This window comes from Pseudomonas sp. FP2335 (assembly GCF_030687535.1).
GTDB lineage: Bacteria > Pseudomonadota > Gammaproteobacteria > Pseudomonadales > Pseudomonadaceae > Aquipseudomonas.
This window is the reverse complement of sequence record NZ_CP117437.1, coordinates 1681450-1796303: the sequence shown is the minus strand read 5'-3', so window position 1 is coordinate 1796303 and position 114854 is coordinate 1681450. Positions and strand designations below refer to the sequence as shown.

Here is a 114854-nt window from a genome sequence, read left to right as displayed (position 1 = left end):
AGCATCGTTGTAGAACTGTTCCAGCGGGATCAGAGCTTCAGACTTCAGACCAGCGTGAACGGTTACCCAGCGAGCTTGGTAATCGATATCAACGATAACACCGGTGATGATGGAGCCAGCCTGAAGGTTCAGGGTTTTTAGGCTTTCTTCAAAGAGTTCCGCAAAGCTTTCGCTCATTTTAATTCCTGTTGATAAGGGCGAAGAATACGCCCATCTCCACACCCCAGACGGTGTGGGTCAATTTCAGTTAAAAGAAGCCACCGCAGGACTATGACTGGTCCCCCGCGGCCTTCTTGATCACCCGGCAATATCGCGAATGGCGATTTCACTCAAGATGCGTTCCAGCACCTGCTCGATGGACAACTCCGTGGAATCCAGCTGTATGGCGTCAGCCGCCGGCTTGAGCGGGGCTACCGCACGCTGGGTGTCACGCTCATCGCGTGCACGGATCTCATCTAGCAGACTCGACAGACTAACACCATCGACTTTGCCCTTCAACTGCAAGTAGCGCCGGCGAGCCCGCTCCTCGGCGCTGGCGGTCAGGAAAATCTTCAGGGGCGCCTCGGGAAACACCACCGTCCCCATGTCACGACCATCGGCAACCAGGCCCGGCGGCTCTTGAAATGCCCGCTGGCGCTGCAGCAACGCATCACGCACGGCCGGCAGCGCGGCGATCTGGGAGGCCCACGAGCCGACTTGCTCGTTGCGCAAATCATCGGTCACATCATCCCCTTCCAGAATGATGCGCTGCGGATGACCTTCCGTCGCCCCGACGAACTGCACATCAAGATGCGCCGCCAGCAGTTTCAAGGATTCTTCGTTGGTCAGATCGACGCCATGGTTGCGCGCAGCAAATGCCAGCAGGCGGTAAAGCGCGCCGGAATCCAGCAGGCACCAGCCCAGGCGCTTGGCCAGGATGCCGGCGATTGTGCCTTTGCCCGAGCCGCTTGGCCCGTCGATGGTAATCACCGGTGCTTTGATATTCACAATTGAGCCTCTTGGGCAACACGGATGCCGACTTGGGCACACAGTGTAAGAAAGTTCGGAAAAGACGTAGCAACATTGGCACAGTCACGAATACGAATCGGCGCTGCCGCCCGTAGGGAGGCCACGCTGAACGCCATTGCAATCCGGTGATCGCCATGGGCATGGACTTCACCACCACCCAGCAACCCACCGTCAATAATAATCCCATCTGAGGTCGGTTCACACTTGACCCCCAGCACCCGCAGACCATCGGCCATCACCTGGATACGATCGGACTCTTTCACGCGCAGCTCTTCAGCCCCACACAACACCGTTCGCCCCTCAGCGCAGGCCGCCGCGACAAACAGTACTGGAAACTCATCGATCGCCAACGGCACCAGCGCCTGGGGAATGTCGATACCCTTCAGCACAGCTGCGCGCACACGCAGATCAGCGACAGGCTCGCCACCCACTTCACGGGGATTTTCCAGGGTGATGTCCGCCCCCATCAGCCGCAGGATGTCGATTACCCCAGTGCGCGTCGGATTGATACCGACATGTTCCAGCACCAGCTCGGAACCCTCGGCAATCGTGGCGGCCACCAGGAAAAACGCCGAAGAGGAAATATCCCCTGGCACTTCAATACGGGTAGCGACCAGCGCACGCCCGGATTCAACCGACGCCGTAGCACCCTCCACCACCACCGGGTAGCCAAAACCTCGCAACATGCGCTCAGTATGGTCGCGGGTCGGCGCAGGCTCGGTCACTGCGGTCTTGCCTTCGGCATACAGCCCAGCCAGCAACAGGCAGGACTTGACCTGGGCACTGGCCATCGGCAGCGCGTAACTCAAGCCCTTCAACACCTGCCCGCCACGAATGGTCAACGGCGGACGCCCCTCAGGCCCAGTCTCGATCACCGCGCCCATTTTTCGCAGCGGCTCTGCCACGCGGCTCATCGGGCGCCTGGACAGTGACGCATCCCCCGTCAACACGCTGTCGAAACGCTGCGCGGTCAACAAGCCGGACAGCAAGCGCATGGACGTACCGGAATTCCCCAGGTAGATCGGCCCCGGCGCAGGCTTCAAGCCATGCAAGCCCACGCCGTGAATTGTCACGCGCCCATGGTGCGGCCCCTCGATCACCACGCCCATATCGCGAAACGCCTGCAAGGTCGCCAGGGCGTCTTCACCTTCGAGGAAACCTTCAACCTCGGTCACGCCATCTGCCAACGAGCCCAGCATGATCGAGCGATGAGAGATCGACTTGTCACCCGGCATGCGAATACGCCCGCTCAAGCGCCCACCCGGGTTGGCGACGAAGGTCAGCTCATCGGTGCTCACAGCGGTTTCGACGTAAGCCCGGCGCTCCAGAATCTTGCCGAAGTGCTCACGTGCCACCCGCGCACGGGTGAATACGCCCAGCAACTGATGACCATCCCCTGCATCGACCGCGTCCCGCAGGGCGTCGAGATCACTGCGGAAGGTATCCAGCGTGCGCAACACCGCTTCGCGGTTGGCGAGGAAGATGTCGTGCCACATCACCGGGTCGCTGCCGGCAATCCGCGTAAAGTCGCGAAAGCCACCGGCGGCGTAACGGAAAATCTCGAGGTTTTCGTTGCGCTTGGCCAGGGAATCCACCAAGCCAAATGCCAACAGATGCGGCAAGTGGCTGGTCGCCGCGAGCACTTCGTCATGACGCTCGACCTGCATATGCTCGACATCCGCCCCCAACGCGCGCCACAGACCATCCACTACGGCCAGCGCAGCCGGATCGGTTTGCGCCAATGGCGTCAGGATCACTTTATGGCGGCGGAACAGCTGCGCATTGGACGCCTCCACCCCACTCTGCTCGGAACCGGCAATCGGATGCCCAGGCACGAACCGCGCAGGCATGCCGCCAAAGGCCAGTTGCGCCGCGCGCACCACATTGCCCTTGGCGCTGCCGACATCCGTCAGAATCGCCTGCCCCAGATCCATCCCCGCCAGCAGAGCCAGCAACTTCTCCATCGCCAGGATCGGCACGGCAAGCTGGATCACATCAGCGCCATGGCACGCGAGCGCCAGGTCCGCCTCACAGCGATCCACCACCCCCAACTCAACCGCCAACTTGCGCGACTGCGGGTCCAGGTCCACACCGACCACTTCGCCACACAGCCCACTTTCACGCAGGCCCTTGGCAAAGGAGCCGCCGATCAAACCCAGGCCGACCACCACCAGGCGACCGATCATAGGCACGACAGGTTGCAATGCAGTGACATCAACCACGAGCCAGAACCTTGGCCAGCGCCTCCAGGAAGCGGGCATTTTCAGCCGGCAAACCAATGGTGATACGCAAGTGGTTCGGCATGCCGTAATTGGCCACCGGGCGCACGATCACACCCTCGCGCAGCAGCCCCTGGAACACCGGGGCCGCCACCTGGCCGAGGTCGACACAGATGAAGTTGCCCTTGGACGGAATCCAGCCCAGGCCCAACTCACGGAAGCCTTCCTGCAATTGCAGCATGCCGCTTTGGTTGATACGACGACCTTCTTCCAGGTACTCGGTATCCTTCACCGCCGCACAAGCTGCCGCCAGGGCGAAGCTGTTGACGTTGAACGGCTGGCGAACACGGTTCAGCACATCGGCGACGACTGCGGTGGACAGGCCGTAACCGACTCGCAGCGACGCCAGGCCATAGGCCTTGGAGAACGTGCGCGATACCAGCAGGTTCGGGTAGGCCGCAAGGAAGTCCAGGCCGTCCGGCAGGTCACTGCCTTCGGCGTACTCGATGTAGGCTTCGTCCAGCACGACGAGCACATGCTCCGGTACGTCCTGCAGGAAATCGTCCAACGCCTGCGCATCGAACCAGGTCCCGGTCGGGTTGTTCGGGTTGGCGATAAACACCACGCGGGTCTGTGCATCGATGGCCGCCAGCATCGCTGGCAGATCGTGGCCCCAGTCCTTCGCAGGAATCACCCGCGCATCCGCACCAACCGCCTGGGTAACGATAGGGTAGACGGCGAACGCATGCTCGCTGAACACCGCATTGAGGCCCGGCGCCAGGTAAGCACGGCCGACCAGCTCAAGGATGTCGTTGGAACCGTTGCCCAGAGTCACCTGGTTCAGCTCGACCCGGCACTTCTCTGCCAACAGCGACTTGAGGGCAAAACCGTTGCCATCGGGATAACGGGTCAGCTCGGCCAACTCTTCACGAATCGCCGCCAACACCTTGGGGCTCGGGCCCAGCGGGTTCTCGTTGCTGGCCAGCTTGACGATCTTTGCCGGGTCCAGGTTCAACTCACGCGCCAACTCGTCCACAGGCTTGCCCGGAACGTAAGGCGACAGTTGCTGCACGCCCGGCTGCGCCAGGGCGAGAAAGTTGCCACTCATGTTAACGCCTCACAAAACCGCTTTCGGGTAAGAGCCCAGCACCTTGAGCGCCACGGCTTCCTGGCTGATCTTCTCCAGCACGCCCTTGACCAGCGGGTCGCGGTGATGGCCGATGAAGTCGATAAAGAACACGTAGGTCCATTTACCACTGCGCGAAGGACGGGTCTCGATGCGCGTCAGGTCAATCCCGTTGTCGTGGAACGGCACCAGCAGTTCATGCAGCGCGCCGGGCTTGTTGCTCATGGAAACGATGATCGAGGTCTTGTCGTCGCCAGTCGGCGGCACTTCCTGGCTGCCAATCATCAGGAAACGCGTGGAGTTATCCGGGCGATCCTCGATTTTCTCGGCCAGGCGCGTCAGGCCGTACAGGCCCGCAGCCATATCACCGGCAATCGCCGCCGAGTTCCACTCCCCCTTGACCCGCTTGGCCGCTTCGGCGTTGCTGGACACCGCCACGCGCTCGACATTCGGGTAGTGCGCATCCAGCCACTTGCGGCACTGGGCCAGGGACTGGGCGTGGGAATAGATACGGCTGATGCTGTCGGTCTTGGTGTTCTCACCCACCAGCAAGTGGTGGTGGATACGCAGTTCGACTTCACCGCAGATCACCATGTCGTGCTCAAGGAAGCTGTCCAGGGTGTGGTTGACCGCGCCCTCGGTGGAGTTTTCCACCGGGACCACGCCAAAGTTCACCGCCCCCGCCGCCACTTCGCGGAACACTTCATCGATCGCCGCCATCGGCTTGCTGATCACGGCGTGGCCAAAGTGCTTCATGGCTGCCGCCTGGGTGAAGGTGCCTTCAGGGCCGAGGTAAGCCACTTTCAGCGGCTGCTCCAGAGCCAGGCACGAAGACATGATTTCGCGGAACAACCGCGCCATCTCTTCGTTGCCCAGGGGGCCTTTATTGCGTTCCATCACGCGCTTGAGCACCTGGGCCTCACGCTCGGGACGATAGAACACCGGCACCTCGCCTTCAGCCAGGGACGCCATCTTCACCCGTGCCACTTCCTGGGCGCAGCGCGCACGCTCACTGATCAGCTCCAGGACTTTCTCGTCCAGGCTGTCAATGCGCACGCGCAGGGCCTTGAGTTCTTGCTCAGACATTAGCCGTGTTCCTTTTCGAACTCTGCCATGTAGGCAACCAGCGCGTTGATCGCATGGATGTCGACGGCGTTGTAGATGGAGGCGCGCATGCCGCCGACCGAACGGTGACCCTTGAGGTTCAGCAGGCCACGCGCGTCGGCACCGGCCAGGAACGGCTTGTCCAGGCGATCATCAGCCAGACGGAACGGCACGTTCATCCACGAGCGGTCAGTGCGGTTGATCGGGTTGCTGTACAGGCCGCTGGCGTCGATGAAGTCGTACAGGGTGCGCTGCTTCTCTTCGTTCAGCTTGCCCATGGCAGCCACACCGCCCTGCTCTTTGAGCCACTCGAACACCAGGCCGGACAGATACCAGGCGAAAGCCGGCGGAGTGTTGTACATCGAGCCGTTATCAGCCGCGACCTTGTAGTTGAGCATGGTCGGGCACAGCGAACGGGCGCGACCCAGCAGGTCTTCGCGGACGATATTGACCAGGATGCCGCTCGGGCCGATGTTCTTTTGCGCACCGGCGTAGATCATGCCGTATTTGGACACATCGATCGGGCGCGAAAGAATGTCAGAAGACATGTCACACACCAGCGGAACGTCGCCCACTTCCGGTACCCAGTCGAACTCCAGGCCACCGATGGTTTCGTTCGCGACGTAGTGCACGTAGGCCGCATCCTTCGACAGCTTCCATTCGTTCTGACCTGGAATCGCGAAGTAATCGTAGGGCTTGGCAGTGCCCGCCACATTCACGTGACCGTAACGGGAGGCCTCTTCAATGGCCTTCTGCCCCCAGATACCGGTGTCGATATAGTCGGCAGTGCCGTCTTCCGGCAGCAGGTTCAGCGGGATCTGGGCGAACTGCTGGCTGGCGCCACCTTGCAGGAACAGCACTTTGTAATTGGATGGGATGTCCAGCAAGTCGCGCAGGTCCTGCTCGGCCTTGTTGGCAATGGATACGAACTCATCGCTGCGATGGCTCATTTCCATCACAGAGAGGCCTTTTCCATGCCAGTCGAGGAGTTCACCCTGCGCACGCTGCAGGACTGCTTCAGGAAGCGCCGCGGGACCGGCACAGAAGTTATAGGCTCTCTTGCTCACATCCAATCTCACTCTGATCTGGTGGGGCTGCAATCATGTTCGGCAACAACCTTTCTCTGGAGCGAATTCCCGTGGGAGCCGGCTTGCCTGCGATAAGGGCACCTCGGTATCGCAGTGATACCGCGGCGCTGCCATCGCAGGCAAGCCAGCTCCCACATTGACCGCATCCAGCCAAAGGATGTGTTATTTCACAAGGGACAAACAACAAGGGGGCGAATCTTCATCCGCCCCCTGTGTGTCCGCTTATTCCTGCGGTTCTTCTTCGCCTGCGGCAGCGTCGAGGGTTGGCTCGTCAACGTTGTCATCGCCTGCTGCGATCACCTCGCCGTCAAACTCTTCACCTTCCAGCTCCTCGCCTTCGACTTCCGATGGCTCCTGGACACGCTCCAGGCCCACCAGGGTTTCGTCGCTGGCCAGCTTGATCAGCGTCACGCCCTGGGTGTTACGGCCCAGGCTCGACACTTCGGCCACACGAGTACGCACCAGGGTGCCCTGGTCGGAAATCAGCATGATTTCCTCGCCATCGAGCACCTGGACCGCACCGACCAGACGGCCGTTGCGGTCGTTGCTGACCATGGCGATCACGCCCTGGCCGCCACGTTTGTACTCCGGGAACTCGCTGATGGCGGTCCGCTTGCCATAACCACGCGCCGAAGCGGTGAGGATCTGGCTGCCTTCTTCAGGGATCAGCATCGAAATCAGCTTCTGCCCTTCCGGCAGGCGCATGCCGCGCACACCGCGGGCGGTACGGCCCATGGCACGCACGTCGGATTCCTTGAAGCGCGTTACCTTGCCGCCGTCGGAGAACAGCATGACCTCACGCTCGCCATCGGTGATGGCCGCAGAGATCAGTACGTCGCCTTCATCCAGCTCCAGGGCGATCAGGCCCACGCTGCGTTGACGGCTGAAGGACTCCAGCGGGGTCTTCTTCACGGTGCCTTTGGCGGTCGCCATGAAGATGAAGTGACCTTCGGTATATTCCTCCACCGGCAGCATGGTGGTGATGTATTCATCACTGTCCAGCGGCAGCAGGTTGACCAGCGGACGGCCACGGGCGGCACGGGAGGCTTCCGGGATTTCGTAGGTTTTCAGCCAGTACACCTTGCCCTTGCTGGAGAACAGCAGCAGCGTGGTGTGACTGTTGGCGACCAGCAGGTGAGCGATGTAGTCCTCATCCTTCACGCCGGTAGCCGATTTACCTTTACCACCACGACGCTGGGCCTGGTACGCAGCCAAAGGCTGGGTCTTGGCGTAGCCACCGTGGGAAATGGTCACGACGCGCTCTTCTTCCGGGATCATGTCACCCAGGGTCAGGTCGAGGCGTGCATCGAGAATCTCGGTGCGGCGCACGTCGCCGTATTCGGCGCGGATCACTTCCAGTTCTTCGCGGATCACTTCCATCAGGCGCACAGCGCTGCTGAGGATGCGGATCAACTCGCCGATCTGGTTGAGGATCTCCTGGTACTCGGCCAGCAGCTTCTCGTGCTCCAGGCCGGTCAGGCGGTGCAGGCGCAGTTCCAGGATGGCCTGGGCCTGTTCCGGCGACAGGAAGTACTTGCCTTCGCGCAGGCCGTATTGCGGGTCCAGGGTTTCCGGACGGCACGAGTCGGCACCGGCACGCTCAACCATCGCCACCACGGCGCTGGATTCCCAAGGCGTGCTGATCAGCGCTTCCTTGGCTTCCGACGGGGTTGGCGAGGCCTTGATCAGAGCGATCACCGGGTCGATGTTCGACAGCGCAACCGCCTGGCCTTCCAGGATGTGGCCGCGTTCGCGGGCCTTGCGCAGTTCGAATACGGTACGGCGGGTCACCACTTCACGACGGTGACGGACGAAGGCTTCCAGCAGATCCTTGAGGTTCAGGATGCGCGGGCGGCCATCGATCAGTGCAACCACGTTGATGCCGAACACGCTTTGCAGCTGGGTCTGGGCGTAGAGGTTGTTGAGGATCACCTCAGGCACTTCGCCACGACGCAGCTCGATCACCACGCGCATACCGTCTTTGTCGGACTCGTCGCGCAGCTCGGTAATGCCTTCGAGCTTCTTCTCTTTGACCAGCTCGGCGATCTTCTCGATCAGACGCGCCTTGTTCAGCTGGTACGGCAGTTCGGTGATGACGATCTGCTGGCGACCACCGACCTTGTCGATGTCTTCGATCATCGAGCGGGCGCGCATGTAAATGCGGCCGCGGCCGGTGCGGTAGGCTTCGATGATGCCGGCGCGACCATTGATGATCGCGGCAGTCGGGAAGTCCGGACCGGGGATGTATTGCATCAGCTCGTCGACAGTCAGCTCGGGGTTGTCGATGAGGGCCAGGCAACCGTCGATGACTTCACCGAGGTTGTGCGGCGGGATGTTGGTCGCCATGCCCACGGCGATACCACTGGAACCGTTGACCAGCAGGTTGGGAATCTTGGTTGGCATGACAGCCGGGATCATTTCGGTGCCGTCGTAGTTCGGCACCCAGTCCACGGTTTCTTTATGCAGGTCGGCCAGCAGCTCGTGCGCCAGCTTGGTCATGCGCACTTCGGTGTATCGCATGGCCGCGGCGTTGTCGCCGTCGACCGAACCGAAGTTGCCCTGACCGTCTACCAGCAGGTAACGCAGGGAAAACGGCTGGGCCATCCGAACGATGGTGTCGTACACCGCAGTGTCGCCGTGAGGGTGATACTTACCGATCACGTCACCGACAACACGGGCAGATTTCTTGTACGGCTTGTTCCAGTCGTTACCCAGCTCGCTCATCGCGAACAGCACACGCCGGTGCACGGGCTTCAAGCCATCGCGCGCATCAGGCAGTGCCCGACCGACAATTACGCTCATCGCGTAGTCGAGGTAGGACTGTTTCAGCTCGTCTTCGATATTGACCGGGAGGATTTCTTTGGCCAGTTCGCCCATGAGAAGCCTGATTCCTTTTTCGGGTGAAACCTCGTCACATCCATATGGGACGAACGAAGCTCGCCGCTGCCGGCACGGTGCCTGACAACGACTTACGACAAATCAACGAGTTATGACACGGATCTGCACGTTATAGGCCACCCCTCGGGGCGGCCTTGGAAACCGCCGGATGTTATCACAATCGCCGCCACGCACCTATCCCCCTGATGCGCATGGAGCATAGTAAGTTGACGGATGACAGGCTTGAGGGCGACGAGAGGGGCTCAGAGCTGGATCCAAGCCCGTTTCCGGGGGCAAATTGGCTTAATGCAGGCGCTTACGACACATCAACTTGGCCAGCTTGGCAGCGTCCGGCCGTTCGACCACGCCTTTTTCGGTCACGATCACGTCGATCAGGTCGGCCGGGGTCACGTCGAACACCGGATTGAAGGCTGCCACATCCGCCGCGAAGCGCTGGCCGGCGACTTCGAGCAACTCACCGGCATCGCGCTCTTCCAGGGCAATATCATCGCCAGTGGCCATCATCAGGTCCAGGGTAGAACTCGGCGCCACGACCATGAAACGCACGCCGTGGTGCATCGCGCATACAGCCAGCTGGTAAGTGCCGATCTTGCTGATCACATCACCGTTGGCGGCAATGCAGTCGGCGCCGACGATGACCCAGGTCACACCTTTGGTCTTGAGGATATGCGCACCGGCCGAGTCGGCGTTCACCGTCACCGGGATACCCTCGCCCGCCAGCTCCCAGGCGGTCAGCCGCGAACCTTGCAGCCAGGGCCGGGTTTCATTGGCATAAACCTGCTCGACCATGCCCTCCAAAAAGGCCGCACGAATAACCCCAAGCGCCGTGCCGACGCCGCCGGTGGCCAGTGCGCCAGCATTGCCATGGGTGAGGATCGCCTGGGCATTGCCCTGGTGCTTGCGAATCAACTCGACGCCGAGCTGGGCCATGGTCAGGTTGGCTTCACGATCACTTTCATGGATCGCAATCGCTTCGGCCTCCAGCATCGCCAGCGGATCGGCGTGCTTTTTGACGCGATCGAGGCGGTCACGCATGCGCTTCAACGCCCAGAACAGGTTCGACGCAGTGGGGCGGGCGTCGGCTAAAAGTGCGTAGTCTTCTTCCCAGGCGGCCTGCCAGTCACCACCCTCGGCAATCCGCTTACGGGCGGCGAGCACCAGGCCATAGGCGGCACTGATACCAATGGCTGGCGCGCCCCGCACCACCATCGTACGGATCGCGGCGGCCACGGCTTCAACCGTGGAGCACGCGACCCAGCTTTCCCGGGACGGCAAGGCACGCTGATCGAGCAGGTACAGCGCGCCATCACGCCAATCGATGGCCTTCACTTTCTCCGCAGCCAACAGTCGATCGCGCATCCCTTACTCCGCACTCATGAACAAAAGCCGCCGATTATAGCGATCCGCCAGCCAGGACGCTCGGGTATACTTCGGCCTTCTTTTATAGCTGCCTGGGAAGAAGCCCGCGATGACCTCCACTGCCGCCCCGCTCGACTTGGTGTTGCTGCCGACCTGGCTGGTGCCTGTCGAACCTGCCGGCGTGGTGCTCAAGGACCACGCCCTAGGCATCCGCGACGGGCGCATCGCGTTTATCGGCCCACGGGCGACGGCGCTGAAACTGGCGGCCACCGAGGTCCGTGAGTTGCCGGGCATGCTGCTCAGCCCTGGCCTGATCAACGCCCACGGGCACGCGGCAATGAGCCTGTTTCGCGGCCTGGCCGACGACCTGCCGCTGATGACCTGGCTGGAAAAACACATCTGGCCCGCCGAAGCCAAGTGGGTCGACGAAGCGTTCGTGCGCGACGGCACCGACCTGGCCATCGCCGAGCAGCTCAAGAGCGGCATTACCTGCTTCAGCGACATGTACTTCTACCCCAAGGTGGCCAGCGACTGCGTGCACAACAGCGGCATGCGCGCGCAGATTGCAATTCCGATCCTCGACTTCCCGATTCCCGGCGCCAGCAGCGCCGACGAGGCGATTCGCCAGGGCGTCGAGCTGTTCGGCGACCTCAAGCATCACCCCCGCGTCAACATCGTCTTCGGCCCCCACGCACCGTACACCGTGAGCGATGAAAACCTGGAAAAGATCCGGGTCATGGCCGAAGAGCTGGATGCTTCAATCCATATGCACGTTCACGAAACCGCCTTCGAAGTGCAGCAAGCTGTCGAGCAGACCGGCGAGCGCCCACTGGCACGCCTGGCCCGCCTCGGGCTGTTGGGCCCGCGCTTCCAGGCCGTTCATATGACCCAAATCAGCGAGGCCGACCTGGCTTTGCTGGTAGAAAGCAACACCAGCGTCATCCATTGCCCGGAGTCCAACCTGAAACTGGCCAGCGGCTTCTGCCCGGTGGAGCGTCTGTGGCAGGCTGGGGTGAATGTGGCGATCGGCACCGATGGCGCCGCCAGCAACAATGACCTCGACCTGCTGGGCGAAACCCGCACCGCCGCGATGCTGGCCAAGGCCGTCGCCGGTTCGGCCACCGCCCTGGATGCCCATCGCGCCTTGCGCATGGCCACACTCAATGGTGCGCGCGCCATGGGCCTGGAAAGCGAAATTGGCTCGCTGGAAGTTGGCAAGGCGGCGGATATGGTCGCCTTCGATCTGTCGGGGCTGGCGCAACAACCGATCTACGATCCGGTCTCACAACTTATATATGCCACCGGACGCGATTGCGTGAAACATCTCTGGGTCGCCGGCAAGCAGTTGCTCGACGACCGGCAATTGACCCGCATGGATGAACAACAGTTGACCGCCACGGCCATCGCCTGGGGCCAACGCATCGGCGGGCATAGCGAATAACGCCGGCCTTGAAGCGGTACGTTCAAGACCGACAAACCGATTTATCAGATTTAGAGGATGCACCATGAGCAACGTCGACCACGCCGAAATCGCCAAGTTTGAAGCCCTGGCCCACCGCTGGTGGGACCGCGAAAGCGAGTTCAAACCCCTGCACGACATCAACCCGCTGCGGGTCAACTGGATTGACGAACGTGTCAACCTGGCCGGCAAGAAGGTGCTGGACGTTGGTTGCGGCGGTGGCATCCTCAGCGAAGCCATGGCCCAGCGCGGCGCCACGGTGATGGGCATCGACATGGGCGAAGCGCCTCTGGCCGTGGCTCAGTTGCACCAGCTGGAATCCGGCGTGAACGTCGAATACCGCCAGATCACCGCCGAAGATCTCGCCGAGCAAATGCCCGAGCAGTTCGATGTGGTCACGTGCCTTGAGATGCTCGAACACGTGCCTGACCCGTCCTCGGTGATCCGCGCCTGCTTCCGCATGGTCAAGCCTGGCGGCCAGGTGTTCTTCTCCACCATCAACCGCAACCCCAAGGCCTACCTGTTCGCGATCATCGGCGCCGAATACATCATGAAGCTGCTGCCGCGCGGCACCCATGACTTCAAGAAATTCATCCGCCCGTCCGAGCTGGGCGCGTGGAGCCGTCAGGCCGGGCTGACCGTCAAGGACATCATCGGCCTGACCTACAACCCGCTGACCAAGCACTACAAGCTGGCCAGCGACGTTGACGTCAACTACATGATCCAGACCCTGCGCGAGGAATAAGCCTGTGAAGTTGCGAGCAGTTCTCTTCGACATGGACGGTACACTGCTGGACACCGCGCCGGACTTTATCGCCATCTGCCAGGCGATGCGCGCCGACCGCGGGCTGGCGCCGATCAACGACCAGCACATCCGCGATGAAATCTCCGGCGGTGCGCGGGCGATGGTGGCCGTGACCTTCTCGATGGACCCCGAATCCCCAGGTTTTGAAGAGTTGCGCCTGGAATTCCTGGAGCGTTACCTCAAGGGCTGTGCGATCCACAGCAAACTGTTCGACGGCATGGACGAACTGCTGGCAGACATCGAAAAGTCCAAGCTGGTCTGGGGCGTGGTCACCAACAAGCCGCTGCGCTTTGCCGAACCGATCATGCAGCAGTTGGGCCTGGCCGAGCGCTCGGCGCTGTTGATCTGCCCGGACCACGTGAAGAACAGCAAGCCCGACCCTGAGCCCCTGATCCTGGCGTGCAAAATGCTCGACCTGGACCCAGCCAGCGTGCTGTTCGTCGGCGATGACCTGCGCGACATCGAGTCCGGTCGCGACGCCGGCACCCGTACGGCGGCGGTCACATTCGGTTATATCCATCCGGACGACAACCCGCGTAACTGGGGCGCCGATGTCGTGGTGGATCACCCGCTGGAATTGCGCAAAGTGCTCGATAGCGCGCTGTGCAGTTGCTGATTGCTCAAGAATCTCAAAAACACCGATTCCATGTGGGAGCTGGCTTGCACATTGAGCGCTGTATCACTGTGAATTTTGTCGAGGCTATTTATGTTTGATTACTCTGCGCGTCCAGAACTGCTCAAAGGCCGGGTGATCCTGGTGACCGGCGCCGGTCGCGGGATTGGCGCGGCGGCGGCGAAAACCTACGCCGCCCATGGCGCCACCGTGCTGTTGCTGGGTAAGACCGAAGCCAACCTGGCCCAGGTGTATGACGAAATCGAAGCGGCCGGCCACCCCCAGCCGGTGGTGATCCCGTTAAACCTGGAGACCGCCCTGCCCCATCAATACGATGAGCTGGCTGCGATGATCGAAAAGGAATTCGGTCACCTCGACGGCCTGCTGCACAACGCCTCGATCATCGGCCCACGTACGCCGATCGAACAGTTGTCCGGCGAGAATTTCATGCGCGTGATGCACGTGAACGTCAACGCGATGTTCATGCTCACCAGCACCCTGCTGCCGCTGCTCAAGCTGTCCCAGGATGCGTCGGTGGTGTTCACCTCCAGCAGCGTCGGGCGTAAGGGTCGGGCGTACTGGGGGGCTTATGGTGTGTCGAAATTTGCCACTGAGGGCTTGATGCAGACCCTGGCGGACGAGCTTGAGGATGTGGCAGCGGTACGCTCTAACAGCATCAACCCAGGTGGCACACGCACCAGCATGCGCGCCCAGGCCTATCCAGGGGAAAATCCGATGGAACGACCTGCGCCAGAAGAGATCATGCCGGTGTACCTGTACTTGATGGGGCCGGACAGCGCTGGCATCAACGGCCAGGCGTTCGACGCGCAGTAACAACTGACACACCATAAAACTAAATGTGGGAGGGGTCTGTGTGGGAGCGGGCTTGCTCGCGAAAGCGGAGTGTCAGCCAGCAAGTCTGGTCCTGATACACCGCTTTCGCGAGCAAGCCCGCTCCCACACAAGCCCGCTCCCACATTTTTTATTGCGGTGTTAGCTAGTTTTTCACCACTTCTTCAAGGGTGAAGCGGCCCAACGGGTTCTGCAGGAAGTTACTGATATTGCTGCGCGAGATATTGATATACGGGCTGTAGTACAAGTCGATCCAGTTCACATCCTGCTTCGCCAACTTCTGCAATTGCACATACATCTGCTCACGCTTGGCCGGGTCCGCTTCGATCCGCGCGGCTGCCACCAGGTCCTTGACCTTGTCGTTCTTGTAGCGAGTCATGTAGTTCTGGTTGGTGTCGTGGCCCAGCACGAAGGTGGTCTTCTGGTCCGGGTCGAGGATGTCGTTGGTCCAGTACATCACCGAAATATCGTACTCACCGTCCACCAGCATCTGCCAGCTCTGGGTCGGGTCGACCTTTTGCAGGTTGGCGGTCACGCCGACCTTGGCCAGTTGGTCCTTGATGATCACCGCGATCTGCTCGTCGGCTTCGTTGCCGGCGTTGACCACATAGTTGAGCTTCAAGTCCTTGGCACCGGCAGCCGCCAGCAGTTTCTTGGCTTCGGCCGGGTCGTACGGGCGTTGCAGGTTGTTGGCGTAGTGGTACAGCGAGCCCTTGGGGATATAGGAATACGCCACAGTGCCCTGACCGTAGGTGGCGGTCTTCACCAGCGATTGTTTGTCGATGGCCAGGTCCAGTGCCTGACGCACTTCGGGCTTGGCCAGCAGGCCGTGCTCGTGGTTGATCAACAGATGATCTTCACGGGTCGACGGGTCGGCGTGGATCACCACGTTCTTGTCTTTCTTCAGTTCTTCAACCCGCGAGAACGGCACGAAGATCGCCGTATCCAGCTCGTTGTTCTGCACCATGCGCATGCGCGTGTTGTCGTCGGTCACCGAGACCCACTCCACGCCATCCAGGCTCACGTTCTTGGCCTGCCAGAAGTTCGGGTTCTTCTTCAGGATCACACGATCGCCCTTGCGCCACTCGTCTACGGTGAACGCGCCGGAGGTCACCGGGTTTTCCGAGTAGGCGTCTTCGCCCATCTTGGTCATGGCTTTTTCCGACAGGATCGATACCGTCGGCGACGCCAATTGCGAGAGGAAGGCTACGGCCGGAGTCTTGAGGGTGACCACCAGGGTTTTCGGATCCGTCGCCTTGGCCGTGTTGATCAGGTTGAACGGGTCAGCCCACAGCGAAGCTTTGTTGTCGCGGATGCGCAACAGGCTGAACGCCGCATCCTCGGCGGTGATCGGCGAACCGTCGGAGAACTTCGCATCCCGCAGCTTGAAGGTGTAGGTCAGGCCGTCCTTGGAAATATCCCAACTTTCTGCCAGCCCCGGCTCCATCTTGGTGCCCAGGTTATCCACGCGCACCAGGGTGTCGTAAACGTTGGCGAACACCCAGGTATCGCGGTTTTGCGCGCTTTTGATCGGGTCGAACGTGGTGCTGTCTTCACGACAGCCGATGGTCAGTACCCCAGCGGCTTGCGCCAACCCGGTAGTCAGGGACCATAGGGTCAATGTAGCGGCGGCGAGAGACTTCAAGTGGCGCGATTGCATATCACAACTCCTTGTTAATGAATGGCAGAGGGTTAAAGCAAGGGTTCTTCAAGCACGCAACTGTATCGATGCTCGTGCAGGAAATGGGTGGGCGGCAACACCGCGGCACACATCGTTTGCGCATGCCGGCAACGCGGGTGAAAGGCGCAACCAGTAGGCAGATTCAGTGGGCTCGGTGGCTCACCAGGCAAGGGTTCAGTAGGCAAAGGTTTGTGCGGATCGATCTCGGGAATCGCCTGGATCAGCGCAGCCGTGTACGGATGGCGCGGCGTGGTGAAGACCGCTTCCACCGGCCCTTCCTCGACGATCTTGCCCAGGTACATCACCGCCACCCGGTCGCACAGGCGGCGCACGATGGCCAGGTCATGGGCGATAAACAGGATCGCCAGGTTCATGCGCTGTTGCAGTTCCAGCAACAGGTTGATGATCTGGCCCTGGATCGACACATCCAGCGCCGCCACACACTCATCGGCAATGATCAAGCGCGGCTCCACCGCCAGCGCCCGAGCGATGCCGACGCGCTGGCACTGGCCGCCGCTGAGGGTGCCGGGCTTGCGGCTGGCCAGTTCGGGGCGCAGGCCCACCAGTTCGAGCAGTTCATCGACCCGGGCCGGGATCTGCCCTGGCGCGACCTTGCGCTGCACCCGCAGCACTTCGGCGATGGTTTCACCGACGGTGTGGCGCGGATTCAGCGCGGCGTAGGGGTCCTGGAAAATCATCGCGGTTTCATGGCGCAGGCGTGCGATGTCGATGGGGCTGCCATGGGCCATGTCGACGCCATCGAACAGCACCTGCCCGGCGCTGATCGGATTGAGGTGCAAGATCGCCCGGCCCAAGGTGCTCTTGCCGCTGCCGGACTCGCCGACCAAGCCCAGGGTTTGCCCCGCCGCCAGGTTCAGCGAAACCCCGTTCACCGCCCTCACCCACTGCTTATTCAAGCCGAACAAGCCGGTGCCGGACGCGGCGAATTTCACTTCCAGGTCCTTGATCTGCAACAGGCTCATGCCGACACCCCCAGTGGGTAATGACAGGCGACTCGCGCACCTTCCGGCAGCACTTGTGTGCACAAGGCGCCGACCTGCGGGCAGCGCGGGCTGAAGCGGCAGCCGGCGGGCAATGCATCGAGCAGCGGCGGTTGCCCGGCGATGGTGCGCAACAAGGCGTGACCGCTGCTATGGGCCGGTTGGCAATCAATCAGGCCCGCCGTGTACGGGTGTTGCGGATGGGCCAGCAGTTCGTACTTGCTGCCGTGTTCACACAGGCGCCCGGCGTACATCACCGCGATGGAATCGCAGGTCTGCGCCACCACGCCGAGGTCGTGGGTGATCATGATGAGCGACAGGCCGCGACGGTCGCGCAGGTCCAGCAGTAGCCGCAGGATCTGCGCCTGCACGGTCACATCGAGCGCAGTGGTCGGCTCGTCGGCGATCAGCACTTTCGGGTTGCAGCCCAGGGCCACGGCGATCATCGCACGTTGGCGCATGCCACCGGAAAACTCGTGGGGGTAGTTGTCGACCCGCGCCTGGGGATCGGGAATGCCGACTTGGCGCAGCACCTCGATGGCTTGCAGGCGTGCGTCTTTTTTCGAGGCGCCCTGATGCAGGCGAATGCCCTCGGCGATCTGTTCGCCGATGCGCATCAGCGGGTCGAGGTGGCTGCTCGGGTTCTGGAAGATCATGCCCAGTTGCCCACCGCGCACAGCCCGCATGCCGGCATCGTCCAACTGCAACAAGTCCTGTCCGGCAAGCCGGACGGCGCCGCCCTGCACGCGCAGGTTCGGCGACGGCAACAGGCGCATCAGGCCGCGACAGGCCATGGTCTTGCCCGAACCGCTCTCGCCCACCAGGCCGAGGATTTCGCCTTCGGCCAGCGCAAACGACACGCGATCCACCAGGGTCACATCGCGCCCGGCATTGTTGGCAATCACACTCAGGTCCTGCACCTGCAACAGGCTCATGAACGATCCCCCAACACTTGCGCGACACCATCGGCCAGCAGGCTGAAACCCATGGCCAAGGTGACGATGGCCAGGCCGGGGAACGTACAGATCCACCAGGCGGTGGTGATGAACGCCTGCCCTTCGGCGACCATCGTCCCCCACTCGGCAGTGGGCGGTTGCACACCCAGCCCCAGGTAGCTCACGGCCGCACCGTTGAGCAGCACCAGTACCGCGTCCGACATGGAAAACACAATCGAGCCAAACATCGCATTCGGCAGCAGATGCCGGAACAGAATGCGCCCATGACCAAAGCCCAGGCTCTTGGCGGCCAGGGCAAAATCGCTTTCCTTGAGCACCAGGATCTGCGAGCGGATCAGGCGCGCATACGACACCCAGCCCACAAGCGCCATGGCGATGTAGAAACTCTTCAGGCCCGGCCCGAGGATGGCCATGATCGCCAGCATCAGCACCAGGAACGGAAACGCCAGGATCACGTCGATCACGCGCATGCAGAAGCTGTCGAAGCGCCCGCCGATATAGCCCGACACCGCGCCGACAAAGGTGCCGATCATGAACGGGAAGATCACCCCGACAATCGCCAGTTGCAGATCGATGCGTGCGCCCCAGATCACCCTGGAGAGAATGTCGCGGCCGTAGTTATCGGTGCCGAAAGGATGCGCCCAGCTGGGGCCCAACAGGCTGAAATCGGTGTTCTGCGCAATCGGGTCATAGGGCGCGATCCATGGCGCAAGCAACGCCAGGACAAACCACAACAGCAGGATCAACAACCCCCACGCAGCGGTCAGCCGACCATTGCGAAAACCCAAGCGCAGGCGCAAGCGCCAGGGTGCAATCAACGGGCGGCTGCTCATTGCATCTTCACCCGTGGGTCGAGGGCCACCGTCACCACGTCGGCGACAAAGTTGACCAGCACCGTCGCACACGCCAGCACCATGGCCACGCCCTGCACCACCATGTAGTCACGGGTGAAAATGCCGCGCACCAGCAATTGGCCGATACCGGGGATGGCGAACAGGCTTTCGATCACCACCGTGCCGCTGATCAGCCAGCCGATATTCACCGCCAGCAGGTTGACCGCCGGCACCAGGGAATTGGGCAGTACATGCCGGCGAAATACCGCGGCTTCTGACAGACCCCGTGCCCGAGCGGCGGTGACGTGATCGGCCTGCAACTCCATCAGCATGCTCGCACGCAGGTTGCGCACCAGCACCGCCGACAGCGCCAGGGCAATGGTCAGACACGGCAAGACCATATGGTGCGCCTTGTCGAGAAAGGTGCGGCCGTAGCCGGATACCGGGAACAAGCCCCACTGCACGCTCAACAACAGAATCAGCATCAAGCCCAGCCAGAATGCCGGCATGCCCAGGCCGACCGTGGTGAACACCCGGATCAGGTTGTCCACCCAACCGCCTTTATTGCGCGCCGCCAGGGTGGCCAGCGGCACCGCGATCAGCAACGCCAGCAGTACGCTGCCGAGCACCAGCACCAGGGTCGGCTCGATGCGGGTGACGATCAGTTTCAAGGCGTCAACCTTGTACAACAGCGACTGGCCGAGATCGCCCTTGAGCAGGTTCTTCAGGAAGTAGAAATATTGCAGCCACAGCGGCTGGTCGAGGCCGTACTGGGCGCGGATCTTCAGCAACGCATCCGGCGTGCTGCGCGAGCCGAGCAAGGCGCGCGCCGGGTCGCCGGGGATCGAGCGCACCAGGATGAAGGTGATCAGGCTGATGCCAAACAGCACCGGCAGCAATTGCAGTGGCCGGGACAGCACAAAACGGTAGCGCGCCAGGTTCATCCGTCAGCCTCGGTGACGCGCGAGGAAGTCGAGTAGCACCGGGAAGTACGCCTGGGGCTCTTCGTAAAACGGCATATGGCTGCTGTTGGGGAATACGTGCAGTTCAGCGTGCTTGACCGCCATCTTCATGCGCATGGCGCAGGCCGGGGTGAGTTCGTCGTGTTGGCCGGTGGTGATCAGTGTCGGCATCTTGAACTCGGCCATTTCGGCGATGCGGTTCCAGTCCTTGAGGTTGCCGACGTAGAGGAATTCGTTGGGGCCTTGCATGGTTTCGTACGGGCCCATGTTCCAGTCGCCGAGGGAGCGCTTGACCGGCTCCGGCCACTCGTCCAAGCGGCACACGTGACGGTAGTTGAGCAGGGTGATTGCGGCCTGATATTGCGGATGATCGAGGGTGCCCATGGCTTCATGGCGCTGCATCATTGCCACGGTTTCGCTGCCAAGGGCACCGCGCAGGCGTTCAAGTTCCTGGGACAAGTGCGGAATGTCGCCGACGGTATTTTCGAGGATAAGGCTTTTCAGCGCATCGGGGTAATGAATGGCGTATTCGATGCCGAGCCAACCGCCCCAGGAGTGCCCGAGCAAATGCACACGCCCCAGGTTCAGGGTTTGGCGGACGGTTTCGACTTCTTCGACATAACGGCCGATTTCCCACAGGGAAACATCGGTGGGTCTGGCTGATGCGCCCGTGCCAAGCTGGTCGAATGCAACCACTCGCAGGTTATGCTCCTTGAGCCAGCCATGGGCGTCGCGCAAATAGTCACACGGCAGGCCCGGGCCACCGTTGAGACACAAGAGCACCTCATCGCCGTCGCCGAAGCTGTAGACCACGAGGTTGTGGCCGTCGACTCTCACGTTGTATTGCTGGTCGGGGGCAATTTCACGCCACATGCATACGTTCCTTGTGTGGTATCAGCCTGGCTGGCAGCGGCCGTTGATCAGGCCAACACTACCGAGGTTGCCGTGCGTCCATAACCTAGTATTTCTTATAGGTTTGGCCTGGCAGTCCTTCGCCGGGGCGTGGCATTCTACTTGCCGCAAGTCGAGATTCAAATGAATTCGGGAGCAGAACGGATGCTGGCCAAGCTTACTGCCTTCAATAATCGTCTGATGCCGGGCAGGAGCCTGGACGAACAGATGGACAACACCTTTATCCTCGCCCAACAGTTGGGTTTCGATGCGCTGGTGTACGACTACACCCCGGTGCCCATCGATCACGACGGCGCCTTGATCACCCCCTCGGTGCTGGAGTTGCGCAACACCCCACCAGACTGGCACGCCTTGTGGTGCAGCGAAGGCTTCTACCAGATCGACCCGGTGCAACACCTGGCCTTGAGCACGGTATCGCCGTTTGTCTGGTCCTACGAGGCAAAAGCCCAGACGGCCCTGCAAAAGATCATCGACCCCTGCCATGCTCCTGTTTCGTCCTACCTGCACGAACGCCAACTGACCTGCGGCGTCAGCGTGCCGATCCACCTGCCCCGCGGCGGTTTCGCCTCGTTGACGGGCTTGCGCATCGGCAAGGCGCGCAGCGTACTGGAGGATGCACAGCAGACCCTCGCGGATTTCAGCCTGATTACCCACGCCTTGCAGGAAGCGGCCTACCCGCTGTTCAGCAAAGAGCTACGCACCTACCCGCATATTCACCTGACCAAACGCGAACGCGAGTGCCTGAAATGGGCCGCCGACGGCCTCACTGCGGCCGAAATTGCCACGCAACTGAGCCGTTCGCTGGCCGTTGTGACCCTGCACCTGGCCTCGGCGATGCATAAGCTGGGGGCCAAGAACCGCGTGCAAGCGGTGGTCCGTGCCACCCATTACCGGCTCCTGGAAGATTGACCAGAGAGTAAAACCTAGCTGTTTTGCTAGTTACCTAAATTTGGCGTGCCGACTATCGTGTCCCTGATCCTTTTTTTCACGAGCAGGGTACGAAATGGAATTCATCGAAAAAATCCGCGAAGGGTATGCGGCGTTTGGCGCCTACCAGACTTGGTACCGTGTTACCGGCGACCTGACCACCGGCCGCACGCCGCTGGTGATCATCCACGGCGGCCCCGGTTGCACCCACGACTACGTAGACGCCTTCAAGGACGTCGCGGCCAGCGGCCATGCCGTGATCCACTACGATCAACTCGGCAACGGCCGCTCCACCCACTTGCCGGATAAAGACCCGTCGTTCTGGACCGTCGAGTTGTTCCTCGACGAACTCGACAACCTGCTCGACCACCTGAACATCAGCGACGACTACGCAATCCTCGGCCAGTCCTGGGGCGGAATGCTCGGCAGTGAACATGCGATCCGCCAACCCAAAGGCCTGCGCGCGTTTATCCCAGCCAACTCGCCGACGTGCATGCGCACCTGGGTCAGCGAAGCCAACCGCCTGCGCAAGCTGTTGCCCGAAGGCGTGCACGAAACCTTGCTCAAGCACGAAGCCGCCGGCACCTACCAAGACCCGGAATACCTCGCCGCCTCGCGGATTTTCTATGACCAGCACGTGTGCCGGGTCAACCCGTGGCCGGAAGAAGTGGCGCGCACCTTTGCCCAAGTCGACTCAGACCCCACGGTGTACCACGCCATGAGCGGCCCGACCGAATTCCACGTGATCGGCAGCTTGAAGGACTGGAAGTCGATTGGCCGGTTGTCGGCGATTCAGGTGCCGACCCTGGTGATCTCCGGCCGGCACGACGAGGCCACGCCATTGGTGGTCAAGCCGTTCCTGGATGAGATCGCGGACGTGCGCTGGGCACTGTTTGAAGACTCCAGCCACATGCCCCATGTGGAAGAACGCCAAGCCTGCATGGGGACTGTGGTGAAGTTTTTGGATGACGCCTGTTCTGTAAAACACCAAGCGCTGAAGACGGGCTGAATTCAACATGTGGGAACGGGCTTGCTCGCGAAGGCGGTGTGTCAGTCAACAGATTCATTGGCTGATCCACCGCCTTCGCGAGCAAGCCCGCACACATTTTTAAACCTCGGTGGCCTCGGGCATGGCCGTGCGCTTCTGCACCTGCGCCACCAACGGGATTTCCTTGCCCTCGGCATCAAACAATTTCCCGCCCCGGAAGTAATCCCCATCACGCAACGCCGCCACATCTTGGAAGCACAAGCTGCGTTCCGTCCCCGCCACGAACACCGATTGCTGATCCGAATTACCCGCCGTGAAGTGGTTGAACGCCAGGTTCAACAGGATCGCCATGATCGCCGACGAGCTGATCCCCGAATGGAAGATGGTCGCGAACCAACTCGGGAAATGATCGTAGAAGCTCGGCGCGGCAATCGGGATCATGCCAAAACCGATGGAAGTGGCGACGATGATCAGGTTCATGTTGTTGCGGTAGTCAACCTTCGACAGCGTGCGGATCCCGCTCGCCGCCACGGTGCCGAACAGCACAATCCCGGCCCCGCCGAGTACTGACGTGGGCACCGCCGCAATCACTCGGCCCATGAACGGCAGCAGGCCGAGGATCACCAGGAACAACCCGCCCGTGGCCACCACAAAGCGGCTCTTGACCCCGGTAACCGCCACCAGGCCGACGTTCTGCGCAAAGGCGCTCTGGGTGAACGAGCCAAAGATCGGCGCAAACATGCTCGACAGCATGTCGGCGCGCAAGCCGTTGCCCAGGCGCTTGGAGTCGACCTTGGTGTCGATGATCTCGCCGACCGCAAGGATGTCCGCCGAGGTTTCCACCAGCGTCACCATCACCACGATGCACATGGAAATGATCGCGGCCACATGGAAGGTTGGCATGCCGAAATGGAATGGCGTAGGAAAACCGAACATCGGCCCCTGGGTCACGCCGGAGAAGTCGGCCATGCCCAGGAACACCGCGATCACGGTGCCGATCACCATCGCCAGCAGGATCGACAGACGGGAAATGGTCGCGCTGCCGATCTTGCTCAACAACAGCACCAGCACCAGGGTCAGCGCCGCCAGGCCGATATTCGACATGCTGCCAAAATCCGCCGCACGGCTATTGCCGCCCATGGCCCAGCGCGCCGCAACGGGCATCAGGGTCAGGCCGATGGTGGTGATGACGATGCCGGTCACCAACGGCGGGAAGAACTTGGTAATTCGCGAAAACACCGGGGTAATCAGCAACCCGATGAACGACGCGGCCATCACCGCGCCGAGAATCGCTGGCACCCCGCCAGCGCCGTCGCTGCCAACGATTGCCACCATGGTTGCCACACCGGCAAACGACACGCCCTGCACCAGCGGCAACTGACAACCAAAGAACGGTAAACCCAGGGTTTGCAACAGCGTGGCCAGGCCACCGGCAAACAGCGACGCGGCTATCAACAAGCCGATGTCCGCCGGCGACAGCCCGGCCGCCTGGCCGACGATCAACGGCACGGCAACGATGCCGCCGTACATGGTGAGGACATGCTGCAGGCCGTAAGCCATGTTGGCGGCGACGCCGAGATTTTCATCTTCAGGCCGCTGCGGTGAAGCCTTCGGGATAGTCATGGTGAGGGGATCTCTGTTTTTGTTGTGCAATCACTGTATGCAAAGGAAACAGAGGATGTCCATAGAGTTGTATACAATCAATTTCACAACAAGCTGGTAATCGCCGTTACAAAAATCCATTCAGCCGCCCTGCCCTGTGGCTCGAACACCTGCGCAAAAGGACCTGAAAAAAATGCTCAACCGCAAACTGCGCATCCACGCACCGGCCATCTACTACTTCGACATGGTGCGACGCTGTCACTCGATCCGCGAAGCCGCGCGGCGCCTGAACGTGGCGTCGTCGGCGGTGAACCGGCAGATCCTCAAGCTGGAGGACGAGATGGGCGCAACATTGTTCGAGCGTTTGCCCGGCGGCCTGCGCGTGACGGCGGCGGGCGAGATCCTGACGCGCCACATCAGCTTGCTGCTGCAGGATGTGGAACGGGTGCGCGGCGAACTGGATGGCTTGCATGGTGTGCAGACCGGCCACGTGGAGATCGCCACGGTGGAAGGTGCCGCCGTCGAACTGCTGCCCACCGCACTCAAGCGCATGCGCGAGCGCTATCCGAAGGTCACGATTGGCGTCACGGTGCAGGGTTCGCAGTCGATCCCCAGCGCGGTGATCAACGGCCAGGCGGATCTGGGGCTGGCATTTGCCCTACCCCGCAGTGGCGAAATCACCCAGCTGTGTGTCGGCCATTTCCGCTTGGGTGCACTCATGGCACCGGCGCACGCGTTGGCGGGAGAAAGCTGCGTCAGCTACGGGCAGTGTTGCGAACACGGAGTGATCCAGGCCAAGAGCGAGCTGTCGGTGCACCACCTGATCGCGCCGCTGCACAAACGCGCAGCACCCGGCAAAGCCCTGCTGCACAGCAACTCGATGGAACTGGCCCGGCAACTGGCACGCCAGCAATTGGGCATCGCCTTCCAGACCCGTATCGGCATCGAGGCCGACCTGGCGCGCGGCGAACTGCTGCATATCCCGTTGAGTGACCAGGGCGGCATCTTCAGCGATTTGGGCGTGTATGCACGCAAGGAACGCGACCTGCCGGTGGCCGTGCAGGCGCTGGCGCATTTGTTGGGCGAAGAAATCGCCCTGCGCGAACGCGACGAAACCGGCGCAGCGCCACGTATTTCCTGACTTCTCAGGCAACCCGGCTGCTGCCGTTTCGGCATCGGCCCAGGCGAGATTCTGTTCTTTGGTGCGCGCCAGCCTTGTGTCGATACTGCGCCCGGCGGCCCCTGCAAGGCCGCCATGAGCCAAACGCCAAAGGAACTAAAACAATGAAAAAGGCACTGCACGGCGCAACCGTTTTACTCGCACTCCTCGGCGGCGGGGAGGCTGTCGCGGTGGAATGGATGAACAACAGCGTAGGATTCCGCTACGGCCAACAGTTCACCAATCCGAACAACCCCGACGAATTCAGCAAGCGCATCTACAGCTTCACCCACGCCAGCGGTTACGCGTACGGCAGCAACTTTCTGAACCTGGATGTGTTCCTCTCCGACAGCAGCGACCCACGCAAGGGTACTGACCATGGCGGCAGCGAGGTGTATGCGGTGTACCGCCACCAACTGTATGCCTCACGGGTATTTGATGTGCCGCTAGGCACCGGCCTGATCAAGGATTACGCGCTGACCCTGGGCTTCGATGCCAACCGCAACAACAACTTCGCCTCGGCGAAAAAACGTGCGGTGGTGATTGGCCCGACCTTGAAGTTCAACACCGTCGGTGTGCTGGACCTGAGCCTTTTGTACTACAAGGAAAAGAACCACACCGGCATCCCTGGCGCGCGGGAGTCGAACCACACCTTCGACGACACCTACATGCTCAACCTGACCTGGATGCGCCCATTCGAAATCGCCAACCATGCGGCGAAATTCCAGGGTTTCATCAACTACGTCGGCGAGAAAGGCGAGGACTACCACGGCCGCGACACCGCGCCGGAAGCGCTGATGCGCAGCGCGTTGATGGTGGCGGTGCGCCCGGGTAAAAGCGTGAAGCCGAACCTGTATCTCGGCGTGGGTTATGAGTATTGGCACAACAAGTTTGGCGTGGACGGCGGCCGGGGCAGTCGTACGTCGACGCCGACGGTGAATATGGAAATCACCTTTTAGCCTACCGCCAGGCAACTGAAGAAACCGGATCAAAATGTGGGAGCGGGCTTGCTCGCGAATGCGGTGTATCAGTTGGAACAGCATTGACTGATCTAGCGCATTCGCGAGCAAGCCCGCTCCCACATTTTTTCATCGAGTTTTCAGGTCAAACGTTCGCCAGTTCGCCATTGTCAGCCTTCGGCCGCGCCAGCCAATAACCCAACACCGCCAGCGGCGCGGTCGCCAACATCACAATCACAGTAATCAATAGCGGCTGGTCGATCAGCGACGACACCAGCAAGCTGCTGAGAAAGCACAGCCCCAGTTGCAGGGTGTTTTGCAGGGCGGCCGCCTTGCCGGAGTTTTCGGCAAATGGCATCAGTGCATTCGCCACCACGATGGGGTAACTGGCACCGTTGACCAACGCCATCAGGCAGAACGGAATCAACAACGTGGTGAGAGTCGGCACGCTCAACGTCGCCACCAGGTACAACGCCAACATGCTGATGCAATACGCCACCAACAACCAGGGCAACAGCGTCTTGCCCTGGAAACGCTGCAAGGCGCTGCGGCAGCTATAACCGCCGACCAGAAACGCCAACGTGGGCAACACGTAGCTCAGGCCAATATCGTTCGGGCTGTAGCCCATGTCGCCAAGGATGAAGGGGGAAGCCGTCAGCCAGGCGAAGAAACTGGCAGAGCAGGCAGCGAAGATCATTACGTTGCCGGTAAACACGCGGGAACCGAGCAACTGGCCATAACCGAGGCGCACAGGTTCGCTTTTTTGCGTCCGACGTTTCGGCACAGTGCGCAAGAACAATGTCGGCAATAACAGCAGCAGCGACACACCGAGCAATACCCCGAAGATCGCCTGCCAACCCAAATGGTTCAATACCAGCGCCCCCAGCAACGGCGCCAGGGCCGGCGACAGAGACATCAACGGCATGATGCTGGCGAACACGCGATGAGCCTTGTCGGCCGGATAACGGTCAATCACCAGCGCCTGCCAGCTCACGGCGGCGGAACACACGCCAATCGCCTGGATAAAGCGCAGCGCAAGCAACTGCACCGCCGTCTCGACCCAGAACATACCCGCGCAACCCAGCACAAACAGGCTCAAGCCCGCGAGCAGGATCGGCTTGCGCCCCAGGCGGTCGGACAACGGCCCCCATACCAACTGACCCAGCGCAAAACCGCCAAGGAAAATACTCAAGCTGGCGCCCACCGCCCCCGCGCCAATCTGCAACTGCGCGCCCATGGCGCCGAACGCCGGTAAGTACATGTCCATGGCGAGGTAACCGAGCATGCTCAGCCCCGCCAGATACCAAGTGAAACCAAAAGAATTTTTCATCGAAGCCTTGTTGATCCTGCCATCAAACTATTTGCTGACTGGCGCCTATTATGAAGCTGACAGTTCCTGTGTGAAGCGATAATAATTGGATACTCTTATCAATAATTTTGAAGGCAGCCGTCATGTGGTCCGAATACTCCCTGGATGTAGTCGATGCGGTGGCCCGGCATGGCAGCTTCAGCGCTGCGGCGCAGGAATTGAACCGCGTGCCGTCGGCCATCAGCTATACGGTGCGTCAGATAGAGGAGTGGTTGGCCGTGCCGTTGTTTGTGCGGCGCCACCGTGATGTCGAGCTGACTGCGGCCGGCCGACTGTTCGTCGACGAAACCCGTGGGGTCATGAAAAAAATGCTCGGCACCCGGCGCATGTGCCAGCAGGTGGCCAACGGTTGGAGCGGCCAGTTGAAAGTCGCGGTGGATTCCATCGTCAAACCCCAACGTTGTCGGCAATTGGTGCTGGATTTCTATCGCCAATTTCCCGAGGTGGAACTGCTGCTGGAATACGAGGTGTACAACGGCGTGTGGGATGCCCTGGCGGACGAACGCACCGACATCGTGATCGGCGCCACCAGTGCGGTGCCCGTGGCCAGCCATTTCACCTTTCGCGACATGGGGCTGTTGAATTGGCTGTGCGTGGTCAGTGCACAGCATCCGCTGGCGGCGGTAGAAGGCCTGCTCAGTGACGATCAACTGCGGCCCTTCGCCTCGCTGTGCATGACCGATACCTCGCGCAATCTGCCCAAGCGCGACACCTGGACCCTGGATAATCAGCGGCGGCTGGTGGTGCCGAATTGGCCGTCGGCAATTGATTGCCTGCGCGACGGCCTGTGTATCGGCATGGCGCCGGCGCATCAGGTATCGCCATGGATCGAGCGCGGCGAGTTGGTGGCGCTGCAACTGACCCGGCCGTTTCCGGCCAGCCCTTCGTGCGTGGCCTGGGCGCCGAACAAACTGTCGCCGGCGATGGCGTGGCTGTTGGAATACCTCGGAGACACCGAGACCCTGAACCAGGAATGGCTCAATGGGCCCACACTCACCCTGTGATCAATTCAGTAGGCGGGTGATGGCTCGCACGATCATCTCGACCTCTTTCGCCTCCAGCGTCAGCGGCGGCAGCAAACGGATGACCTTGCCCCGCGTCACGTTGATCAACAGGCCATGCTCCTGGGCTGCACGCTGGGCCAGGTCGCGGTAAGGGCTGGCCAGTTCGATACCGATCATCAGGCCCTGCCCGCGAATCGCCAACACTTGCGGATGCTCGCTCAACTCCACGCGCAGCCGCGCCAGCAAGCGTTCGCCCTGTTGCGCGGCGTTCTGCAGCAAGCCTTGCTCCTCAATAATCTCCAGCACGGTGCAGCCCACGCGGCAGGCCAGCGGGTTGCCACCAAACGTGCTGCCGTGGCTGCCGGGCGTGAACAGTTGCGCCACCGCCGTGCGCGCCAGGCAGGCACCAATCGGCACGCCATTGCCGAGGCCTTTGGCCAGGGTCATCACATCCGGCACGATGCCTTCATGCTTGAAGGCAAACCAACGCCCCGTGCGGCCAATGCCGGTCTGGATTTCGTCGAGCATCAGCAGCCAACCGTGGCGCGTACAGTGATCGCGCAGGGCTTGCAGGTAACGCGGCGGTGCAGGCAGTACGCCACTTTCACCTTGGATGGGTTCCAACAGTACCGCTGCGATACGCGTGCCGAACGTTTGGGTGATGGCTTCTATCGCCGCCAGGTCCCCAAAAGCCACCTTGAGAAAATCCCCTGGCAAACGCTGGAAGCCCAGGCGTACCGATGGCCCATCGCTGGCGGCCATGGTGCCAAGGGTGCGGCCGTGGAAAGCGTTTTCCATGACTACCACCAGAGGCTCTTCGATGCCTTTTTTCCAGCCATGCAAACGCGCCAGCTTCAACGCCGTCTCGTTGGCTTCGGCCCCCGAGTTGTTGAAGAATGCGCGGTCCAAGCCGGACAGTCGGGTCAGGCGCTGGGCCAGCCGTTGCTGCCAGTCGATGCTGTAGAGGTTGGAAGTGTGCAGCAGCAAACCCGCCTGTTCGCTGATGGCTGTCACCAATTTTGGATGGGAATGCCCGACGTTGGTCACGGCCACGCCCGCCACTGCGTCCAGGTATTCGCGGCCCTGTTGGTCCCATAGGCGCGTGCCCAGGCCGCGGGTAAAGCTCAGGGCCAAGGGTTGATAAGTGCTCATCAGGCAGGCGGCGGTCATGGTGTCAGGCTCCAGTGCTTCATTGTGATGCCAACAGTATCGTTAGCCACCTGAGCTGGATAAACTGCGCTTTCCTGCAATAACTTTAAACCAGGGATTGATAATGGACCTGTTCCAGGCGATGTCGGTTTACGTGAAAGTAGTGGAAGCCGGCAGCATGACCGCCGCCGCCCAGGCCTGCGGGATGTCGACCACCATGGTCGGCAATCACCTGCGCGCCCTGGAGCAACGCCTGGGCGTCAGCCTGCTCAAGCGCACCACTCGCAAACAGAGCCTCACGGAATTCGGCGGGCAGTATTACCAGCGTTGCCTGGAAGTGCTGGGGCTGGTGGCCGACTCCGAACAACTCGCCGAACAAGCCCACAGTGATGTGCCCAAAGGCACCTTGCGCATCACCGCCCCACCCGCCTTCGGCACCGAGCGCCTGGCCCCGGCCTTGAGCGAATTCTCCCAACGCTACCCGCTGATCAAGCTGTATGTGGTGCTCAGCAATCAACGCATGGACATGGTCGACAGCGGCTTCGACGTGGCCATCCGCCTGGGCGAACTGGAACCCTCAAGCCTGATCGCCCGGCCGATGCAGGATTACACCATCACCCTCTGCGCCTCACCGGGCTACCTGGCGCGACGTGGCACACCACAGACTCCCGAAGACTTGCAGCAACATGACTGCCTGGCGTTCGCCTACCCGTCCACCGACGATTGGCGCAACGCCGACAAGCTGTGGCGCATGAGCGGCGCGGCAGGCGAAGTGGAAATCCCGGTGTCCGGCTCGCTGACCATCAACAGCTCCCAGGCCTTGCGCCAGGCAGCCGTGCAAGGCATGGGCATCGTCATGCTGCCAGATGCCCTGGTGCAGCCCGACTTGCAGGAGGGAAAACTGGTGGCCTTGCTGACGGCCTACCAACTGCCCAGTCGCCCCATGCATTTGCTGTACGGCCAGGACCGTTACCGCCTGCCCAAACTGCGAGCATTCGTCGATTTCGCCATGGAAAAGTGGGCGCGCTAGAAGCCCACTCCCAACTCACGCAACCGCGCTGCGGTGTGCTCGGCCGACACATGGTGAATGCCTTGCCAACCGAGGGCGACGGCGGCGTCAATATTGCCGGCGACATCATCGATAAACACGACTTCAGCGGGCTGAATATCCGGCAAGTGCGCGCGGACCTGGCCAAGGCTTGCCTGATAGATCGCCGCATCGGGCTTGATCAGTTTCAATTCGCCTGACACGACGATGTCGCGAAAGCACTGCAGGAACGGGTAGTTGGCCCGCGCATAGGGAAAGGTCTCGGCAGACCAGTTGGTCAGCCCGAACAACGGCATGCTGGCCTGGTGCAATGCCTTGAGAATCGCCACGCCTTCGGGCAAGGAGCCACGCAGCATCTCGTGCCAACGCTCGTAATAGGCCTGGATCAGGCGTTCATGCTGGGGAAATTGCTCGATCAGGCTGCGGGTGCCGTCCGCCAGGCTGCGACCGGCGTCCTGCTCGGTGTTCCAGGCTTGGGTGCAGATATTGTCGAGGAACCATTGCCGTTCGTGGTCATCGGCAATCAGCTTGCGGTACAGGTGGTGCGGGTTCCAATCGAACAGGACACCGCCAAAATCAAAAACTACTGCACGAATAGCCATACCCACCTCCGTTAGTGTGATACGCCAGTCTCCCATGCGCATGGCACGCCCCGGCAAGCAAACATGCGTACGACTGTTCTGATAATTTCACGGCACATGAACAGAATACAGAGCTATGCCCCTTGTATTACGGCCTTGAACACTTCCTCTGCGCTTCTTTTTCAAATCGTTAGTAACACTCACTTCTCCCAACAAAATAACAGTTGCTCTAGTGTTTCCTACGTGACCGAAGGAGCGCTTTGGGCTGGAAGGGAACATCCAACGTCCCGACGAACACGAAGTGGAGCAATTCAATGACCGGTTTACTCACCTCGGCTATTTCACCTTCTGCGCTGAGCTTGAACACTTTGCAACACACCCTACCCCATCAACCGGCTGGCCCCCTCCAAGACATGAATGATCCGGTATACGCGGCGTTCGAACGTGTCCGAGGAAAGACCGGAATAGTCCCGAGCCACCTTGTGCCCTTGCAGAGGATTGCGGCGCAGACCAACTCCATCATCGGCGTACGCCCCGTGGAAGCGGTCGCTACCGGATTGATTGAGAACGGGCATCCCACCAAGGACTATCATATCAAGGGAAAAAGCGCCAACTGGGGGCCGCAAGCGGGCCTGATCTGCAAGGACCAGGCCTTCAGCAAGCTTGAAAAGTTCAAGGTCTGCGAGCCCGAAAAGGTTGCGCGAGCCAATAGACAAGTCGAGGAATGCATAAAGGACAAGCATGCGGTTGCGATCCCCTTGAAGCTCTCACGCAACCGCCTCGGCGAGTTGATACAACTCGGTCAGATCACTCAGCTGGCCGTGAACGAGCAGGACGGCACGCTGCGTTTCAACGCCAGAGCGCCAAGCCAGGAGGTGTATGCATTCGAAGGCAAGCGCACAGCGCCAACAGAAGACAGCTATGCCATTACCCATAAGGACAAACCCGTCGAAGTCCTGGCCAAATCCGAAACAGGCAAGGCGTTGACAGCCGACTATGACCTGCACATGGTCGCGCCCCACCTCAGCGATTTCGGATCACAGGATAAGATCCCGGTGCCCGATATTGCGCACAGTGTTTTCACGCAGAGAATTGATCGCTACAGACAGCAACAACCAGACCCGTCGGTGTTCGAGGTGCCCGAAGCGTTACGCGCAGACTATGAAGACACCGAACATTTCTATCGAAAGGAAGACTTCGACCTGGGCAACGCCACACAGCGAATAACGGACATGATAAAGCTGATCAATCACCAGTTGGTCGGTGATGGAGAGCGGGTGGTTCACCACAATGCGGACTCTGGCAGCCCTGCGACGGACGTTGCCGCCAATTACCCGGCAACATTCTTCCTGCCGACCCGGCTAGGGCGATATGACGAAATCTGCATCATCAACGACCGCAAAGAGATGGCTGAACTGATAAGAACAGCCAAGGACAGCGGCTATCACGTGCCCCTGAATCCACTTTGGGAAAGCGAAGTGAACAGTATCAAGCGCTCTGGCTTCGTCCAGGCCCAAGGACGGTTGGCGTCAGCCTTTGGCCAAGGCTGACGCTGTGAGGCGCAAACAAGACAGCAGCCTCATGACACGGCGATTGAGGCTGCTGTTGTCGACCCCGACACCTATTTATGCAGAGACAAGACCATTGATTTTCACGGTCGGATTCACATCAGCGTCGTAGTCCACGCCCTCGACCTCGAAGCCGAACAAGCGCAGGAATTCAGCCTTGTAGCCGGCGAAATCGCTGATCTCGTCGACGTTGTCATCGGTCACCTGATCCCACAATGCTGCCACGGCGTCCTGGACCTTCGGCTCCAACTCGGCCAGGTCGGCACGCAGGCGGCCGTCGGCGTCGAGTTTCGGCTGGCTGCCGTACAGGCTGTCCTTGAACAGGCCGTAGACCTGCTCGATGCAACCTTCGTGGGTGCCCTGCTCTTTCATCACTTTGAACAGCAGCGACAGGTACAGCGGCATGATCGGGATTGCCGAGCTGGCCTGGGTAACCACGGCCTTGAGCACCGACACACGGGCATCGCCCTTCAGCGCAGCAAGGTTGTCGCGCAGGGTCAGGACTTTCTTGTCGAGGTCTTTCTTGGCTTCGCCGATGGAGCCGTTCCAGTAGATGTCCTGGGTCAGCTTTTCACCGAGGTAGGTGAACGCGGTGGTCTTGGCGCCTTCGGCCAGAACGTCGGCGTCACGCAGGGCGTCGATCCACAGCTGCCAGTCTTCACCGCCCATCACTTTGACGGTGCCGGCGATTTCTTCCTGGGTCGCAGGCTCAAGGGTGGTATCGACCACCACGCCCTTGTCGGTGTTGATACCCCGCAGGGTCACAGCCTTGCCGATCGGCTTGAGGGTGGAGTTGTACACTTCACCGGTTTTTGGATCGGTGCGGCGTGGTGCGGCCAGGCTGTAGACCACCAGGTCGATCTTGCCCAGGTCTTTCTTGATGGTCTCGATGGTCAGGCGCTTGATCTCGTCGGAGAACGCGTCGCCGTTGATGCTCTTGGCGTACAGGCCTTTCTCGACGGCAAACTTTTCGAATGCAGCGCTGTTGTACCAACCGGCGGAGCTGAGCTTGCCTTCTTCGCCCTCTTTCTCAAAAAACACGCCCAGGGTGTCGGCGCCGCAGCCAAACGCAGCACTGATGCGCGCGGCCAGGCCGTAGCCGGTGGAGGCGCCGAGGACCAGCACCTTCTTGGGGCCGCCTTCGATGGCGCCGTGTTGGGTCACGTAGTCGATCTGTTCCTTGACGTTCGCTTCACAGCCAACAGGGTGAGCGGTCACACAGATAAAGCCACGAACCCGCGGTTTGATGATCATAAAATTTCTGCCTCTTCCAAGGGGTCGATGGCCAGTGGTGGCCATTCAACTTCAATCGTACCGGTCTATGACGTCCGAAAAACCGAAGCGTCACGATAGTCGCAAATCTTCTGTTTACAAAATCCAATCGGTAAAACCCATATCCGGTGAAAAACTGTGTAAAGCCTTCACAATTTTGCAATATTTAAAACGACTCTGCGGCACCGGACGCCTTATCATGGCGCGATTGTTTCAACATGTTTCAAACCCCACCACTCGCGGCCACGGATACGGACCTGTCGAATGGCGTCCTGCCGGAGCTGAGCTGCATGAACACGTCTGCCCTACGCAAAAAAGCGGTGTCGATCGCCTGGATACTCGGCGTTTTGCTGATCATTTGCCTGTTCCCCCTGACCACCGCGGTGTTTCTTGGCCTGGTACTGGTCTGTGGGATCTACGACTTCCTGCGCAATGGGCTGTATGACGCCCCCACCATCAAGAAATACTTTATCGGCAGCGGCCGCAACACCTGGCTGCTGGCGCCGTTCAACACGCTGTTCGACCTGTTGAGCTCGCGCAATCGCCACGTTTATACGATGCACGACCTGCCGCCCGCCTGGCGCGAAGACTTGCAGCAAGTGATCGATGAGGCCATGGCCCACAAGGGTGAAATCATCGGTTACCTGGATGAACGCATGGCCGAGAAAAAACGCGGCATGTTGTTTTTCCAGTGGTACGGACGCCCAATCGAAACCACGCTGGACATCCCGAAACTGCGGGAAAAACTGCCATTCGTGAAGACCGTCGGCGTATCGGTATTCAACGAAAACCGTTCGACCTCCTTTCACTTCGGCCCGCTGCGCATGATGTTTCGTGTGCTTTACAACATGGCACCTGCCCCCCATCACGAGGGCGTGTACATCCAGGTGGGCCAGCACAAACATTACTGGCACGACGATCCACTGTTTATTTTCGATGACACGTTGATGCACGCATCCTTCAATAAAAACGACGCCAAGCGCTACTGCCTGTTTATCGACATCGTGCGACCAACGCCGCTGCCTTCGGTGCTCAAGGCCGTGATCGCGGGGTTTGCCGGGATGGTCTTTACCCTGCGTCGGGTTTTCTACAAAAACTGGAAGCTGATTCAGTAAGTTCTGCGGCATGATGGTGCGGGACGGTGTTTGCACTCGGCCTTGGGCCTGAGGTAAATATCCGTCTCGTGCGACCGAGTTCGGCGCCCATTCTTCTCTAGCCATCGCAGCCCATGGGGGTGCGATGGCTGCGCTTTCAAGGAATCAGAATGCCCCAACGTCAAGTCATCAATGCCTCCGTCAGCCCCAAGGGCAGCCTCGAAACCCTGTCTCAACGTGAAGTGCAACAACTGAGCGAAGCCGGCACCGGCAGTATCTACACCCTGTTCCGCCAGTGCGCCCTGGCGATCCTCAACACCGGCGCGCATATCGACAACGCCAAGACCATCCTCGACGCCTACAAAGATTTTGAAGTGCGCATCCACCAGCAGGACCGCGGCGTGCGCCTGGAACTGCTGAACGCGCCAGCCGACGCGTTCGTCGATGGCGAAATGATCGCCAGCACCCGCGAAATGCTGTTCAGCGCCCTGCGCGACATCGTCTACACCGAGAACGAGCTGGACAGCCAGCGCATCGACCTGAGCAACTCCCAGGGCATCACCGACTACGTGTTCCACCTGTTGCGCAACGCCCGTACGCTGCGCCCCGGTGTCGAGCCTAAGATCGTGGTGTGCTGGGGCGGGCACTCGATCAACACCGAAGAATACAAATACACCAAGAAAGTCGGCCACGAACTGGGACTGCGCAGCCTGGATGTGTGCACCGGCTGCGGCCCGGGCGTGATGAAAGGTCCGATGAAAGGCGCGACCATTTCCCACGCCAAACAACGGATTACCGGCGGGCGCTACCTGGGCCTGACCGAGCCTGGCATCATTGCGGCGGAAGCACCGAATCCGATCGTCAACGAACTGGTGATCCTGCCGGACATCGAAAAACGTCTGGAAGCCTTCGTACGTGTCGGCCACGGCATCATCATCTTCCCGGGCGGCGCCGGGACGGCCGAAGAGTTCCTGTACCTGCTGGGCATCCTGATGCACCCGGACAACAAGGACCTGCCGTTTCCGGTCATCCTCACCGGGCCGAAACACGCCGCGCCATACCTGCAGCAACTGCACGCGTTCGTCGGAGCAACTCTTGGCGAAGCGGCGCAGGCGCACTACCAGATCATCATCGACGACCCGGCCGAAGTGGCCCGCCAGATGACGGCCGGGCTCAAGGCAGTGAAACAGTTCCGTCGCGAGCGCAACGACGCGTTTCACTTCAACTGGCTGCTGAAGATCGATGAAGGTTTCCAGCGCCCCTTCGACCCGACCCACGCCAACATGGCCAGCCTGCAACTGAGCCATGCGCTGCCGCCCCATGAGTTGGCGGCCAACCTGCGCCGCGCGTTCTCGGGCATTGTGGCGGGCAACGTCAAGGACAAAGGCATCCGCCTGATCGAAGAGAACGGCCCGTACGAGATCCACGGCGATGCGGCGATCATGAAACCGCTGGACGAGCTGTTGCAGGCATTCGTCGCCCAGCACCGCATGAAGTTGCCGGGCGGCGCGGCGTATGTGCCGTGTTACCGCGTGGTGCAATAACGCCATCAGTTGGTCATACGTTGTAGCGCTTTGGCCACGTTGCCGGGCGTGCTGATGCGGTGAATCGGACTAGGGTTCAGTTATTCCGATTCACACACTGCACGAGGCGCAACCTATGGACCAACGGATCTTGTCCTCCATAATTCCTTACCCTAAGGTAAGGAATATCACCATGGAGATTCTCACTATGGCAACCGCCACACTTACCTCAAAAGGGCAAATCACTATTCCCGTTCAGGTCAGGACCGCCCTGGGCCTGGAAACAGGCGACCGCGTGGAATTTGTCGAAATGGAAGACGGCCAGTTCTCGCTGATTGCGGCGAGCAAAACCGTGCATGACCTCAAGGGCCTGATCCGCAAACCCGCCAAACCCGTGTCCCTTGACGACATGAGCCGCGCCATCGCGGCGCAAGGGGCAAAAGCGCGATGATCGGCCTGGATACCAATGTGCTGGTGCGCTATGTCACCCAGGATGACCCTGTGCAATCGCCCAAGGCATCCGCGCTGATCGAATCGCTCACCACCCTGTCGCCGGGCTTTGTCAGCCTGGTGTCGGTAGTTGAACTGGTGTGGGTTCTGCAAAGTTGCTACCAATGCCTCAAGCAGGAGGTGGTGACGGTGCTGGAAACGCTTTTGCGCACCCGTGAAATCACCCTCGAGCATGCCGAGATCATCTGGCAGGCACTGCGCCGCTTCAGCGCGAACAAAGCCGATTTTGCCGACTGCCTGATCGAACGCTGCGGCCACGCGGCGGGGTGTGAGTACACGGCCACCTTTGACATTGAAGCAGCCAAGGCACCTGGCATGAAACGACTGGGCTGAACCGTAGTGTTGCGACGACATTGAGGCTTTGGTAAAAATCCCGTTCAACGTTGATCGAGAGAAAGACCCACGTGCGTACGCTTCTTCTCGCAATCCTGAGCATTGCATCGCCCTTGGCCAGCGCCAACACCATCATCTGGCCCGACCTCCCACAAACCTGCTTTGTCAGTGGCCGCTCCGCCACCAGTGCGGACGTCGATACGGGTTGTGCGGCGTTTCTTATCAATGTGAAAGGTGAAGCGGCGGGTACGCCGATCAAGCTGGATATTCCGCAGTACGCGATGCATGTCGACGAAACCACCGGCAAGGAAACGCCGGTGATCATCATCCAGGCGGAAGAGAACGGCGAGATCAAGGCGGTGGGTTACAAGGAACTGGGCACCGATCAGCTCGGTGCCGCGCTATTGCGGGAAGTTCGGCTGCTGGGTATCAAGAAGCCGAGCTAGCCTGGGGCTCAACGCACCCAGCCACCACCCTGCCAGTGGTAACCATCACTACGTTGCACCCAATGCGGATGCACGTAGCGATACCCCTCGCGCACCGGCTCCCAATGGCCGTGAACCGCAACGTAACGCCCACCCGCCCAACGCCAGTAACCGCGCGACCATACGTAGCCATAACGGACTGGCGGCTCGACTTCGATCACCTGCACGGGCGGCGGCTGCGGGGCAATCACCTCGACGTATTCACGCTGAACCGGCCTGCGTTCATGCACGACACGCTCTTGCACACACCCGGATGCCGCGACGACCACCGCCGCCAATGCCGCATAACGTAGCAACATACAAACCCCTCGGGCGTCATCGCCCTACACCTGCACCGACAAAATCCCCCCTTGCTGCAGCCACGCTCCTGCTTGGCCTGAAGTATTTTTAACAGGTCGTGTCTGTCGGGTTGCTGAACCCATCACCGCCGAAACGCTGCAACACGGCCTCGACAAATCGCCGCAGCTTGGCCGTACGCTGCCGGTTGGCGGTATAGACCAGATGCATCGGCCGACTTGGCGCATCGAAGTCAGGCAGTACCCGGACCAACTCGCCCTTGGCCAACGCCACACGCAAGAAATCTTCCGGGCCGAGGACGATACCAAAACCATCCAGCGCAGCGGACATCAGGGCCCTGCTTTCGTTGATCCGCAAACGACTGGCAACCGGCACGGTGTACGACGTCGCGCCCTGGTGAAAAACCCACTCGCGATCCGCCGGGCGAGACCAAAAGGCGTAGCCCAGGCATTCGTGGTGCTCAAGGTCTGCCGGCGTCAGCGGTAGACCTCTCGCTGAGAGGTAAGCGGGTGCCGCGCAAACCACCAGACGATAAGGCGCAAGTGGTCGCGCGGTGAGGCCGGTGGTCGCGAGGGGGCCAATGCGAAATGCCACCTCGTAACCCTCCTCCACCAGATCGACGAATCGGTCGGTCAGGTGCAGGTCGATTTCCACATCCGGGTGGTCGCGTAGAAATTGGGTGATCAAGGGCATCAGGCTGTAGGAACCAAACGTCACCGGCGCAGTGACTTTCAGCTTGCCGCGCGGCGTGTCGTTCATGATCTGCGCCAGCGAGTCGGCGGCATCAGCCTCCGTCAGGATATGTTTGCAACGCTCGTAGTACGCACTACCCAACTCCGTTAGGCTTTGCCGCCGCGTGGTGCGGTTGAGCAGGCGGGCACCGAGACGTTGCTCAAGTGCCGCGACGTGTTTGGCGACCATCTGTGCCGACATGTTCAAGCGCTCGGCCGCACGGGCATAGGAGCCTGATTCGGCAGCCATCACGAAAGCCTTCATGCTTGTAAGACGGTCCATCATTCCCTACTCCCAGTAACAACAGCGACACCAGAACGATCATTTATCACCAAATGGTTGCCAATCATCATAACCACTCCCGCAATTCACTGGAGCAAGGACATGAACATTGGCGTTATTGGAGCAGGATTCATCGGGCGCGCTGTTGCCCAGTTGGCCCTGGCTGCCGGGCACGAGGTGATGTTGAGCAACTCCCGTGGCCCACAAACCATGAGCAGCGTGCTCAGCGGCATACCCGGTGTTCAAGTCGGCCGCGCGGAAGACGCCGCCAAGTTCGGCGAACTGGTGCTCATAGCGATCCCCCTGGAGCACTATCGCGCCGTGCTCCCGCAATGGCTGGAAAGCAAGACGGTGATGGATGCCAACAATTACTATCCGCAGCGCGACGGGCACATCCCGGTGCTGGACCGTTTTGAAACCACCACCAGCCGGCTGCTCGCCGACCATCTGCCACACGCGCACGTAGTGAAGGTGTTCAATGCGATCTTTGCGCCGGAGCTGACCCAGGATGCGCGCCCTCACGGCGCCACCGACCGCCGTGCGCTGCCAGTGGCTGCGGATGATGCAGCGGCAAAGGCGCAAGTGATCCGATTGCTTGATGAGTTGGGTTTCGACGCGGTGGATGCCGGTGGGCTGGATGAAAGCTGGCGATTTGAGCGGGCCAAACCGGCCTATTGTGTCCGGTTGGACCAGCACGCCTTGAAGGCGGCGCTGGCCGCAGCCGAGCGAACGGTGGAATTGCCTGCAGTCGAGCGGGTTCGCACCCACGGGTAACCTGCGCACAAAAAAAACCCGCTGACCGTTGCCGGTTCAGCGGGCTTTTTTGTTTCAGCGTGGTCCGTGGGACCACAGCTGTTTCTTACAACGCCAGGTCAGACGCCGGCTTGCTCGGCTCAGCCGCAGGCTTTGCAGCCTCGACAGCCTTTGGCGCAGCGCTTTGTGGGATCACAGGCGGTGTCGGCAGTTGCAGGACACCAGCGGTGTAGGCCCATTCCTTGGCAACCGCTTCAGGGCTGTCGTTCAGCTTGGTGCCATAGCTCGGTACGATCTGGTGCAGCTTGGCCTGCCACTCAGGGGTCGCAACCTTGTCCTTGAACACTTTCTGCAGCACGGTCAGCATGATCGGAGCCGCGGTGGACGCGCCCGGCGATGCACCCAGCAAGCCTGCAATGGTGTTGTCGGCAGAGCTGACCACTTCGGTGCCCAGTTTCAGGACGCCGCCCTGCTCTTCGTCACGCTTGATGATCTGCACGCGCTGACCGGCTTGCCACAGGCGCCAGTCTTCTTTCTTGGCGTTCGGGAAGTACTCTTGCAGCGCCTTGAAGCGGTCGTCATCCGACAGCATCAGTTGGCCGGCAAGGTACTCGACCAGCGGGTATTCACGAATACCGACTTTGGTCATTGGCCAGATGTTGTGGGTGGTGGTGCTGGTCAGCAGGTCCAGGTACGAACCTTCCTTCAGGAACTTGGTGGAGAAGGTCGCGAATGGGCCAAACAGGATCACGCGCTTGCCATCCAGCACGCGGGTGTCCAGGTGCGGAACCGACATCGGTGGCGCGCCAACCGACGCTTTGCCGTAGGCCTTGGCCAGGTGCTGCTCGGCCACGGTTGGGTTATCGGTCACCAGGAACGAACCACCTACCGGGAAGCCAGCGTATTCCCTGGCTTCAGGAATGCCGGATTTTTGCAGCAGGTGCAGTGCACCGCCGCCCGCGCCGATGAACACGAACTTGGCGTCGGTTTCGGTCTTGGTACCGTCTTTCAGGTTTTTGTAGCTGACACGCCACGAACCGTCGGCGTTCTTGGTGATGTCCTGCACTTCGCTCGACAGTTTCAGGTCGAACTTGGGCGTGGTTTGCAGGTGAGCGACGAATTGGCGCGTGATTTCGCCAAAGTTCATGTCAGTACCCAGCGGGCTCCAGGTAGCCGCGATTTTCTGGTTCGGGTCACGCCCTTCCATCATCAGCGGGACCCACTTGGCGATCTGCGCCGGGTCTTCGGAGTACTGCATGCCGGCAAACAGCGGGCTGGCTTGCAGGGCTTCGTAACGCTTCTTGAGGAACTTGATGTTGTCATCGCCCCACACAAAGCTCATGTGCGGAGTGGTGTTGATGAACGAACGTGGGTTCTTCAGCACGCCCTGCTGGACCTGCCAGGACCAGAACTGACGGGAGATCTGGAATGCTTCGTTGATTTCGACCGCTTTCGGGATCTCAACGTTGCCGTTCTTGTCTTCCGGGGTGTAGTTCAGTTCAGCCAGAGCCGAGTGACCGGTACCCGCGTTGTTCCAGCCGTTGGAGCTTTCTTCGGCGACGCCATCGAGGCGCTCGACCATCTCCATCGACCAACCCGGCTCCAGCTCATTGAGCCATACACCCAGGGTTGCACTCATGATGCCGCCGCCGATCAGCAGCACATCGACTTTCTTTGCCTCTTCCGCGTGAACGGACGTGATCCCCATCGACAAAGCCAGCCCCAGCAGGGCAGTGTTTACTTTCTTAAACATCAGTAGCACCTATGATAAAACGCCATCCGCCCCACTGCCCCTAATCATGGGCAACCCTCCTTCATGCTGCGCCAGGCAACGCACCGCGAGGTAGGGTTTGCACATTCACTTCAGGACCGCAGGGTGGGCACACAAGGCCGACGTATCGACCTCACTTTTATGTCCCTTCTGCGCTGACTTCTTATCATTATTGGCTTCAGCTACCTCGGCGACAGTCATCCGCCGGCACGTATTCGGGTGTACGTGCCGAGGAAAGCTCAGACCAAGATGGCGCGCAGAATATCATGCCCGAGGAGGATGGGGCGTCTGATGTGGACTCAGCGGTCGAATCCCGACATCGGCGGGCTACCGGAGGAAACGCCAGACCGGAGCAGATCGGAACCTTTCGCCTCCCGCCACAATCGATGTTGTCATTGTCCGGTAACGCTGTAACAGCAAATGCATTTAACTAATCTACAATCATCGAAACGTATTAAAAAGGATCTCTCGTGAGAAGCATGACGAAGCCGAATAATCAATACAACGATGATGAAATAGATCTCCTGCCGTTCATCCATGCCTTATGGAAAAATAAAATAAAAATAATTATAGCCGTCGTGATTGGAGTAGTGATTGCGTTGGCTGCGTTTTACTTTTCACCCCCTAAATGGGTTGCCAGCAGCTATATCACCAAAGGCTCGTTGTTGAGTATGTACAGAGAAGTGCGCAGCACCGAAACAGTGCCCGTCTCGACGACACAACCGATAGAAATCAAGCTCTACAGCTCGATCCAGGACGATGTGTACTACATCGCCATGGGCATCATGACAGCCAACAAGGTTGACATCGTGGGCACACCCCAACCCTACGTCCATCTGGCGTCGTTCAAGGCAAACTCAAAAGAACTGGCTATATCGAAACTGAAATCGATATTGGATACCGCCAACACACAGGCCCTTGCCCTCAGCCTACCGTCCCTGACGGTTGATCACAGCCTCAGGGCATTCAACACCCTGGGTAAAGTCAAAATAAAAAACGCAAAAGCCATAACACCGTATTTGGTAGCGGGTATTTTCCTGGGACTATTAGTAGGGTGTTTATTGGCCTTACTACCCCTGCTCAAATCTCATTATGAGCGTACGAATCGCGACTAACACTATTAATGCTGGACAGACCATAAGAACCACTATTTAAAAACAATCAGCGCATTCGCAGCGGTTTGTATTAAACACTCATCGAGGGTTCGAGCGATCGTATGAAATCCCTGCGCCACCACTCACTAACGACTCTTCTACCCTGCGCATTCTACGGACCAAACCACACCTGAACGCCAAGCACCTGAAAGCCCTGAGCTCTGGCGTGAAAAGCCTTTCCTAGACGCCTCCCTTGACGTTCTTTAGCATCACCGGCTTACCTTGCGCCCCTTGAGAACAGAGCATCCCATGTCCACCCAACAAACACCTGGGCACGTACTGCCCGCGCGCAGCGCCGCCAAAATGGAAGCGGCGATGGCCGTCGGCAGCTTCGCGATTGGTACCGGCGAATTTGCGATCATGGGCTTGATGCCCGACATCGCCAGCAACCTGCACCTGAGCGAACCCCAGGTGGGCCATGCGATCAGCGCGTATGCCCTGGGCGTAATGGTCGGCGCCCCGCTGCTGGCAATCCTTGGCGCCAGGCTATTGCGCAAACATATGCTGCTATTGCTGATGGGCCTTTATGCCTTGGGCAACCTGGCGACCGCCTTCACCCCGACGTTCAGCTCCCTGGTGGCGTTCCGCTTTGTCAGCGGCCTGCCCCACGGTGCTTACTTTGGGATTGCCGCCGTAGTAGCGTCCAGCATGGTGCCCTCGGACAAGCGCGCCGGTGCCGTCGCGCGCGTAATGATGGGCTTGACTCTGGCCATGCTACTGGGCAATCCAATCGCGACTTTCCTGGGGCAGCATCTGGGATGGCGTTCGGCGTTTGCGCTGGTGAGCCTGATCGCCCTCTGCACCATCGCCCTGGTCTGGCGCTTCGTCCCCGAGCGTCATGACGAACCGCGCAGCGACCCACGCAAGGAACTGCGCGCTTTCACCAAACCCCAGGTGTGGATGGCCCTGTCGATTGGCGCCATCGGTTTTGCCGGCATGTTCTGTGTCTTCAGCTATCTGGCCCCGACCATGCTCGAAGTGACCAAGGTCGCGCCTCAGTGGATCCCCTTCGGCCTGGCCGCATTTGGCGTTGGCGGCATCATCGGCAATATTGCCGGCGGAAAGCTGTTCGATCGTATGCAGTTCCGCGCCGTGGGGTTGATATTGGTGTGGTCGATGGCCGTGCTGGTGTTCTTCCCTTTCGCTGCCGGATCGCTTTGGGGTGTGTTGCTGGGCATCGGCCTGGTCGGCACCATGGTGTCACTGGCAGCACCGCTGCAGATCCGCCTGATGGACATTGCCCGCGAAGCACCAAGCCTGGCGGCGGCGTCCAACCACGCGGCATTCAACTTGGCCAATGCGTTGGGACCATGGTTTGGCGGGATCGCGATCACTGCAGGCCTGGGGTGGACCAGCACCGGCTACATTGGCGCAGCGACCGCCTTGATTGGACTGGGGCTTTACCTGGTAGCCCGGCGGATGCGCGGAGGCGATTAAACGATCGAGACGCACCTGTCAATGAAACAAAGCCCAGCTGCGGATAGTTATTTATTTATCAGACAGGTTAGGTTCAGGTTGGATCCAATAGCACCTCACGTGTAACATTCCCGTCATATTTCCTCCATGACAAGGACGTGTTTTGATTTTCCCCGACCCAGGTGTGCTTCGGAGCTTTCCAGCAACACTCGACCACCGCAACGCCAGGATTTTTCTGACACAAGAAACAGATAGCAGTGTCGAGTTGGCGATCCAGAGTCTGATCGACAGCCGACACCAGCTACCGCACCGCATCAGCGCCCCGCTTCAAGGCATGGAAAGCGACCTTTTTGCCAAGTTTCAACCCCTCGACAGCCTCAAGCCAAAATTGAGAGTGACCCTCGGACGTGCCAAGCGCGACGGCGCGTTCGATTGGCCGGTCGAAGAAGTCATCAACACCTACGGCGCACAGAAACGCGGGGCCCCCGTCGCCAACTTGCTGGGCTTTGGCTACAGGAAATCGGCGATTGGCTTGATCCAGGAGTTTTTTATCTTCACCGAAATGCTCGATGACCATCTCAATGGTCTCGAGTGGCTAAACCAGAGCCGCGACATCCGCAGCCTGATCACGCGGTCATTCGACCTGCTTCGCGCCCTGCACGAAAAAGGCATCGTGCATATGGACTTCTGGGCAAACAACGTGATGATCAATTTTGACGACGCACGCCCCGCAAAGGCAATTGATCTGGAAAACTGCTTCCTCACTCCGACGGACTACTTGGCCGAAGTATTAGCGTTTCAATTCGGGTTCTATTATCGCCGGGAAGTCTTCCGCTTTGTGATCGAACAGGAATACGACCAACTCGTCATGGACGAGCTGAGCAAATATGGCGATATCGATCATCGTCGATTCGACAGCATCTATGCAGCAAGCAAGTATGAAAATATAAGCCGCCGAGCCAGACGGGAGATTTTTCATAAGGGCACGGTGACTACAGGGTGAGGCCAAAACCCTAATGCCATCCGGCAGCAGGGTACGGATTCAGTGACGGCAGCGCCGCAAGCATGGGGTTTACAGCGGCCTTATAGGGTATGTTGCCCCCAGGACTTTTTATCAAAATCCCGGCCAAGCGATAGTCTCAGACCTGAATATCAACTCATAAAATCACTCAGCATGTACCAAGTCCAATCGTTTAATCCCAACAAAACGGGTCGAGACTTTATAGTCGGCGATATCCACGGACACTTCAGGCTTTTAGGCATCGTTTAAAAACATCGGGTTCAATACACGTCGGCTGTTCTTCTGATGACGGGGCAGTAACACTCATTGAACTCAGTTTGTCCTGTGCGTGAAGCGGCTGATTACTTGTCAGTTCCAGGCAGGATATGTTCGTCCACATATTCAATCAGTCGACCCAAGCTGTGCTCAAACGTCTGGCCAGCGGTGTCGATGATCAGATCAGGGGCCAGCGGCGGCTCGTAAGGCGCGTCTATACCGGTAAAATCGCGAAGCTCTTTGGCCCTGGCCTTGCGGTATAGTCCCTTGGGGTCACGCATCTCACAGGTTGCCAAGTCTGCCGCTATGTAGATCTCATGAAACGAAGTGTTGCAGGCGACGGCACGCGCACGCGCCCTCCCCTCACGATAGGGTGAAATAAACGCCGTGATGCAAATCATGCCCGCATCGGCGAACAGGGCCGCCACTTCACTTACCCGGCGAATATTTTCTGTTCTATCGTCTTCTGAAAAGCCCAAATTGGCGTTAAGCCCCTTGCGGACATTATCCCCGTCAAGGGTGTAGCACGCGTAACCCGACCTCAACAGGTGAGCCTCCAACGCCATCGCCAGACTCGACTTGCCAGAGGCGGAGAGCCCAGTGAACCAAAGCACGGCGCCGGGATGCCCCATGTAATGGGCGCGCTCAGCCTGGCTCACATGGTGGCTGACAGAAGTCAAACTCTGGTTATTGACCGGCGAATTCATAAAATAGTCTAGCGCCTCACAACACATTGATTATGTCCGCCCGAGCATTCCACTCGGCAACGTTTTATTGTAGCCGGCAAACCTCGACGTCACTGCACCAGGCGGTCAGCCAAAACTTCTTCCAAATACCCAGATAGATATTCGGCTGGAAAGGCGTGGGCTGCGCGTACTCCACCAACTCTGGCTGTTCAGCGCTGCATGGCCCAACTCACCTGGCTGAGCCAGCTCGGTCTCCCGTCGCTTAGCCCTGGCCTGGGCGACCGGCTTACAATCGAAGGCTCGGCTTTCCTGATAAACTGTCTTGCCATCCCGATTGATCCGTATCTGCGCCGCGTAGGCTGTCGAGTTGTCCTTGCGCTTACGTGCTGTGATCGTGCCCATTTCCAGTTGCTACATTGCCGAATGTCGATCGCTACTACGTAGCTACCGACTTCAGAAAACAAGGGAACACGGGTAAAAACCGCCGTATAAAAGATCAGTATTAATGAACTCCGAAAAAGCCGAATCCCCAGCAAACGCTAACCTTTCCCGCTCCGAGCCCTCTCGCCGCTTCAGCGTCGCGCCGATGATGGATTGGACTGATCGCCACTGCCGTTTTTTCCTGCGCCTGCTGTCAAAAAACGCACTGCTCTACACCGAGATGGTGACCACCGGCGCGATCCTGCATGGCGACCACGAGCGTTTCCTGCGCCACAACGACGCCGAGCACCCGTTGGCACTGCAACTGGGTGGCAGCGTTCCGGCGGACTTGGCGGCCTGCGCCCGGATGGCCGAGGCCGCCGGGTATGACGAGGTGAACCTGAACGTTGGATGCCCCAGTGATCGCGTGCAGAACAATATGATCGGCGCGTGCCTCATGGGCCATCCGGCGCTGGTGGCAGATTGTGTGAAGGCAATGCGCGATGCGGTGTCGATTCCGGTAACGGTGAAGCACCGCATCGGGATAAATGGCCGGGACAGCTACGCCGAGCTGTGTGATTTTGTCGGGCAGGTGAAGGACGCAGGCTGCACCAGTTTTACCGTGCATGCGCGCATTGCGATTCTGGAGGGTTTGTCGCCCAAGGAGAATCGGGATATTCCGCCCTTGCGTTATGACGTGGCGGCGCAGCTGAAGCGGGATTTTGCCGAGCTGGAGATCATCCTGAACGGTGGAATCAAGACGCTGGAGCAGTGCCAGGAGCACTTGCAGACCTTTGACGGGGTGATGCTGGGGCGCGAGGCGTATCACAACCCCTATGTGCTGGCGCAGGTCGATCAGCAGCTATTTGGCAGCACGCAGCCGGTGATCACGCGGGCGCAGGCGCTGGCGCAACTTCGGCCGTATATCGCGGCGCATTTGGCGACAGGCGGTTCGATGCACCACATCACCCGGCATGTGCTGGGGCTGGGCACCGGCTTTCCTGGAGCGCGCAAGTTCCGGCAGTTGCTGTCGGTGGATATTCACAAGGCTGCCGACCCACTGGCACTGCTCGATCAGGCAGCCGCTCTGCTGGATGGGCGCTGACCATTAGCGGAGTTGAACCTGCCAGCCTTTTCGCCCTCCTATTAAACCGTCAGGCCCGCTATTCAGATGACCGTTCCCAGGTTGTTGCCACGGCGGGCCGATGAACGCATTTGCGCCCTTGAGCGGCTGTCAGCGCTCGGGTAATGTCATCAGACCCACAGGACAGAGCACGCCCATGACTTCCAAGCTGGAACAACTCAAGCAAATCACCACTGTCGTAGCCGATACCGGCGATTTCGAAGCTATCGCCCGGGTCAAACCGCAGGATGCCACCACCAACCCGTCCCTGCTGCTCAAGGCGGCGTCGATTCCGGCCTATGCCAAGCTGCTGGATGAGTGCGTGAAAGACTGCAACGGCGACGTTGGCCTGGCCAGTGACCGCTTTGCGGTGGCCGTGGGCCAGGAGATCCTGAAAGTAGTCCCGGGGCGCATCTCCACTGAAGTGGATGCACGCTTGTCGTTCGACACTGACGCCGTACTCAAGCGTGCGCACCGTCTGATCGATCTGTACGAAAAAGCCGGCGTTGGCCGTGACCGCGTACTGATCAAGATCGCCTCCACCTGGGAAGGCATCCGCGCCGCAGAGAAGCTCGAAAAAGAAGGCATCCAGACCAACCTGACCCTGCTGTTCTCCTTCGCCCAAGCGGTGGCTTGCGCGGAAGCGGGCGTGTTCCTGATTTCGCCGTTCGTGGGTCGCATCTACGACTGGTACAAGAAGGCCAACGGCACCGACTACACCGGCTCGGAAGATCCAGGCGTGCAGTCGGTGACGCGCATCTACAACTACTACAAGGCCAATGGCTACAAGACCGTGGTGATGGGTGCGAGCTTCCGCAACCTGAGCCAGATCGAAGAGCTGGCCGGTTGTGATCGCCTGACCATCAGCCCGGACCTGCTGGAAAAACTCGCTGCCGATACCGGCAAGCTGGAGCGCAAGCTGTCGCCCGGCCATGCCGGTGAGCCACGCGTGCATTTGACTGAAGCGCAGTTCCGCTGGGAATCCAACGAGGACGCGATGGCAACCGAGAAGCTGGCCGAAGGCATTCGCCAGTTTGCGCGTGACCAGGAGAAGCTGGAGGCGCTGTTGACTGCCAAGCTGTAAGGCTGCAGCAACAAAAAGGGCGGCACCTGTGAGGGTGCCGCCCTTTTTTGTCTGTTTGGAAGTGCGCTGATCAATCTGGCGCTATCGGGGCGAGCCCCCTTCCATATTTGGGACGTATTCCTACACAGGAGATCAGTGGCGCTCGAGGGCATTGACGAGGTCGTGAAACGCCTCGCGGTTGGACTCGTTCAAGCCCATCAGGATCTTGTGCGCTTCCAGCACCTTGATGCGTACCACCTCCTCGGACTGGTCCTGGGACGGCAAGTCAGTCAGGCATTCCGGGCACGGAATCGGGCGATCAACGATGTTGAACACCTGATCGAAGCCCATGGACTGCAACAGCCGGGTGATGTCTTCGTGGGTGGTGACCACCGTCGGCAACAGGCCGACCTTCTGCCGCGACAGAATGGACAACTTGGCCAACAACCCAAGGGTCGTGCTATCGATGCTGCGGGTTTCGGTCAGATCGATCACGATCGCCGAAAAATTCAGCGCGGTGAAGATCCGCTCGATCGTCGCATCCAGCGCCGAACACAAGGTCAGGCGCACTTCACCGACAAACTTCAGGACAAAGGTCCCGTCTTGCTCGGCGAATTGGATTCTTCCGGTACTCATCAAAGATTCCTGCTCAACACCAATAGGGCGATATCATCCGGCATCTCCCCTAGCGTGGCCAATCCAAAAACCTGCCGCAGGCCATCCAGGCTGCCGCCCGCCGACTTGACCTTTTGGGGCAAGGCAGCTTCTTTCTCCTTGAGTGTAGGCTCTGGAAGAAGGTCGAGGATGCCATCGGACATCAGCGTCAAGCTGAACGTCGGTGGCAGTTCCAGGATGTGGTCTTCGTAGGTGGCTTCGTTAAACAAGCCTACGGGCAGACCCCGTCCTTCCAGGTAACGCACACTGTCAGGCGTGTACAACACAGGCATCGGCAGGTGACCGCCAATGCTGTAGGTCAAAAGACCGGTTTCTTCATCAATCACGCCGCCCACCATCGTTACGTGCTTGCCCAGCTTGCAGCTGATCAGGCCTCGGTTGATGTGGCCCAGCACCTCGGACGGGGTGAACTCCGGCAAGGTGCCATTGCGCTTGGATTCGAACAGCAGCCGCGTGGTCATGAACTTCAACAACACGGTGACAAAAGCAGAGGAAGCACCATGGCCGGAGACATCGGCCAGGTAGAACGCGACACGCCGCTCATCAACGCGGAAGTAGTCGACAAAATCACCCGACAGGTACAAGGACGGAATGATCTGGTGGGCAAACTGAAACTCGTCGATGGTCCACGGGCTCACCGGCAGCATGTTCATCTGCACCTGGCGACCGGCGTTCTGGTCTTCCTGGAGCAGGTTCAGGCTGGCTTCGAGTTCGCGGTTGGCGGTTTCGAGCTTTTCGCGGTAGCGCTGGTTTTCCAGCAGCAGGCGTGCACGATCCAGGGCACGACGCACCGAGTGCTCCAGCACCGCGAGGTCTTCAAGGGGCTTGATCAGGTAGTCGGCAGCGCCCAGGCGCAGAGCCTCGACCGCATCGTTCATCACCCCGGCACCGGACACGACAATCACCGGCGTCTGCGGCGCGAGCTCGGTCACCTGGCGAATCAGCTCCAGGCCGCCCATCTGGGGCATGCGCAGGTCGCAGATCACAAGGTCGGGCTTGTCGCGCTCGAATACCTGGAGACCCTGTTGGCCATTGCTGGCCTGCAGGACGCTGAAGCCACTGTCTTCCAAATAGGCCGCGAGACTCGCGCGCACTACTTCGTCGTCATCGATTATCAGCAGCGTGGCACTGGTTTTTTGCATGTGGGCAAACGGCGCCAGAATTAGGTTGGCGTAGGTGGCGCGACAATGGCCGGGCGCACTTACTGGATTCGCTTTCTAGCCTCTCTGTCCTACAAAGCATGGGCATTTGGCCCACGCACAACGGTAAAGCAGAGGTGCCCTTCTAAGGCGCAGACGGTACTCCCATCCGTCTGGGGTTTCAAGCTCATGCCGATGGTCGCCAAGCGTCTTTACATCGCAAATCACCGAGAGTTATAAGAACAGCCACGACCACAACACAAAGTAAGGATGGAACCCGTGAGCCAACACGAGCGCGACTACGCCGAAAAACGCGATTTCATCCGCATGCGAGTGGATGCCGATGTGTCGCTGATCCACGCCGGGCAGGAGATTGCCGGGGTTTGCGTGGACCTTTCCAGTTCCGGCATGCAGGTGCAGGCACCTCGCCAATTCCAGGTAGGCGACAAACTGACTGTACGCATCGATTCCGAGCACAGCGCCCTCACGGGACTGGAAGCGGACACCGAAGTGGTCTGGACCAAGACAAACGGCCCAGACCAGCACCTCGGGCTCAAGATCCTGAAAATGTACTGAAACCTGCCCACAAAAAAGGCGACCATCGAGGTCGCCTTTTTCGTTTCAAAACATCACGGCTTAAAAGTCGTCGACGACCTTGCCGTCCTTGACCTTGAACTCGCGGTTCTGCAGGTAAGCATTGCGGATGAACGTGTACTTGTCGCCGGTGATCAGCTTCTCGCTGTCCAGCAGGCTGGCACGGGTATCGACAACGTTCAGACCAAAGGTGCTGTTGCGCCAGCCGATGTCGTTCATATAGCGGTACGGCTGGGTGTAGCTGTCTACGTATTTGGACGGTGCATCACGCAGGGTGCTTGGGCCCAGCAGTGGCAGCATCACATAAGGACCACTGCCGACGCCCCAGTAGCCGAGGGTCTGACCGAAGTCTTCGTCACTGCGTTGCAACCCCATTTTGGTACCGACGTCGATAAAGCCGAGCACACCAAACGTGGTGTTCATCAGCAAGCGCGCCGTGTCCACACCCGCCGCATGCGGCTTGAGCTGCAGCACGTTGTTGGCCAGGTTGCCGACATCGCCGATGTTACGGAAGAAGTTATGAACGCCGTCCTGCATGAATTGCGGCGTCACGAACTGATAACCCTGGGCCAATGGCTTGAGCGCATAGGTATCAACGGTGTCGTTGAAGGTGAAGATCGGGCGGTTGACGCTTTCCCACGGATCATCTTCCGAGGCGGCCTGTACAGCGAACGGGGCCAGCAGGACAGTGGCACACACCGACAGCTGAGCGAAATAGTGGCTCCAGCGCATAGCTTTTGCTCCTTAAGGGTCTGTCATGGGCGCTATGCCCTGAATAAGTCGGTGAGTATATGACGGAAGTGTCCATTTACGCAGCAGTCGGGGAAACGTCCTGTCTAAAATGCACAAAATTCCTACAATTGAGGCCCTGTGTCATCCACTTGTCATCCCATGCCGATAGCGTCAGAGCTATTTCAGGGATGTCGACATGCCTCACGCCGAGATTGCCATCGCCAGCGCGCCTGCCTTGACCGCTGTATTGTTCGGCCTGAGTGGCTGCCTGGTGGACTTCGGTTCCCAGGCACGTACCGATTCGCCCTCGCCGGGCTCCCACGCCACGCCGGGCGCCCTGAGCATCCTGCGCAGCCTGCATGAACAAGGCGTGCCCTGCGCCTGGCTGGATGAACTGCCCGCCTGCGTCACCACACCACTGGCCGCCGTATTGCCGGGCTGGCTGAAAGCGGCATCGCCCTCTGCCATCCGTTGGCCTGCGCCTCACGCCTGCTGGCAAGCCTTGATGGAACTGAACATCGAACGCCTGGAAGGCTGTGTGCTGGTCAGCGGCGAACCGCGCTTGCTGCAATCGGGGCTCAACGCCGGCCTGTGGACGATTGGCCTGGCATCCTGCGGCTCGCTGTGCGGCATGGCCCCGACACAATGGCAGGCATTGAGCGAGCAAGAGCGCGAGCACAAGCGCGGCAAAGCCACCGTGGCCCTGTACGGGCTGGGCGTGCACTCGGTGATCGACCACCTGGGCGAACTCGGCACCTGCCTGGCCGACATCAGCCTGCGCCAACTAAAAGGCGAGAAGCCCTGACACGGATCATGCACGGTTGGCGCCAGTGGATTAATCTACAGGTCAGCCCGTAGACCTTTCTCGGCGTGCCGTGGTCTATGTCAGTGCCTATCGATAAAAGGAAACACGTCATGCCTGATCGCAAAAAACTGGAAGAACAGGTCGAAATCCTGCGCGGGCAGTTGGAACAGGAACCGCCGCTGTCGGAAGAAAAACGTACAGCATTGCAAGCCTTGATTGCCAAGTTCGAATTACAACTTGAACTTGAGCCGGCCACCCAGACACCGAGTATTTCCGATGATGTGAATCAAGCGGCCATTGAGTTCGACGCTGAGCACCCGGTGATTTCCGGGACCTTGCGCAATATCATGGTCACCTTGGGCAATATCGGGATCTGACGGCATAGCACCTGAAAATCAACATCTATCAGAGCTGCATTTGCGCGGATCCCTCTCGGCAAACAATTGAAAACCGATGCCTAAGCGGGCGTCGGCTTTTTTTTGCTCAGAAATACGCCTTCCCTTTTGTAGAATCATAGCGTCGCTTTTGCGGGAAATTTCATCATCGACGGGAACCCAAACCACGGAGCTTGCCACTGAGGTTGTGAGAGGAATGGTCCTTTCAATTAACTTTGGAGCTTTACTTATAATGAGTGCCGTATCGAGCGCATCGCCAGCTTTTCAAGTAATGCAACAGTATTTTCAGCAGAACGAGATAGATGCAGGGCAGCAAGAGGCTATGAAAGGCAAAGGAACTGAGCCTTCATACTCAATTTCGAGGAGCTATGGTGGGGCTACAGACGAGAATGATCGATATTTCCCAGTTGGCGATGGCAAAGAGAAAATCACATACTGATACCCACGAAACGCCGTCTATCCACGCACATTAGGCATGGATAAGAAAGTGGCGGGAGGAACCACTCCCGCCACTCCTGAAGAGTGACGTTTTCCGGCTTTACTGACGCGCCAGGCGCACGTTCTGGAACGCCACATCTTCAGTACTGCGATACGGGTTGATATCCAACCCGCCCCTGCGAACATACCGCGCATACACGGTCAGTTTTTCCGGCTTCAGCAAGCGCTGCAAATCCAGGAAGATGCGCTCCACGCACTGCTCATGGAAGTCAGAGTGCTGGCGAAAGCTCACGATATATTCCAGCAAGCTCGCGTGGTCCAACGCGCGACCCCGGTATTCGACCACCACACTGCCCCAATCGGGCTGGCTGGTCACCGGGCAGTTGGATTTGAGCAGGTGGCTATGCACGCTCTCCTCGACAATCCGCGATTCATCGCAACGCAGCAGTTCCGGGCGTGGGTGTTCGTAGTTGCTGACGCTGATGTCCAACTCATCAATGCACACACCGGGCAACGCCATCACGCCTTCGGCCTCGATCTCGGCCAGGCTGCGGATGCGCACGCTCACTGGCTTGCCGGCGGCGGCGCCGAGGTCGGTACGCAAGGTCGCTTCCAGGCTTGCCGTATCGGCAAACGCGGTCTGGTTCAACGAGTTGAGGTACAGTTTGAAGGACTTGGACTCAATGATATTCGGCGAGTCAGCCGGGATGCTGAACTCACCGATGGCCACCACCGGCTTGCCCGACGGCAGCAGCCAGGACAGTTCGAAGCAGTTCCAGAAATCCACGCCTTTGTATGGCAGGGTCTCGGCACTCAGGCCCAGCTCGGCCCATTTGGCGGCGCGAGGGATCGGGAACAACAACGACGGGGTGTAGGTGGAGATGTATTCACTGGACTTGCCCAGCGGCGAATGTTCGGCTGCGGGATGCATGGCGGAAACCTGGCTAAATAAACGCCGCCAGTCTACCAGCCTTTGCCCCCGCCTTTGCGGCCTACTCGACGTTCAGCTTGCCAACCATGCCCGCCTGATAATGCCCTGGCAGGTTGCAAGCAAACTCCAGGCCCGTGGACTGGGTGAACGTCCACGTCAACTCGGCGGTTTTGCCGGGCTCGACCAACACGCTGTTGGGATCATCATGCTTCATCATTGCGCCATGGCCCATGGCGCTGTGATCCATCTTGCCCATGCCAGTGGCGGTGAGCATGCCGCTGGCCTGCATCTGCAACATTTCCTTCTGGTGCTGGGCATGCATCGCCGCATCGCCCAGGTTGAATTCGTGCAGCAACTGGCCTTTATTCACCAGGACAAAGCGCACGGTCTCACCGGCCTTCACGTCCAGTGACTTGGGCGAAAAAGCAATGTCCCGCAGGGTCACTTCCACGGTACGCGTGGCCTGCTCGGCAGGGGCCGCGTGGCCGAAGGCAAAGGTATGTGCCGCATCCGCCATCGCACCAAAACTCGCCACCAACAGGCAACCTGCCAACAACAGGGGTGTACGCAATGCCATCTCAACTCTCCAAAAATGTGTAACCCGCTTGGACAGCACTCTAAGATGAGGCCGCTGCCAGACAGCTGACTGCTAGATTACAACTTTGTCAGGTTGCGCCCTGATCCCGTAACCCACGGTATAAAGCGCCTCGTGCACCGCAACCAAGAGCCGCCCATGAAATTGCTGATTGTCGAAGACCAACCGAAAACCGGCCATTACCTGCGCCAGGGCCTGGCCGAGGCCGGCTTCACCACCGAACTGGTGGCCGACGGCACCAGCGGCCAGCACCTGGCACTGACCGGCGACTATGATCTGCTAATCCTCGACGTGATGCTGCCGGGGCGCGACGGCTGGCAAATCCTGCAAGCGGTACGCAGCGCTGGCCTGGACATTCCGGTGCTGTTTCTCACCGCTCGCGACGCCGTGGAAGACCGCGTGCATGGCCTGGAGCTCGGCGCCGACGATTATCTGGTCAAACCCTTCGCCTTTTCCGAACTGCTGGCCCGGGTACGCAGCCTGCTGCGCCGCGGTAGCAGTTCGCCGCAGGAAACCGCCCTGCAACTGGCCGACTTGCGCCTGGACCTGATCCGCCGCCGCGTCGAGCGGGATGGCCAGCGCATCGACCTCACCGCCAAGGAGTTCTCCCTGCTGGAACTGCTGCTGCGCCGCCAGGGCGAAGTATTGCCAAAATCACTGATTGCCTCACAAGTGTGGGACATGAACTTCGACAGCGACACCAACATCATCGAAGTGGCGATCCGCCGCCTGCGCCTGAAAGTCGACGACAACTTCCCCAACAAACTGATCCACACGGTGCGCGGCATGGGTTATGTGCTGGAGGAGCGTGTCAATTGATCAAGCGCCTGTCCCTGGCCAGCCGCCTGGCGCTGCTGTTTGCCGCGTGCACGGCGGTGGTCTCGTTGCTCGCCGGCGTGTTGTTCAACCGCGCCAGCGAGGCGCACTTCATCGAACTGGATCAGCAACTGCTCGAAACCAGGCTGGGAGCCCTGCGCAGTACCTTGCAGGGGGTCGACACGCCGCAGCTATTCAGCCAGCGCGAAGCGCAATTGCGCACTGAACTCGATCACCAACCCGACCTGACCCTGCGCATCAGCGCTGCCGGCCAACGCTGGTTTGATGGTGCGCCGGGGGTCACGCTACCCGAATCCCCGGGCCTGCATCGCCTGCAACACGCCGGCACCGATTACCGTGTCTACAACGCGCCGCTGAGCGCCGGTCAACCGGGCTCGGCGCAACTGAGCCTGATGCTCGACATCACCCACCACCAGCACTTCCTGCAACGCATGCAGCATTTGATCTGGCTCACCGTCGGCCTTTCGGCACTCGCCACCGCACTGCTCGGCGCGTGGGCGGCACGCAGTGGCTTGCGGCCACTGCGGCGCATGGGGGAAGTGGCGGCGGGCGTTTCCGCCCACTCCCTGACCCAGCGCCTGCCCCAGGAACAAATGCCGGCGGAACTGGCCGAGTTGGCCCAAGCCTTCAATGCCATGCTCGGCCGCCTGGACGACGCGTTCCAGCGCCTCTCGGCGTTCTCCGCCGACATCGCCCATGAACTGCGCACGCCGCTGTCAAACCTGCTGACCCAGACCCAGGTCATCCTCACCCAGCCACGCCCGCTAGAGGATTATCGCGAGGCCCTGCACAGCAACCTGGAAGAGCTGCAATGGATGGCACAGCTCGTGAACGACATGTTGTATTTGGCCAAGGCGGACCACGGTTTGCTGATGCCCAGGCGCGAACCGCTGGCACTGGCGGACGAAGTGGATGCCCTGCTGGAGTTTTTTGCGTTGCTGGCGGAAGACGCGCAGATCAGCCTGACGCGCGAAGGCACGGCCCACATCACCGGGGATCGTGGGATGCTGCGTCGGGCGCTGTCGAACCTGCTGGATAACGCGCTGCGGTTCACCCCGACAGGCGGAGAAGTGCGGGTACGGATCGAGGACGGGGTGCGGCTGACTGTCGAGAACACCGGGGAAGGCATTGCACCGCAGTTGCTACCAAAGCTGTTTGACCGCTTCTACCGGGCTGACCCGGCGCGGCGCGAGGGCAGCAGCGAGCATGCGGGGCTGGGGCTGGCGATTACCCAGTCGATTGTGCGGGCGCATGGGGGGCGGATTTTCTGTGAGTCCGGGCCGGGGTGGACCAGGTTTGTGGTTGAGCTGCCACAGCCGGATTGATGCAGGCGGTGCCGGCCGCTTCGCGAGCAAGCCCGCTCCCACATTTGAATGTATTCACAACTCAAAATGTGGAAGCGGGCTTGCTCGCGAAGACGGTCTTAAAAACTACGAGTATCTCAGGGCATGCGCCGGCTCAATCTTCGCCGCCCGATACGCCGGGTACAGCGTCGCCAAAAAGCTCAACACAAACCCTGCCGTACAAATCAGCAGCACATCGCCGCCTTGCAGCTCCGAGGGCAGGTTACTGACGAAGTACACGTCTGAGCTGAAGATATGCTGCCCCGTCACCCGCTCGACCCAGCCCACCAGCTCACTCACGTTCAGGGCCGCAATCACCCCCAGCACACCGCCAATCAACGTGCCGACGATGCCGATCACCGTGCCCTGCACCATGAAGATCGCCATGATCTGGCGTGGCGTGGCGCCGATGGTGCGCAGAATTGCGATGTCGGCGCCCTTGTCGTTCACCACCATGATCAAGGTCGCGATGATGTTGAACGCCGCCACCGCGACGATCATCAGCAGCAACAAGCCGATCATGGTCTTTTCCATCTTCATCGCGCTGAACAGGCTGCCCTGGGTGTGGGTCCAGTCATCCGCCTTGTAAGCCGCGCCCAGGCTAGCGGCAATATCGGCCGAGACTTTGGGGGCGGCGTACAGGTCCTTCACCGCCAGGCGCACGCTCTGCACCTGGTTCGGCTGCCAATGCTGGATTTCTGCCGCGTCAGCCATGTGGATCAACGCCATGGAGCCATCCAGCTCGGCGCCGACCTTGAAGATGCCAACCACATTCAAGCGCTGCATGCGCGGGGTGATGCCCCCCGGCGCGCTGCTGATTTCCGGCACGATCAGGGTCAGCTTGTCACCCACGTTCAAGCGAAAGCGCCGTGCGGTGATTTCGCCGACCACCACACCGAACTCGCCGGGTTTCAGGTCATCCAGTTTGCCCTGCACGATGTGCTGGGCCACGATCGACACCTTGCCTTCCTGGGCCGGGTCGACGCCGCTGATTTCAATCGGCTGCATGGCGCCCTTGTAGGAGAACATGCCATCCATTTGCGTGAACGGTACTGCGGCAGTCACCTCGGGATTCTTCATCGCAGCGGCAGCCAGCGGCTGCCAGTCGTCAATCGGGTTCACGCCGACGATGGTGGCGTGGGGCACCATGCCAAGGATGCGCGAGCTCATTTCACGCTGAAAGCCGTTCATTACCGACAACACCACGATCATCGCCAGCACGCCCAGGGCGAGGCCGATCATCGAGGTCATCGAGATAAACGAAACAAAACGGTTGCGGCGCTTGGCGCGGGTATAGCGCGTGCCGATGAAAATCGATAACGGTCTGAACATTCGCGGGCACCGTTGGAAAAATAGAAAACCCGATGTAGGACACCGGGCTTGAAACAGGTCAGATGGCGACCAGATGACCTTCCTGCAGGTGCAGCACACGGTCCATCTGGCGGGCCATGCTCATATCATGGGTCACCACCAGGAACGCAGTGCGCATCTGGGTGCTCAGTTCCAGCATCAAGTCCTTGATGCCCTGGGCGGTGTGGGAGTCGAGGTTGCCGGTCGGCTCGTCGAGCATCACCAGGCCCGGGTTGTTCACCAGGGCGCGGGCGATGGCCACGCGCTGGCGCTCACCACCGGACAGCTCGGCCGGCTTGTGCTCCAGGCGATGGCCGAGGCCGACGCGCTCCAACAAGGCTTGGGCGCGCTGGCGGGCTTCCGGGATCGCGGTCTTGCCGATCAGCAGCGGCATGCACACGTTTTCCAGGGCGGTGAACTCCGGCAGCAGGTGGTGGAACTGGTACACAAAACCGAGGGAACGGTTGCGCAGTTGGCCACGAGCCTTTTCACCGAGGGCCGAAAGTTCTTCGCCGGCCAGCCAGACGCTGCCCTGGGACGGCGTATCGAGGCCGCCCAACAGGTTCAGCAGGGTACTTTTGCCGGAGCCGGAACTGCCGACAATCGCCACGCGCTCGCCAGGATGCAGTTCCAGTTGCAGGTTCGACAGCACCACCACCGACTCCGGGCCTTCCTCGTAGGACTTGCCCAGGTTGCGGCAGCTCAAGATTGCTTTTTCACTCATGCCCGATTCACTCATAACGTAAGGCCTGTGCTGGCTGGGTACGTGCCGCGCGCCAGGCTGGATACAGGGTGGCAAGGAAGCTCAATACCAACGCGGCGCCGCCCACCATCAACACGTCCTGGGCCTGCACCTGGGACGGCAAGTAATCGATGAAATAGACGTCGGCGTTGAGGAATTTGTGGCCGATCAAGGTTTCAAGGCCGGCGATGGCGGCGCTGACGTTGAGCGCGGCCAAAATCCCGACGGCGGTACCGATCAAGGTGCCGACCACGCCGATCACCGTGCCCTGCACCATGAAGATCGCCATGATCTGCCCGGGCGTGGCACCCAGGGTGCGCAGAATGGCGATGTCGCCCTTCTTGTCGTTCACCACCATCACCAGCGTGGAGATAATATTGAACGCGGCCACGGCGACGATCAGCAGCAACAGCAGGCCGATCATGGCTTTTTCCATGCGGATGGCCTGGTACAGGTTGCCGTGGGTACGCGTCCAGTCGCGGGCGTAGTACTGGCTTTCACCCAGGTGCTGAGCGATTTCCCACGAGGTACGCGGGGCGTCGAACAGGTCGTTGAACTTGAGACGCAGGCCCTGCACCTGATCCGGCTTCCAGCGATGCAGGCGCGCCAGGTCGGTGAGGTTGGTCAAGCCGAGGTAGCCGTCGATCTCGCCGGCGCCGACGTGGAAGGTGCCGACCACGGTAAAGCGCTTCATGCGCGGGAACATGCCTGCCGGGGTCACGGTGACTTCCGGGGCGACGAAGGTCAGCTTGTCACCCAGGTTAACGCCGAGCTTGGCCGCCGCCTTGTCGCCGATCACAATGCCGAATTCACCCGGCGCCAGGTCATCGAGTTTGCCCGACAACATGAACTTGTCGATGATCGAGACGTTGCGCTCCTGGGCCGGATCGATGGCATTGAGCAGGATCTTCTGCACCTTGCCGTCATTGGTCAGCAACCCCTGCATCTGGGTAAACGGCGCGACGGCCACTACCTTGGGGTTCTGCTTGACCTTGTCGGCCAGGCTTTGCCAGTCACTGATGGGCGCGTCGCCCTCGATGGTCGCGTGGGGCACCATGCCCAGCACGCGGGTACGCATCTCATGATCGAAGCCGTTCATCACCGACAGCACCACGATCATCACGACCACGCCCAAGGCGAGCCCGATCATCGAGGTCAAGGAAATGAACGACACAAAATGATTGCGACGCTTTGCACGGGTATAACGCGTGCCGATAAATACGAAGAGAGGTCTGAACATGTCGGGGCTTGTTCGGAGGAAAAGAAGACGTCCCGGTGGCGGGGTCTGGTAAGCAGCTTTACACTCAGACCATTAACGCTAGCTGGGGTTCGCCATGTCGACATTAGATGAAGAAGAGCGCCGCGAATACTACCGTATCGACGACATGATCGCACTTCAAATCAAAACCCTGTCCGCCCCTGAAGCGGCGAGCAAGGAAGTGTTGCAGGATGAGTCACCGCTGTTCAATCTGCTCAGCGAACTGCACCTGAGCGAATTCGAAGCCCAACACCTGCTACGCCAGATCAGCGAGAAAGATCGCAGCCTGGCCGCCTTCCTCAAAGTGCAGAACAAGCGCCTGGACCTGCTCAGCCAGGTCATGGCGCAAAGCCTGCGCAGTGCGGTTGGCGAGCCGCAGCCGGTGATCATTTCCGAAGGCGGCATCGACTTCCAGCACCCCACCCCGCTCGTCCCCGGCGCACACCTGGCGGTCAAGCTGGTGCTGATGCCCCAGGCGCTCGGCCTGCTGCTGCGTGCGCGGGTGACCCATTGCGATCCCAAGGGCGCAGGTTTTGACATCGGCACCGAATTCGAATCCATGACCGACGCCCAACGCCAACTGCTCGCCCGCTACATCCTGCAAAAACAAGCCCAGGAACGCCGACTGGCGCGGGAACAAAGCGACGCCCAAGACACCTGAATCCCTATTCACCCCGCCAGTACAGCTGGCGCAAAGGAGCAATTGTGACCCTGATTTACGGCCACCGCGGTGCCAAAGGCGAAGCACCGGAAAACACCCTGACCAGCTTTCAGGAATGCCTCAAGCACGGCGTGCGCCGTTGTGAACTGGATCTGCACCTGTCCATGGACGGCGAGTTGATGGTCATCCACGACCCTACCCTCAAGCGCACCGCCGACCGGCGCGGCAAAGTCGTCGAATACTCGGCGGCGGACCTGGTGAAGATGGACGCGCGCAAGGGCGGCCCGGGCTGGATCACGCCTTGCCCGATCCCGCGCCTGGAAGAACTGTTCGAAAAATGCGACTTCGATCACTGGCAACTGGAAGTCAAAAGCGCTTCGCGCACCCGCGCGGCCACCACCGTACTGGCAATTCGTGAGATGGCCGTACGTTTCGGCCTGATGGACAAGGTCACCGTGACCTCAAGTTCGCGGGAAGTACTGAAAGCTGCGGTAGAACTCACCCCGGATCTGTCACGCGGCCTGGTGGCCGAATACGCCTGGCTCGACCCGCTGAAGGTCGCGCAGAACTACGGCTGTGAGATTCTGGCGTTGAACTGGACGTTGTGCACCCCCGAGCGTCTGGAAAAAGCCCAGCGCCAGGGCCTGCATGTATCCGTGTGGACGGTCAACGAACCTGCGCTGATGCGCAGGCTCGCCGACTTCGGCGTAGATAGCCTGATTACAGACTTTCCCGGTTTGGCCACTGCCACCCTCGGGAATTACTGAAATCGGTCTCCCCGGCCGGCTCAGGCCACCGGCCGGAGCCGCTCAAAAAAGCCGGTTGAGACCGTCGTAGGCGGCTACCCGATAGGCTTCGGCCATGGTCGGGTAGTTGAACGTCGTGTTCACAAAATACTTGAGGGTATTCTGCTCGCCCGGCTGGTTCATGATCGCCTGGCCGATGTGCACGATCTCCGACGCCTGATAGCCGAAGCAATGCACGCCGAGGACTTCCAGGGTTTCGCGGTGGAACAGGATCTTCAGCATGCCTTGGGGCTCACCGGCGATCTGCGCACGCGCCATGCTCTTGAAGAACGCCTTGCCCACTTCGTAAGGCACCTTGGCCTTGGTCAGTTCGTGCTCGTTCTTGCCGATCGAGCTGATCTCGGGAATCGTGTAGATCCCGGTCGGCACGTCGTTCACATAACGCCAGCTGCCATTGTCGACGATGCTGCCAGCGGCCGAACGGCCCTGGTCATGCGCGGCGCTGGCCAGGCTTGGCCAGCCGATCACGTCACCGGCGCCGTAGATGTTCGGCACGCAGGTGCGATAGTTCTCGTCCACCTCGATCTGGCCACGGCTGTTGACCTTGACCCCGATGTTTTCCATGCCCAGCTTGTCGGTGTTGCCGGTACGGCCGTTGCACCACAGCAAGGCGTCGGCCTTGATCTTCTTGCCGGACTTGAGGTGCAGGATCACGCCGTTGTCCAGGCCTTCGACGCGCTCGTACTCTTCGTTGTGGCGCACGGTGATGTTGTTGTTGCTGAAGTGGTAGCTCAACGCCTGGGAAATTTCCGAGTCGAGGAAGCTCAGCAACTGGTCGCGGTTGTCCACCAGCTCCACCAACACACCCAGGCCGCTGAAGATCGAGGCGTATTCACAGCCGATCACGCCGGCGCCGTAGATGATCAGTTTGCGCGGGGTGTGGCCCAGGCTCAGGATGGTGTCGCTATCGTAGATACGCGGGTGGTGGAAATCGATGTCCGCCGGACGATACGGACGCGACCCCGTGGCGATGATGATGTGCTTGGCCACCAGCTTTTCGACCACGCCATTGGAGCAGACCACTTCGACGGTTTGCTCATCGGCGAAACTGCCGGTACCGAAGAACAGGTCGACACGGTTGCGCGCGTAGTAGCCAGTGCGCGAGGCGACCTGCTTGGAGATGACTTTCTCGGCGCTTTTCAGCACGTCCGGGAACGAGAACCAGCGCGGCTCACCAATGGCCCGGAACATCGGGTTGGTGTTGAACTGCATGATCTGGCGTACGGAGTGACGCAACGCCTTGGACGGGATGGTACCCAGGTGGGTGCAGTTACCGCCGACCTGGCGACGGCTATCGACCATCGCCACCTTGCGCCCTGCCTTCGCGGCGTTCATCGCCGCACCTTCTCCAGCCGGGCCGGAACCCAGTACCACCACGTCGTAGTTGTAGACAGCCATGCGTACTCCTCAGAACAGGCCAGGCGTACGGTTGGACGCCGGGCTAAATCATGCCGCGGCCAGCGGTCATGAAGGACAATTTGGCTCAAGTGTGTGAACCGGGGCACAGTCTATATAAGGCTCAACGCCGCGCACATTAACCCTTGGTCGCGTCGTAGGCCAGTCTTGCCTTTACTACAGGCTGCCGATTACGGTTTCAGCGCCGTCAGTTGCTCGAATGCCTTGTTACTGCGTGTGACGAAACCTTCGCCCTCACGCAGCACAAAAAACGCCGCGATCTGCTGTTGTTCGGCGTAGTTCCACGCCTGTTCAGGCCCAAGCACCAACAGCAACGTCGACAACCCATCGGCCATCAGCGCCGACGAATGCAACACCGTCACCGACGCCAGTCGATGCCTGATCGGCGTACCACTGCGCGCATCCAGCGTGTGGGAATAACGCTGTCCATCCTGCTGGAAATAATTGCGATAGTCACCTGACGTGGACACACCAAAGCCATCCACGGCGATGATTCTTTCGGCGACCCGTTGATCGTCACGCGGCTCTTCCAGGGCGATGCGCCAGGGTGTGCCGTCCGGTTTGCGCCCGGCAGCCTTGAGTTCGCCCGTCGCTTCGGCGAGGTAATGGTGGATGCCCTGTCCGACCAACAACTCGGCGATGCGATCCACTGCGTAACCGGCGGCGATGCTGTTGAAGTCGACCTCGACGGCGGCGTCCTTGCACAACTGCGCGCCGTTGATGCGCAGGTGCTGGTGGCCAACCCGCTGGCGGACCTGCGCCAGCGTCGCCGCGTCCGGCACCTTCAGCTCACGCGCCTGGGGGCCGAAGCCCCACAGGTTGAGCAACGGCTCGACCGTCAGGTCAAACGCGCCGTCACTGGCCAGGGACAACTGCTCCCCGGTGCGCACCAAGTGCAGGATCGGCTCGGGCATGGGCTGGCAACTGTGCGCCGGCAGGGCATTAAAGCGCTCGATGTCCGAATCGCCGCGGTACGTCGACATTTGCCGGTCAACCTCATCCAAGAGACTTTCCACTTGGCGTTGAAGCTCTTTCGGCGCCGGAGTATGGGCCGTTCTGACGTACTGGACCGAATACGTACTGCCCATGGTCGGGCCTTCAAAGTGCTCCAGCGTCTCGCCACCGCATCCCGCCAGCAGGGCAAGCATCCCCATCATCACCACTTGTCGCAGATCACCCATAAATCCAGTCGCCATCGCAAATTGAATTAACCTGTAGGCACGCACCCTTTCAGGACTGGCCATTATGCGGCATGCGCTTTTTTGTCTATTGCTGATGTTGGCGCCCACAGCCCAAGCCAATGAGGCAGATCGTCTCAGGCAAGCGGATTTTCCGGTGCAGGCGCATGCGCTGACCCTGAAAAACCAGACCGTGCTCACCTACCTCTGGGCCGATGTGTACGCAGCCGCCCTGTACGCCCCGCCTGACACCAGCGCGAAGCTCGCCTGGCATCAACAACAGGACCTGCGTCTTGAGCTGTATTACTACCGCGACATTGATCGCAGCGATGTGATCAAGGCGGCCAATAGCACGCTGGAGCGCCAGCAAGCCGACGCGCGCTTGAAGCCCGCAGTGGCCCGGCTGCACGCCCACTTTCGCGACATCCGTCGGGGCGACCGGTATGCGCTGGATTATCGAGCAGCGCGCGGCTTGAATCTGGAGATCAATGGCCAGGTGGTGTTCAGCAGTCGCGACCGTGAACTGGCGAAGGCTTACCTGGGAATCTGGCTGGCGCCCAAGGGGTTGTCAGAGGGGCTGCTGGACTGAAACTGATCGGTTGACTGAGCTGACGCCTTCGCGGGCAAGCCCGCTCCCACAGGGGGTTGCATTCCAAATGTGGGAGCGGGCTTGTCCGCGATGAGGCACTCACAACCAACACAAACCCCTCAGCCACAAAAAAGCCCCGAACCAGTCGGGGCTTTTTCATTCAGCGCTGATGCTTAGCGCGGGAACGCAGGCGGGTTGACCCCGGCCATGTCTTCCATCACGCGAACCACCTGGCAGCTGTAGCCGAACTCGTTGTCGTACCACACGTACAGGACAACACGGTTGTCCTGGGTGATGGTCGCTTCAGCGTCCACCACACCGGCGTGGCGCGAGCCAACGAAGTCGGTGGAGACCACTTCCTGGGAATTGACGAAGTCGATTTGCTTATGCAGATCGGAGTGCAGCGCCATGAAGCGCAGGTACTCGTTCATCTCTTCGCGGGTAGCGGCTTTCTCAAGGTTCAGGTTGAGAATAGCCATCGACACGTTAGGCGTCGGAACGCGGATCGCGTTACCGGTCAGCTTGCCGGCCAGTTCAGGCAGGGCCTTGGCGGCGGCAGTGGCAGCACCGGTCTCGGTGATGACCATGTTCAACGCGGCGCTGCGGCCACGGCGATCGCCCTTGTGGAAATTGTCGATCAGGTTCTGGTCGTTGGTGTACGAGTGAACTGTCTCAACGTGACCGTTGACGATGCCGAACTTGTCATTCACCGCCTTGAGCACCGGCACAATGGCGTTGGTGGTGCAGGAGGCGGCGGACACGATCTTGTCGTCAGCGGTGATTTCACCGTGGTTGATGCCGTGAACGATGTTCTTCAGCTTGCCCTTGCCCGGAGCGGTCAGGACAACGCGGTCGATACCCGGGCAGGCCAGGTGCTGGCCCAGGCCTTCGGCGTCACGCCACACACCGGTGTTGTCCACCAGCAGCGCGTCTTTGATGCCGTACTGGGTGTAGTCCACCTCAGTCGGGTTCTTCGCGTAGATCACCTGGATCAGGTTACCGTTGGCGGTGATGGTGTTGTTTTCTTCGTCGATGGTGATGGTGCCGTTGAACGGACCGTGCACCGAATCACGACGCAAGAGGCTTGCGCGCTTGGTCAGGTCGTTGTCGGCGCCTTTACGCACCACGATGGCACGCAGGCGCAGGCCGTCGCCGCCACCGGTTTTTTCGATCAGGATGCGCGCCAGCAGGCGGCCGATACGACCGAAGCCGTACAGCACAACGTCGGTGCCTTTGCGGGCAGCGGCGTTTTGCTGACCCACCACATCGGCCAATTCTTCACGCACGAACTGCTCGGCGGTACGCCCGGCGCCTTCCTTGCGGAATTTGTAGGCCAGCTTGCCCAGGTCTACCGAAGCCGCGCCGAGCTTGAGCTCGCTCATGGCCTTAAGCAGCGGGAATGTTTCGTGGACGGAGAGTTCGCTGTCGTCGGCGGAGCGATGGCGCGCAAAGCGGTGAGCTTTGAGAATCGCGATGACAGACTGGTTGATCAGGCTGCGGCCATAGATCGAGCTCACCACATTGTTATTGCGGTACAGCTGGCCGATAAGCGGAATCATCGCTTCTGCGAGTGCTTCACGGTCGATCCATTCACCAAGACACTGGTCGGGCTTCTGAGTCACGGGAACCTTCCACATGTAGGGGCAGAAAAAAGGGGCTACATTATGCCGCCCGACCGCCCTCGGAGCAATGCGCGCAACCCAACAAAAAGTGCTTGCGAAAAACAGGCACCGCGCTGGAGCCCAGTAAACACGCGGGTTTCAGAAGGCCATCAGTTGAGCGCGGCACGCGACTTGTCCGTAACCCTCCGAAAACCTGAGCAGTTTTGGCACTACATATTGAGTCAAAACCCGCCATTGTTTGTCTTAGCCACTACATTTCCTACAAACCGTAATAGGCGCAGTCAGCAACTGACAGACGGCGCCTTGCCCCGTTACAATTACCGACTTTGTCGCAACGCTTGGAGCTCAACCTTCCGTGCCCGTCCTGCGTCTACCGCTTCTCCCTGCTGCGGCAGGCAAACAGCACTGGGGCAACCTGCCCGGTGCCGCCCTGAGCCTGGCCATCGCCGAGGCTGCCAGCGCAGCCAAGCGCTTTACCCTGCTGCTCACCGCCGACAGCCAAAGCGCCGAACGGCTGGAGCAGGAGCTGAGCTTCTTCGCCCCCGATTTGCCGGTGCTGCATTTTCCCGACTGGGAAACCCTGCCCTACGACCTGTTCTCGCCGCACCAGGACATCATCTCCCAGCGCATCGCCAGCCTGTACCGCCTGCCGGAACTGGCCCACGGCGTGCTGGTGGTGCCGATCACCACCGCCCTGCACCGCCTGGCGCCGACCAAGTTCCTGCTGGGCAGCAGCCTGGTGCTGGATGTCGGCCAGAAGCTCGACGTGGAGCAGATGCGCACGCGCCTGGAAGCCAGCGGCTACCGCTGCGTGGACACGGTGTACGAGCACGGTGAGTTCGCCGTACGTGGCGCGCTGATCGACCTGTTTCCGATGGGCAGCAAGTTGCCGTATCGCATCGACCTGTTCGATGACGAAATCGAGACCCTGCGCACCTTCGATCCGGAAAACCAGCGCTCCATCGATAAAGTCGATTCGATCAAGTTGCTGCCCGCGCGGGAATTCCCGTTGCAAAAGGATGCGGTCACCCGCTTCAAGGCGCGCTTCCGTGAACGCTTCGACGTCGACTTCCGCCGCTGCCCGATCTTCCAGGACTTGAGCAGCGGGATTACACCCGCTGGTATCGAGTACTACCTGCCGCTGTTCTTCGACGAAACCTCCACCCTGTTCGATTACCTGCCCCAGGACACCCAGGTGTTCTCCCTGCCAGGCATCGAGCAAGCGGCGGAAAACTTCTGGAACGACGTGCGCAACCGCTACGAAGAACGCCGCGTCGATCCGTCCCGGCCTTTATTGCCGCCCGCCGAGTTGTTCCTGCCGGTGGAAGACTGCTTCGCCCGCCTGAAAAACTGGCCGCGCGTGGTCGCCAGCCAGCAGGACGTGGACGCTGGCAGTGGCCGCGAGCGCTTTCCCGCGCAGGCGCTGCCCAACCTGGCGATTGAAGCCAAGGCCAACCAGCCACTGGAAGCGCTGTCCAACTTCCTCGGCGATTTCCCTGGCCGCGTGCTGTTTACCGCCGAATCCGCCGGCCGCCGTGAAGTGCTGCTGGAACTGCTCGAACGCCTGAAACTGCGGCCGAAAACTGTCGACAGCTGGCCGGATTTCGTCAAAGGCAAAGACCGCCTGGCGATTACCATCGCGCCGCTGGATGAAGGCCTGTTGCTGGACGACCCGGCCCTGGCACTGATCGCCGAGAGCCCGCTGTTCGGCCAACGCGTGATGCAGCGCCGCCGTCGTGAAAAACGCGCCGACGCCAACAACGACGCGGTAATCAAGAACCTCACCGAACTGCGCGAAGGCGCGCCGGTGGTGCATATCGACCACGGTGTCGGGCGTTATCTCGGCCTGCAAACCCTGGAGATCGACAACCAGGCCGCAGAATTCCTCACCATGGAATACGCCGAGGGCGCCAAGCTCTACGTGCCGGTGGCCAACCTGCACCTGATCGCGCGCTACACCGGCAGCGACGACGCGCTGGCACCGTTGCACCGCCTGGGCTCCGAGACCTGGCAGAAAGCCAAGCGCAAGGCCGCCGAACAAGTGCGCGACGTGGCCGCCGAGTTGCTCGACATTTATGCCCGCCGCGCCGCCCGCGAAGGCTATGCGTTCGCCGACCCGAAAGCCGACTACGCCACCTTCAGCGCCGGCTTCCCCTTCGAAGAAACCCCAGACCAGCAAACCACCATCGAAGCGGTGCGTGCCGACATGCTCGCACCCAAGCCGATGGACCGCCTGGTCTGCGGCGACGTGGGCTTCGGCAAGACCGAAGTGGCCATGCGCGCCGCCTTCATTGCGGTACACGGCGGCCGCCAGGTGGCGATCCTGGTGCCCACCACCCTGCTCGCCCAACAGCACTACAACAGCTTTCGCGACCGCTTCGCCGACTGGCCGGTGACCGTGGAAGTGATGAGCCGCTTCAAGTCGGCCAAGGAAGTGAATGCCGCCGTCGCCGATTTGGCCGAAGGCAAGATCGACATCGTGATCGGCACCCACAAGCTGCTGTCGGACGACGTGAAAATCAAGAACCTGGGCCTGGTGATCATCGACGAAGAGCACCGCTTTGGTGTGCGCCAGAAAGAACAGCTCAAGGCCCTGCGCAGCGAAGTCGACATCCTCACCCTCACCGCCACGCCGATTCCGCGCACGCTGAACATGGCGGTGTCGGGCATGCGCGATCTGTCGATCATCGCCACGCCGCCGGCGCGCCGCCTGTCGGTGCGCACCTTTGTGATGGAGCAGAACAAAAGCACGGTCAAGGAAGCGCTGCTGCGTGAACTGCTGCGCGGCGGGCAGGTGTATTACCTGCACAACGACGTGAAGACCATCGAGAAATGCGCAGCCGACCTCGCCGAGCTGGTGCCGGAGGCGCGTATCGCCATCGGCCATGGGCAGATGCGCGAACGTGAACTCGAACAGGTGATGAGCGACTTCTACCACAAGCGCTTCAACGTGCTGATCGCCTCCACCATCATCGAGACCGGCATCGACGTACCGAGCGCCAACACCATCATCATCGAGCGGGCCGACAAGTTCGGCCTGGCGCAACTGCACCAACTGCGTGGCCGGGTCGGGCGCAGCCACCACCAGGCGTACGCCTACTTGCTGACGCCGCCGCGCCAACAGATCACCTCCGACGCGGAAAAGCGCCTGGAGGCCATCGCCAACACCCAGGACCTGGGCGCTGGTTTTGTACTGGCCACCAACGACCTGGAAATCCGTGGCGCCGGCGAACTGCTGGGCGACGGCCAGAGCGGGCAGATCCAAGCGGTGGGTTTCACGCTGTATATGGAGATGCTCGAACGCGCGGTGAAAGCCATCCGCAAGGGCGAACAACCCAACCTCGATCAGCCGCTGGGCGGTGGTCCGGAGATCAACCTGCGCTTGCCAGCGTTGATTCCCGAGGACTACCTGCCCGACGTGCATGCGCGACTGATCCTGTACAAGCGCATCGCTTCGGCTACCGATGAAGAAGGCCTCAAGGACCTGCAAGTGGAGATGATCGACCGCTTCGGCCTGCTGCCGGAACCGACCAAGAACCTCGTACGCCTGACCCTGCTCAAATTGCAGGCCGAGCAACTGGGGATCAAGAAGGTCGACGCCGGGCCGCAAGGTGGGCGTATCGAGTTTGAAGCGCAGACGCCGGTGGACCCGCTGGTGCTGATCAAACTGATCCAGGGCCAGCCCAACCGCTACAAGTTCGAAGGGGCTACGCTGTTCAAGTTCATGGTGCCAATGGAGCGCGCCGAAGAACGCTTTAATACCCTGGAGGCGCTGTTTGAGCGCCTCATCCCGAAATCTGTTTGAAGGACGCCGTCATGCGCCTGTTCCGCACCCTGAGCCTGCTGTTGCTGGTCGTGGCCCCGTCGGCGTTCGCCGACAGCCCGTACCAGGTGGAAATGATCCTGGTGCGCCAGAATGCGGAGCCGCCGCTCAACAGCCGCGCCGCGCCGGAAAACTGGGATGCCGGGGCGATGCATCTGAACGCCGATAAAATGAGCCCGCCACGCCTGAGCAATATTGTCGACAAGCTGCGCGCCGACAACAGCTACACCGTGCTGGTGCACAAGGCCTGGGAGCAAAACCTCGGCGAGCAACCGGTAAAGGTCGCGATCACCGACGGCCAGGAACAGTTCGGCCAGTTCCCCATCGAAGGTGTACTGAACCTGCAATTGGGCCGTTTCACCGACATCGACGCCGACTTCTGGCTCAACAGGTTCGACAGCAACGGCAGCGTGATCGCCAGCGAACATCTGAGCCAGACCGACGTGCGCACCAAGAACAACCAGCTCAACTACCTGGACGGCGGCCACCTGGCCTTGCTGATCAAGATCACTTCGCTGACCGCCAAGCCACCCAGCGCACCACCGCCTGACATTCAGGACTGATCCAGCGCCATGCCCCTGACGTCGCAATTGACCAAACCCCTGGCTCCGTCATGGGCCAATCGCTTTAAAGAGCAGAGCCTGGAGCGCGGGCGGCGTTATGCCCTGGAGAATCGCGTGCGCATCGTCGAGTCCGGCGACAGCACCATCATCGCCAGTTGCTTGGGTTCGGGCGGCAACGTCTACCGGCAGACCATCTCGTTGCGCGAGTCGGCCAAGGGCACGCTGATCCTCGTCGACAGCCGCTGTACCTGCCCGGTGCACACCAACTGCAAACACATCGCAGCAGTGCTGCTCAAGGTCCAGGAAACCCTGGACTACCCCGCAGCTGCCCAGGATGCCGAGCTGCTGGAAAAACTCCAGGCCGTGCTGGATAACCGCGTGGTATTGCCGCAAGTGCTCATGGAGGATGTGCTGCCGGTGCCGCGCCTGTGGCTGGCCAGCGTCGAGTTCAGCGCCTTTGAACCGCGCAATGGCAAGATGCAGCGCTATATCCAGCACCGCGCGGCACTGTCGTTCAACTACCTGGGCAACTATGTCAGCGGGCAGAAGAACGCCGACATCATCGTCCGTCAGGACACCCAGAGCCTGCGGATCAAGCGGCATCCGGAGCTGGAGCAACCGTATCGCGAGCAACTGCGCCTGTTGGGTTTCAAGATCGCAACCCGCCAGAGCAAAGCCTTGCCGGAAAGTGCCGGTGAGCTGTTCGAGATGGTCAATGACAGTGCCTGGCTGAACTTCACCCTCAATGCGTCGCCCACCTTGCGCGCCGAGGGCTGGGAGTTGCAGATCGACGAGGATTTCGGCTTTGACCTGAGCGCCGTCGACGATTGGTACGCCACCGTCGATGAAGGGCCGGAGCGCGACTGGTTCGACCTGGAACTGGGAATTATCGTCAACGGCGAACGCCTGAGCTTGCTGCCGATCTTGTTGAACCTGATGCGCTCCCACACCGAGATCCTCAACCCGGAGAAACTTGCGCGACGCCGCGACGATGAGCTGATCCTGGTGAACATCCCCGGCCTGCCCAACGGCCACGGCCCGCTGCAAGTGGCGCTGCCCTACGGCCGCTTGAAACCGGTGCTGGCAACCCTCGGGGAGTTTTACCTACAGGAACCCGGCACCACAACGTTGCGCCTGGCAAAGGCGGATGCAATCCGCTTGAACCCGCTGGAAGACCTGCCGCTGCAATGGGAGGGCGGCGAGAAGATCCGCAACTTCGCCCAGCGCCTGCGGGACATCAAGGATTTCAGCTGTGTGGCGCCAGACGGGCTGAACGCGACCTTGCGCCCGTATCAACTGGAAGGCTTGAGCTGGATGCAGTCGCTGCGTCAGCTCGATGTCGGCGGCATTCTTGCGGACGACATGGGCCTGGGCAAAACCCTGCAAACCCTTGCGCATATTCTCACCGAGAAAGCTGCCGGGCGCCTGGATCGGCCCTGCATGGTGGTGATGCCCACCAGCCTGATTCCCAACTGGCTCGATGAGGCTGCGCACTTCACCCCGCAACTCAAAGTTCTGGCACTTTACGGTGCCGGGCGTAAGAAACATTTCGCCAGCTTGCAGGACTATGACCTGCTGCTGACCACCTATGCCCTGCTCCCCAAAGACATCGAAGTGCTTGCCGCCCAGCCCTTGCACGTGCTGATCCTCGATGAAGCCCAATACATCAAGAACCCCAACAGCAAGGCCGCCCAGGCGGCGCGTGAGCTGAACGCACGGCAGCGCCTGTGCCTGAGCGGTACGCCACTGGAAAACCACCTGGGCGAGCTGTGGTCGCTGTTCCACTTCCTGCTGCCGGGCTGGCTGGGTGACGTGAAAAGCTTCAACCGTGATTACCGCGTGCCGATCGAAAAGCGCGCCAGCGAGGTGCGATTGCAGCACCTTAACGGTCGGATCAAACCCTTCTTGCTGCGCCGCACCAAAGAACAAGTGGCGACGGAGTTGCCGCCCAAGACCGAGATCATCCACTGGGTCGATCTCAACGAAGCCCAGCGCGACGTGTACGAAACCATGCGCCTGGCCATGGACAAGAAAGTGCGCGATGAAATCACCCGCAAGGGCGTGGCGCGTAGCCAGATCATCATTCTTGAAGCGCTGCTGAAGTTGCGCCAGGTCTGCTGCGACCTGCGCCTGGTCAACGACGCCGCCCTGCCCGCCCGCGGCAGCAGCTCAGGCAAGCTCGACAGCCTGCTGGAAATGCTCGAAGAACTGTTTGCCGAAGGGCGACGGATCCTGTTGTTTTCGCAGTTCACCTCGATGCTCAGCCTGATCGAAGTCGAGTTGAAGAAACGCGACATCGCCTACGCCCTGCTGACCGGCCAGACCCGGGATCGGCGCACGCCGGTGAGGGACTTCCAAAGCGGCAAGCTGCAGATTTTCCTGATCAGCCTCAAGGCCGGTGGCGTGGGGTTGAACCTCACCGAAGCCGACACGGTGATCCATTACGACCCGTGGTGGAACCCGGCCACGGAAAACCAGGCCACCGACCGTGCGTATCGCATTGGCCAGGAGAAGCCGGTGTTCGTTTACAAAATGATTGCACGGGGCACAGTGGAGGAGAAAATCCAACATCTGCAAAAGGAAAAGTCCGACCTGGCGGCCGGCGTGCTGGATGGCCGCACGACGGGGGATTGGCAGTTGGGGAACGAGGATATTGAGGCGTTGTTTGCGCCGTTGCCGAATAAGCAAGATAAGCGCTGAGCTGTAGATCGCTATCGCGGGCAAGCCCGCTCCCACAGGTTGAGCACCTTCCAAAACAGGCACTCGGTCGAATGTGGGAGCTGGCTTGCCTGCGATGGCCGCACCACGGTATTCAGCCGATCAACTGCGCATCCCGCAACGCAGTCAGCGCCACCAACCAGCGCGGGTCTTGCTTGTAATCTGTCGAAGCAATCGCCTGCCCGCGCATCCGCGCGATGCGGGCCGACGGCGTCACTTTCATCCGCTGGGCAGCAGTCAGTGCCAACTCCGCCGCCGCGCGATCGTTACACACCAGCCCCATGTCGCAACCCGCCGTCAGCGCCGCCTCGATCCGACTGGCCGCATCGCCGACCACATGGGCACCGGCCATGGACAGGTCATCGCTGAAAATCACCCCATCAAATTGCAACTCGCCGCGCAGGATGTCTTGCAACCAGCGCCGCGAAAACCCTGCGGGCTGGGCATCGACTTGCGGGTAGATCACGTGGGCCGGCATGACTGCCGCCAACTGCTGACTCAGGCGTGCGAAAGGCACCAAGTCATTGGCGCGAATCTGTTCCAGGCTGCGCTCGTCATTGGGAATGGCAACGTGGGAATCGGCCTCAGCCCAACCGTGCCCTGGGAAATGTTTACCGGTGGCGGCCATACCGGCGCTATTCATGCCACGGATAAAAGCCCCGGCAAGCACGGCGGCGCGCTCGGGGTCGCCTTCAAAAGAACGGGTGCCGACCACGGCGCTCCGCTGGTAATCCAGGTCCAGCACCGGAGCGAAGCTGAGGTCGAGGCCCACGGCCAGCACTTCAGTGGCCATGATCCAGCCGCACTGCTCGGCCAGGTATTCGGCGTTGGGGTTGTCCGCCAGCGCACGCATGGCCGGCAGGCGTACGAAACCCTGGCGCAGACGCTGCACGCGACCGCCTTCCTGGTCGACCGCCAGCAGCAGGTCCGGGCGCACCGCACGAATCGCCGCGCTCAATTCGCGTACCTGGCGCGGATGCTCGATGTTGCGCGCAAAAATGATCAGGCCGCCCACTTCAGGCTGGCGCAACAGGTGGCGATCCTCGGCCGTCAGCCAGGTACCGGCAACGTCGACCATCAAAGAACCTTGCAGGGCAGCAGTCATAAACCTTCCTTAAATAACGCACACAACCCGTTGCCCTCACCCGATGCGATTGGCATGGTGAACACAACGGGTTGCGAGTAGATAGCTGAATTCGGCATGGGCGGCTAGCTTAGCGGATGCAAGCGGCCGCGCACACCCGGAACGGTCAAACCTTGGCGACAGCCGGGGTGGATTTGCTGCGCGGGCGCAATTGCGCGGCAGCCATGGCCTGGTCGGTCACGCCGGTTTCGGCACGCATGCCGGCGGCGAGGAATGGCACCATCAGGCGCATGACCTGCTCGATGGAGGTATTTACGCCAAAATCGGTCTCGGCAATCGCCCGCAGCGCCTTGATCCCGGACATGCTGAATGCTGCGGCGCCGAGCATGAAGTGCACACGCCAGAACAGTTCGATCGGCGGGATGCGCGGGGCGGCTTCGTTGACCAGCAACATATAACGACGGAATACCTTGCCGTACATGTCTTCCAGATACCGCCGCAGGTGGCCCTGGCTCTGGCTGAACGCAAGGCCCAGCAAGCGCATGAAGATCGACAGGTCGTTGCCGCTGCGCGGCTGCACCACCAGCGCTTGCTCGACGAGGATCTCCAGCAGGTCTTCCAGGCTTGGCTTGTTGTCAGGCTTGGTCTGGCGGCGTTCCAGCTCACGGTCGAGGCTGGCGCAGAATGGCCCCAGGAAGCGCGAGAATACGGCCTGGATCAGGGCTTTTTTCGAGCCGAAATGGTAGTTCACTGCAGCGAGGTTGACCCCGGCCTTACTGGTGATCAGCCGCAATGAAGTTTCAGCAAATCCTTTTTCCGCGAACAACTGCTCGGCAGCATCGAGAATGCGTTCAACGGTTTCCGACTGGGCCATGACTACTCCGCCTGACAAACACTTGTTTGAAACATACGTTTCAGGGTGTGTCTTGTCAACCCTGAGGGTCCGTTTTCCGGCCGGTCAGTCATCTATTTAATCACATCCTTCCTGGTCTGTAGGCAGCGCTATCTCCGGCTTGTAGGAGGAGTGACGAATGACCGTCCAGCGGAGCGACAGAAAAGGATGATTGCCAAGCGCAGTTCACTGTATATAATCCCAGTCACTGTATAAAAAGACAGAGCGATCAACATGCTAAAACTGACGCCACGCCAAGCTGAGATTCTGGCTTTTATCAAGCGCTGCCTCGATGACAACGGCTACCCGCCGACACGAGCGGAAATTGCGCTGGAACTGGGGTTCAAGTCCCCCAACGCCGCCGAGGAACACCTCAAGGCCCTCGCCCGCAAAGGCGCGATCGAGATGACCCCGGGGGCTTCACGCGGCATTCGCATCCCTGGCTTCGAAGCCAAGGCCGACGAATCGACACTGCCGATCATCGGCCGCGTCGCCGCCGGTGCGCCGATCCTGGCACAGCAGCATGTCGAGGAATCCTGCAACATCAACCCGACCTTCTTCCATCCTCGCGCCGACTACCTGTTGCGGGTCCATGGCATGAGCATGAAGGACGTGGGCATTTTCGATGGCGACCTGCTGGCCGTCCACACCACCCGCGAAGCCCGTAATGGCCAGATCGTCGTCGCCCGTATCGGCGATGAAGTCACCGTAAAACGCTTCAAGCGCGAAGGCAGCAAGGTCTGGCTCCTGGCCGAGAACCCTGAGTTCGCACCGATTGAAGTGAACCTGAAAGATCAGGACCTGGTGATCGAAGGCTTGAGCGTCGGCGTCATTCGCCGCTAAAGGAGGCATCATCATGCAGCTCGTGCACACCCCACAACACACACAACTGTCGCTGTTCGAGGCCTTCATGGCCCAACCCCTTGCGCCTATCCTCAAGGAAACGGTCGAGGCGCCCTGGAGCGCCGAGCCCGAGGCGTTCAGTGAATTGTCGTTGCGCGGTGCGGCCGGGAGCTGCCTGAGCCTGCTGGCGCCAATCCTGCGCGAACTCAGCGAAGAACAGGACGACGCCCGTTGGTTGACGTTGATCGCCCCGCCCGCCAGCCTGACCCAGGCCTGGCTGCGGGACGCCGGCCTCAACCGCGAGCGCATCCTGCTGCTGCAACCACGTGGCGCGCAAAGTGCGCAGCAGTTGACGTGCGAAGCGTTACGCCTGGGCCGTAGCCATACGGTGGTGAGCTGGTTGAATCCACTGAATGCCAGCGCCAAGCAACAGTTGGTCAGCGCAGCGCGCGTGGGCGATGCTCAGAGCTTGAATATTCGATTGGGATAAGTCACAGGCTGGGCTGTGGTGGGCGCGCTCACTGTGGCCAGAGAGCTTGTTGTGGCGAGCGAGCTTGCTCGCGCTGGGCTGCGAAGCAGCCCCAAAACCAGGCACCGTGGAATGCCTGATAGACCGCATCAATCTATTTAGGGCCGCTTCGCAGCCCAGCGCGGGGCAAGCCCGCTCTCTACACTGCAGTTCGGTTCTTAATGAAGAACCCGCGGCCCATCATTCTTCTCCGGTTCGCCTTCCGCCAGACGCCCTGCCATCTGCACACCAACGCTCAACATGGCTTTTGCCACTTCCACGTGCTGGCCTTGCAGGAACGCTTTTGCGTCTTCGGAAAAGTCCAAAGTCACCAGAGAACCCTCGTCCTCAGCCCGGCGCAGCTCGATTCGGCCGTCAGGCAGTTCAACAATTTCCAGAAAGGACGTTGGCATAAAAGTCAGTTCTCCACGAAAGGCCGGGATTATATCAGTCATCCACCCGGCCCCGCTGAGGATCTGAAGAGGTTTCTTTACAGCATGATGAACGGCGCGCTCTGCTGCATAGCTAAACAGTGGGGGTACATCAGCACTCGTTCAAGCCTTCGCGAAACCGCAGTGCCATTTTTTTCAGGTCCTGACGCCAGCTTTCCAGCTCCTGCCGGCTCAACGGCTTGGGCTCGTCTTCTTCCAACGCAACTGCCACGATCAGCGGCTGGGTCACATCGCCCTTGGGCACATGGGGGACGCGCGGAGGCTGGAACATATCGGCATGGGCCTTGAGCAGGCGCGCCACCCAACTGTCGGGGCTCTGGGCCATTTCCACCAGTTCGGCCAGCTCAGGGATGGCCATGGTTTCCAGCACCTCGCGGTTCATGATCATTTCTGCGCGGGGCGAACCGGCCTGGGGCAAGCGATAGAACCCGGCGATTTCATGGCACAGCCCCAGCAAAGCACCGTACAGGTGGAACAACGCCGCTTCACGCCCCGCCTGGACCAACGCGATGGCATTCATCTCCTTCCCGTCCTCGGCACGGCCAAGGGCCTCCAGCGACAAACCCGCAAAGTAAATTTTCTGATTGGTACGGGTATAGAGTTCGTTGGCCATAACGGCAGTCTCCACAACGAAATGAGGCTTGATGCTGGTTTTGTAATGTAACGAGGGAGCTTGCTCCCGCTGGGGCGCGCAGCGCACCCAAAGCTTGGGCCTGCTGCACAGTCCGGCGGGAGCAAGCTCCCTCGCCACAGCAAGCCCGTTCCTACAACTCCGACAGGTTAGTCGATCAAGCGCCCTGGCGCTTGTCTTCGACCTTCCACTTGCCGCCGTCGTAGAACGCTTTCCAGCCGGTAGGCTTGCCGTCCACTTCGGTCTGCACGTACTGCTCCTTGGTCTTGCGACTGTAACGGATCACGGCTGGGCGACCATCCGGGTCCTTCTTCGGCGCTTCACACAGGAAGTGGTACTTAGGATCGATCTCATCCTTGTGCGGCACGATCTCCAGCACCAGCGGGGCACGGGTCTCGCGGTTTTTCGGGAACTGGCTGGCAGCCAGGAACAAGCCCGAAGCACCATCACGCAGGATGTAAGTGTCGTTGACCTTCTCGCACTTGAGCTCGGGCATCTTCACCGGGTCCATCTTCGGTGGCGCCGCATCGCCGCTCTTCAGCAGTTTGCGGGTGTTCTTGCACGTCGGATTGGTGCAACCGAAGAACTTGCCAAAACGGCCGGTCTTGAGCTGCATCTCGCTGCCACACTTGTCGCACTCCAGGCTCGGACCTTCATAGCCCTTGATGCGGTAAGTGCCCTCTTCAATCTCGTAGCCGTTGCAATCAGGGTTGTTACCACAGATGTGCAGCTTGTGCTTCTCGTCCAGCAGGTAGGCGTCCATCGCCGTGCTGCAGATCGGGCAACGGTGCTTGCCACGCAGCACCAACGACTCGGATTCACCCTCGTCGTCAGCCGCAATTTCATCGCCCGGCACCAGATTGACCGTGGCCTTGCAGCGCTCTTTCGGCGGCAGGCTGTAGCCCGAGCAACCGAGGAAAACACCAGTGGACGCGGTCCGGATCTGCATCGGACGGCCGCAGGTCAGGCACGGGATGTCCGTCATCACCGGCTGGTTGGCGCGCATGCCGTGCTCCGGGCTTTCGGCCACTTCGAGCTTCTTCTTGAAGTCGCCGTAGAACTCGTCCAGCACGTTTTTCCAGTCGCGTTCGCCCTGGGCGACGTCATCGAGGTTCTCTTCCATGCCGGCGGTGAAGCCGTAGTCCATCAGGTTGGAGAAGCTCTCGGACAAGCGCTCGGTAACGATGTCGCCCATCTTTTCCGAGTAGAAACGACGGTTGTGCAGCGCAACGTAGCCACGATCCTGGATGGTCGAGATGATCGCCGCATAAGTCGAAGGACGACCGATACCGCGTTTTTCCATCTCTTTCACCAGGCTGGCTTCCGAGTAACGGGCCGGCGGCTTGGTGAAGTGCTGGGACGGATCGAGCTTGATCAGTTTCAGCGTGTCGCCCTGGGCCATGTCCGGCAGCACGTCGTCATCGCCTGGCTTGGCGATTTGCGGCATCACACGGGTGTAGCCGTCGAACTTGAGGATACGGCCCTTGGCACGCAGCTCGAAGTCGGAAGCCGCAACAGTCACCGTGGTGGACAGGTATTGCGCCGGCAGCATCTGGCAGGCCAGGAATTGGCGCCAGATCAGCTCGTAGAGGCGCTCAGCGTCGCGCTCCATGCCGGTCAGCTTGGCCGGCGTGGTGTTGGCGTCGGAAGGACGAATCGCTTCGTGAGCCTCCTGTGCGCCTTCCTTGCTGCTGTAGACGTTCGGGTTCTCCGGCAGGTACTTCTTGCCGAACTCGCCTTCGATATAAGTACGCGCCATCGCCACCGCGTCTTGCGACAGGTTGGTGGAGTCAGTACGCATGTAAGTGATGTAGCCGGCTTCGTACAAGCGCTGGGCCATCATCATGGTCTTCTTCACACCAAAGCCCAGGCGGTTGCTCGCGGCCTGTTGCAAGGTGGAAGTGATGAACGGCGCCGACGGCTTGCTGCTGGTCGGTTTGTCTTCACGCTTGACGATGCTGTAGCTGGAAGCCTTGAGCTTCTCCAGCGCGGCCATGGCCTGGGCTTCGTTCAGCGGCTTGAAGGCCTCGCCTTTCTCGCGGGCCACTTCAAAGCGCACGTTGGCGCCCTTGGCGGTGCCGAGGTCGGCGTGGACTTCCCAATACTCTTCAGGAATGAACGCACGGATCTCGCGCTCACGCTCCACCACCAGTTTTACCGCAACCGATTGCACACGGCCGGCGGACAGGCCGCGAGCGATCTTGGCCCACAGCAGCGGCGAGACCATGTAACCCACGACGCGGTCGAGGAAGCGACGGGCCTGCTGGGCGTTGACGCGGTCGATGTCCAGCTCGCCCGGCTTGGAGAAGGCTTCCTGGATGGCTTTCTTGGTGATTTCGTTGAACACCACACGCTTGTAGCGGCTGTCATCACCGCCAATGGCTTCCCGCAGGTGCCAGGCAATGGCTTCCCCTTCGCGGTCCAAGTCCGTTGCGAGATAGATGGTGTCGGCATCCTTGGCGAGCCGGCGCAGCTCTTCGATGACCTTTTCCTTGCCCGGAAGGATTTCGTACTTGGCCTTCCAGCCATGATCCGGGTCCACACCCATGCGCGAGACCAGCTGCTTGCGCGCCTTCTCTTTAGGGGTGAGCACCGGACCTTCGCCCGCAGCCGCCTTGCCGCGCTTGGCGGCAGGCTCCTTGCTGGCGCTAGCCGAACCGCTGGTGGGCAGGTCTCGGATATGGCCGATACTCGACTTCACCACGTACTCGTTACCCAAGTACTTGTTGATGGTCTTGGCCTTAGCCGGGGATTCCACAATGACCAGCGATTTGCCCATGGATCGGAAAATTCCTGAATTCGAGAAGTGAAAGGCAGTTGGCGCCTGTCGCGGCAACGCTATATATAGTGGCAACAAGGTGAGGTCAAGCGCAGCATTCCGCGCGACCAGCCGTTATTGCCCTGAAAAAAGACTGGGTTCGGCCTGGACCAAAGCAAAGCGCGGGACCTGCTCACCGTCAACTTCGACGGTCTCCACGAACATGCTCAATGGGCGTACCCAAAAGCCGTAATCCCCATACAGTGCTTGGTAGAACACCACTTCTTCTTCGGTCTCGGAATGCCGCGCCACACTGAAAACACGGTACTGCGGACCTTTATAATGCTGGTAGAGCCCTGGTTCGACTTTCATGCTCTGCCCCTCTTACAAAATTTGTTGAAAAAAAATACGAAACTGCCCAAAAACAAAAACCGGGGCACTGGGCCCCGGCTTCCGTCAACCCAACGCTTAGACGCGTTCGAAGACGGTGGAAATGCCTTGGCCGAGACCAATGCACATGGTTGCAACCCCGAGGTTGCCGCCATTTTGCTTCATCACGTTCAGCAAAGTGCCGGAGATACGCGCACCGGAGCAACCGAATGGGTGGCCCAGGGCAATCGCGCCGCCGTGCAGGTTAACCTTCTCATTCATCTTGTCGAGTACTTTCAAATCTTTCAGCACTGGCAAGGCCTGTGCGGCGAAAGCTTCGTTGAGCTCGAAGAAGTCGATGTCGTTGATGGTCAGGCCCGCGCGCTTCAAGGCTTTTTGTGTGGCCGGTACTGGACCATAGCCCATGATTGCCGGGTCCACACCCGCCACTGCCATCGAACGGATCACCGCCAGCGGCTGGATACCCAGGTCCTGGGCACGCTGCGCCGACATCACGATCATGCACGAAGCACCGTCGGTGATTTGCGACGAAGTGCCCGCCGTCACGGTACCGCCCTTTGGATTGAACGCCGGCTTCAAGGCCGCCAGGCTTTCCAGGGTGGTGTCCGGACGAATGGTTTCATCGTAGTCGAACAGTTTCAGGAAACCGTTCTCGTCATAGCCGTTCATCGGGATGATCTCGTCCTTGAACTTGCCTTCCACCGTCGCCTTGTGGGCGAGCTGATGGGAACGCAGGCCGAACGCATCCTGGGCTTCGCGGGTAATGCCGTGCATCTTGCCGAGCATTTCTGCGGTCAGGCCCATCATGCCCGAGGCTTTCGCCGCGTACAGCGACATGTGCGGGTTCGGATCGACGCCGTGCATCATGCTGACGTGGCCCATGTGCTCCACGCCGCCGACCACGAATACATCACCGTTGCCGGTCATGATCGCTTGCGCAGCGGTGTGCAGCGCGCTCATCGACGAGCCACACAGGCGGCTGACGGTCTGGCCGGCCGCAGTGTGCGGGATCTGGGTCATCAGCGACGCCATGCGCGCGATGTTCCAACCCTGCTCCAGGGTCTGGTTGACGCAGCCCCAGATCACGTCCTCGACTTCGCTCGGATCAACCTTGACGTTGCGTTCCAGCAATTTGCTGATCAGGTGTGCCGACATGTCTTCGGCACGAGTGTTGCGGTGCATGCCGCCCTTGGAGCGGCCCATTGGCGTGCGACCGAAGTCGACAATCACCACGTCTCTTGGATTCAAGCTCATAAATAGTCTCGCTCTAGTCGTTTGGGCGCTTAACCGAAGAAGCTCTGGCCGTTCTTGGCCATTTCACGCAGCTTCGCGGTCGGGTGGTACAGCGGGCCCAAATCAGCGTATTGATCAGCCAGGGCAACGAACTCGGCCACACCGATCGAATCGATGTAACGCAGCGCACCACCACGGAATGGAGGGAAACCAATCCCGTACACCAGGCCCATATCGGCTTCGGCGGCGGTTTCAACGATGCCGTCTTCCAGGCAACGTACGGTTTCCAGGCACAGGGCGATCATCATCCAGTTGATGATGTCTTCGTCCGACACCTCACGCTGCTCGTAGATGACAGGCGCGAGGACTTCGTGCACCGAAGGGTCGGCCACTTTCTTCTGCTTGCCCTTCTTGTCGGTCTCGTAGGCGTAGAAGCCCTTGCCATTTTTCTGGCCCAGGCGCTTGGCCTCGTAGAGCGCGTCGACAGCCGAGCGGCGGTCGTCTTTCATGCGGTCCGGGAAGCCTTCAGCCATTACGTCGCGACCGTGGTGGCCGGTGTCGATGCCGACCACGTCCATCAGGTACGCCGGGCCCATTGGCCAGCCGAATTTTTCCATGACCTTGTCGATGCGTACGAAGTCCACGCCGGCGCTGACCAGCTTGGCGAAACCGCCGAAGTACGGGAACAGCACACGGTTGACCAGGAAGCCCGGGCAGTCGTTGACCACGATCGGGTTCTTGCCCATTTTCTTGGCGTAGGCAACGGTGGTGGCGATGGCCAGCTCGCTGGACTTCTCGCCACGGATCACTTCTACCAGCGGCATCATGTGCACCGGGTTGAAGAAGTGCATGCCGACGAAGTTTTCCGGACGCTTGAGAGCCTTGGACAGCAGCGAGATGGAAATAGTCGAGGTGTTGGACGCCAGGATGGTGTCGTCTTTGACCTGAGCTTCCACTTCGGCCAATACGGCTTGCTTGACCTTCGGGTTCTCGACAACCGCTTCGACCACCAGGTCGACATGGCCGAAATCACCGTAGGACAGCGTAGGACGAATGCCGTTAAGCACTTCAGCCATCTTCGCTGCGGTCATGCGACCTTTATCCACACGACCGACCAGCAGCTTGGCGGCTTCTGCCAGGCCCTGCTCGATGCCGTGTTCGTTGATGTCTTTCATCAGGATCGGCGTGCCTTTGGACGCCGACTGATAGGCGATACCGCCGCCCATGATACCGGCGCCGAGTACGGCAGCCTGCTTCACGTCCTTGGCGATTTCGTCGTAGGCCTTGGCCTTTTTCTTCAGTTCCTGATCGTTCAGGAACAGGCCGATCAGGCTCTGGGCCGCCGAGGTTTTCGCCAGTTTGACGAAACCTGCTGCTTCGACTTCCAGGGCTTTGTCGCGACCGAAGTTCGCCGCTTTCTGGATGGTCTTGATCGCTTCAACCGGCGCCGGGTAGTTCGGGCCGGCCTGGCCAGCCACGAAACCTTTGGCGGTTTCGAACGACATCATTTGTTCGATGGCGTTGAGCTTGAGTTTTTCCAGCTTCGGCTGGCGCTTGGCCTTGTAGTCAAATTCGCCGCTGATGGCGCCCTTGATCAGGTTCAGTGCGGCTTCTGCCAGCTTGTCCGGGGCAACCACGGCATCGACGGCGCCGACTTTCAGCGCGTCTTCAGCACGGTTTTCCTTGCCGGCGGCAATCCACTCGATGGCGTTGTCCGCACCGATCAGGCGCGGCAGGCGGACGGTGCCGCCAAACCCTGGGTAGATGCCCAGTTTGACTTCAGGCAGGCCGATCTTGGCCGTGGCCGACATGACGCGGAAGTCCGCCGCCAGGCACATTTCCAGGCCGCCGCCCAACGCGATGCCGTTGATTGCGGCAACGGTCGGCACGTTGAGGTCTTCGAAATCGCTGAAAATCTTGTTGGCTTCGAGGTTGCCAGCCACCAGCTCGGCATCGGGCAGCTTGAAGTTGTCGACGAATTCGGTGATGTCAGCGCCGACGATAAACACGTCCTTGCCGCTGGAAACGATCACGCCCTTGACCGAAGCATCTGCTTTGATGGTGTCTACGGCCTGACGCAATTCATTCAGGGTTAGACGGTTGAACTTGTTGACGGACTCACCCTTGAGGTCGAACTTCAGTTCGACGATGCCACTTTCAAGAGCCGTAACCGTGATGGCTTTACCTTCGTAAATCATCAACTGATCTCCACGATATGGAAGCTGAACAGTACACATTGGACGCTGGCCTATTGGTTGGACATTGATGATTTGGTCAACGTTCAGGCCAATCCGCCAGGCACACCCGCCAATGCGATAGTCGGGATTATGTATGAGCGGTCTGACAGACAAACGCTCAATTCATACGCCCGTTTGATTTGGGTACGCCACCTTCATCCAATTCCGGGCAATTGTCAATCGCTCGAAAGGCTAGGAAAAACGCGACTTTCCAGTCATTTCAGAACCCCGCGCCCACACCGACGCCTCGTCAATATTCGAATATTCACGAAATCAATAATAGAAAAGAGCCGGGAAAAGGCTGTACAGATTCGGATATACGGCTAGGCTAGCCGCAACCGCAAAGCGCACGGATGAACATCCGGCGCAAGACAACTCAGAATTACCGGCCTGCCTGGCCAACTCCAGCCCGATGATGATGTCGGGCTTTTTATTGCCTGCCATTTTTGCTGCACGGGTTGGCTCAGGCCAAGGCTTTGAGCAGCGTATCAATGTCCTTCAACACACTCGCATCACCCTTCTCGCCCCAATACAAGGCGATCATTTGTTTATCCGCCTCGATTTTGTAGACGTTGTCCGGCAGCGTCGAAAAATACCCCAGCAACGTCTCGTCGACGCACACTTCACGCCACTGGTTGACCCATACCCCCGGCTCCAGTTGCCAGTAACTCCAGAGCGCCGGTGTGCTGCCGCGCCGTGGCCGACAGTACTGCGCGCACGGGCTCGGCGGCTCCTGCTTGAGCCAGTGCGGCCACTCCTGAGGCGCCAATTGCATGGCCAGGCCGATGCGGCGCGCCTCCATGCGCAGGGCCATGCGCCCGCTCTGATGGCGCGAAGGGCGCAGCCAGGCCAGAGGGCTCAGAACCACCACAAGGATTGACACCACTATCCAGACCGTCATATGTGTACTCCCGAATTTCTAGATGAGCGGATTTGATCTGACGCAACCCCATCCGCTTGAAAGCAGCCATACTGAATCTATTGCAGTCCCCTGGAGGAACGCCCCATGTCCTACGAACGTATTCTGGTCGCTGTCGACCTGACTGAAGAGTGCGATCCAGTCATCAAACGTGCGCGCGCGTTAGCCGTCGCCAGCGGCGCCAAATTATCGCTGGTGCATATCGTCGAGCCCATGGCCATGGCCTTTGGCGGCGATGTGCCGATGGACCTGTCCCAGCTGCAGCAACAACAGTTTGATCAGGCCAAGGAGCGTCTTGACCGCCTGATCCTCAAATATCCTGAGGTGACCAAGGAAAATTCCCACCTCACCTACGGCCAACCACGCCAGGAAATCCACCACCTGGCCAAGGAACAGAATTGCGACCTGATCGTGGTCGGCAGCCATGGGCGACACGGCCTGGCGCTGCTGCTGGGCTCCACCGCCAACGACGTGCTGCACGGTGCGCCGTGCGACGTACTGGCCGTCAAGCTGGTCAAAGCCCCTTGAGCGATATGAAGATCCAATGTGGGAGCAGGCTTGCCCGCGAAAGCGGTCTGTCAGCTGCGGCATTTGGCGGCTGATACACCGCTTTCGCAGGCAAGCCAGCTCCCTCACGTTTGATAGCATTTCATACAAAAAGCCCGGCGTTCATGCGAATGAAAGCCGGGCTTTTTTAATGCGCAGGAATCAATCAGGCATCCAACTCAGCCCAACGCTCAACCAACGCTTCCAGTTCCTGGTTCAATTTTTCCAGGGAGGCGATGACCTTGGCAGTCTCAGCCGCCGGACGCAGGTAGAACCCCGCGTCAGCCATTTCGGCCTCTACCGCCGCAATCTGCTGTTCCTTGGCGTCGATGTCACCCGGCAGGGCTTCCAGCTCGCGCTGCAGCTTGTAGCTCAGCTTCTTCTTGGCAGCCGGTGCTGCTTCCTGGACCGGTGCAGCGGCGACCACAGGCGTCACCACCGCCGACGTCAGGTCGGCCTTGCCGGACTTGCTCTCGGTCACGCCCAGCAGGCGCGGCGAGCCGCCCTGACGCAGCCAGTCCTGGTAACCACCGACGTACTCGCGCACCTTGCCTTCACCTTCGAAGACCAGGGTGCTGGTGACCACGTTGTCGAGGAATGCCCGGTCGTGGCTGACCATCAGCACGGTGCCGTTGAAGGTCAGCAAGACCTCTTCCAGCAGCTCGAGGGTTTCCACGTCGAGGTCGTTGGTCGGTTCGTCGAGGACCAGCAGGTTCGCCGGCTTGCTGAACAGCTTGGCCAGCAGCAGGCGCGCACGCTCACCACCAGACAAGGCTTTCACCGGCGTGCGTGCACGCTGCGGGCTGAACAGGAAGTCGCCCAGGTAGCTGAGCACGTGACGGCTCTGGCCGTCGATGTCGATAAAGTCACGGCCTTCGGCGACGTTGTCGATCACGGTTTTTTCCAGGTCCAACTGGTGGCGCAACTGGTCGAAGTAAGCCACGTCGATGCGCGTGCCCTCCTCAACCTTGCCGCTGGTCGGTTGCAGGCCGCTGAGCATCAGCTTGAGCAAGGTGGTCTTGCCAGTACCGTTGGCGCCCAACAGGCCGATACGGTCACCACGCTGCAGAACCATGGAGAAGTCCTTGATCAGGAACGGGCCGTCCGGGTGATGGAAGCTGACGTTTTCCAGCACCATCACCTGCTTGCCGGATTTCTCGGCGGTATCCAGCTGGATATTCGCCTTGCCGGTACGCTCGCGACGCTCGCTGCGCTCGACGCGCAGGGCTTTCAAGGCGCGCACGCGGCCCTCGTTACGGGTGCGACGGGCCTTGATGCCCTGGCGGATCCAGACTTCTTCCTGGGCCAGCTTTTTGTCGAACAGCGCGTTGGCGGTCTCTTCAGCCGCCAGGGTGGCTTCCTTGTGCACCAGGAAGCTGGCGTAGTCGCCGTTCCAGTCGATCAGGCCGCCACGGTCCAGTTCAAGGATGCGTGTGGCCAGGTTTTGCAGGAAGGAACGGTCGTGCGTGATAAACAGCACGGCGCCCTGGAAATCCTTGAGGGCTTCTTCCAGCCAGGCGATGGCGCCAATGTCCAGGTGGTTGGTTGGCTCATCGAGCAGCAGCAGGTCCGGTTCGGATACCAGGGCCTGGGCCAGCAGCACACGACGACGCCAGCCGCCGGACAACTCGGCGAGGGTCTTGTCGGGCGGCAGCTGCAGGCGGCTCAGAGTGCTGTCGACCAGTTGCTGCAAACGCCAGCCGTCACGGGCCTCGAGGTCTTGCTGGACATGCATCAGCTTGTTCAGGTCGTCTTCGGTGACGCAGTTCTGTGCCAGGTGGTGGTATTCGGCGAGCAGTGCGCCGACGCCGTCGAGGCCTTCGGCAACCACGTCGAACACTGTCCGTCCGTCGGCCACCGGCAATTCTTGCGGCAATTCGCCGATCTTGAGGCCTGGGGAGCGCCACACGGAGCCGTCATCGGGCTTCTGGTCGCCTTTTACCAGCTTCATCATGCTGGACTTGCCGGTGCCGTTGCGGCCGATGATGCACACCCGCTCACCACGGGCGATCTGCCAGGACACCTTGTCCAACAACGGCATAGCGCCGAAAGCAAGGGACACATCGCTGAATTTGAGCAGGGTCATACGCTTCTCCAAAAACTGGGCGCGCATTCTACCTGAGTTAGGGGTGGGATGCGGCTGGCATTTTCGCTATCGACACGTTCTGTAGGACATTTCCGGCGAACCTGAACGAACCGGCCAGCAAAGCTTTCGTAGGTGTCGGGCAAAAGGCTAAGCTAGGGGCAATCTAGTGTCGGCCTTACCGGCGCTCTTCGTGATTTCTCTGCACGGACGTCTCATGCGCAGTCGCCTTTTCAACTTTTTATCTTGTCTGCTTCTTTCCGCCACTGCCGCCCAATCCGCCCAGGCCGTGGACCTCACCACCCAACGTCAATATTACGATGAGGCCAAGCGTGCCCTGGCCAAGGGCGATTCCGGCCCGTACATGCAATACAGCCAGGCGCTGGCCGACTACCCGCTGACGCCGTACCTGGCCTACGACGAGCTGACCGCGCGCCTGAAAACCGCGAGCAACGAGGAAATCGAACAATTTCTCGGCAAAAACGGTGACCTGCCCCAAGCCAACTGGATGAAGTTGCGCTGGCTGCGCTGGCTGGCCGAGCGCGGCGACTGGCAGACCTTTGAAAAGTACTACGAGCCCAAGCTCAACTTCGTCGAACTGGACTGCCTGCACGCCCAGTACCAACTCACCCACAATCTGAAGGCAGAAGGCTACAAGACCACCGAAAAGCTCTGGCTGACCGGCAAGTCCCAGCCAGCCGCCTGTGATGCCACCTTCGCCCAATGGGCCGCAGACGGCCAACTCACCGAACAGAAGATCTGGGACCGTGCCAAACTCGCCGCCGAAGCGCGCAACTACGCGCTGGCCAACAGCCTGGTGAAAACCCTGCCAACCCTCGGCGCCCAAGGCCGCCTGATGGTGGACGTTGCGCAAAAGCCCGAGATGCTGAGCGACCCGTCGCGCTTCCGGCCGGTCAACGAGGCCATGTCTGACGCCGTGGGCCTGGGCCTGCGTCGCCTGGCACGCCAGGACCCGGACAAGGCCATGGCCCTGCTCGACGGCTATGCCAGCAGCATGCACTTCTCCCGTGACGAAAAAGTGTCGATCGCCCGTGAAATCGGCCTGACCCTGGCACGTCGCTACGACCCGCGCGCCCTTGACGTGATGACCCAGTACGACCCGGAGCTGCGCGACAACACCGTGTCCGAATGGCGCCTGCGCCTGCTGCTGCGCCTGGCACGCTGGGAAGATGCCTACCAGCTAACCCGCAAGCTCCCACAAGACCTGGCGACCACCAACCGCTGGCGCTACTGGCAGGCCCGCGCCCTGGAACTGGCCGAACCCAAAAACCCGCAAGCCCTGGTGCTGTACAAAAACGTGGCCAAGGAGCGTGATTTCTACGGTTTCCTCGCCGCCGACCGCTCCAAATCCCCCTACCAGTTGACCAACAAACCGCTGGTGATGAGCCAGGCGCTGACCAACAAGGTGCGCAACACCCCAGGCGTGCGCCGCGCCCTGGAGTTCTACGCCCGCGGCCAGATCGTCGATGGCCGTCGTGAGTGGTATCACGTCAGCCGCCACTTCAACCGCGACGAAATGGTCGCCCAGGCCAAGCTGGCCTACGACATGAAGTGGTACTTCCCGGCGATCCGTACCATCAGCCAGGCGCAGTACTGGGACGACCTGGACATCCGCTTCCCGATGGCCCACCGCGACACCCTGGTGCGTGAAGCCAAGGTGCGCGGCCTGCATTCGAGCTGGGTGTTCGCCATCACCCGCCAGGAAAGCGCGTTCATGGACGACGCTCGCTCCGGCGTCGGCGCCAGTGGCCTGATGCAACTGATGCCCGGCACCGCCAAGGAAACCGCGCGCAAGTTCAGCATCCCTCTGGCCTCCCCGACCCAGGTGCTCGATCCGGACAAAAACATCCAGCTCGGCGCGGCCTACCTGAGCCAGGTGCACAGCCAGTTCAACGGCAACCGCGTGCTCGCATCGGCCGCCTACAACGCCGGCCCCGGTCGCGTACGTCAATGGCTGCGCGGCGCCGATCACCTGAGTTTCGACGTGTGGGTGGAAAGCATCCCGTTCGACGAAACCCGCCAGTACGTACAGAACGTGCTGTCTTATTCGGTGATCTACGGGCAGAAGCTCAATTCACCGCAGCCGCTGGTGGATTGGCACGAACGCTACTTTGACGACCAATAGTCCTGGTTGTAGTGAGCGGGCTTGCCCCGCGCTGGGTGGCGAAGCCGCCCCAAATCCAGGCCCCGCGGTCTTACTGATACACCGTGGTGCCTGGGTTTAGGGCGGCTTCGCCCCCCAGCGCGGGGCAAGCCCGCTCACTACGCCCGTCAGGGGCTGTCACTGAACTGCAACGCCGCCAACCGCGCATACAGCGCATTGCTCGCAATCAGTTGCTGATGCGTGCCCACCGCCACCAGCTTGCCTTGGTCCATCACCGCGATCCGATCCGCGTTCTTCACCGTTGCCAACCGATGGGCGATCACCAGCGTGGTACGGCCCTGCATGAGTTGCGGCAGGGCTTGCTGGATCAAGTGTTCACTCTGGGCATCCAGCGCACTGGTGGCTTCGTCCAGCAGCAGAATCGGTGCATCCACCAACAAGGCGCGGGCGATGGCCAGGCGTTGGCGCTGGCCGCCGGAAAGGCCCATGCCGCCGTCCCCCAGGTGGGTCTGGTAGCCGTCGGGCATTTGCAGGATGAAATCGTGGGCGTGGGCGATGCGTGCGGCGGCTTCGACCTGTTCCCGGGTGGCGGTCGGGTTGCCATAGCGGATGTTTTCTTCGACGCTGCCGAAGAACAGCGCCGGGCTTTGGGACACCAGGGCGAACTGGCGGCGCAGGTCCATGGGCTCAAGTTCGGTCAGCGGCTGGCCTTCGATCAGGATACGGCCGTGCTGCGGGTCATAGAAACGCAGCAGCAAATCGAAAATCGTCGATTTGCCTGCGCCGGACGGGCCCACCAGGGCCAGGGTTTCGCCAGGGTTAATCGTCAGATTCAAGCCGTCGATGGCGTAGCTGTCCGGCCGCGATGGGTAGGAAAAGCGCACGTCTTGCAACTCCATACGACCGCTGACGCGCTCCGGCAACTGGACCGTGCCGGTGGCAGGTGCCTGGATGTCATTGTTTGACTGCAACAATTCGCCGATGCGCTCGGCGGCACCGGCAGCACGCTGCAATTCACCGAGCACTTCGCTCAGGGTGCCGACGGCGCTGCCGACGATCAGGCTGTAGAACACAAACGCCGCCAGCTCCCCACCGGAAATGCGCCCGCCAATCACGTCCATACCCCCCACCCAGAGCATCACACCCACGGCGCCGAGCACCAGCATGATCACCAGGGTAATCAGCCATGCGCGCTGGACGATACGTTTGCGCGCCGTGGCGAAAGCCTCTTCCACGGTCATGGCGAAGCGCTGCTCGTCCTGCACCTGATGGTTGTAGGCCTGCACGGTCTTGATCTGCCCAAGGGTCTCGGACACATAGCTGCCCACGTCGGCGATCCGGTCCTGGCTCTGGCGCGACAAGCTGCGCACGCGGCGGCCGAAGATCAGGATCGGCGCAAGCACCAGCGGCAACGCAACCACCACAATACTGGTGAGCTTGGGATTGGTGACAAACAGCAGCACGATGCCACCGATGACCATCAACCCATTGCGCAGGAACAGCGACAGCGACGAACCGATCACCGATTGCAGCAACGTGGTGTCGGTGGTCAGCCGCGACTGGATTTCCGAGCTGCGGTTGTTCTCGTAGAACCCCGGGTGCAGGTAGATCAGGTGGTTGAACACCTGACGCCGGATGTCCGCCACCACCCGCTCGCCAATCCACGACACCAGGTAGAACCGCGCAAAGGTGCCCACGGCCAGGCCCAGTACCAGCAGCATGAACAGACCGATGGACTGGTTGAGCAGGTGCGGCGATTGGGTCATGAAGCCCTGGTCCACCAGCAGGCGGATGCCCTGCCCCATGGACAGGGTGATGCCTGCCGTGATGATCAGCGCCAACAAGGCACCCAGCGCCTGCCAGCGGTAGGGCGCGATAAAGCGGCTGGCCAGGCGGATCGCACGGCGTTGACGGATCGAGAACATGGAGGGCATCACCTGCGCAAGGAGGATAGGTATCTACACTGCAACATTGGGGGAACTTGGCTGAATAACAATGAGTCAGGTTAATTATGCCCGCCAGCATGGGCGCCTAGAGGCTATCGGTCTAATACCCGGCTGGAAATCCGCAGTGGTTTCTGGTGGACTGAGGGTTCGAACCGATGATCTTGCAGGGAGTTGTAACAGCGCGGTCACGCGGGGGAATTAGAGTAGGTACACAACCTGATGAGGAGACAGGCCATGACCTTGCACACCAGCAGCAATGCCAAGATTGAAGTGATCCGTCAGCCGCAGCAGTTGCCTTGCTCGTATATCGATGCAACGGGCCGCGAAGTGCAGATCACCGAAGAGATGATCCAGCAAGCGTGCAGCGAGCTGGAACAGCGACTGGTCACGCCTGCCAAGCAAGGCTGAAGCGCCCAAGCTCTTTCAAACCCGGCCCAGGTGGCCGGGTTTTTTTGTGGCGTGGGAGCGCCTACAGGGACTTGGCGCCCAACGCCGAGACGATACGGGTCAGCACCGCCGACTCACCGTTGATGCGCACGCTCAAACCATCGATCTCACGCCGCGCCGGATAATGCTTGCGCAACAGGTCAAAAGCCGTGCGCTGTTCCTGCACCGTACCTACAAGGCTGCGGCGAAAATCCGCATCGTCGCGGCGCGGGTCGTACACGCTGCGGCACAAGGTCGCCAGCGCCCAGGCCGGGTCGGTTTCTGCATTCAGGTGCACCTCGGCCAGCCACAACGGCGGCAGCAGGTCGCTCAGTTGAATGCTCGGCGCCTGCCCCAGATAAGCACAGAACGCCTGATAGATCTGCGCCGTACCGCGCTGGCGGCCTTCCAGGCTATAGCCGGCGATATGCGGCGTGGCCAGCACGCACAGGTCGGCCAGGTCGATGTCGACCTCGGGCTCGCCTTCCCACACGTCCAACACTGCTTGCAGGTCTTCGCGCGCCAGTAACACTTCGCGCAGGGCCGCATTGTCCACCACCGGCCCACGGCTGGCGTTGATCAGCCAAGTGCCGGGCTTGAGCTGGTTGAGGCGCTGACGATCAAACAGGTGCCAGGTGGAACCGTTGCCAGACTTGGTCAGCGGCGTGTGCAGGCTGATCACATCGCACTGCTCGATGATCTGCTCCAGGCTGACGTAATCCCCGCCTTCGGCGCCCTGCCGTGGCGGATCGCACACCAGCACGTTCCAGCCCAGGCCCTTGAGCACCTTGACCAGCCGCCCGCCGACTTCCCCGGCGCCGACGATGCCGTAGGTGCGCTGATTGAGGTCGGCACCTTCGATCTCGGCCAGGGTCTGCAAGCTGCCCAGCACGTAATCCACCACGCCCCGCGCATTGCAGCCGGGGGCGCTGGACCACTGGATGCCAGCCTGCTGGAAGTAGTCGAGGTCCAGGTGATCGGTGCCGATGGTGCACGTGCCGACAAACCGCACCGACGAGCCTTCCAGCAGCGCGCGATTGACGTTGGTCACCGAACGCACCAGCAGCACATCGGCCTGCTCCACGGTGGCGCGGTCAATGGAACGGCCGGGCACCCGGCGGATCTCGCCAAAGCCTTCGAAGAAGGCATCGAGCAGCGGAATATTTTCGTCGGCAACAATCAACATGGCAGGCTCCTTTCGCGGACCCGCAGTGTACACAGTTCCCATGCAGGGGAGCTTGTGTGGGAGCGGGCTTGCTCGCGAATGCGGTGGGTCAGTAACAAATCAGTCGCCTGACACGCCGCCTTCGCGAGCAAGCCCGCTCCCACACAAGCCGGCTCCCACAGGGGATTTGTGGTGCTTGGAAGGGTGCTTACAAATCGCTAACACAGGTTTTTTCCTGACCATTGCGTCAGGGCGTAGAATCCGCCGTCCTTGCGTCTCCCTTATTCCTGGACACCCGTACGTGAACACTGCCACCGCTCCCCTCACCCGCCCCGCCCGCATCAGCCGGGAAGTGCGCGACCTACTGACGCTCGCCCTGCCGATCATGATCGGCCAACTGGCAACCACCGCGATGAGTTTCGTCGACGCCGTGATGGCCGGGCGCGTCAGCCCGCAGGACCTGGCGGCAGTGGGCCTGGGCAATTCGATCTGGATCCCGGTGTACCTGCTGATGACCGGCACGCTGCTGGCGACCACGCCAAAAGTCGCCCAGCGCTACGGTGCGGGCACGTTCAGCGAAATCGGGCCGTTGGTGCGCCAGTCGCTGTGGCTGGCGCTGGTGGTCGGGAGCATCGCCTCGCTGTTGCTGCTCAGCGCAGAACCGATCCTGCACTGGATGAACGTCGAGCCGGATCTGATCGTACCGTCCATGGGCTACCTGCACGGCATCGCCGCCGGCATGCCGGCGATCGCGCTGTATTACGTGTTGCGCTGCTTCAGTGATGGCCTGGGCCGTACGCGGCCAAGCATGGTCATGGGCCTGTGCGGCCTGGCGCTGAACATTCCGCTGAACTACATCTTCATCTACGGCCACCTCGGCGTGCCGGCCATGGGCGGCGTGGGCTGCGGCTGGGCCACGGCCATCGCGATGTGGGTGATGATGCTCGGCCTGGCCGGCTGGACGTTTTTCGGCCCGGCGTACCAGAGCAGCGAACTGTTCAAGCGGTTCGACTGGCCGCAGTGGGCGGTGATCAAGCGCATACTGGGTATCGGCCTGCCCATCGGCGTGGCGATCTTTGCCGAATCGAGCATCTTCGCGGTGATCGCCCTGTTGATCGGCAGCCTCGGTGCCACGGTGGTGTCCGGTCACCAGATCGCACTGAACGTCAGCTCGCTGGTGTTCATGATCCCCTACTCCCTGAGCATGGCCGTCACCGTGCGCGTCGGCCAGGCACTGGGGCGGGGCCAGCCGCGGGAAGCGCGCTTCGCCGCCGGGGTCGGCATGGGCACCGCCCTCGCCTACGCATGCTTGTCATGCAGCCTGATGCTGGTGTTTCGCGAGCAGATTGCCGCGATCTATACGCCGGACCCGATCGTGATCCACCTGGCCTCGACGCTGATCGTGTTTTCCGCGCTGTTCCAGTTCTCCGACTCGCTGCAAGTCACCGCCGCCGGTGCACTACGCGGTTATCAGGACACACGGGTGACCATGGTACTGACCCTGTTCGCGTATTGGGGCGTGGGGCTACCGGTCGGCTACGCCCTGGGGCTCACCGACTGGCTCGGCGAACCGAGCGGCCCCAGCGGTTTGTGGCAGGGCCTGATCGTCGGCCTGAGTTGTGCGGCAGGGATGTTGCTGGTGCGCCTGGCGCGCAGTGCACGTCGACGCATTCGCGCGGCAAAAGCCCTGGGTTAAGCGGACTTCTTGCGAATCCAGTACAGGTACGTACCGGCCTGCTCCTGCTGATCCACCAGTTCGTGGTCAAGGAACACGCAGAACTTGGGAATATCGCGACGGGTCGACGGATCGGTCGCGATCACCTTGAGCAAGCCGCCGGGCGGCAGGTCGCGGATGTGCTGGTGCAGCATCATCACCGGCTCGGGACAGTTGAGGCCGGTGGCGTCGAGCACAGCGTCTACAGGCAAATCGAGGTTCATACATCACTCCTGAAACGGGCGCCGCTCCAACTGTGGGAGCGGGCTTGTGTGGGAGCGGGCTTGCTCGCGAATGCGGTGTGCCAGTCACTGATGATTTGACTGAACCACCGCTTTCGCGAGCAAGCCCGCTCCCACAGGGGTTTTGAGGTCACTTCAAATATTCAGCGGTTCTTGGGTTTCTTGGGGGTTTCCAGGCGGCGCAGGTGACACGTCACTTCCTCGCGGTCGTGGTACAGCTGCTTGCAGCCGATCTCCACCCGAATCCCACGCGCCTTGAAGCCGTCCTCGATACGCTCGAGCAAACGCTTCACTTCAGCATAACGCTGCTTCATCGGCAGCTTCAGGTTCACCACCGCTTCACGGCAATGCCCTTCGCCGATCCAGGTTTCCAGCAACGCGGCATTGCGCGCGGGCTTCTCGACGATGTCACACACCATCCAGTCCACCGGCTGCTTGGGCACGAAGGTAAAACCGTCGGCCATCAAGTGTTGCACCAGGCCGGTGTCCATCAGGCTTTCGGCCATGGGGCCGTTGTCGATGGCGGTCACCAGCATGCCGCGGTTGACCAGTTGCCAGGTCCAGCCGCCGGGGGCGGCACCGAGGTCGACGCCGGTCATGTCGCCGTGCAGGCGCTCGTCCCACTGGTCGCGAGGGATAAAGTGGTGCCAGGCCTCTTCCAGCTTGAGCGTCGAACGGCTCGGCGCCTCACGCGGGAATTTGAGGCGCGGAATGCCCATCGGCCACATCGCCGAGTTGTTCGACTCGGCCAGGCCCATGAACACTTCGCGGCCGCTCTTGAAGGTCAGCAGCAGGCGCGGCTTGCTCGGGTCGTCCACCAGCTTGCCGGCGTTGAGCAGGGCTTTGCGCAGGTGCACTTCGAATTTCTTGCAGAAGTTCGACAGTTCCTTGCCGTCGTTGGTGTCGACCATCTCCAGCCACAGGCTGCCACATACCGGGAACTCGCGCAGGTGGGCGAGGATCACGCTGATACGGTCGGTTTCCGGCAGGTCGATAAATACCCCGCGCGCCCACTGCCTTGGGAAGATCAACTCGGCAAAACGCTGGCCGTGCATCAGGCGCTGGGCGCCGTCTTCTTCGGTGCAGACAAATTCGGCGCAGGCGCTGCCGGTCTTGGCCTTGGCGTAGCCGGAAACGTTCAGGCGCGCGGCGTGTTCCGCGATCTCGGAACAGACTTCGCCTTCAAACCCCGGGCGGCAGTGCATAAAAAGGGTGTTCATCAACTCTCCTGGTGACTCGACCGACGTTGCGCTATCGCAATGTCTGTCATGAAAACGCGCGCATGATAGCTGAGTTCGGAACCTTGGACTTAACCATAGAGTCCAGTTATTAGCCTGCTAATGAAAACAGCGCTAGCTTTATAGCTCTGTCTGTCCCGTCAGGTCCGTAGCCGTGCGGATCATAAGGAGTCGCGTCATGTCATCGCTTGATAGCCTGAAAACCCTTAAAACCCTGCAAATCGACAGCAAGACCTACCACTACTTCAGCCTGCCCGAGGCGGCCAAAAGCCTGGGCGACCTGGACCGGTTGCCGATGTCGCTCAAAGTGCTGCTGGAAAACCTGCTGCGCTGGGAAGACGACAAAACCGTCACCGGCGCCGACCTCAAGGCCATTGCCGCCTGGCTCAAGGAGCGCCAGTCCGACCGCGAGATCCAGTACCGCCCCGCCCGCGTACTGATGCAGGACTTTACCGGCGTCCCCGCCGTCGTCGACCTGGCCGCCATGCGCGCCGCCGTGGCCAAGGCCGGGGGCGACCCGCAGCGCATCAACCCGCTGTCGCCGGTGGACCTGGTGATCGACCACTCGGTGATGGTCGATAAATTCGGCAACGCCGACGCCTTTGAACAAAACGTCGATATCGAAATGCAGCGCAACGGCGAACGCTACGCCTTCCTGCGCTGGGGCCAGAGCGCCTTCGACAACTTCAGCGTGGTGCCGCCCGGCACCGGCATCTGCCATCAGGTCAACCTCGAATACCTGGGCCGCACCGTGTGGACCAAGGACGAGGACGGCCGCACCTACGCCTTCCCCGACACCCTGGTCGGCACCGACTCCCACACCACCATGATCAACGGCCTCGGCGTACTCGGCTGGGGCGTCGGCGGCATCGAAGCGGAAGCGGCGATGCTCGGCCAGCCGGTGTCGATGCTGATCCCGGAAGTCATCGGTTTCAAACTCACCGGCAAGCTCAAGGAAGGCATCACCGCCACGGACCTGGTGCTGACCGTGACCCAGATGCTGCGCAAGAAAGGCGTGGTGGGTAAATTCGTCGAGTTCTACGGCGACGGCTTGGCCGACCTGCCTCTGGCCGACCGCGCCACCATTGCCAACATGGCTCCGGAATATGGCGCCACCTGCGGTTTTTTCCCGGTGGATGAGGTGACGTTGGACTACCTGCGTCTGTCGGGCCGTCCGTCAGAAACCGTCAAACTGGTCGAGGCCTACACCAAGGCCCAGGGCCTGTGGCGCAATGCCGGCCAGGAACCGGTGTTCACCGACAGCCTGGCCCTGGACATGGGCAGCGTCGAAGCCAGCCTGGCCGGGCCAAAACGTCCGCAGGACCGTGTTTCGCTGCCGAATGTCGGCCAGGCGTTCAGCGACTTCCTCGACCTGCAGTTCAAACCGGCCAGCAAAGAGGTCGGCCGCCTGGAAAGCGAAGGCGGCGGCGGTGTCGCCGTGGGCAATGCCGACTTGGTGGGTGAAGCCGATTACGACTTCGAAGGTCAGACCTATCGCCTGAAAAACGGCGCCGTGGTGATCGCCGCGATCACCTCCTGCACCAACACCTCCAACCCCAGCGTGATGATGGCCGCCGGGCTGCTGGCGAAAAAGGCCGTGGAAAAGGGCCTGACGCGCAAGCCCTGGGTCAAAAGCTCCCTGGCACCGGGCTCCAAGGTAGTCACCGACTACTACAACGCCGCCGGGCTCACCCACTACCTCGACAAACTTGGCTTCGACCTAGTGGGCTATGGCTGTACCACCTGCATCGGCAACTCCGGCCCGTTGCCGGAGCCGATTGAAAAAGCCATCCAGAAAGCCGACCTCGCCGTGGCTTCGGTGCTGTCCGGCAACCGCAACTTCGAAGGCCGCGTGCACCCGCTGGTGAAAACCAACTGGCTGGCCTCGCCGCCCCTGGTGGTCGCCTATGCGTTGGCCGGCACCGTGCGCATCGACATCAGCAGCGAGCCGCTGGGCAACGATCAGCAGGGCAAGCCGGTGTACCTCAAGGACATCTGGCCGAGCAGCCAGGAGATCGCCGACGCGGTGGCCCAGGTCAGCACCGGCATGTTCCACAAGGAATACGCCGAAGTGTTTGCCGGTGACGAGCAGTGGCAGGCGATTGAAGTACCGCAGGCCGCGACCTACGTGTGGCAGGAGGATTCCACCTACATCCAGCACCCGCCTTTCTTCGACGATATTTCCGGACCGCTGCCGGTGATCGAAGACGTCAAGGGCGCCAACGTCCTGGCCCTGCTCGGCGACTCGGTGACCACCGACCACATCTCCCCTGCTGGCAACATCAAAGCCGACAGCCCCGCCGGCCGCTACCTGCGCGAGCAAGGCGTGGAGCCGCGCGACTTCAACTCCTACGGCTCACGCCGGGGCAACCATGAAGTGATGATGCGCGGCACCTTTGCCAACATCCGCATCCGCAATGAAATGCTCGGCGGCGAGGAAGGCGGCAATACGCTGTACATCCCGACTGGCGAGAAAATGGCGATCTACGATGCGTCGATGAAATACCAGGCCTCGGGGACGCCGCTGGTGGTGATCGCCGGCCAGGAATACGGCACGGGCTCGAGCCGCGACTGGGCGGCCAAGGGGACCAACCTGCTGGGGGTGAAGGCGGTGATCGCCGAGAGTTTCGAACGGATCCACCGTTCCAACCTGGTGGGTATGGGCGTGTTGCCGTTGCAGTTCAAGCTGGATCAGAACCGCAAGACGCTCAAGCTCAGCGGCAAGGAGCAGATCGATATTCTGGGGCTGACGGGCGTGGAGATCGTGCCGCGGATGAACCTGACAGTGGTGATCACGCGGGAGGATGGCAGCAGCGAGAAGGTCGAGGTGCTGTGCCGGATTGATACGCTGAACGAAGTTGAATACTTCAAGGCGGGGGGGATCTTGCACTACGTCCTGCGGCAGCTGATCGCGTCCTGAGCAACACTGCAAATCAAATGTGGGAGCGGGCTTGCTCGCGAATGCGGTATGTCAGTCACAGATGTTTCGACTGATCCACCGCATTCGCGGGCAAGCCCGCTCCCACATTTTGACCGTATTCACAGATTCAGGTCAGAACAACCACTTCCACAGCAGCACCAACACAACGACGGCCAACACCGGCCGCGCAATCCGGTAGGCCTTGGGATGCTTGCGCTTCCACTGCTTGACCACGCCACTGAACTTGTCGCTGAATGTCTTGCTCCAGGCATACGCCTGGTTGATCCCGCCAACCCGCTCGTCGTCCAGGTTCTGCGGCGCCGTGGCGCGGCCCAATTGCTTGCTGACCCAACGATTAACGCGGGTCATGAAGCCATTGCTCAGCGGCCGCTCAATGTCGCAGAACAGGATCACGCGGGTCTGTTCGGTCTCGTTCTTCACCCAGTGCACATAGGTTTCATCGAACATCACGTCGTCACCGTCACGCCAGGCGTATTCCTGGCCGTCGACAAAGATGCGGCAGGCGTCGGAGTTCGGCGTGGACAGGCCCAGGTGATAACGCAAGGAACCGGCGAACGGATCACGGTGCGGGTTGAGGTGGCTGCCACCCGGCAACAGCGCGAACATCGCGCCCTTGACGTTGGGAATGCTGCTCACCAGCGCCACGGTTTTCGGGCACAGCGCCTCGGCCGATGGCAACGGCTTGTCGTACCACTTGAGGTAGAAGCGCTTCCAGCCCTTCTTGAAGAAGGAACCAAAACCGGCGTCGTTGTTCTTTTCGGCGGCGCGGATGTAACCCTCGTCGAACAGGTGCATGGCCTCTTCGCGGATCACTTCCCAGTTGTCCTTCAGCACGTCCAGTTCCGGGAACCTGGAGCGGTCCAGGTACGGCTTGGACGGCACCGCCGAGAACAGGTACATCAAGGCGTTATAGGGGGCGAACAGCGCCGAATGGTTGACGAACTGACGCAATATCGGCAAACGGGCCTTGCCGCGCAGGTGCACATACAGCGTGCTGCCGATAAACAACAGCAACACCGACAGTTTGGCGGCCAAAGAAAAGGTCATGCAGCAACTCCTGGAAAAATGCGCCGGGCATCATAAACACTTGGGCCATTATGCAGAAGGCTTTGGCTGACCGGCTGATACATATCAAACCTTGCGCCCTCGCCACAGACACACATCAGGCTTGGTTTTCCTGTTCGGTAAACAGATCGCTGAACAGCATGCTCGACAGGTAACGCTCACCGGAGTCCGGCAGGATCACCACGATGGTCTTGCCCTGCATCTCCGGTTTCTGCGCCAGGCGCACCGCCACGGCCATCGCCGCACCGCAGGAGATACCGCACAGAATCCCTTCTTCCTGCATCAGGCGCAGGGCCATGGCCTTGGATTCTTCATCACTGGCCAGCTCCACGCGGTCGACCATCGACAGGTCGAGGTTCTTCGGCACGAAACCGGCGCCGATGCCCTGGATCTTGTGCGGGCTTGGCTTGATCTCTTCACCGGCCAGCGCCTGGGTGATCACCGGCGACACGATCGGCTCCACGGCCACCGACAAAATCGGCTTGCCCGCAGTGTTCTTGATATAGCGCGACACGCCGGTGATGGTGCCACCCGTGCCGACGCCGGCCACCAGCACATCCACCGCGCCATCGGTGTCGTTCCAGATTTCCGGGCCGGTGGTTTTTTCGTGGATCGCCGGGTTGGCCGGGTTTTCGAACTGGCCGGGCATAAAGTACTGGGCCGGGTCGCTGGCGACGATTTCAGCGGCTTTCTCGATCGCGCCCTTCATGCCCTTGGCCGGTTCGGTCAGCACCAGCTCGGCGCCGAGGGCCTTGAGCACCTTGCGCCGCTCGATGCTCATGGACGCCGGCATGGTCAACAGCAGCTTGTAGCCACGGGCGGCAGCGACAAACGCCAGGCCGATGCCGGTGTTGCCCGAGGTCGGCTCGACAATGGTCATGCCCGGCTTGAGTTTGCCGGTGCTTTCCGCGTCCCAGATCATGTTCGCGCCGATACGGCACTTCACTGAGTAACCGGGGTTACGCCCTTCGATCTTGGCCAGGATGGTCACACCACGCGGCGCGATACGGTTGATCTGCACCAGGGGCGTATTACCGATGGAGTGCGCGTTGTCTGCAAAGATGCGGCTCATGACGGGTCCTATGTTGACGGTATCCGGGAAGGCAACAAGGGTATGCCTCGTGCGGCAAAGCGTCCAGTCGCTGGAACGTTGCGCGCCCCTTAGAGGTCAATCGCCTATCTATACGGAGAATACCTACATGAAACGTCGCTACAGCTGGCCGCTATGGACCGTCGCCGGGCTGGTAGTGGTGCTGGTCGCCCTGGACCTGGCCCTGCCCTATCTGGTGCGCAACTACCTGAACGACAAGCTCGCCGACATGGGCGACTACCGCGGCCGGGTCAGCGACGTGGACCTGGCCCTGTGGCGCGGCGCGTATAGGATCAACGGCCTGGAGATCATCAAGATTGACGGCAAGGTGCCAGTTCCGCTGCTCAAGGCGCCGTTGATCGATTTGGCGGTGAGTTGGCAAGCATTGTGGTCCGACCGTGCGGTGGTGGCCAAGGTGCGGTTTATCAAGCCTGAGGTGAACTTCGTTGACGGCGGCGCCAACAAACAGGCGTCCCAGACCGGTAAGGGGACCGACTGGCGTGCACAACTGAGCAAGCTGGCACCGATCACCCTCGACGAAGTGCGCATCGAAGACGGCAAAATTGCCTTCCACAACTTCAGCTCTAAGCCGCCAGTCAACATCAACGCAACGGCGGTCAATGCCAGCTTCTATAACCTGACCAACATCGTAGACGTCAAAGGCCAGCGCGACGCCCGCTTCGAGGGCAAGGCCCTGCTGCAAGGCCAGGCGCCGCTGGAAGCCAGCGCGACCTTTGACCCGTTGAGCAATTTCGAAAACTTCGAATTCCGTTTCCGTGCCAAGGATTTACAGCTCAAACGCATGAACGCCTTCGCCTCGGCCTACGGCAAGTTCGATTTCAAGGCCGGTACCGGCGATGTGGTGATCGAAGCCCAGGCGGAAAAAGGCCAATTGACTGGCTATATCAAGCCGCTGCTGCGGGACGTGGAAGTCTTCGACTGGCAACAGGACGTGGAAAACAAAGACAAGAACATCTTCCGGTCGATCTGGGAGGCCGTGGTGGGCACCAGCGAAACCGTGTTGAAGAACCAGCAGAAAAACCAGTTCGCCACCCGGGTGGAATTGAGCGGCAGCGTGCATCAGCGAGATGTCAGCGCATTCGGTGCGTTTCTGGCGATTTTACGCAATGGTTTCATCCAGGCCTTTAATGCCCGCTACGAGCAACCCAAGCCCAGCACCGATTAAATGTGGGAGCGGGCTTGCTCGCGAAGGCGGAGTGTCAGCCACCGTAAATGCCGACTGAACCACCGCATTCGCGAGCAAGCCCGCTCCCACATGGGTACGAGTACACATTCAGGTCGTGACCCGCCATTCAGAGACTGAATAACCCGTCTGCGTTCACAGTCGCCGGGGCTGCGCGGTATAGTCCGGGCATTGATGAATTCGAGGAAACACCGATGAAGTTCGAAGGCACCCAGGCCTATGTAGCCACCGACGACCTGAAACTGGCCGTCAACGCCGCCATCACCCTGGAGCGGCCGCTGCTGGTCAAGGGCGAGCCCGGCACCGGCAAGACCATGCTCGCCGAGCAATTGGCCGAGTCCTTCGGCGCCAAGCTGATCACCTGGCACATCAAGTCCACCACCAAGGCCCACCAGGGCCTCTACGAGTACGACGCGGTCAGCCGCCTGCGCGACTCGCAACTGGGCGTGGACAAGGTGCACGACGTACGCAACTACCTGAAAAAGGGCAAGCTCTGGGAAGCCTTCGAGTCCGAGGAACGGGTGATCCTGCTGATCGATGAAATCGACAAGGCCGACATCGAGTTCCCCAACGACTTGCTGCAAGAACTCGACAAGATGGAGTTCTACGTCTACGAGATCGACGAGACCATCAAGGCCAAGAAGCGCCCGATCATCATCATTACCTCCAACAACGAAAAAGAGCTGCCGGACGCGTTCCTGCGCCGCTGCTTCTTCCACTACATCGCCTTCCCCGACCGTACCACCCTGCAAAAGATCGTCGACGTGCACTACCCCGACATCAAGAAAGACCTGGTCAGCGAAGCGCTGGACGTGTTCTTCGACGTGCGCAAGGTGCCAGGCCTGAAGAAAAAACCGTCCACCTCCGAACTGGTGGACTGGCTCAAGCTGCTGATGGCCGACAACATCGGCGAAGCCGTACTGCGCGAGCGCGACCCGACCAAGGCGATCCCACCGCTGGCCGGAGCGCTGGTGAAGAACGAGCAGGACGTGCAGTTGCTGGAGCGTCTGGCGTTCATGAGCCGTCGCGGTAATCGCTGATGCTGCTCAACCTGTTCAATGAAATGCGCGCCGCCAAGGTGCCGGTGTCGGTGCGCGAGCTGCTGGACCTGATCAACGCGCTGAAAATGCGCGTGACCTTCGCCGACATGGACGAGTTCTACTACCTGGCCCGGGCGATCCTGGTCAAGGACGAGCGGCATTTCGACAAGTTCGACCGGGCGTTCAGTGCCTATTTCAACGGCCTGGAAAAGCTCGACGAGCACTTGCAGGCACTGATCCCCGAAGACTGGCTGCGCAAGGAGTTCGAACGTTCCCTGAGCGATGAAGAACGTGCGCAGATCCAATCCCTGGGCGGCCTCGACAAGCTGATCGAGGAGTTCAAGAAACGCCTGGAAGAACAGAAAGAACGCCATGCCGGCGGCAACAAGTGGATCGGCACCGGCGGCACCAGCCCGTTCGGTTCCGGCGGCTACAACCCCGAGGGCATCCGCGTCGGTGACGCCGGCAAGCGCCAGGGCAAGGCCGTCAAAGTGTGGGACCAGCGCGAGTACAAGAACCTCGACGATCAGGTGGAACTGGGCACACGCAATATCAAGATCGCCCTGCGCCGCCTGCGCAAGTTCGCGCGCCAGGGCGCCGCCGAAGAGCTGGACATCGACGGCACCATCGACCACACCGCCCGCGATGCCGGCTTGCTGAACATCCAGATGCGCCCGGAGCGGCGCAACACCATCAAGCTGCTGTTGCTGTTCGACATCGGCGGCTCGATGGACGCCCACGTGAAGATCTGCGAAGAGCTGTTTTCGGCGTGCAAGACCGAGTTCAAGCACCTGGAGTACTTCTACTTTCACAACTTCGTGTACGAATCGGTGTGGAAGAACAACGGACGCCGCACCTCGGAGCGCACCTCCACCCAGGACCTGCTGCACAAGTACGGCGCGGACTACAAAGTGATCTTTATCGGCGATGCGTCGATGGCACCGTATGAGATCACCCAGGCCGGCGGCAGCGTCGAGCACTGGAACGAAGAACCGGGGTATGTGTGGATGCAGCGCTTCATGGCCAAGTACAAGAAGCTGATCTGGATTAACCCGTATCCCAAGGACACCTGGGGGTATACGGCGTCGACGGGGATTGTGCGGGAGTTGGTCGAGGATCAGATGTATCCGCTGACGTTGCGCGGGCTGGAAGAAGGGATGCGCTTCCTCTCCAAATAAAATGGAGATCCCAATGTGGGAGCGGGCTTGCTCGCGAAAGCGATGGTTCAGTCGACTCATCAGGTGGCTGACACACCGTATTCGCGAGCAAGCCCGCTCCCACACAAGCCCGCTCCCACATTTTTAATTGCGACGTTACTTAAAACGCTGCAAGAACTCGGTGTGCTGCCGATGCGCCGTCTCCTGCACCACCGGCGCCAACCTGACCTTCTCCCCCGGCAAACACTGCGCCAGCCGCGCCAGCGCCAACGGCGTCAACGCGCCCAGGCGCGGGTACCCACCAATCGTCTGCCGATCGTTGAGCAACACAATCGGCTGCCCATCCGGCGGCACCTGGATCGCCCCCAACGGAATCCCTTCGGAGATCAGCGACGGCCCCTGGTACTGCAACGGCGTGCCCAGCAAACGCATGCCCATGCGGTCAGCGCGGCTGTCGAGGGTCCATTCGCTGTTGAACGCATCGAACAGGCTTTGCCCGCTGAATTGGCCGATTTGTGCGCCGACGATCACATCCAACGCAGCTCTAGCCGGCAAGCCTGGATCGCTGAGCACTTTCATCGCGCCGCCGGCACCGGAATACGCCAGGCACCCGCCTTCAGCCAGCGCTTTGCCAAAACCATCCACCCCGCCCAGTTCTTCGCGCACCACCGTGGCGCAACTGCCGAGCACCTGCGGCGCGTCAAACCCGCCTGGCGCGGCGAGGTAAGCCCGCGCACCATTGAACGGTTGGGTGAAACGCAAACGCTGGCCCTTTTGCAGGATAAAACTGCGGCCGGGGCTGATCGCACGTTCGTCGATAAACGCCCCCAGGTCCGCGCCGGCCAAGGCCAACAAGCAATAGTCCTCAGCGTGCACGGTAAAACCGCCGAGGGTGATTTCCACCACGGGCGCATCCAGCGCATTGCTCAGCAGCCAGTTGGCCCAGGCCATCGACACCCAATCCAGCGCCCCGCCCTGGGTCACGCCCAGATGGCGCACGCCAAAGCGTCCGGCGTCCTGCAACAGGCACAGCGGCGTGCTGGCCTCGATCAATAAGCGGCTCATGCCTGCGCCTCCAACGGTGTGTCATCGCCACCCAGCTGGATGAATTCGGCGCGCTCGACCGGTTCGAAGCGCACCGTATCGCCGGGCTGCATCAGGCTGTAGCCGTCGCGCTCGCGGTCGAACAACTTGGCCGGGGTGCGGCCGATCAGGTTCCAGCCGCCCGGCGACACCACCGGGTACGCAGCGGTCTGCCGTTCGGCGATGCCGACGCTGCCGGCCGCCACGCGTTTGCGCGGAGTACTCAGGCGCGGCGTGGCGAGGATGTCCTCCACCAGCCCCATAAAGGCGAAACCGGGGGCGAAGCCGAGGGCGAACACCTGGTATTCGTGGGCGCTGTGGCGGCGGATCACCTCGTCGATGTTCAAGCCACTGCGCTGGCTGAGCAGGCTCAGTTCGGGGCCGACGCTCAGGTCGTACCACACCGGCAGCACGTGGCACTGGCCGCTGCCCTGGGTGTGCGGTTGCAGGTCGGTCAGCGCCTGGTCGATCAACTCGCGTGCCTGGGCCGGGCTCAATGCCGTGAGGTCGTAATGCACCATCAAGGTGGTGTAGGACGGCACCAGGTCGACCAATGCCGCGCCGAATCCGCTGCGCAAGCGTTGGGTGGCGGCAAGCATCCACGGCATGTTGGCTTCGGCGATGACATCAAACAGGCGCACCATCAGGCAGTCGATGGCCACTACTTCGATCCGTGGCTTCATGCGGGCTTCAATGCCTCGCGGATGCGCTGCACGGCGGCGACCGAGCTGGCGTTATCGCCGTGCACGCACAGGGTGTTGGCCTGCAACACCAGCGGGCTGCCGTCGCTGGCGACCAGCGCTGCGCCGCGGGAAATGGTCAGGGACTGCTGCACGATGGTGTCGGCATCATGGTGCACGGCACCGGGCAATTGCCGCGAAACCAGGTGGCCCTGGCTGTCGTAGGCACGGTCGGCGAACGCTTCGAACCACAGGGTCACACCGTACTCATCGCCCAAGGCCTGGGCCGCGCTGTTGTCGCGGGTGGCCAGCAGCATCAGCGGCAAGTCGCCGTACGCGGCCACGGCCTGGATCACCGCGCGCAATTGCGCCGGGTTGGCCATCATGTCGTTGTACATCGCGCCGTGGGGTTTGACGTAGCTGACACGTGCACCTTGTGCGCGGCAGATGCCATCCAGCGCACCGATCTGGTAATGCAGCAGATCCTGGATTTCCTGCGGCGTGTAGGCCATGGAGCGGCGGCCGAAGCCTTGCAGATCCTGGTACGCCGGGTGCGCACCGATTTGCACACCGTGCTTGAGCGCCAGGCTGACAGTCTTGCGCATGATGCTCGGGTCGCCGGCATGGAAACCGCAGGCCACGTTGGCGCAATCGATGAACGGCATGACTTCGGCGTCCAGACCCAGGGTCCAGTTGCCAAAGCTTTCGCCGATGTCGCAATTCAATAGCAGACGGCTCACGGTGGGCTACTCCTGTAGGCTTTGTTTTTTTGTAGTGTGGGATTTTTTACGCAGAACTCGCAACTTGTCCTGACACCCCTACACGCTTATCGTGGAATAGCTCGATTTTTGGCGCTGGCCTGGTGCGGCGTCCAACTAATAAAAACCGATCCATGCATAAGAAAAAGTTGATCCCATGAATTTGAAGTTCCTCGAAACCTTCGTCTGGGTGGCCAAGCTCAAGAGCTTTCGCCTGACCGCCGAGAAGTTGTTCACCACCCAGGCCTCGATTTCCAGCCGCATCGCCGTGCTGGAAAGCGAGCTGGGGGTGAAACTGTTTCTGCGCGACTCACGCGGCGTGAGCCTGACCCCGGAAGGCGTGAAGGTGCTCGATTACGCCGAGCAGATGATGGTGACCATGCAGGGCTTGAAGCAGTCCCTGGAGACCAGCAGCAGCAAGGTCGGGCGCATCCGCATCGGTGCGATGGACACAGTGATCCACACCTGGCTGAGCCCGTTGGTCGCCGAACTGATGGACCATTTCCCGCTGGTGGAAATCGAATTGGTCGCCGATACCGCATTGAACCTCAGCGATCAGCTGCAAAAAGGCTTCCTTGACCTGATCCTGCAAACCGACCTGCTGCGTCTCGAAACCGTGCGCAGCCTGGAACTGGCCAGCCACCCGATGGCCTGGATCGTCGCCAGCCAGTCGATCTACCACCGCGACTACGCGTCCCTCGCCGAACTGGCCCAGGAACGCATCATCACCTACTCGAAAAACTCCCACCCGCACCAGGACGTGTTGAGCCTGATGCAAGCCAACGGCGTGGCCGCACCACGGATGAACTGTGTGAACTCGGTGTCGGCAATTACCCGCTTGCTGCGTGACGGCTTCGGGATTGGCGCATTGCCGCCGGTGCTGGTGATGGAAGAGCTGGAGCGCGGCGAATTGGTGATGCTACCGATGGCGCAGAAACTGCCGAATTTGCAGGTGGTGGTGTCGTGGCGCGTAGGGGTGGAGTTGGTGGAGGAAATTGTCGGGTTGTGCCAGAAGGTGGTGGCTCGGTATGCGGTAGAAGTCGGCGAAAACAGAATGCAACTGACGAAACCCGATTAAAACTGTGGGAGCGGGCTTGCTCGCGAATGCGGTAGATCAGTCACAACATCTTTGACTGACACTCCGCTTTCGCCAGCAAGCCCGCTCCCACATGTGGATCTGTGTGCGGCTTATAAACCCTTCAGGTCGCGCTCTTCGATCGGCCGGCTCTGGCGCAGACGCTTGCCGCCCAACACCACCCAGTCGATCAACCGGAACAGGCATTCCAACCCGAACGACAGCAACATCGCCCCGCCCAGCCCCCAGCCCATGGCTTCGGGTGTCAGCAGGATCTGGTAGCTGTAGCCCTTCCAGGTCTCCAGGCGAATGTCCGGGTCGGCCGCCACCGCCACTTGCAGCGCACGGATGTACCACGGGCCTTGCATCGCCTGGAATTGCTTGTCCAACGCCACCTGGCGATCAAGCATCGCGCCCAGGCTGCTGGCATCGCTCTGGAACACCGGGTCATCACTGGCGCGGTAATGCGCGACCAGCGCCTTCAAATCGCCGTTGAAGAACTGCTGCGCCGTCGACTCAAACCCGCGCAGGCCGGTCTGGGCCTCGATCAGGTGGGCTTCGACGCGCTTGGCGTAGTCGTTGATAAACCCCGGCACTTGCACGCCGACCAACAAGCCAATGGCAAACAACACCAACCGCAGATAGCTGAGCAACATGGTCAATATCCTTACTCGGTGATGCCCTGGCTGACGCATTCACCGCGTCGCCACAGGCTCCATTGGCCCGGTACGTAGCGGGTCCAGTTTTCGTTGTCGGTCAGCGGCTCGGTGGCGATCACCGTCACCACGTCATTGGGGGTGGTTTCAGCCTGAAAATCAACGATCACGTCGACATCTTTCAAACGCGCCGGGCCAAAAGGCGCGCGACGGGTAATCTGCGCCAGCTTGGTCGAGCAGTAGCAGAACAGCCAGTCACCATCGCTGAGCAGGCAGTTGAACACGCCTTTGCTGCGGTACTCGGCACAGGCGGCGATCAGGTCCGGCAGCACCTGCTCGATGTCCACAGGTTCCGGGAAAGCCTCACGCACACGGTTGAGCAGATCACAGAACGCCGCTTCGCTATCGGTATCGCCCACCGGGCGATAGAAGGTGGCGCGCGGGTTGAAGTCCGCCAGTTGGCCGTTGTGGGCAAAACACCAGTTGCGCCCCCACAGCTCGCGCACGAACGGGTGGGTGTTGGACAAGCACACCTTGCCGACGTTGGCCTGGCGGATATGGCCAATCACCACTTCACTTTTGATGGGATAACGCTGCACCAGCAACGCGACTTCCGACTCACTGCTCGCCGCCGGGTCCTGGAACAGCCGCAGGCCACGGCCTTCATAGAAGGCGATGCCCCACCCATCACGATGGGGACCGGTGCGCCCGCCACGCTGCATCAGCCCGGTAAAGCTGAACACGATGTCGGTGGGGACGTTGGCACTCATGCCCAATAATTCACACATGCCAGGGCTCTCGCTACGTCGTTAAAGGCGCGGTTCGACGCGCATGCCACTGACAGGCGCCGGACGGCGAAAAGGTTCGTCATCCTCTTCTGGCTCGGCCGCCAATGCCGCATCGGCAGCGGCCTTGCGCTCACGGCGGGCGTTGGCCGCGCGTTCGATGGGCCAGCGGATCAACACGATGACGAGATACACGCCAAAGGCAATCATCGTGTACATAAACAAATCGGAAATGGCGCGCCATGCGTTGTTGCCGACCTTGAGCACCAGGTCCAGCGCAGTGATGGCCACGGCGGGCGCGAACTGGGTCTTGACCGGGTCGACGATGGTCGGGCTGAACAGCAGCACCGCCATCAGCAACTGCAGCGGCTCGCGCAGCCAGCGCCAGATCCAGCGGGTCATGCGCCACCACACCAACAGGCAGCCCAAAGCGGCGAAGGCGTAGAGGCCCCAAGCGGTCAGATAGTCGTTCTCGGTCATGGTGTCCATGGCAAGGTAGGCAAACAGGCGGCTATGATAACGGCTTTTGCGTGCCGCGGCTGCAATGCCTGCCACCGTCCGCCAGACAGGGATAGATACATGCCTTTATCATCCAACGCCCCGATTGCCCGCAAGGCCCCAGGCCAGGACCCTTACGCCTGGCTGCAGGAACGTGACAGTGCCGAGGTCCTGGATTATCTCAAGGCCGAAAACGCCTGGCAGGAAGCCCAGCTCGCCGACCAGCAGGCCCTGCGCGAAACCCTGTTCGAAGAGATCAAGGGCCGCATCCTCGAAACCGACCTGTCCCTGCCCTCCCCATGGGGCCCGTACCTGTATTACACACGCACCACCGCCGGCGACGAATACGCACGCCACTACCGCTGCCGTCGCCCGGCCGATGACAGCAACACCGTGGACGAGAGCAGCGAAGAACTGCTGCTGGACCCGAACGTACTGGCCAATGGCGGCTTTTTTTCGCTGGGCGCGTTCAGCATCAGCCCTGACCATCAGCGTCTGGCCTACAGTCTGGATACCAACGGTGAAGAGATTTACACCCTGTTCGTGAAGGAATTGGCCAGCGGCAAGGTCAGCGAACTGGAGTTCGAGAACTGCGACGGCAGCATGACCTGGGCCAATGACAGCCTGACCCTGTTCTTTGCCGAGCTGGACGACACCCACCGCCCGCACAAGCTGTATCGCTACCGCCTGGACGGCACGGCGGCGCAGGAAGTGTTCCACGAGCCCGACGGACGTTTCTTCCTGCATTGCTACCGTTCCAGCTCCGAACGGCAACTGCTGCTAGCCCTGGGCAGCAAGACCACCAGCGAGATCTGGGCGCTGGACGCCGAGCAGCCACACCTTGACTTCAGGTGCCTGGCGCCACGGGTCGAAGACCATGAATACGATGTCGACCACGGCCAACTGAATGGCGCCTGGACCTGGTTTATCCGCAGCAACCGCGATGGCATCAACTACGCGCTGTTCGTGGCGACCGACATTGGCGACGTGCCGACCGAAGCCGAGTGGCAGAACCTGATCCCCCACAGCGACGCCGTGATGCTCGATGGCGTCAGCCTCAACACCAGCGCCATGACCCTGAGCCTGCGCATCGGTGGCCTGCCGGTGATCGAAGTGCATCCAGAGGGTCTGCCTGCCTACCGCGTGGAATTGCCCGACGCCGCCTACAGCCTCTACGTACAAAACAGCCTGGAATTTGCCAGCGACAAGATCCGCCTGCGCTACGAAGCCCTGAACCGCCCGGCCCAGGTGCGCCAGCTGGAACTGGCCAGCGGCGCGCAACAGGTACTCAAGGAAACCCCGGTGCTCGGCGTGTTCAACGCCGACGACTACGTGAGCCAGCGCCTGTGGGCCACCTCCGCCGATGGCACCCTGGTGCCGATCAGCCTGGTGGTCAAGCGCGACCAACTGGGCAAGCCGACACCGCTGTATCTGTACGGCTACGGCGCCTACGGTTCGAGCCTCGATCCGTGGTTCTCCCACGCCCGCCTGAGCCTGCTGGACCGTGGCGTGGCGTTTGCCATCGCGCACGTGCGCGGCGGCGGCGAGCTGGGCGAAGCCTGGTATCGCAACGGCAAGCAGGAACACAAGCAGAACACCTTCAGCGACTTCATCGCCTGCGCCGAACACTTGATCGCCGAGGGTTTGACCAGCGCCTCACAACTGGCGATCAGCGGCGGCAGTGCCGGCGGCCTGCTGATCGGCGCCGTGCTCAACCAACGCCCGGAGCTGTTCCAGGCAGCGATTGCCGAAGTGCCGTTCGTCGATGTGCTCAACACCATGCTCGACCCGGAGCTGCCGCTGACCATCACTGAGTACGACGAGTGGGGCAACCCGGAAGAACCCGAGGTGTATGCGCGGATAAAAGCCTACGCACCGTACGAAAACGTACGCGCCCAGGCCTATCCGCACCTGCTGGTGATCGCCGGCTATAACGACAGCCGTGTGCAGTACTGGGAAGCGGCCAAGTGGGTGGCCAAGTTGCGCGACACCAAGACCGACAACAACCTGCTGTTGCTCAAGACCGAACTGGGCGCCGGCCATGGCGGGATGAGCGGGCGTTACCAGGGATTACGTGACGTAGCGCTCGAATATGCATTTGTGTTCAAGGCGCTGGGGTTGATTTAGGAACTTAGCGCGGCGGTTCTGTCTGAACACAGAACCGCCCTACAAGATTGACGGACCAATACCTACGCCATGCCAGAACCGACCTTACTCAACAATGCAATCCGCGACATGCTCATGGACTGCGGCCTGTTCGACCCCTTGTTGCCGGAAGATTTTCACGTGGCCGCGGGCTACTTCAATATCAGCAGCATTGCCAAAGACGAGGTGATCTTCCTCGAAGGCGATGCCGGCACCTTCATGTGCATCCTCCACAGCGGCCAGGTGGCCGTGCAGAAAGCCAACCCCAGCGGCCAGCGCGTGACCATCGCCACCCTGCGCAGCGGGCGGGCGTTTGGCGAAATGGCCGTGCTCGATGGCGAGCGACGTTCCGCCAGTTGTGTGGCCGCTTCGGAGTGTGTGCTGTTGAACCTGGGCAAGGATTCCTTGGAGAAAATGCTCAATGACGCGCCCAGGGTCGCGGCCAAGATTATCCGCGCCATCGCCATTGCCCTGTCCAAGCGCCTGCGCATGGCCGACGGGCAATTGCTCTCCCAGCAGTTTTAACCGCCCGGGTTCTTCGGTTTGCTGTCGTTCTGCTGCAAGCCGGGCACCGTCTGGTCTTTTGGCGGCGTCGGCAACACGATCGGCACCAGC

104 protein-coding genes and 1 pseudogene (2 of these 105 only partly in view) are annotated in these 114854 nt (G+C 60.7%); 47 read left to right on the top strand and 58 right to left on the bottom strand.

Going from position 1 to position 114854, the window contains the following annotated elements:
- From rpsA to mtnA, 8 genes are all read right to left on the bottom strand, one after another.
- Positions 1–177, bottom strand: partial view of a 30S ribosomal protein S1 gene (rpsA, locus tag PSH81_RS07980; RefSeq protein WP_192298689.1) — the start only. Its footprint begins 1512 nt before the window's first position; only the first 177 of its 1689 coding nucleotides appear in the window; the start codon lies at positions 175–177; the stop codon falls past the left edge of the window.
- A 120-nt stretch (positions 178–297) separates the two neighbouring features.
- Complete coding sequence (gene cmk, locus PSH81_RS07975) at positions 298–987, bottom strand: (d)CMP kinase (protein WP_192298688.1); 690 nt, start codon at positions 985–987, stop codon at positions 298–300.
- Complete coding sequence (locus PSH81_RS07970) at positions 984–3194, bottom strand: bifunctional prephenate dehydrogenase/3-phosphoshikimate 1-carboxyvinyltransferase (protein ID WP_305392756.1); 2211 nt, start codon at positions 3192–3194, stop codon at positions 984–986. The genes cmk and PSH81_RS07970 overlap by 4 nt, the downstream gene beginning before the upstream one ends.
- A gap of 28 nt (positions 3195–3222) precedes the next feature.
- Complete coding sequence (gene hisC / locus PSH81_RS07965) at positions 3223–4335, bottom strand: histidinol-phosphate transaminase (RefSeq protein WP_192298687.1); 1113 nt, start codon at positions 4333–4335, stop codon at positions 3223–3225.
- 9 nt (positions 4336–4344) lie between these two features.
- On the bottom strand, positions 4345–5439 hold the full coding sequence (gene pheA / locus PSH81_RS07960; protein WP_003172650.1) for a prephenate dehydratase: 1095 nt from the start codon (positions 5437–5439) through the stop codon (positions 4345–4347).
- Positions 5439–6524, bottom strand: a complete 1086-nt coding sequence (serC, locus tag PSH81_RS07955; protein ID WP_226455358.1) for a 3-phosphoserine/phosphohydroxythreonine transaminase — start codon at positions 6522–6524, stop codon at positions 5439–5441. The genes pheA and serC overlap by 1 nt, the downstream gene beginning before the upstream one ends.
- A gap of 243 nt (positions 6525–6767) precedes the next feature.
- Entirely contained in the window at positions 6768–9422 is a 2655-nt protein-coding gene (gene gyrA / locus PSH81_RS07950) for a DNA gyrase subunit A (protein ID WP_226455357.1), read from the bottom strand.
- 303 nt (positions 9423–9725) lie between these two features.
- Positions 9726–10802 (bottom strand): S-methyl-5-thioribose-1-phosphate isomerase, encoded by a 1077-nt coding sequence (gene mtnA / locus PSH81_RS07945; RefSeq protein WP_305392284.1) that lies wholly within the window; start codon positions 10800–10802, stop codon positions 9726–9728.
- A 109-nt stretch (positions 10803–10911) separates the two neighbouring features.
- On the opposite strand from mtnA, the gene PSH81_RS07940 reads away from it, so the two are divergent.
- The 4 genes from PSH81_RS07940 to PSH81_RS07925 all read left to right on the top strand — a co-directional run bounded on the left by PSH81_RS07940 (position 10912) and on the right by PSH81_RS07925 (position 14513).
- On the top strand, positions 10912–12243 hold the full coding sequence (locus tag PSH81_RS07940) for a TRZ/ATZ family hydrolase (protein ID WP_226455355.1): 1332 nt from the start codon (positions 10912–10914) through the stop codon (positions 12241–12243).
- A gap of 64 nt (positions 12244–12307) precedes the next feature.
- Positions 12308–13006: a bifunctional 2-polyprenyl-6-hydroxyphenol methylase/3-demethylubiquinol 3-O-methyltransferase UbiG gene (ubiG, locus tag PSH81_RS07935; protein ID WP_192298682.1), complete on the top strand. Its 699-nt coding sequence runs from the start codon at positions 12308–12310 to the stop codon at positions 13004–13006.
- Positions 13007–13010: 4 nt separating this feature from the next.
- The gene (gene mupP, locus PSH81_RS07930) at positions 13011–13682 is read left to right on the top strand and encodes an N-acetylmuramic acid 6-phosphate phosphatase MupP (protein WP_226455354.1); all 672 of its coding nucleotides are present in this window, start codon (positions 13011–13013) and stop codon (positions 13680–13682) included.
- A 90-nt stretch (positions 13683–13772) separates the two neighbouring features.
- The gene (locus tag PSH81_RS07925) at positions 13773–14513 is read left to right on the top strand and encodes a YciK family oxidoreductase (protein WP_305392283.1); all 741 of its coding nucleotides are present in this window, start codon (positions 13773–13775) and stop codon (positions 14511–14513) included.
- A 163-nt stretch (positions 14514–14676) separates the two neighbouring features.
- On the opposite strand, the gene PSH81_RS07920 is transcribed toward PSH81_RS07925, so the two are convergent.
- From PSH81_RS07920 to PSH81_RS07895, 6 genes are read right to left on the bottom strand one after another with little or no spacing between them, the layout of a single operon-like run.
- Positions 14677–16191, bottom strand: coding sequence for an ABC transporter substrate-binding protein (locus PSH81_RS07920; RefSeq protein ID WP_226455353.1), 1515 nt, complete (start codon positions 16189–16191; stop codon positions 14677–14679).
- 32 nt (positions 16192–16223) lie between these two features.
- Positions 16224–17195 carry an ABC transporter ATP-binding protein gene (locus tag PSH81_RS07915; protein WP_305392282.1) on the bottom strand — a complete coding sequence of 324 codons (972 nt, stop codon included), beginning with the start codon at positions 17193–17195 and terminating at the stop codon, positions 16224–16226.
- On the bottom strand, positions 17192–18148 hold the full coding sequence (locus PSH81_RS07910) for an ABC transporter ATP-binding protein (RefSeq protein ID WP_305392281.1): 957 nt from the start codon (positions 18146–18148) through the stop codon (positions 17192–17194). Before PSH81_RS07910 ends, PSH81_RS07915 begins: the two co-directional genes overlap by 4 nt.
- The gene (locus PSH81_RS07905; RefSeq protein ID WP_305392280.1) at positions 18145–19002 is read right to left on the bottom strand and encodes an ABC transporter permease; all 858 of its coding nucleotides are present in this window, start codon (positions 19000–19002) and stop codon (positions 18145–18147) included. Before PSH81_RS07905 ends, PSH81_RS07910 begins: the two co-directional genes overlap by 4 nt.
- The gene (locus PSH81_RS07900) at positions 18999–19946 is read right to left on the bottom strand and encodes an ABC transporter permease (RefSeq protein WP_192298675.1); all 948 of its coding nucleotides are present in this window, start codon (positions 19944–19946) and stop codon (positions 18999–19001) included. The genes PSH81_RS07905 and PSH81_RS07900 overlap by 4 nt, the downstream gene beginning before the upstream one ends.
- Before the next feature lie 3 nt (positions 19947–19949).
- Positions 19950–20837 (bottom strand): proline iminopeptidase-family hydrolase, encoded by an 888-nt coding sequence (locus PSH81_RS07895; protein WP_192298674.1) that lies wholly within the window; start codon positions 20835–20837, stop codon positions 19950–19952.
- 183 nt (positions 20838–21020) lie between these two features.
- Here PSH81_RS07895 and PSH81_RS07890 point away from each other — a divergent pair, with 183 nt between their 5' ends.
- Positions 21021–21785, top strand: coding sequence for a LuxR family transcriptional regulator (locus tag PSH81_RS07890; RefSeq protein ID WP_192298673.1), 765 nt, complete (start codon positions 21021–21023; stop codon positions 21783–21785).
- 94 nt (positions 21786–21879) lie between these two features.
- A complete protein-coding gene (locus tag PSH81_RS07885) occupies positions 21880–22812 on the top strand; it encodes a proline iminopeptidase-family hydrolase (RefSeq protein ID WP_305392279.1) in 933 nt (310 codons plus the stop codon).
- A 99-nt stretch (positions 22813–22911) separates the two neighbouring features.
- Here the strand turns inward: PSH81_RS07885 and PSH81_RS07880 are convergent, their stop codons facing one another.
- Complete coding sequence (locus PSH81_RS07880) at positions 22912–24414, bottom strand: nucleobase:cation symporter-2 family protein (protein ID WP_226455349.1); 1503 nt, start codon at positions 24412–24414, stop codon at positions 22912–22914.
- 172 nt (positions 24415–24586) lie between these two features.
- Between PSH81_RS07880 and PSH81_RS07875 the strand changes: the two genes are divergently transcribed.
- Both PSH81_RS07875 and PSH81_RS07870 read left to right on the top strand, forming a co-directional pair.
- Positions 24587–25534: a LysR family transcriptional regulator gene (locus PSH81_RS07875; RefSeq protein WP_305392278.1), complete on the top strand. Its 948-nt coding sequence runs from the start codon at positions 24587–24589 to the stop codon at positions 25532–25534.
- A gap of 143 nt (positions 25535–25677) precedes the next feature.
- Complete coding sequence (locus PSH81_RS07870; protein ID WP_192298669.1) at positions 25678–26511, top strand: nucleoside-binding protein; 834 nt, start codon at positions 25678–25680, stop codon at positions 26509–26511.
- A gap of 145 nt (positions 26512–26656) precedes the next feature.
- On the opposite strand, the gene punC is transcribed toward PSH81_RS07870, so the two are convergent.
- Positions 26657–27841: a purine nucleoside transporter PunC gene (gene punC / locus PSH81_RS07865; RefSeq protein WP_305392277.1), complete on the bottom strand. Its 1185-nt coding sequence runs from the start codon at positions 27839–27841 to the stop codon at positions 26657–26659.
- A gap of 122 nt (positions 27842–27963) precedes the next feature.
- Here punC and punR point away from each other — a divergent pair, with 122 nt between their 5' ends.
- Complete coding sequence (gene punR / locus PSH81_RS07860; RefSeq protein ID WP_226455345.1) at positions 27964–28884, top strand: DNA-binding transcriptional activator PunR; 921 nt, start codon at positions 27964–27966, stop codon at positions 28882–28884.
- Here punR and PSH81_RS07855 read toward each other — a convergent pair whose 3' ends face one another.
- Positions 28885–30054 carry an aspartate aminotransferase family protein gene (locus PSH81_RS07855; protein ID WP_305392276.1) on the bottom strand — a complete coding sequence of 390 codons (1170 nt, stop codon included), beginning with the start codon at positions 30052–30054 and terminating at the stop codon, positions 28885–28887.
- Between the two features lie 103 nt (positions 30055–30157).
- Between PSH81_RS07855 and PSH81_RS07850 the strand changes: the two genes are divergently transcribed.
- Positions 30158–31063: a LysR family transcriptional regulator gene (locus tag PSH81_RS07850; RefSeq protein WP_192298665.1), complete on the top strand. Its 906-nt coding sequence runs from the start codon at positions 30158–30160 to the stop codon at positions 31061–31063.
- On the opposite strand, the gene PSH81_RS07845 is transcribed toward PSH81_RS07850, so the two are convergent.
- Positions 31060–31683 carry an HAD family phosphatase gene (locus PSH81_RS07845; protein ID WP_226455343.1) on the bottom strand — a complete coding sequence of 208 codons (624 nt, stop codon included), beginning with the start codon at positions 31681–31683 and terminating at the stop codon, positions 31060–31062. The genes PSH81_RS07850 and PSH81_RS07845 overlap by 4 nt on opposite strands.
- A gap of 293 nt (positions 31684–31976) precedes the next feature.
- On the opposite strand from PSH81_RS07845, the gene PSH81_RS07840 reads away from it, so the two are divergent.
- Positions 31977–33212: a CyaA/EF/ExoY family adenylyl cyclase toxin gene (locus PSH81_RS07840; RefSeq protein WP_226455342.1), complete on the top strand. Its 1236-nt coding sequence runs from the start codon at positions 31977–31979 to the stop codon at positions 33210–33212.
- A gap of 75 nt (positions 33213–33287) precedes the next feature.
- Here the strand turns inward: PSH81_RS07840 and fabV are convergent, their stop codons facing one another.
- The gene (fabV, locus tag PSH81_RS07835; protein WP_192298662.1) at positions 33288–34484 is read right to left on the bottom strand and encodes an enoyl-ACP reductase FabV; all 1197 of its coding nucleotides are present in this window, start codon (positions 34482–34484) and stop codon (positions 33288–33290) included.
- 308 nt (positions 34485–34792) lie between these two features.
- Here fabV and PSH81_RS07830 point away from each other — a divergent pair, with 308 nt between their 5' ends.
- The 5 genes from PSH81_RS07830 to PSH81_RS07810 all read left to right on the top strand — a co-directional run bounded on the left by PSH81_RS07830 (position 34793) and on the right by PSH81_RS07810 (position 38408).
- Complete coding sequence (locus PSH81_RS07830) at positions 34793–35617, top strand: aspartyl/asparaginyl beta-hydroxylase domain-containing protein (protein WP_226455341.1); 825 nt, start codon at positions 34793–34795, stop codon at positions 35615–35617.
- Between the two features lie 149 nt (positions 35618–35766).
- Positions 35767–37140 carry a nucleotide 5'-monophosphate nucleosidase PpnN gene (gene ppnN / locus PSH81_RS07825; protein ID WP_226455340.1) on the top strand — a complete coding sequence of 458 codons (1374 nt, stop codon included), beginning with the start codon at positions 35767–35769 and terminating at the stop codon, positions 37138–37140.
- A gap of 172 nt (positions 37141–37312) precedes the next feature.
- A complete protein-coding gene (locus PSH81_RS07820; protein WP_226455440.1) occupies positions 37313–37570 on the top strand; it encodes an AbrB/MazE/SpoVT family DNA-binding domain-containing protein in 258 nt (85 codons plus the stop codon).
- On the top strand, positions 37567–37962 hold the full coding sequence (locus tag PSH81_RS07815) for a PIN domain-containing protein (RefSeq protein WP_305392275.1): 396 nt from the start codon (positions 37567–37569) through the stop codon (positions 37960–37962). Before PSH81_RS07820 ends, PSH81_RS07815 begins: the two co-directional genes overlap by 4 nt.
- Before the next feature lie 71 nt (positions 37963–38033).
- Positions 38034–38408: a hypothetical protein gene (locus tag PSH81_RS07810; RefSeq protein WP_192298657.1), complete on the top strand. Its 375-nt coding sequence runs from the start codon at positions 38034–38036 to the stop codon at positions 38406–38408.
- A gap of 8 nt (positions 38409–38416) precedes the next feature.
- Here the strand turns inward: PSH81_RS07810 and PSH81_RS07805 are convergent, their stop codons facing one another.
- Together PSH81_RS07805 and PSH81_RS07800 are read right to left on the bottom strand one after the other, a co-directional pair.
- Positions 38417–38746 (bottom strand): hypothetical protein, encoded by a 330-nt coding sequence (locus tag PSH81_RS07805; protein ID WP_226455338.1) that lies wholly within the window; start codon positions 38744–38746, stop codon positions 38417–38419.
- Between the two features lie 88 nt (positions 38747–38834).
- Positions 38835–39761 carry a LysR family transcriptional regulator gene (locus PSH81_RS07800; RefSeq protein ID WP_305392274.1) on the bottom strand — a complete coding sequence of 309 codons (927 nt, stop codon included), beginning with the start codon at positions 39759–39761 and terminating at the stop codon, positions 38835–38837.
- Positions 39762–39860: 99 nt separating this feature from the next.
- Here PSH81_RS07800 and PSH81_RS07795 point away from each other — a divergent pair, with 99 nt between their 5' ends.
- Positions 39861–40532: an NADPH-dependent F420 reductase gene (locus PSH81_RS07795; protein ID WP_226455336.1), complete on the top strand. Its 672-nt coding sequence runs from the start codon at positions 39861–39863 to the stop codon at positions 40530–40532.
- Between the two features lie 85 nt (positions 40533–40617).
- On the opposite strand, the gene mqo is transcribed toward PSH81_RS07795, so the two are convergent.
- Positions 40618–42264, bottom strand: coding sequence for a malate dehydrogenase (quinone) (mqo, locus tag PSH81_RS07790; RefSeq protein WP_192298653.1), 1647 nt, complete (start codon positions 42262–42264; stop codon positions 40618–40620).
- Positions 42265–42761: 497 nt separating this feature from the next.
- Between mqo and PSH81_RS07785 the strand changes: the two genes are divergently transcribed.
- The 3 genes from PSH81_RS07785 to PSH81_RS07775 all read left to right on the top strand — a co-directional run bounded on the left by PSH81_RS07785 (position 42762) and on the right by PSH81_RS07775 (position 45855).
- Positions 42762–43397 (top strand): Wzz/FepE/Etk N-terminal domain-containing protein, encoded by a 636-nt coding sequence (locus PSH81_RS07785; protein WP_305392273.1) that lies wholly within the window; start codon positions 42762–42764, stop codon positions 43395–43397.
- Positions 43398–43685: 288 nt separating this feature from the next.
- Positions 43686–44873, top strand: coding sequence for an MFS transporter (locus tag PSH81_RS07780; RefSeq protein WP_305392272.1), 1188 nt, complete (start codon positions 43686–43688; stop codon positions 44871–44873).
- A gap of 142 nt (positions 44874–45015) precedes the next feature.
- A complete protein-coding gene (locus PSH81_RS07775) occupies positions 45016–45855 on the top strand; it encodes a hypothetical protein (protein WP_305392271.1) in 840 nt (279 codons plus the stop codon).
- Positions 45856–46214: 359 nt separating this feature from the next.
- On the opposite strand, the gene cysC is transcribed toward PSH81_RS07775, so the two are convergent.
- Together cysC and PSH81_RS27465 are read right to left on the bottom strand one after the other, a co-directional pair.
- Positions 46215–46835 (bottom strand): adenylyl-sulfate kinase, encoded by a 621-nt coding sequence (gene cysC, locus PSH81_RS07770; protein WP_305392270.1) that lies wholly within the window; start codon positions 46833–46835, stop codon positions 46215–46217.
- 195 nt (positions 46836–47030) lie between these two features.
- Positions 47031–47216: pseudogene (locus PSH81_RS27465) on the bottom strand (hypothetical protein); the annotation flags it as partial.
- Between the two features lie 103 nt (positions 47217–47319).
- Between PSH81_RS27465 and dusA the strand changes: the two are divergent.
- On the top strand, positions 47320–48339 hold the full coding sequence (gene dusA / locus PSH81_RS07765; RefSeq protein ID WP_226455331.1) for a tRNA dihydrouridine(20/20a) synthase DusA: 1020 nt from the start codon (positions 47320–47322) through the stop codon (positions 48337–48339).
- Positions 48340–48514: 175 nt separating this feature from the next.
- A complete protein-coding gene (tal, locus tag PSH81_RS07760; protein WP_226455330.1) occupies positions 48515–49441 on the top strand; it encodes a transaldolase in 927 nt (308 codons plus the stop codon).
- A 132-nt stretch (positions 49442–49573) separates the two neighbouring features.
- Here the strand turns inward: tal and rssC are convergent, their stop codons facing one another.
- Together rssC and rssB are read right to left on the bottom strand one after the other, a co-directional pair.
- Positions 49574–50056: an anti-sigma factor antagonist RssC gene (gene rssC, locus PSH81_RS07755; RefSeq protein ID WP_010566476.1), complete on the bottom strand. Its 483-nt coding sequence runs from the start codon at positions 50054–50056 to the stop codon at positions 49574–49576.
- On the bottom strand, positions 50056–51237 hold the full coding sequence (gene rssB, locus PSH81_RS07750) for a two-component system response regulator RssB (RefSeq protein WP_017737359.1): 1182 nt from the start codon (positions 51235–51237) through the stop codon (positions 50056–50058). The genes rssC and rssB overlap by 1 nt, the downstream gene beginning before the upstream one ends.
- Positions 51238–51513: 276 nt before the next feature.
- On the opposite strand from rssB, the gene PSH81_RS07745 reads away from it, so the two are divergent.
- Entirely contained in the window at positions 51514–51810 is a 297-nt protein-coding gene (locus tag PSH81_RS07745) for a PilZ domain-containing protein (RefSeq protein ID WP_226455329.1), read from the top strand.
- Between the two features lie 60 nt (positions 51811–51870).
- On the opposite strand, the gene PSH81_RS07740 is transcribed toward PSH81_RS07745, so the two are convergent.
- A complete protein-coding gene (locus tag PSH81_RS07740; RefSeq protein ID WP_192298646.1) occupies positions 51871–52560 on the bottom strand; it encodes a VacJ family lipoprotein in 690 nt (229 codons plus the stop codon).
- A gap of 196 nt (positions 52561–52756) precedes the next feature.
- On the opposite strand from PSH81_RS07740, the gene PSH81_RS07735 reads away from it, so the two are divergent.
- From PSH81_RS07735 to PSH81_RS07725, 3 genes are all read left to right on the top strand, one after another.
- A complete protein-coding gene (locus PSH81_RS07735) occupies positions 52757–53365 on the top strand; it encodes an HAD family phosphatase (RefSeq protein ID WP_226455328.1) in 609 nt (202 codons plus the stop codon).
- Positions 53366–53475: 110 nt separating this feature from the next.
- A complete protein-coding gene (locus tag PSH81_RS07730; protein WP_192298644.1) occupies positions 53476–53742 on the top strand; it encodes a DUF4404 family protein in 267 nt (88 codons plus the stop codon).
- A 250-nt stretch (positions 53743–53992) separates the two neighbouring features.
- Positions 53993–54199 carry a hypothetical protein gene (locus PSH81_RS07725; protein ID WP_226455327.1) on the top strand — a complete coding sequence of 69 codons (207 nt, stop codon included), beginning with the start codon at positions 53993–53995 and terminating at the stop codon, positions 54197–54199.
- A gap of 99 nt (positions 54200–54298) precedes the next feature.
- On the opposite strand, the gene queF is transcribed toward PSH81_RS07725, so the two are convergent.
- Positions 54299–55129, bottom strand: coding sequence for an NADPH-dependent 7-cyano-7-deazaguanine reductase QueF (gene queF / locus PSH81_RS07720; protein ID WP_226455326.1), 831 nt, complete (start codon positions 55127–55129; stop codon positions 54299–54301).
- Between the two features lie 61 nt (positions 55130–55190).
- Positions 55191–55706: a cupredoxin family protein gene (locus PSH81_RS07715; RefSeq protein WP_305392269.1), complete on the bottom strand. Its 516-nt coding sequence runs from the start codon at positions 55704–55706 to the stop codon at positions 55191–55193.
- A gap of 156 nt (positions 55707–55862) precedes the next feature.
- Between PSH81_RS07715 and PSH81_RS07710 the strand changes: the two genes are divergently transcribed.
- On the top strand, positions 55863–56543 hold the full coding sequence (locus tag PSH81_RS07710) for a heavy metal response regulator transcription factor (protein WP_226455324.1): 681 nt from the start codon (positions 55863–55865) through the stop codon (positions 56541–56543).
- Positions 56540–57886 (top strand): heavy metal sensor histidine kinase, encoded by a 1347-nt coding sequence (locus PSH81_RS07705; protein WP_226455323.1) that lies wholly within the window; start codon positions 56540–56542, stop codon positions 57884–57886. The genes PSH81_RS07710 and PSH81_RS07705 overlap by 4 nt, the downstream gene beginning before the upstream one ends.
- 105 nt (positions 57887–57991) lie before the next feature.
- On the opposite strand, the gene PSH81_RS07700 is transcribed toward PSH81_RS07705, so the two are convergent.
- From PSH81_RS07700 to PSH81_RS07690, 3 genes are read right to left on the bottom strand one after another with little or no spacing between them, the layout of a single operon-like run.
- A complete protein-coding gene (locus PSH81_RS07700; RefSeq protein WP_192298638.1) occupies positions 57992–59236 on the bottom strand; it encodes a lipoprotein-releasing ABC transporter permease subunit in 1245 nt (414 codons plus the stop codon).
- 58 nt (positions 59237–59294) lie between these two features.
- Entirely contained in the window at positions 59295–59978 is a 684-nt protein-coding gene (gene lolD, locus PSH81_RS07695; protein WP_003218941.1) for a lipoprotein-releasing ABC transporter ATP-binding protein LolD, read from the bottom strand.
- A gap of 7 nt (positions 59979–59985) precedes the next feature.
- Positions 59986–61236 carry a lipoprotein-releasing ABC transporter permease subunit gene (locus PSH81_RS07690; protein ID WP_192298637.1) on the bottom strand — a complete coding sequence of 417 codons (1251 nt, stop codon included), beginning with the start codon at positions 61234–61236 and terminating at the stop codon, positions 59986–59988.
- Positions 61237–61330: 94 nt separating this feature from the next.
- Here PSH81_RS07690 and PSH81_RS07685 point away from each other — a divergent pair, with 94 nt between their 5' ends.
- Positions 61331–61915 carry a PilZ domain-containing protein gene (locus tag PSH81_RS07685; protein WP_305392268.1) on the top strand — a complete coding sequence of 195 codons (585 nt, stop codon included), beginning with the start codon at positions 61331–61333 and terminating at the stop codon, positions 61913–61915.
- A gap of 44 nt (positions 61916–61959) precedes the next feature.
- A complete protein-coding gene (locus PSH81_RS07680) occupies positions 61960–62682 on the top strand; it encodes a glycerophosphodiester phosphodiesterase (protein ID WP_192298635.1) in 723 nt (240 codons plus the stop codon).
- A gap of 42 nt (positions 62683–62724) precedes the next feature.
- Here PSH81_RS07680 and sthA read toward each other — a convergent pair whose 3' ends face one another.
- Together sthA and PSH81_RS07670 are read right to left on the bottom strand one after the other, a co-directional pair.
- Positions 62725–64119, bottom strand: coding sequence for a Si-specific NAD(P)(+) transhydrogenase (sthA, locus tag PSH81_RS07675; protein WP_016971429.1), 1395 nt, complete (start codon positions 64117–64119; stop codon positions 62725–62727).
- 188 nt (positions 64120–64307) lie between these two features.
- Positions 64308–65318, bottom strand: coding sequence for an FAD:protein FMN transferase (locus PSH81_RS07670; protein ID WP_305392267.1), 1011 nt, complete (start codon positions 65316–65318; stop codon positions 64308–64310).
- A 64-nt stretch (positions 65319–65382) separates the two neighbouring features.
- On the opposite strand from PSH81_RS07670, the gene PSH81_RS07665 reads away from it, so the two are divergent.
- Positions 65383–65904, top strand: a complete 522-nt coding sequence (locus tag PSH81_RS07665) for a chalcone isomerase family protein (RefSeq protein WP_192298634.1) — start codon at positions 65383–65385, stop codon at positions 65902–65904.
- Between the two features lie 173 nt (positions 65905–66077).
- On the opposite strand, the gene PSH81_RS07660 is transcribed toward PSH81_RS07665, so the two are convergent.
- On the bottom strand, positions 66078–67541 hold the full coding sequence (locus tag PSH81_RS07660) for a glyceraldehyde-3-phosphate dehydrogenase (RefSeq protein ID WP_192298633.1): 1464 nt from the start codon (positions 67539–67541) through the stop codon (positions 66078–66080).
- A 340-nt stretch (positions 67542–67881) separates the two neighbouring features.
- Between PSH81_RS07660 and mfd the strand changes: the two genes are divergently transcribed.
- Genes mfd through PSH81_RS07645 form a run of 3 tightly spaced genes read left to right on the top strand, consistent with a single transcriptional unit; the run spans position 67882 to position 74612 of the window.
- Positions 67882–71331 (top strand): transcription-repair coupling factor, encoded by a 3450-nt coding sequence (mfd, locus tag PSH81_RS07655; RefSeq protein ID WP_192298632.1) that lies wholly within the window; start codon positions 67882–67884, stop codon positions 71329–71331.
- An 11-nt stretch (positions 71332–71342) separates the two neighbouring features.
- Entirely contained in the window at positions 71343–71912 is a 570-nt protein-coding gene (locus PSH81_RS07650) for a CsiV family protein (RefSeq protein WP_192298631.1), read from the top strand.
- Between the two features lie 9 nt (positions 71913–71921).
- The gene (locus tag PSH81_RS07645) at positions 71922–74612 is read left to right on the top strand and encodes a DEAD/DEAH box helicase (RefSeq protein ID WP_305392266.1); all 2691 of its coding nucleotides are present in this window, start codon (positions 71922–71924) and stop codon (positions 74610–74612) included.
- 112 nt (positions 74613–74724) lie between these two features.
- On the opposite strand, the gene nagZ is transcribed toward PSH81_RS07645, so the two are convergent.
- Together nagZ and PSH81_RS07635 are read right to left on the bottom strand one after the other, a co-directional pair.
- Complete coding sequence (gene nagZ / locus PSH81_RS07640; RefSeq protein WP_305392265.1) at positions 74725–75735, bottom strand: beta-N-acetylhexosaminidase; 1011 nt, start codon at positions 75733–75735, stop codon at positions 74725–74727.
- A 145-nt stretch (positions 75736–75880) separates the two neighbouring features.
- Complete coding sequence (locus PSH81_RS07635) at positions 75881–76588, bottom strand: TetR/AcrR family transcriptional regulator (RefSeq protein ID WP_192298628.1); 708 nt, start codon at positions 76586–76588, stop codon at positions 75881–75883.
- A 252-nt stretch (positions 76589–76840) separates the two neighbouring features.
- On the opposite strand from PSH81_RS07635, the gene lexA reads away from it, so the two are divergent.
- Complete coding sequence (lexA, locus tag PSH81_RS07630; protein ID WP_003172575.1) at positions 76841–77449, top strand: transcriptional repressor LexA; 609 nt, start codon at positions 76841–76843, stop codon at positions 77447–77449.
- A 13-nt stretch (positions 77450–77462) separates the two neighbouring features.
- Positions 77463–77939 (top strand): SOS-induced cell division inhibitor SulA, encoded by a 477-nt coding sequence (gene sulA, locus PSH81_RS07625; protein ID WP_192298627.1) that lies wholly within the window; start codon positions 77463–77465, stop codon positions 77937–77939.
- Positions 77940–78136: 197 nt separating this feature from the next.
- On the opposite strand, the gene PSH81_RS07620 is transcribed toward sulA, so the two are convergent.
- The 7 genes from PSH81_RS07620 to PSH81_RS07590 all read right to left on the bottom strand — a co-directional run bounded on the left by PSH81_RS07620 (position 78137) and on the right by PSH81_RS07590 (position 86559).
- Entirely contained in the window at positions 78137–78370 is a 234-nt protein-coding gene (locus tag PSH81_RS07620) for a hypothetical protein (RefSeq protein WP_305392755.1), read from the bottom strand.
- Between the two features lie 130 nt (positions 78371–78500).
- Positions 78501–79022, bottom strand: a complete 522-nt coding sequence (locus PSH81_RS07615) for a DUF6586 family protein (RefSeq protein ID WP_192298626.1) — start codon at positions 79020–79022, stop codon at positions 78501–78503.
- Between the two features lie 175 nt (positions 79023–79197).
- The gene (gene topA / locus PSH81_RS07610; RefSeq protein WP_192298625.1) at positions 79198–81819 is read right to left on the bottom strand and encodes a type I DNA topoisomerase; all 2622 of its coding nucleotides are present in this window, start codon (positions 81817–81819) and stop codon (positions 79198–79200) included.
- 114 nt (positions 81820–81933) lie between these two features.
- Positions 81934–82170 carry a DUF1653 domain-containing protein gene (locus PSH81_RS07605; RefSeq protein WP_028619417.1) on the bottom strand — a complete coding sequence of 79 codons (237 nt, stop codon included), beginning with the start codon at positions 82168–82170 and terminating at the stop codon, positions 81934–81936.
- Positions 82171–82266: 96 nt separating this feature from the next.
- Positions 82267–83442 (bottom strand): acetyl-CoA C-acyltransferase FadA, encoded by a 1176-nt coding sequence (gene fadA / locus PSH81_RS07600; protein ID WP_192298624.1) that lies wholly within the window; start codon positions 83440–83442, stop codon positions 82267–82269.
- Positions 83443–83471: 29 nt separating this feature from the next.
- Positions 83472–85619, bottom strand: coding sequence for a fatty acid oxidation complex subunit alpha FadB (gene fadB / locus PSH81_RS07595; protein WP_305392264.1), 2148 nt, complete (start codon positions 85617–85619; stop codon positions 83472–83474).
- 502 nt (positions 85620–86121) lie between these two features.
- Entirely contained in the window at positions 86122–86559 is a 438-nt protein-coding gene (locus tag PSH81_RS07590) for a hypothetical protein (protein WP_226455314.1), read from the bottom strand.
- 105 nt (positions 86560–86664) lie between these two features.
- Here PSH81_RS07590 and PSH81_RS07585 point away from each other — a divergent pair, with 105 nt between their 5' ends.
- The gene (locus PSH81_RS07585) at positions 86665–87105 is read left to right on the top strand and encodes a universal stress protein (RefSeq protein ID WP_192298621.1); all 441 of its coding nucleotides are present in this window, start codon (positions 86665–86667) and stop codon (positions 87103–87105) included.
- Between the two features lie 184 nt (positions 87106–87289).
- Here PSH81_RS07585 and PSH81_RS07580 read toward each other — a convergent pair whose 3' ends face one another.
- Positions 87290–89209, bottom strand: coding sequence for an ATP-binding cassette domain-containing protein (locus PSH81_RS07580; protein WP_305392263.1), 1920 nt, complete (start codon positions 89207–89209; stop codon positions 87290–87292).
- A gap of 214 nt (positions 89210–89423) precedes the next feature.
- Between PSH81_RS07580 and PSH81_RS07575 the strand changes: the two genes are divergently transcribed.
- On the top strand, positions 89424–91352 hold the full coding sequence (locus PSH81_RS07575; protein WP_226455312.1) for a transglycosylase SLT domain-containing protein: 1929 nt from the start codon (positions 89424–89426) through the stop codon (positions 91350–91352).
- A gap of 146 nt (positions 91353–91498) precedes the next feature.
- Here the strand turns inward: PSH81_RS07575 and PSH81_RS07570 are convergent, their stop codons facing one another.
- Positions 91499–93265: an ABC transporter transmembrane domain-containing protein gene (locus tag PSH81_RS07570; RefSeq protein WP_226455311.1), complete on the bottom strand. Its 1767-nt coding sequence runs from the start codon at positions 93263–93265 to the stop codon at positions 91499–91501.
- A gap of 246 nt (positions 93266–93511) precedes the next feature.
- Here PSH81_RS07570 and PSH81_RS07565 point away from each other — a divergent pair, with 246 nt between their 5' ends.
- Positions 93512–93685 (top strand): PA1571 family protein, encoded by a 174-nt coding sequence (locus PSH81_RS07565; protein WP_192298617.1) that lies wholly within the window; start codon positions 93512–93514, stop codon positions 93683–93685.
- 61 nt (positions 93686–93746) lie between these two features.
- Here the strand turns inward: PSH81_RS07565 and pdxB are convergent, their stop codons facing one another.
- A complete protein-coding gene (gene pdxB / locus PSH81_RS07560) occupies positions 93747–94889 on the bottom strand; it encodes a 4-phosphoerythronate dehydrogenase PdxB (RefSeq protein WP_226455310.1) in 1143 nt (380 codons plus the stop codon).
- A 280-nt stretch (positions 94890–95169) separates the two neighbouring features.
- Here pdxB and PSH81_RS07555 point away from each other — a divergent pair, with 280 nt between their 5' ends.
- The gene (locus tag PSH81_RS07555) at positions 95170–96564 is read left to right on the top strand and encodes an MATE family efflux transporter (RefSeq protein ID WP_305392262.1); all 1395 of its coding nucleotides are present in this window, start codon (positions 95170–95172) and stop codon (positions 96562–96564) included.
- On the opposite strand, the gene tusA is transcribed toward PSH81_RS07555, so the two are convergent.
- Entirely contained in the window at positions 96561–96806 is a 246-nt protein-coding gene (tusA, locus tag PSH81_RS07550) for a sulfurtransferase TusA (RefSeq protein ID WP_192298614.1), read from the bottom strand. The genes PSH81_RS07555 and tusA overlap by 4 nt on opposite strands.
- Before the next feature lie 161 nt (positions 96807–96967).
- A complete protein-coding gene (gene rlmM, locus PSH81_RS07545) occupies positions 96968–98044 on the bottom strand; it encodes a 23S rRNA (cytidine(2498)-2'-O)-methyltransferase RlmM (protein WP_226455308.1) in 1077 nt (358 codons plus the stop codon).
- Between the two features lie 196 nt (positions 98045–98240).
- On the opposite strand from rlmM, the gene acnA reads away from it, so the two are divergent.
- Complete coding sequence (gene acnA / locus PSH81_RS07540) at positions 98241–100982, top strand: aconitate hydratase AcnA (protein ID WP_226455307.1); 2742 nt, start codon at positions 98241–98243, stop codon at positions 100980–100982.
- 132 nt (positions 100983–101114) lie between these two features.
- Here the strand turns inward: acnA and PSH81_RS07535 are convergent, their stop codons facing one another.
- Both PSH81_RS07535 and cysK read right to left on the bottom strand, forming a co-directional pair.
- The gene (locus PSH81_RS07535; RefSeq protein ID WP_192298611.1) at positions 101115–102050 is read right to left on the bottom strand and encodes an aspartyl/asparaginyl beta-hydroxylase domain-containing protein; all 936 of its coding nucleotides are present in this window, start codon (positions 102048–102050) and stop codon (positions 101115–101117) included.
- Positions 102051–102165: 115 nt separating this feature from the next.
- Positions 102166–103140, bottom strand: coding sequence for a cysteine synthase A (cysK, locus tag PSH81_RS07530; protein WP_226455305.1), 975 nt, complete (start codon positions 103138–103140; stop codon positions 102166–102168).
- Positions 103141–103267: 127 nt separating this feature from the next.
- Here cysK and PSH81_RS07525 point away from each other — a divergent pair, with 127 nt between their 5' ends.
- From PSH81_RS07525 to PSH81_RS07515, 3 genes are all read left to right on the top strand, one after another.
- Positions 103268–104344, top strand: coding sequence for a DUF748 domain-containing protein (locus tag PSH81_RS07525; RefSeq protein WP_305392261.1), 1077 nt, complete (start codon positions 103268–103270; stop codon positions 104342–104344).
- Between the two features lie 212 nt (positions 104345–104556).
- Positions 104557–105402 carry a MoxR family ATPase gene (locus tag PSH81_RS07520; RefSeq protein ID WP_003210690.1) on the top strand — a complete coding sequence of 282 codons (846 nt, stop codon included), beginning with the start codon at positions 104557–104559 and terminating at the stop codon, positions 105400–105402.
- Positions 105402–106580, top strand: a complete 1179-nt coding sequence (locus PSH81_RS07515; protein ID WP_226455303.1) for a VWA domain-containing protein — start codon at positions 105402–105404, stop codon at positions 106578–106580. Before PSH81_RS07520 ends, PSH81_RS07515 begins: the two co-directional genes overlap by 1 nt.
- 135 nt (positions 106581–106715) lie before the next feature.
- On the opposite strand, the gene PSH81_RS07510 is transcribed toward PSH81_RS07515, so the two are convergent.
- The 3 genes from PSH81_RS07510 to PSH81_RS07500 are packed head-to-tail and all read right to left on the bottom strand — an operon-like array spanning position 106716 to position 109062.
- Positions 106716–107624 carry a biotin-dependent carboxyltransferase family protein gene (locus tag PSH81_RS07510; protein WP_305392260.1) on the bottom strand — a complete coding sequence of 303 codons (909 nt, stop codon included), beginning with the start codon at positions 107622–107624 and terminating at the stop codon, positions 106716–106718.
- On the bottom strand, positions 107621–108325 hold the full coding sequence (locus PSH81_RS07505; protein ID WP_305392259.1) for an allophanate hydrolase subunit 1: 705 nt from the start codon (positions 108323–108325) through the stop codon (positions 107621–107623). The genes PSH81_RS07510 and PSH81_RS07505 overlap by 4 nt, the downstream gene beginning before the upstream one ends.
- The gene (locus tag PSH81_RS07500) at positions 108322–109062 is read right to left on the bottom strand and encodes a 5-oxoprolinase subunit PxpA (protein WP_192299117.1); all 741 of its coding nucleotides are present in this window, start codon (positions 109060–109062) and stop codon (positions 108322–108324) included. The genes PSH81_RS07505 and PSH81_RS07500 overlap by 4 nt, the downstream gene beginning before the upstream one ends.
- 175 nt (positions 109063–109237) lie before the next feature.
- Between PSH81_RS07500 and PSH81_RS07495 the strand changes: the two genes are divergently transcribed.
- Positions 109238–110158, top strand: a complete 921-nt coding sequence (locus tag PSH81_RS07495) for a LysR family transcriptional regulator (RefSeq protein ID WP_226455300.1) — start codon at positions 109238–109240, stop codon at positions 110156–110158.
- 110 nt (positions 110159–110268) lie between these two features.
- Here the strand turns inward: PSH81_RS07495 and PSH81_RS07490 are convergent, their stop codons facing one another.
- The 3 genes from PSH81_RS07490 to PSH81_RS07480 are packed head-to-tail and all read right to left on the bottom strand — an operon-like array spanning position 110269 to position 112151.
- Positions 110269–110811 carry a DUF2937 family protein gene (locus PSH81_RS07490; protein WP_192299119.1) on the bottom strand — a complete coding sequence of 181 codons (543 nt, stop codon included), beginning with the start codon at positions 110809–110811 and terminating at the stop codon, positions 110269–110271.
- An 11-nt stretch (positions 110812–110822) separates the two neighbouring features.
- Positions 110823–111599, bottom strand: coding sequence for a class II glutamine amidotransferase (locus PSH81_RS07485; protein ID WP_192299120.1), 777 nt, complete (start codon positions 111597–111599; stop codon positions 110823–110825).
- A 21-nt stretch (positions 111600–111620) separates the two neighbouring features.
- Positions 111621–112151: an MFS transporter gene (locus PSH81_RS07480; RefSeq protein ID WP_192299121.1), complete on the bottom strand. Its 531-nt coding sequence runs from the start codon at positions 112149–112151 to the stop codon at positions 111621–111623.
- 24 nt (positions 112152–112175) lie between these two features.
- Between PSH81_RS07480 and PSH81_RS07475 the strand changes: the two genes are divergently transcribed.
- On the top strand, positions 112176–114221 hold the full coding sequence (locus tag PSH81_RS07475; protein ID WP_305392258.1) for a S9 family peptidase: 2046 nt from the start codon (positions 112176–112178) through the stop codon (positions 114219–114221).
- A gap of 69 nt (positions 114222–114290) precedes the next feature.
- A complete protein-coding gene (locus tag PSH81_RS07470) occupies positions 114291–114764 on the top strand; it encodes a cyclic nucleotide-binding domain-containing protein (protein ID WP_305392257.1) in 474 nt (157 codons plus the stop codon).
- On the opposite strand, the gene PSH81_RS07465 is transcribed toward PSH81_RS07470, so the two are convergent.
- A protein-coding gene (locus tag PSH81_RS07465; RefSeq protein ID WP_305392256.1) for a hypothetical protein crosses the window boundary here: on the bottom strand, positions 114761–114854 show its 3' end. It continues 191 nt past the right edge of the window; only the last 94 of its 285 coding nucleotides appear in the window; its start codon lies beyond the right edge, outside the window; it ends in the stop codon at positions 114761–114763. The two genes, PSH81_RS07470 and PSH81_RS07465, sit on opposite strands and share 4 nt — an antisense overlap.

What these genes read in the sequence shown, in the direction of transcription:
- PSH81_RS07970 (WP_305392756.1), bottom strand. Translation starts at nt 3,194, where the DNA reads ATGATCGGTCGCCTGGTGGTGGTCGGCCTGGGTTTGATCGGCGGCTCC.
- hisC (WP_192298687.1), bottom strand. Translation starts at nt 4,335, where the DNA reads ATGAGTGGCAACTTTCTCGCCCTGGCGCAGCCGGGCGTGCAGCAACTG.
- pheA (WP_003172650.1), bottom strand. Translation starts at nt 5,439, where the DNA reads ATGTCTGAGCAAGAACTCAAGGCCCTGCGCGTGCGCATTGACAGCCTG.
- gyrA (WP_226455357.1), bottom strand. Translation starts at nt 9,422, where the DNA reads ATGGGCGAACTGGCCAAAGAAATCCTCCCGGTCAATATCGAAGACGAG.
- mtnA (WP_305392284.1), bottom strand. Translation starts at nt 10,802, where the DNA reads ATGCGCGATCGACTGTTGGCTGCGGAGAAAGTGAAGGCCATCGATTGG.
- PSH81_RS07940 (WP_226455355.1), top strand. Translation starts at nt 10,912, where the DNA reads ATGACCTCCACTGCCGCCCCGCTCGACTTGGTGTTGCTGCCGACCTGG.
- ubiG (WP_192298682.1), top strand. Translation starts at nt 12,308, where the DNA reads ATGAGCAACGTCGACCACGCCGAAATCGCCAAGTTTGAAGCCCTGGCC.
- PSH81_RS07925 (WP_305392283.1), top strand. Translation starts at nt 13,773, where the DNA reads ATGTTTGATTACTCTGCGCGTCCAGAACTGCTCAAAGGCCGGGTGATC.
- PSH81_RS07920 (WP_226455353.1), bottom strand. Translation starts at nt 16,191, where the DNA reads ATGCAATCGCGCCACTTGAAGTCTCTCGCCGCCGCTACATTGACCCTA.
- PSH81_RS07915 (WP_305392282.1), bottom strand. Translation starts at nt 17,195, where the DNA reads ATGAGCCTGTTGCAGATCAAGGACCTGGAAGTGAAATTCGCCGCGTCC.
- PSH81_RS07910 (WP_305392281.1), bottom strand. Translation starts at nt 18,148, where the DNA reads ATGAGCCTGTTGCAGGTGCAGGACCTGAGTGTGATTGCCAACAATGCC.
- PSH81_RS07905 (WP_305392280.1), bottom strand. Translation starts at nt 19,002, where the DNA reads ATGAGCAGCCGCCCGTTGATTGCACCCTGGCGCTTGCGCCTGCGCTTG.
- PSH81_RS07900 (WP_192298675.1), bottom strand. Translation starts at nt 19,946, where the DNA reads ATGAACCTGGCGCGCTACCGTTTTGTGCTGTCCCGGCCACTGCAATTG.
- PSH81_RS07895 (WP_192298674.1), bottom strand. Translation starts at nt 20,837, where the DNA reads ATGTGGCGTGAAATTGCCCCCGACCAGCAATACAACGTGAGAGTCGAC.
- PSH81_RS07890 (WP_192298673.1), top strand. Translation starts at nt 21,021, where the DNA reads ATGCTGGCCAAGCTTACTGCCTTCAATAATCGTCTGATGCCGGGCAGG.
- PSH81_RS07885 (WP_305392279.1), top strand. Translation starts at nt 21,880, where the DNA reads ATGGAATTCATCGAAAAAATCCGCGAAGGGTATGCGGCGTTTGGCGCC.
- PSH81_RS07880 (WP_226455349.1), bottom strand. Translation starts at nt 24,414, where the DNA reads ATGACTATCCCGAAGGCTTCACCGCAGCGGCCTGAAGATGAAAATCTC.
- PSH81_RS07875 (WP_305392278.1), top strand. Translation starts at nt 24,587, where the DNA reads ATGCTCAACCGCAAACTGCGCATCCACGCACCGGCCATCTACTACTTC.
- PSH81_RS07870 (WP_192298669.1), top strand. Translation starts at nt 25,678, where the DNA reads ATGAAAAAGGCACTGCACGGCGCAACCGTTTTACTCGCACTCCTCGGC.
- punC (WP_305392277.1), bottom strand. Translation starts at nt 27,841, where the DNA reads ATGAAAAATTCTTTTGGTTTCACTTGGTATCTGGCGGGGCTGAGCATG.
- punR (WP_226455345.1), top strand. Translation starts at nt 27,964, where the DNA reads ATGTGGTCCGAATACTCCCTGGATGTAGTCGATGCGGTGGCCCGGCAT.
- PSH81_RS07855 (WP_305392276.1), bottom strand. Translation starts at nt 30,054, where the DNA reads ATGACCGCCGCCTGCCTGATGAGCACTTATCAACCCTTGGCCCTGAGC.
- PSH81_RS07850 (WP_192298665.1), top strand. Translation starts at nt 30,158, where the DNA reads ATGGACCTGTTCCAGGCGATGTCGGTTTACGTGAAAGTAGTGGAAGCC.
- PSH81_RS07845 (WP_226455343.1), bottom strand. Translation starts at nt 31,683, where the DNA reads ATGGCTATTCGTGCAGTAGTTTTTGATTTTGGCGGTGTCCTGTTCGAT.
- PSH81_RS07840 (WP_226455342.1), top strand. Translation starts at nt 31,977, where the DNA reads ATGACCGGTTTACTCACCTCGGCTATTTCACCTTCTGCGCTGAGCTTG.
- fabV (WP_192298662.1), bottom strand. Translation starts at nt 34,484, where the DNA reads ATGATCATCAAACCGCGGGTTCGTGGCTTTATCTGTGTGACCGCTCAC.
- PSH81_RS07830 (WP_226455341.1), top strand. Translation starts at nt 34,793, where the DNA reads ATGAACACGTCTGCCCTACGCAAAAAAGCGGTGTCGATCGCCTGGATA.
- ppnN (WP_226455340.1), top strand. Translation starts at nt 35,767, where the DNA reads ATGCCCCAACGTCAAGTCATCAATGCCTCCGTCAGCCCCAAGGGCAGC.
- PSH81_RS07820 (WP_226455440.1), top strand. Translation starts at nt 37,313, where the DNA reads ATGGAGATTCTCACTATGGCAACCGCCACACTTACCTCAAAAGGGCAA.
- PSH81_RS07815 (WP_305392275.1), top strand. Translation starts at nt 37,567, where the DNA reads ATGATCGGCCTGGATACCAATGTGCTGGTGCGCTATGTCACCCAGGAT.
- PSH81_RS07805 (WP_226455338.1), bottom strand. Translation starts at nt 38,746, where the DNA reads ATGTTGCTACGTTATGCGGCATTGGCGGCGGTGGTCGTCGCGGCATCC.
- PSH81_RS07800 (WP_305392274.1), bottom strand. Translation starts at nt 39,761, where the DNA reads ATGATGGACCGTCTTACAAGCATGAAGGCTTTCGTGATGGCTGCCGAA.
- PSH81_RS07795 (WP_226455336.1), top strand. Translation starts at nt 39,861, where the DNA reads ATGAACATTGGCGTTATTGGAGCAGGATTCATCGGGCGCGCTGTTGCC.
- mqo (WP_192298653.1), bottom strand. Translation starts at nt 42,264, where the DNA reads ATGTTTAAGAAAGTAAACACTGCCCTGCTGGGGCTGGCTTTGTCGATG.
- PSH81_RS07785 (WP_305392273.1), top strand. Translation starts at nt 42,762, where the DNA reads ATGACGAAGCCGAATAATCAATACAACGATGATGAAATAGATCTCCTG.
- PSH81_RS07780 (WP_305392272.1), top strand. Translation starts at nt 43,686, where the DNA reads ATGTCCACCCAACAAACACCTGGGCACGTACTGCCCGCGCGCAGCGCC.
- cysC (WP_305392270.1), bottom strand. Translation starts at nt 46,835, where the DNA reads ATGAATTCGCCGGTCAATAACCAGAGTTTGACTTCTGTCAGCCACCAT.
- dusA (WP_226455331.1), top strand. Translation starts at nt 47,320, where the DNA reads ATGAACTCCGAAAAAGCCGAATCCCCAGCAAACGCTAACCTTTCCCGC.
- tal (WP_226455330.1), top strand. Translation starts at nt 48,515, where the DNA reads ATGACTTCCAAGCTGGAACAACTCAAGCAAATCACCACTGTCGTAGCC.
- rssC (WP_010566476.1), bottom strand. Translation starts at nt 50,056, where the DNA reads ATGAGTACCGGAAGAATCCAATTCGCCGAGCAAGACGGGACCTTTGTC.
- rssB (WP_017737359.1), bottom strand. Translation starts at nt 51,237, where the DNA reads ATGCAAAAAACCAGTGCCACGCTGCTGATAATCGATGACGACGAAGTA.
- PSH81_RS07740 (WP_192298646.1), bottom strand. Translation starts at nt 52,560, where the DNA reads ATGCGCTGGAGCCACTATTTCGCTCAGCTGTCGGTGTGTGCCACTGTC.
- PSH81_RS07735 (WP_226455328.1), top strand. Translation starts at nt 52,757, where the DNA reads ATGCCTCACGCCGAGATTGCCATCGCCAGCGCGCCTGCCTTGACCGCT.
- PSH81_RS07730 (WP_192298644.1), top strand. Translation starts at nt 53,476, where the DNA reads ATGCCTGATCGCAAAAAACTGGAAGAACAGGTCGAAATCCTGCGCGGG.
- PSH81_RS07725 (WP_226455327.1), top strand. Translation starts at nt 53,993, where the DNA reads ATGAGTGCCGTATCGAGCGCATCGCCAGCTTTTCAAGTAATGCAACAG.
- queF (WP_226455326.1), bottom strand. Translation starts at nt 55,129, where the DNA reads ATGCATCCCGCAGCCGAACATTCGCCGCTGGGCAAGTCCAGTGAATAC.
- PSH81_RS07715 (WP_305392269.1), bottom strand. Translation starts at nt 55,706, where the DNA reads ATGGCATTGCGTACACCCCTGTTGTTGGCAGGTTGCCTGTTGGTGGCG.
- PSH81_RS07710 (WP_226455324.1), top strand. Translation starts at nt 55,863, where the DNA reads ATGAAATTGCTGATTGTCGAAGACCAACCGAAAACCGGCCATTACCTG.
- PSH81_RS07700 (WP_192298638.1), bottom strand. Translation starts at nt 59,236, where the DNA reads ATGTTCAGACCGTTATCGATTTTCATCGGCACGCGCTATACCCGCGCC.
- lolD (WP_003218941.1), bottom strand. Translation starts at nt 59,978, where the DNA reads ATGAGTGAAAAAGCAATCTTGAGCTGCCGCAACCTGGGCAAGTCCTAC.
- PSH81_RS07690 (WP_192298637.1), bottom strand. Translation starts at nt 61,236, where the DNA reads ATGTTCAGACCTCTCTTCGTATTTATCGGCACGCGTTATACCCGTGCA.
- PSH81_RS07685 (WP_305392268.1), top strand. Translation starts at nt 61,331, where the DNA reads ATGTCGACATTAGATGAAGAAGAGCGCCGCGAATACTACCGTATCGAC.
- sthA (WP_016971429.1), bottom strand. Translation starts at nt 64,119, where the DNA reads ATGGCTGTCTACAACTACGACGTGGTGGTACTGGGTTCCGGCCCGGCT.
- PSH81_RS07670 (WP_305392267.1), bottom strand. Translation starts at nt 65,318, where the DNA reads ATGGGTGATCTGCGACAAGTGGTGATGATGGGGATGCTTGCCCTGCTG.
- PSH81_RS07665 (WP_192298634.1), top strand. Translation starts at nt 65,383, where the DNA reads ATGCGGCATGCGCTTTTTTGTCTATTGCTGATGTTGGCGCCCACAGCC.
- PSH81_RS07660 (WP_192298633.1), bottom strand. Translation starts at nt 67,541, where the DNA reads ATGTGGAAGGTTCCCGTGACTCAGAAGCCCGACCAGTGTCTTGGTGAA.
- PSH81_RS07650 (WP_192298631.1), top strand. Translation starts at nt 71,343, where the DNA reads ATGCGCCTGTTCCGCACCCTGAGCCTGCTGTTGCTGGTCGTGGCCCCG.
- PSH81_RS07645 (WP_305392266.1), top strand. Translation starts at nt 71,922, where the DNA reads ATGCCCCTGACGTCGCAATTGACCAAACCCCTGGCTCCGTCATGGGCC.
- nagZ (WP_305392265.1), bottom strand. Translation starts at nt 75,735, where the DNA reads ATGACTGCTGCCCTGCAAGGTTCTTTGATGGTCGACGTTGCCGGTACC.
- PSH81_RS07635 (WP_192298628.1), bottom strand. Translation starts at nt 76,588, where the DNA reads ATGGCCCAGTCGGAAACCGTTGAACGCATTCTCGATGCTGCCGAGCAG.
- lexA (WP_003172575.1), top strand. Translation starts at nt 76,841, where the DNA reads ATGCTAAAACTGACGCCACGCCAAGCTGAGATTCTGGCTTTTATCAAG.
- sulA (WP_192298627.1), top strand. Translation starts at nt 77,463, where the DNA reads ATGCAGCTCGTGCACACCCCACAACACACACAACTGTCGCTGTTCGAG.
- PSH81_RS07620 (WP_305392755.1), bottom strand. Translation starts at nt 78,370, where the DNA reads ATGCCAACGTCCTTTCTGGAAATTGTTGAACTGCCTGACGGCCGAATC.
- PSH81_RS07615 (WP_192298626.1), bottom strand. Translation starts at nt 79,022, where the DNA reads ATGGCCAACGAACTCTATACCCGTACCAATCAGAAAATTTACTTTGCG.
- topA (WP_192298625.1), bottom strand. Translation starts at nt 81,819, where the DNA reads ATGGGCAAATCGCTGGTCATTGTGGAATCCCCGGCTAAGGCCAAGACC.
- PSH81_RS07605 (WP_028619417.1), bottom strand. Translation starts at nt 82,170, where the DNA reads ATGAAAGTCGAACCAGGGCTCTACCAGCATTATAAAGGTCCGCAGTAC.
- fadA (WP_192298624.1), bottom strand. Translation starts at nt 83,442, where the DNA reads ATGAGCTTGAATCCAAGAGACGTGGTGATTGTCGACTTCGGTCGCACG.
- fadB (WP_305392264.1), bottom strand. Translation starts at nt 85,619, where the DNA reads ATGATTTACGAAGGTAAAGCCATCACGGTTACGGCTCTTGAAAGTGGC.
- PSH81_RS07590 (WP_226455314.1), bottom strand. Translation starts at nt 86,559, where the DNA reads ATGACGGTCTGGATAGTGGTGTCAATCCTTGTGGTGGTTCTGAGCCCT.
- PSH81_RS07585 (WP_192298621.1), top strand. Translation starts at nt 86,665, where the DNA reads ATGTCCTACGAACGTATTCTGGTCGCTGTCGACCTGACTGAAGAGTGC.
- PSH81_RS07580 (WP_305392263.1), bottom strand. Translation starts at nt 89,209, where the DNA reads ATGACCCTGCTCAAATTCAGCGATGTGTCCCTTGCTTTCGGCGCTATG.
- PSH81_RS07575 (WP_226455312.1), top strand. Translation starts at nt 89,424, where the DNA reads ATGCGCAGTCGCCTTTTCAACTTTTTATCTTGTCTGCTTCTTTCCGCC.
- PSH81_RS07570 (WP_226455311.1), bottom strand. Translation starts at nt 93,265, where the DNA reads ATGCCCTCCATGTTCTCGATCCGTCAACGCCGTGCGATCCGCCTGGCC.
- PSH81_RS07565 (WP_192298617.1), top strand. Translation starts at nt 93,512, where the DNA reads ATGACCTTGCACACCAGCAGCAATGCCAAGATTGAAGTGATCCGTCAG.
- pdxB (WP_226455310.1), bottom strand. Translation starts at nt 94,889, where the DNA reads ATGTTGATTGTTGCCGACGAAAATATTCCGCTGCTCGATGCCTTCTTC.
- tusA (WP_192298614.1), bottom strand. Translation starts at nt 96,806, where the DNA reads ATGAACCTCGATTTGCCTGTAGACGCTGTGCTCGACGCCACCGGCCTC.
- rlmM (WP_226455308.1), bottom strand. Translation starts at nt 98,044, where the DNA reads ATGAACACCCTTTTTATGCACTGCCGCCCGGGGTTTGAAGGCGAAGTC.
- acnA (WP_226455307.1), top strand. Translation starts at nt 98,241, where the DNA reads ATGTCATCGCTTGATAGCCTGAAAACCCTTAAAACCCTGCAAATCGAC.
- PSH81_RS07535 (WP_192298611.1), bottom strand. Translation starts at nt 102,050, where the DNA reads ATGACCTTTTCTTTGGCCGCCAAACTGTCGGTGTTGCTGTTGTTTATC.
- cysK (WP_226455305.1), bottom strand. Translation starts at nt 103,140, where the DNA reads ATGAGCCGCATCTTTGCAGACAACGCGCACTCCATCGGTAATACGCCC.
- PSH81_RS07525 (WP_305392261.1), top strand. Translation starts at nt 103,268, where the DNA reads ATGAAACGTCGCTACAGCTGGCCGCTATGGACCGTCGCCGGGCTGGTA.
- PSH81_RS07520 (WP_003210690.1), top strand. Translation starts at nt 104,557, where the DNA reads ATGAAGTTCGAAGGCACCCAGGCCTATGTAGCCACCGACGACCTGAAA.
- PSH81_RS07515 (WP_226455303.1), top strand. Translation starts at nt 105,402, where the DNA reads ATGCTGCTCAACCTGTTCAATGAAATGCGCGCCGCCAAGGTGCCGGTG.
- PSH81_RS07510 (WP_305392260.1), bottom strand. Translation starts at nt 107,624, where the DNA reads ATGAGCCGCTTATTGATCGAGGCCAGCACGCCGCTGTGCCTGTTGCAG.
- PSH81_RS07505 (WP_305392259.1), bottom strand. Translation starts at nt 108,325, where the DNA reads ATGAAGCCACGGATCGAAGTAGTGGCCATCGACTGCCTGATGGTGCGC.
- PSH81_RS07495 (WP_226455300.1), top strand. Translation starts at nt 109,238, where the DNA reads ATGAATTTGAAGTTCCTCGAAACCTTCGTCTGGGTGGCCAAGCTCAAG.
- PSH81_RS07490 (WP_192299119.1), bottom strand. Translation starts at nt 110,811, where the DNA reads ATGTTGCTCAGCTATCTGCGGTTGGTGTTGTTTGCCATTGGCTTGTTG.
- PSH81_RS07485 (WP_192299120.1), bottom strand. Translation starts at nt 111,599, where the DNA reads ATGTGTGAATTATTGGGCATGAGTGCCAACGTCCCCACCGACATCGTG.
- PSH81_RS07475 (WP_305392258.1), top strand. Translation starts at nt 112,176, where the DNA reads ATGCCTTTATCATCCAACGCCCCGATTGCCCGCAAGGCCCCAGGCCAG.
- PSH81_RS07470 (WP_305392257.1), top strand. Translation starts at nt 114,291, where the DNA reads ATGCCAGAACCGACCTTACTCAACAATGCAATCCGCGACATGCTCATG.